Source organism: Allofrancisella inopinata (assembly GCF_012222965.1).
GTDB classification, from domain to species: domain Bacteria; phylum Pseudomonadota; class Gammaproteobacteria; order Francisellales; family Francisellaceae; genus Francisella; species Francisella inopinata.
In genome coordinates this window covers 115343-230685 of record NZ_CP038241.1, presented here as the reverse complement: position 1 = coordinate 230685, position 115343 = coordinate 115343, and the positions used below count along the sequence as shown (strand labels likewise).

Sequence of the window (115343 nt, the reverse complement as noted above, 5' to 3'; positions counted from 1 at the left end):
GCAATATGAAGTTTCAGCTTATACAAGAAATGGTTTAAATTCTATTCATAACACTAACTACTGGGGGTTTGGTGACTATATCGGTATAGGTGCAGGGGCACATAGTAAGATTACAAACCTTCAAACAAAACAAATTCAACGTATTTGGAAACATAAACACCCTAAGATATACACACAGGCTGACAGTTTTATAAAAGGACAAAGCATAATTTCAAAAGATGATTTAATATATGAATTTATGTTAAATGCACTAAGGTTAAAAAATGGTTTTGATCTTAAAACCTTTGAACAACAAACTTTTTTAAATAAGAACGATATTGAAAATATATTACAGCTTGGGGTTAATAAAGGTTTATTAGAATCCTCTAATAACCATGTTAAGCCAACAAATAAAGGATATTTATTTTTAAATGATTGTATCAACCTATTTGCCTAATCAAACTTTCTAGCATTTTAAAATAGATTTCTCCTCAATTACAATCTAAAATATAATTTTTAAAAAATATTTATTATTTTGAGTAAACTTATGGAAAGTTTTTTTAATCTTAAAGCAAATAACACATCTGTAAAGAAAGAATTTTTAGCGGGTCTAGCTTCTTTTCTAGCTATATCTTACATTATAGTTGTTAATCCTAAAATACTTGCTACTACTGGTATGCCAACTAATGCTTTGGTTACCAGCACGGTTTTAATATCTGTTATCGCAAGTATCGCTATGGGATTGTTTACACGCAACCCTTTTGTAATAGCTCCTGGCATGGGAATGAATATATTTTTCGCTTTTACGGCTGTAAAGGTATATCATTTACCATGGCAAACGGTTTTAGGTGCGACTTTTTGGTCTGGAATCATTTTCAGCTTACTTGTGATTCTTAATGTCAGAACTAAAATAATGCTTAGTTTGCCAAAATCCATTAAACAATCATTAGGTGCCGGTATAGGACTATTTATAGCTTATATTGGGCTTATCAATAGTGGCTTTATAACTAGTAATTCCGGTATGCTTGCTCTAGCTGATTTAAGTGTTCGTAGTGAATTATTTCTAGTTTGCTTAGTAACTCTAATAGTTTTATTCATAAAGAAAATACCTGCTCCGATAGTTATCGTTATAGTGTTTGGCTATATATTAGCTCTACCTCTAGAATACTTTTCTTCTGAGAAAATAATTACTCTACCAAACCAATTTGTAGCTCTACCAGACTTTTCATTGCTTGGACAAATTGATTTTGTTAACGGTCTTAAGTTTGCAATTTTACCGACTATTTTTACTTTTTGTTTTTTAAGTTTATTTGATGGTACTGGGACCATATCTAGTTTGTATAGCAGTATGGATAAAGAACATGACCACAAAGATAAAGAATTAAAGAAAACTTTTCTTGTTGATGCTGCTAGTGCAACAGCGGCAGGATTTATTGGTAGCAGTCCTTCTACTGTCGTTGTAGAATCAGGTGTAGGTATAGCTCAGGGTGGACGTACAGGGCTAACAGCAATATTTGCTGGGATAATGTTTTTGCCATTTCTATTTTTATCACCTGTAATAACTTCTATACCGTTGGAGGTAGTTTCACCAGCATTAGTTCTAATAGGAATAATGATGATGCAACAAGTAGCCAAGGTTGACTGGAATGATTTCGTTCAAGCAACCCCAGCTTTTTTCACAATTTTACTAATGACTTTATCTTCATCAATCTCTACAGGTATTGCTTCTGGAATTTTAGTTTGGTTTTTAGTCTCTCTATTTTGCAATAAAAAAGAATTAAATATTACAGCAAATATTATTACTATCTTCTGCTTGATAATGTTTTTACATGCTATGAATGTGTTTTAAACGTGTTTGTTTAGCCCCACCTTTCTTCATACTCTTTTTTATTCCACCCTGTTCTAACATAGTTACCATCAACTACTAGTGGCCTTTTAAACAATAGAGCATCTGTTACTAAAAGCTTAAATGCTTCTTCTTCTGATAGCTTGACAAATTTTTCTTTTAGATTCATTTCTGCAAAAAGTTTGCCATTTGAGTTAAATAAATCAATAATTTCAAAATTGCCTAAATTTTTAATTTGTTGCATTTCTTGCCAAGTAGGCTTCTCTTTTCTTAAATTTACATATTCAACTTTTTTACCCTTTTCCTCAAAAAACTTAAGCGCATTTCTTACACTTGTACAATTATTAATTCCAAAAACTTTTATCATATTCTTCCTCCTACTCAAAAAATATTTCACCTGATTTATATGCCTGTAAAATGATATCTAACTCTTTTTTGGTAACCTTATTAGATAGCTTAGGCAGATTATCCATATCAAAAAACTTAACTTCATTAACTTCAAAATTAGGATTATTCTCACCGCCAATTATTTCCGCTAGAAACACTATACTATAAACGTTATAGATTTCACTTTGAATATGCTTATTGCGGTCCATCAAAGCCAAAAGTTTCGTTACTTTTATATCAAATCCAGTCTCTTCTTTAACTTCTTTTATACAAGTTTCAACTGGGGATAAATCTATATCACACCAGCCCCCTGGTATTGTCCATTCACCTGGAGTATCAACATCTTGTGCCATTAAGAGTTTATTATTTTCAAAAATAACAACTCGTACTCCCGGTTGAGGCGTTGGATAATATATATCTCGATAAATATTATACGGTTGTACATCAGAGTTAATATACTCATGGAGCATTTTTGTACTTAAATCTAACAGCTCATGGTAATTATCCAAAGCATAGGGGCATTTTGAGTAGGTCACCCCAGTATGTGATATTGCCTGGACTTTTTTTATAAATTCAAAAATCTTGTCTTTCATCTACTAACTATCTCAACCAACTGTAAATTTTTATGTTATAACTAATCCTTAATCAACATCATTTTTTGTGGATTAATGGTAATTGTATTCATACATAAAGTTACTTTTATTCTAATAACTAAGAGGGTCAAAAAACTTTTGAAATTAGCAATAAAAAGCAAAATTCATGGGTTTGAGTTAGTATTTCTTAATCTCTGCAATCTTAGCTTTCCAAATTTTAGGCCCCTGCTGGTGTGCAGATACTCCTAATGAATCAACAGCAACTGTAACTGGCATATCTTCTACTTCAAACTCATATATCGCTTCCATCCCAAGATCTTCAAAAGCCACAACTTTCGCTTTTTTAATAGATTTTGAAATCAAATAAGCCGCTCCACCTACTCCCATAAAATAAATTGCTTTATTCTTTTTGATAGAATCAATAGTTGCCTGACCACGCTCAGATTTACCAATCATTCCCATAATACCAGCTTTTTCTAACATAAATGGAGTAAATTTGTCCATACGTGTAGCTGTTGTTGGACCAGCTGGACCTACAACTTCATCACTCACAGGATCAACGGGTCCCACATAGTAGATAAACTTATTTTTTAGGCTTACTGGAAATTCTTGGCCAGCTTCATACATGTCTTGCAAACGCTTATGAGCAGCATCACGCCCTGTCAATATTTTACCACTTAAAAGCACATTATCACCTGATCTTAAATCTTCAATTTGCTCTTTAGTTACAGTATCTAAATTTATTCTCTTAACGTCCATGTTTTGAGCTTGCTCTATCACAGGCCAATCTTCAAGTTTAGGTGCTGGCAGATCTACTGCCCCAGAACCATCTAAAACAAAATGCACATGGCGAGTAGCAGCACAGTTTGGAATAAGAGCTACAGGTTTACAAGCAGCATGTGTTGGGTATTCTTTTATCTTAACGTCAAGCACCGTAGTTAAACCACCTAATCCTTGAGCTCCTATACCTAGTGCATTTACTCGATTATAAATATCTAATCTTAGCTGCTCGGTTTCATTTTGCGGACCATTTTTTATTATATCTTGCATGTTTATTTCTTCACCAAGAGACTCTTTTGCAAGAAGCATAGCTTTTTCTGCAGTACCACCAATACCTATACCAATTATACCAGGAGGACACCAGCCTGCTCCCATAGTTGGTAGCATCTCCTCCACCCAATCAATAATACTATCACTAGGATTTAATACTTTAAATTTAGATTTAAATTCTGATCCACCGCCTTTTGCAGCAATATCAATTTCTATTTTATCACCATGTACCATATCAATATGAACTATCGCTGGTGTGTTATCTTTGGTATTTTTTCTAGCTCCGTGTGGTGGAAAAACCATAGAAGCTCTAAGAGGATTATGTTCATCAGCATAACCACGACGCACACCTTCATTTACAAGCTCTGTAATAGTTCTATCTGTTTTATCAAGCTTAGCATCCATACCAACTTTAACAAAAGCACATACCATCCCTGTATCTTGACAGATAGGACGCTTACCAATAGCCGACATTCTCGAATTTATAAGTATTTGAGCCATAGCGTCTTTAGCTGGCTTAGACTCCTCATGCTGGTAAGCTTCATACATAGCATCAACAAAATCTTTCGGATGGTAATAAGAAATATATTGCAATGCTTCTGCAACACTATTGATCAGATCTTCTGCTTTTATGATAGCCATTTTAAATAAAACCTCTTAATTAAAAATGAAATTTTTCGATATTACAAAAAATATTATATCAGCTATCAACTTTGGTTTTAAGAGAAGCTTTATTTTTTAGATTTATAATATGAGTTTAATAAACTTATCGTATTATAGGCTATCACTATAACTAATAGCCATTGTAACTGCTCTGTTGATAGTGCTGTGACAACATTGAAACCTATAAAAACTCCGATTATACCAAAAATTCCCACTATAAGGGCTTTTTTCAAGGGAATAGCATTATTCATAGTAAATGCAAAGGTTGTTATTGGTTGCTGAATAGCACCTGCTGCAGTCATAATAGGAAAGGCAACAAGAGGTGACATCCCCAATAAAAAGAGTATAGCTTGTACCAAAGCAAAAAGTCCCACACCAAAACATACCAAAAAACCCGCTACAAACATTCCAATAAAACCTACCACTAGTTTGATACCAGAAAGCTTCATCAAAGTACCGCCTATTGGTAAAAAATTTAGCAATTTACCAAGTAACAAAAATATAACTAAGATAAAAGCAAATATCATTATTAGCCTAATTGTTGCTGTGTTAATTTTTGAGGCAAAGACCCCACCTATAAAGCCTCCTAAGGTTGTCCCTAATACTAGTACAGTTAATGTTAGTATATCAACATGTAAAACGCCTAGGAAAAATATGGCTTCTATAGCTCCCGGTATTACTTGAGCACCATTAACAAAACCTGGAAGTTCAGCATCTTTTACAAGCTTAAAAGTTTTAGCTATTGCTATATTTACAGCAAAACTTCCAACCCCCACAGTATCTGCTAAAAATGCTGTAACCCCAGAACCTGCTAAGATAACACTCTCTTTAAGAGTTGGCGCAGATGAATTATTTTGTTTTATTATAAGCTTATACACCATATAGATAGTACAAAGAATAGAAAGCAAAATAATCAAAGAAATTATAAAGAAATACATAGTCTAACTCTAAAGACTTATAAAAGTATGCTAATGCTAATATTTTTTACAAAAATAAACAACTAGCTAAATAATTTTTGACATCTTTGAGTTTTGTTTTCTATTCCAAAGTTCATCTAATTTACTCATACGTAATTTACTTTGAGATTAGCTTATTATATCCAAAGGGTCAGATTTATAATAATGATCTTGGGGACTATAAGTCATATTATTAGTATTAGGTTTCTCACTAGCAAAAAAGTATGAAGAGATAAGGTTTCTCCTAATACTATTATTGTAATAATGTTCATACCGACTATTCTTAAAATGATTCTTAATAAGAGTTTCTATACCATCTATCTTACCTAAGTTATATACTTCATCAACACAAGTAGTAGGGTAACAATCTTTTACATGCATTGCCCCAACCAGTATAATAGCATCTTGTTTTTTACTTGTGAGATTACTTACTATTTTATTTGCTGCCACTGTGTTAAAGTTTTTTATTCTAAATGGGCTCTCACTATACTCAACAAAACAGTTAGTAATAAATTCTGCGTCATTTTGTAATTTTGACTTTAGTTTTGTCTTTAAATGAGAATTATTTAAAGACATATCAGAACTAGTCCGCCCACTCTTTAAACCTTTTAAGGCAATTTCCGACAAATCACTCCTTGTTAAAATATAGTCTGCTATTTCTACCATAGCAGTTCCAGATTCTAAACCCCTATAAACTTCTTTAACGTATTCAAGTTTACCTCCAAAGGATAATTCGTCTTCAAGGTATTCAACTTCAGCTCCTAATGTAAGTAAATGGTTTATTATTTCTTTCCCACTTTTACTAACTTCATCGAAACCCACTTCTTCTAGAAAAAAAATAGGTTTTTTTTCTTTAATATAAGACCTAAAATTTCGGTTCTTGACAATTTCAGGAAGAAATGATTTATTATGTATTTCACCTATTATTATTATATTTCTGTGCAAATAGATATTTTTTATTAAATCATAAAATGTAGCAAACATTTAAAATTTTAAATATATTTTTGTTTAAACATATTATAGCATATATAAAAATAAAATAATTGCTTTTTGTTTTTATATAATACAAAATTAATATATTGCTAATATATAACCACACTGTAAGTTCTTCATTGTTACTTTTTTTCAAAAAACTATGCCACATATACCATATCATGCAATCCGTCTTTAGTCGGAAAACTATAATCAAAAGATGGTCGGCATAAGTGAGTATTTTGAAAGTTTGGAGCTGGGATATCCCGGCATCTTTGCGCTAAAATCTCCATTCTGCTTTTTTTATGTGGACAGTTTAATATTCCTGTAGTTGTTTTTTTCACAGTGTGTATATTTGGATAAGAAAAATGATGCTTCCATAATATGGCTCTCGCATGTATTGGCCATGCATCTACAGCAATATCTTCAAAAGAATTGTCTAAAGCAGATATGACCACTAAGCAATGTCCAATAGGAGACAAGCTAACTATGAGACTTATTTTCACATTACTACTTAACATATCTTTACATAAACAGTAAGCTACCGCGTTGATATTATCACATGTTCCTGCCTGTGCCTTAAGGGCCCAAGCTGCAGATCGTAACGGGTGTAACTGATTATTGTCAATAGTTTTTCGTTTGTTAATGTCGTAAGTTTTATGATTACCATAGCTCCAAACTGCTCTTGAAGTAGTTGAACAATTATAAGGGTTATCATGGTAATGATTTTTCTGGTTAGAAGCTCCAAATAGCATCAATGATTTAGTTTTTCGAATTACCTCATCAACTATTTTCAGCATTTCCAGAGTTTTTGGAGAAATTTTATATACATTGGAATTATTTAACGTTTTATCCACCACGGCTGGGCTGTATGGATTATTTACAATATGAGAAAGATTCTTAGTTTCATGATCTTTGACGTAGTTTATTATATTTGGTTTATTCGTTGGTTTAGCCTCTACACCTGAACCATATGTGTCCTTTAAAATATGAGGTGAGTTGGTGATTTCATGACTTTTAACGTAGTCGATTCTTAGTATACGAAAGTTATAATCATATTTTATTAGTAGCTTCCCACAATTTTTGGTTACACAATTACAAAATACCTGATTTGTTGGTATATCTCTTGCATATAGATGGGATCCGATCACTGGTAAATTAACAGACATTAAAACATGGCATTTTACACATCTAATTACTGGAGCTTTAGGTAGTATTTTCATTATCCTCATATCAATTAACTAAAAAAACGGTCCTAATTAGAATATAGACTAGTTAAAATATAATACACAGTCAATTAATAATGATACCTAGCCTGAAAAATAATTAATGTCTAAGCAGTTACTGAACTGAATATTTTTTGCTTAGCCTTGCTATATTAAACGGCCATGTTGAGGTTATTTTTAACACAGTTAGAAACATATGATTTTAGTTTGCAACACTCCCCTAATTTAAGTTTTTGATGTGCAGGCAATAGCAGTGGCTATTGGCAAATATTAAAGGATTAAATTAGGTATGAAATACAAAGTTAGAAAGTAATAATATGTGTTGGAAGTGGTATTAGATGCTAAAAGTATTTATCATAAAAATATAAAATAAACTACTTACACAAAAAAATACAAACCCAACAATTATAGCATTGATAATATAATCCTTTCTTGACTGGAGCATGCCTTTTCTAAAGCTAAACTTATACAATATTCTTGCTACTGTGGCAGTAAACACTAGAGCTATTACTATAGCCAAAACACTTGATAGAACCATAATTAAACATCCACATACGTTATTCTTTGTTTAAACCATCTAGCTACTAGCTGAGGTATTGCTTCAGGATAATCCTGCCTTATTTGCTTAGCTAACCCAGATACCAACTGATAATTATCATAGAACTCGTTTATATCAAAAGTTCTAAACGTTGATATACCAGATTGTTCCTTACCCAAAATATCCCCCGCTCCACGTATTTCTAAATCTTTTTCTGCCAAATAAAAGCCATCTTGAGACTGGCGAATTAAAGATAGTCTCTTTTTACCAATTTCACTAATTTTATCACTATATAAAAGTATACAATAACTTTCTTTTGAACCCCTACCGACTCTACCTCTTAACTGATGTAGTTGTGAAATTCCAAGCCTTTCAGCATTGTCAATTATCATAATACTTGCATTAGGAACATCAACGCCAACTTCTATAACCGTTGTTGCAACCAAAACGTCGTATTTAGCCACTTTAAAATCGTTCATAACTTGAATTTTTTCTTTAGACTTCATACTACCAAATACTAACCCTACCTTACCATCTCCAAGCTCATTTGTAAGCTCTGTATACAATGTTTTTACATCTTGTAGAAAATCCATACTTTCAGATTCCTCGACAAGCGGACAAACCCAATAAACTTGCTCTTTTCTAGATATTGCTTGCTTTAATTTTGCTATTAAATCTAATTTTCGTGAACGATTAAGAACAGTAGTAACTATAGGTTTTCTATTTGGTGGCAACTCATCCAATATAGAAAGCTCAAGATTTCCATATAAAGTCATTGCTAAAGTTCTAGGAATAGGGGTTGCTGATATTATAAGCTGATGAGGAGCTGTTTTTTTTCCGTTAATACCTTTCTTGATCAATGCTAACCTTTGCTCAACTCCAAATCTATGTTGTTCATCTACAACTACTAGCCCAAGATTATTATACTCAACACGCTCTTGGAATATAGCATGAGTTCCAACTACAATACAATTTGATGAGTTTTTTATCCTATCTAAACTAGTTTTAGTTTGCTTTGCGGTTAATTTACCTAGCAGCGGTATAACCTCTATTCCAAAATCACTCAAATAATCTGCTAAAAACTTATAGTGTTGCTCTGCCAGAATTTCTGTTGGTGCCATAATCGCAGCTTGATATCCTGATATCGCAGCAGCATACAAAGCTACAGTTGCAACTATAGTTTTACCAGCTCCAACATCTCCTTGTAATAGCCTTATCATTGTATTTGCTTTTCCAATATCAACTAAAATTTGCTTGATCGCTTTGTCTTGAGCATTAGTTAAACCATATGGCAATTTATTATAGAACTTCTCTACATCACTATCCTTTAGAGTAAGCTTAGGAGATAAAGTTTTTGCAAGGTCTTTTTTTATATTTTCTTCGGCTAACTTATAAGCTAACATCTCCTCAAATTTAATAGAGTACCTTGCTTTTGATAAATAGCGTTCATCTACAGTATCTGTTAGAGCATGGAGATAATATAAAGCATCAGTAAGCTTCATCAAACTATATGATTTTAGATAGGTTTGTGGAATTAAATCTTTTATTTGACTATCTTGCAAAATTTTGGTGACTATATTAGCTATTACTCTATCTGGTACCTTTTTTAGCCCATAAATTGCAGATAGTTTCTGCTCAAGTAAACATTTACCATCTTTTATTACTGACCATTCTGGATGAATCATTTGGAAATTTTGTGATACATGTATTTTACCATAACACCTTACATACTCTGCGTTTTCTAGCATAGTGATTTGGTTTGGGTAAAATTTAAACAAAACCACAGAGCAAACACCAGTACCATCATTAATCAAAAAACGTAAAAATTTCCTTCCAGTTTTTTTATAAGTAACATTTGTTATTCTCCCTTCAATAACACTTTTTTTATCTACTACGAGATTTTTGATAGAAGTTATAAACCTAGTATCTTTGTAAGCTTTTGGGAAAAAAAATAATAAATCCTCTGGCTGGTACAAGCTATTTTTAGCCAAAGCCTTTATAGTAGCATCACCAACCCCTAAAAAATCTAGAAATTTCATCAAATTTTCTCTAATTAAATCCTTCTTTTGCTCAAACTTATTCTATCATTTTAAAAGCCCAAGAAACAAAGCATTTGCCAAATTACATAATTACTGTTAAATTAGCCCTACTAGCAATATTTTAGAACTGCATGAAAAATTATGAAAAAGTTATTTTTACCAATTTTTATTAGTTACTTCCTAGCTGGATGCGGACAAACAGGTCCTTTATATCTTCCTGAAGATCAACAAAAAGATAGCGATCAAACAACTAAAATAACATCTGGATCTACATTAGCTACTAAGCAAAATACCTCAAAAGTAGACGATGATCCAACTTCACCATCTAGAAATACAAACGCACCTACAAGCGAGCTTGTAGATAGTGGCGATAATTTTAATTACGATGCTAATATTCAAGACTCATCAGAAGCTGGTGGGACACCGTAATCAATAGGTTAAGTCACCTATTAGTAAGTTTTAATATAAAATTTCAGTTTACTTTTAAATTCAAACGTAATAAAATCTTGAAGATATATGTAAAAATAATAAAAAAATTTTGCCCAAGGAGAGTTTCTAAATGTCTAAAGTTTGTATTATTACAGGTAAAAAACCCATTACAGGAAATAACGTATCACACGCACAAAACAAAACTAAAAGAAGGTTTCTACCAAACCTTCATACACATAGATTTTGGGTAGAAAGCGAAAACAGATACATAAAATTAAGAGTTAGCTCTAAAGGTATGAGAATAATCGATAAAAAAGGTATTGATGTTGTTCTTAATGACTTAAGAACTCAAGGTCATAAAATCTAAATTCTAGAAAAGGAATTCAAACAATGAGAGAAAAAATAAGATTAGTTTCTTCTGAAAAAACAGGTCATTTTTATACTACTACTAAAAATAAGAAGAATATGCCAAACAAAATGGAGATTAAAAAGTTTGACCCAGTTGCTCGTAAACACGTAATTTATAAAGAAGCAAAGATCAAATAAGCCCATAACTAAAATTAAGGCCTTATAACCATGAAGCAAGCTTTTCATTTTAAAGGTGGCAACTATACCATAAGTGCTATCAATATCAACGTAACAGAGTTTACTCAAATTGAGAGCTTACTTAGTTCAAAGGTTGCCCAATCGAAATCTTTTTTCAAGAACACCCCTTTTGTAATCGACGTCTCTGAAATCGACCAAGATGATAAATGCAGTGTAGGTTTTTTGGAAAAGGTAATATCTTGTTTTAGGTCTAATGGTATGATCCCCGTAGGCTTTGTCGTTAACAATCAAGAGCTAAAGAGTAAACTAGCGAAAGCCGGGCATAACATTTTAAAAAACGGCAAGATCAAAGAAAATTCTTCTGAAGAGACTCCTCGCACAGCGGCTAAGATAATAACTTCTCCTGTGCGTACTGGGCAATCAATCACTGCTCGTGATGCTGATGTAATAGTGACAGCTAACGTGAACAATGGTGCTGAAATTATTGCCGATGGCAGTGTCATTGTATACGGAAGGATCGGAGGAAGAGTCCTTGCTGGTAGTTCAGGCAATAAAGAGGCAAAAATTATTTGTAAAGATCTAAAAGCAGAACTTGTTTCAATAGCTGGTAAGTATGTAACTCTTAACAATGAGAGTATCTCAGTTGATGAAAAAAGTACTGATGGGTATATCGTTTATCTAAAAGATGATAAAATACACATAGAAGGTTTTTAAAAATTAAATTTATAAGAGGTTATAGCCAAAATGGGTGAGAAAAAACAAGGCAAAGTATTTGTAGTTACCTCTGGTAAAGGTGGTGTTGGTAAAACAACCTCAAGTGCTGCCATTGCATATGCTTTTGCCAAAAGAGGGCTAAAAACTGTAGTCATAGACTTTGATGTTGGACTTAGAAATCTTGATCTAATAATGGGTTGTGAAAGAAGAGTAGTATATGATCTAATAAACATAGTAAAAGAAGAAGCTACAATTAATCAAGCTATTATCAAAGACAAACGTATCGAAAACTTATATATAATACCAGCATCACAAACTAGGGATAAAGATGCCCTAACAGAAGATGGCGTTGACAGAATTGTAGAAGAACTAAAAAATTCTTTTGATATCGTTTTATGTGACTCTCCTGCTGGCATTGAAAAAGGCTCTTTGATGGCTATGAGATGTGCTGATGCAGCAATCATAGTCACCAACCCTGAAGTATCTTCAGTAAGGGATTCTGACAGAATACTCGGCATGCTTTCAAGTAAAACTTTGAAAGCTCAAAGGGAAGGCGAATTCAAAGAAATATACTTATTACTTAATAGATACGACGCTACTAGAGCAAAAGCTGGAGCGATGCTAAAAGCTGAGGATGTAAGCGAAATCCTATATACTCCTATTACTGGCATAATTCCAGAATCAAAGGACATATTAGAAGCTTCAAACAGCGGGCACCCTATCACCCATTTTGCAGACTCTGTAGCTGCTAAAGCGTATTTTGATGCGGTAGATAGAATGCTAGGTAAAGATGTTCCTATGAGGCATACTGAGCATAAAGTCGGTTTCTTTAAAAAACTAATAGGTAAGTCATAATTATGTTTGAAAAGCTTTTCGGACCAAAGAAAAAACAAAATAGTGCTTCTTTAGCAAAAGAAAGATTACAGATTATAGTAGCGCATCAAAGAAATGAACTGCAACCTAGAACTTCAAGGATTAGTAGTCATTTGCTTGCTGAATTAAAAGACGAAATAATCGAAGTAGTTAAAAAATATATTGCTCTTTCAGAAGAAAATATTAGGGATATAGATTTAAAGGTAGAAGATAACAGCAAAAACTCAACGATCGAAGTTAATATACCTTTCAACTAGATAGATACCTACTAATAAATGAGCAATATTAGTTTTAATCAAGTTTCTTTTTATAGAGGAGCTTCTTGTATATACGATAATGTTACCTTTGCCATTCCATCTAAAAAAATTACTACTATCCTTGGTCCATCTGGTGCTGGCAAGACCACCATCCTGCAACTAATCGCAGGACTTATCAAGCCTGATTATGGAAATATTTGTATAGATAATATTCATGTAAATAAGAAGACCACCGAAAAACAACTTGCAATACTGCGCAAAAGGATGGGGTTTTTATTTCAATCAGGTGCCCTTTTTACTCACCTTAATGTTTATGACAATATAGCCTTTCCATTAAGAAAGAATACTGACCTAGATGAAAAACTAATAAAGAATGTTGTGTTATTAAAATTACAAGCTGTTGGACTTGCTCATACTGTAGAGATGATGCCTAGTGAGCTTTCTGGTGGCATGGCTCGTAGAATTGCATTAGCTCGCTCTATTGCTTTAGATCCTAGTATTATGCTGTATGATGAACCATTTACAGGACAAGACCCAGCTTCTTTTAACAAACTACTTGAGTTAATATCTACACTTAATAAAACTCTAAAAATGACTTCTATAATTGTTTCTCACGATATACAAGAATCTCTCAGCATTTCGGATCACATAGTTATAGTAGCAAATAAAAAAATCTTAGCTAGCGACTCACCTGAAAATATAAAAAACAGTATAAATAAAGATATAAAAGCTTTTTTAGCGGGCGAGCCTCTTAAAAATATGGAACAAAACCAGCAAAATTTAGATGAAGATTTTTTTATCAAAGAAATTTTGAGGACTTAGTATGTATATTTTTAGCAAAATCTATGAGTTAACAATTTCTTTTATATACAGCAGTCTAAAATCCTTACGGTTAATCATAAATACTCTAAGTAGCAAGTTTAGTATCAAAGACTGCATAATTCAAATAAAAGCTGTTGGCATTAATTCTCTAATAATTATAGTAACTTCTGGTGTCTTTATAGGATTAGTTTTAAGCCTACAAGGCTACTATACCTTAGCCAAATTCGGAGCTCATTCTCTATTAGGTACACTGGTAGCTCTAAGTGTACTACGTGAACTCGGACCAGTGGTTACAGCTATGCTATTTGCAGGTAGAGCCTGTAGTTCAATAACTTCAGAAATAGGTCTCATGAAAGCTACTGACCAAATTAATAGTTTAAAAATGATGAATGTAAGCCCTATTAGTTTTATTCTTTCAACTAGATTTTGGGCATGTATGATAGGTGTTCCTATACTAACTTTGATTTTTTGTTCAGTATCAATTATAGCATCATATATGCTAGCAGAATCTGGTCTAGGAATAGGTTATGGTGAATTCTGGAGCAATATACAGTCTTCTGTGAATCTTTCTGATATATCCAATGGTTTAGTTAAAAGTCTAGTTTTTGCTTTTGTAGTAGCTTGGATAGCGTTATACCAAGGATATTATTGTGTCCCTAACTCAAATGGTATCGCTATGGCGACAACTAAAACAGTAGTATACTGCTGTATGAGTGTTTTAGGAGCTGACCTTATTTTAACATCAATCATGTTTGGGGGAGCCTAATGAGGAATAAATATTTTGAAACTTCTGTAGGTATTTTTATTATTTTAGGGGTTTTATGCTTAGTTTTTTTAATTTTTAAAGTAAGTGGTAGCTCTTTTAAATCTTTTAATACTAACCACTACTCTATTCAAGCACAATTTAAAAATGTAGGTTCATTACGAGTAAATGCAGCTGTAAAAATAGCAGGCGTAGAGATCGGTCAAGTAACAAAAATATCTCTTGAGAAAACATATAATGGCTTTATGGCTTTAGTCACTATGTCTATTAATGATAATGAGAAAATACCAGCAAACTATTCAGCAGCTATAGCCATGTCTGGCATTCTTGGTGATAATTATATTGCACTTAGTCCGCCTAAAGAAGATATTATGGCAATAGCAGACCTAACTGATAACTCATTGCCGACTGAAGATCAATACCTACATCAAGATAGTGTGATTCCATTAGAAAATACTGAATCTGCTATTGATTTAGGGTCATTAATTAATACTTTCGTTGCTAATAAAAATACAGAAGATAGTAAATAATATGAACGTTACGTTGTATTCTCAATCATATACAGCAGCGTTTGGATATTTATCTAGGTTGGTTATGAACTCCTTTGTGATAAATGCACCAATTTATGTTGGAATTGGTATTACTTATAAAATATAAGAAATTATTTTTCAAAAAGACCTTGACTAAAGTAAAAAAGAGCTTATAATATCCCACATGTAGCTAGCGATAGCAACTAAAGTCTTATGTCCCGTTCGTCTAGAGGCCTAGGACACCGCCCTTTCACGGCGGCAACAGGGGTTCGAATCCCCTACGGGATGCCAAGTTTAAATTTATTTTATCACCTCATAAAAAACTGTTTTACATTTTATAAAGGTAGTAATTTAACGATTTCTTATATATTTTTCTAAAGATATTTACTTTTTTTGTCTAATTGCTATCATTAGGTTTTGTTATTTAGTGAAATTAGGAAACTTAAATGAAAGTAGTGACAGCTGAGTATATATGGATTGATGGTGCAAATCCTGTTACTGGACTTCGTTCAAAGTCTAGAATATTACCACATAAAGAAAATATCAAAATAACAGATTTCCCGGAGTGGAGCTTTGATGGATCTTCTACAAACCAAGCTACAGGTGACAATTCAGATTGTATACTTAGACCTGTCAATTTTGTTATAGACCCGTTAAGAGATAATGGTTATTTAGTGTTGTGTGAAGTTTATAACCCTGACAATGAAACACCTCATAAAACTAACCACAGAGCAAAGTTAAAAGAGGTCTTAGAAAGTCTAAAAGAGCATGACATGTGGGCGGGTTTTGAACAAGAGTATACTATGTTTGTTGATGGTAGACCACTTGAGTGGCCAGTAGTAGGTTTTCCAGGTCCTCAAGGGCCATATTATTGTGGTGTAGGTGCTGATAAAGTGTTTGGCAGAGAATTAGTTGAAAGACACTTAAAAGAGTGTATAAAAGCAGGTATCTTAATATATGGTATTAATGCTGAGGTTATGCCTAGCCAATGGGAGTTCCAGATAGGTTACAGAGGTATTGATAGTGAAGATGCTGGAATATTAAACGTTGCTGACCATACTCATATTGCCAGATGGCTACTAATAAGATTAGGTGAAGAGTATGGCATCACAATCTCTTTTGATAATAAACCTATCAAAGGTGATTGGAATGGTGCTGGTATGCATACTAATTTCTCTACTAAAGCAACTAGAGATCCAAACCTGGGCAAACAAGAAATCCAAAGAATAGTTAAAAACTTAGAAAAAAATCATAAAAAAGATATCTTAAATTACGGTTTTAACTTACACGAAAGATTAACTGGTTTACATGAAACTTGTGATATAAATACATTCAAAGTTGGTGATGCTGATAGAGGTAGTTCAATTAGAATTCCAAAACCAGTTGCTTTAAAAGGGTATGGTTACTTTGAAGATAGAAGACCAGGTGCAAATGCAGATCCATATATAGTGGCTTTAGCTCTAGCTGCTGCTACTGAAGCGTAACTTCTTTTGACTCTAAAAATAACTAGCTTTACAATAAATAAAATTTGATAGAGTTCTCAAATTTTATTCTTCTTTTTTGTAAAATATAGTTAATCAGTTATAATATTGTTACAGTTAAGAACAGTAAAAAATATAGCTAGCTTGTTTATTTTATGCGATCTAATACCAATTCCAACATAAATTGGTGCATTTATCACAAAGGAGTTTATGACTAATTTAAGTTTTTAATGTGCAGGCAAGGGACTGTTGCAAGCTGATAATTAACATTAATCTAATATCTACCAAAGTTTTTAGGATAAAGGAACAAAAGTGAAAATTAAAACTAAAATGAATGTGGGTTACTCTGCAGGTCAAGATCACTACAAAAATATTTTCCATGTTATTTGTAACGATAATGAGTGTGTTACAAAATCAGGGATTTTAGGAGTTCTAGACGATTTCGGTATAGCTAGGGATGATGTGCGTATAAAAACGTTAATTGAAAAACTAGATAAATTCTCACGTACAGAAAATATTGACTTTGAAACTTTTAAAGATGTAACTTCGGGCAGTATAAACCTTATAGAAAAGGCGATTAGTAAAAGTTTTGTGATTCCAGATTTCATAGCTTTCAAAACTGAAATTCAGAATATTTTTGAAGAGACTAAGAAAAATACCTCTGGAAAGGTCGCGAACTATATTCCACAATTAGCTCGTGTTGATCCTGAGTTATTTGCAGTAGCTTTTTGTAGTGTAGATGGTCAGATGATTACCTTAGGCGATTATACCCACCCGTATTGTGTCCAGTCTACAGCAAAAGCTATAACCTACTGTATCGCTACAGAGTTAAATGGCGAAGATAAAGTTCATGAGCATGTTGGTAGAGAGCCAAGTGGAGTTACGTTTAATGCTATAGCTTTGAATAAATATAATCTTCCACATAATCCCATGATTAATTCTGGAGCTATCATGACTTGTTCATTAATCAAACCAGAGTGGAATATAGCAGATAGGTTTGAGTATATTACTAAAGTCTGGAAAGATTTGTCTGGTGGAGAGCCTGTAGGTTTTGATAATGCAACCTACCACTCAGAGAAAGAAACAGCAGATAGAAACTATGCCTTAGCTCACTATATGAAAGAGGTGGGAGCTTTTCCTCCTAAAACTGATATACATACATCATTAGACTTTTATTTTCAGACATGTTCTATCGAGGTTAATGCTAAAAAAATGGCAAAAATCATGTCTACTATAGCAAACGGTGGGATATGTCCATTTACCAACAAAAAGATTTTCTCACCCACAACTATTAGAAACTGTTTATCAATGATGTACTCTTGTGGAATGTATGATTTTTCTGGTGAATTTGCCTTTTCCGTGGGATTACCAGCTAAATCAGGGGTATCTGGAGCCTTGGTGATTGCTATTCCTAATGTAGGTGGGTTTGCAATATTTTCCCCTCGGTTAGACCCCAATCATAACTCAGTTAGAGGTGTTGAATTTAGCAGAAGACTAGTAAATAGATTTAGCTTTCATAACTATGATCATATCGATAGGAATGACAAAATAAACCCCATAGAAAATCGTATGTTAGCAGAATCAAGCTTAGTTTTTGAGTTGATTTGGGCTGCAAGTACAGGAGATCTCTCTGAAGTTAAAAGAGCCGTTGCCTTAGGGGTGGATATTAATAAAGGTGATTATGATAAAAGGACAGCACTACATTTAGCAGCAGCTGAAGACCATGAAAATATTGTAAAATATTTAGTCAGTAAAGGTGCTGATATCACAGCAACAGATAGGTGGGGTAAAATGCCTCTAGATGACGCAAAGATAAATAATAATGAAGGTATTATAAACTTGCTAACTAGTAGTTAGCTGACTAGACTAAAAACTATTTCATTAAGTTTAAGATTGATATTTCCTTTTTTTGCTCCTTTTATACATAAATCTGTATCTAAGCATTTTTGTAAACAAGATAATATAGTTTCAGAACTAATTCTATTGGCTAAACTTGTATAATATTTTTGCTTAGATGACCAAATATTATTATCCTTAAAAATCTTTTGATGATAAACATTCTGTGTTGATTTTAACTGAGAGATGACTCGCAGCTCTCTTTTTAAAGTCCAAAGTATAAGAGGAGGTTTATCGTTCTCAGTAAGAATACTATTTAATATTGTTAAAGCTTTTGACTTTTGTTGACTTAAAATAGTGTCTGATAAATCAAAGACATCAAAACTAGTATGCTCATGTAAAAAAGGTCTTAAAGTTTTATCATCAAAATTTTGAGTGCTTTGGCGTGAAAGAAGCTTTATTATCTGCTTAGCAGCTATTAGATTTCCTTCAGTTTTTTGAGCTAGTAACTGAACTGCTTCGCTCGTTAAAGTTAAACCTGAGTGCTGTAACTCATGATTTATTATAGTTATAGCATTAGTTATATCCGGCTGGTGTATATGTATATGAAGAGCATTTTGGGCTAAACTTTGAAACCATTTACTTGATAAATTTTGTTTCTTAAGCCCACTAAAAACTAATAAATAGACATTATCACTAGGTTTTAAAAGGTTTTCAATAAGAGCTTGTTGCAAAGACTTTTGAGGAGCTTTTTCAAAACTGAACTGTATAAACTTATCTACGCTAAATAGACTAAGGCTATCAGCTTCTTGATAGAGAGTATCATAGTTTTGCTCACTTAAATCATGCCTAACTATTTCAAAATTTTTGTCTTTAAACTCAGTTGTGATTTTTTCAATAATATTATAACGCTGTAAAGGCTCATCTCCTGTAATTATAAAAAGTTTGTATTTTGCCAAGTCTGTCATTTTTATAAAGTCAAAATAGCTTAATTCCATAAATTACAAATATTTAAATATGTTTATTTCACTAGTTAGTTTATTATATTAATAAAGCATTACCAACAAAAAGATATTATGAAAGCAAAGCTATTAATAGTTGTAGGATTTTTTTCTTTATTAGTGGGATGTGTGACAAAGCCTGCTGACGTTCAACCAGTAGATAATTTTCAAGCAAATAAATATTTGGGAAAATGGTATGAGATAGCTCGCTTTGACAATAGCTTTGAGAAAGGAATGACTAACGTGTACGCTGAATATAGCTTAAATCCTGATGGTACAATAAAAGTTATAAATAGTGGTGTAGATCCTAAAAGCGGTAAAAGAAGTTATGCAAAAGGGATAGCTAAGTTTGTTGAGAAAGAAAACATTGCATACTTGAAAGTATCTTTCTTTAGACCCTTTTATGGCGCTTATGTAGTATTTAACTTAGATAAGGATTATAAGTATGCTTATGTTGCAGGAGCAAATAAAGATTATCTATGGTTATTATCTCGTACCCCGACAGTTTCTGAGAATATCAAAAAAGATTTTATTACCAAATCAAAAGCCTTAGGTTTTGATACAGAGAAGCTTATTTGGGTTAAACAATAAGCTTCATATTTACTAATTATTTTAAAAAACCCTTTTTACTTATAATTTATAGTATACATACAGTTGTTTATACAATTTTTATCAAATAGAATAAAATCTATTAAAAAATCTAATCTGAGATTTAAATCATGCAAAATGTTTCTAAGATCAATAAATTCGATCTTGGGTGGCTAGTAGTTAGTTTTGGTATGGCAATAGGTGCTGGTATAGTGCTAGTTCCTGTGAGTATTGGGGTAGTTGGTTTTGTGGTTTTTGCTATTTCTATATTGATAGCGTACCCAGGGATTTATTTATTCCAAAAGCTATATATATGTACTTTATTTGCCTCAGATAAACCTAAAATTTATAAAGATGTTGTGGGAGAGCTTTTAGGAAAAAACTGGTCTATTTTTCTAGGTATTCTGTATTTTTTAATGATGTTAATATGGACAGTAATATATGCAGAAGTTGTTGCTAAGTCTCTGGCTGCATATTTGTATTTATTTAATATTACTAATAATCCTCATCTTGAGCAGAACATTTTATATAGCGCCATTTTGATGGTAGTTTTAATTTTTGCTGGAATGAAAAGTCAAAGAATTCTAATAAGAGTGTCAACTATTTTTGTAGTAGTTTTAATTGTAGCAATTATCGTAGTTTCTTTATCTTTAATCCTACTATGGACAACAGTAAATATCATGACACTACCTAATAATAGCTATGAGCTAGTTACTAAAACTATTATTATGCTACCATTTTCTCTAACATCTATTCTTTTTATTCAATCACTAAGTCCAATGGTATTAGGTTATCGATTACGTTACCCTAACTTTGATAATAGTTTAGTGCTTAAAAAGTGTTTACGCACTATGAAATTAGCATTTGTTCTTCTGGTTATATTTATAGGATTTTATGTATTATCATTTTCTTTTGTTATACCTAAACAATTTGCTTTAGAGGCATCAGCTAAAAACCAGTCAGCATTTTTACTATTAGAACAGCATGGCATGTCAAACATAGTTTTATATGTCTGCGGTATAGTAATTAGTATATGTGCTATTTTAACTTCTTTTTTAAGTATTTTAGCTGGCATGGCAGAATCTTTAAAAGGGGTATTAAGAATGAGTCTTAACCAACCAAGAATAACCGAAAAAATAAGTCCTAAAGTTATAGATATAATCGTTATTTTAATAATCTTTTTTTTAACTTGGTTATCTATAGTGTTTGACGCTCCAGTTTATACACTTGTACCGTTGTCTGGCCCAATATTTGGTATTTTAGGTTGTTTAGCACCAGCGTATATGGTTTTCAAAGTTCCAGCTCTTAAAATATATAGAACAAAGAGTATTTATTTTGTTATTTTTGTTGGGATTATCTTAGTGATATCACCGTTGTTAACTTCGGCTTTTTCTTAGAGTTTATCAAGGTATATGCTTGTAAACCTAGTTTTCTTATACTGAGAATACAATCTAAGAAACATACAAATTTATTTGGTAAAATAATTTTATAAATACATTGAGGTTGTTTTAAATTTAGCCTAAAATACCTTTTAAATATATATTTTCATTATTTAACTGGAGTGATATGAATGTGGGATGAAGAAAAAAATAAATTGATTGAAAAAGCTGTCGACAACTTTGTTAACGGTAGGAAAGTGGACTTATCTAACAGCAATCTAACTGAAAAGGATGTTATAATCTTAGTTGAGAAGATTCGAAATCCATCAGTAAAAAAAAATAAAGATATTAAATTTCCTATATATTCCCTTAATCTTAATGGTAATCACGAAATTGGTGATCAATCAGTAAAGCATTTATCTAAACTAGAACCTCTACAAAATCTTTACCTTTCAAACTGTGGTATTACTGATCAAGGTGTAGAGCATATAGCTAACAAACTAACAAATTTGGTAGTATTAAACCTTTCTAAAAATAATATTAGTGGAAATGGTATAGGAGCTATTGCCAATAAACTACACAAATTAGAATCTTTAGATATTTCAGAGAATGCATTTGGGTGGCTAGGAGTCAAAGCTCTTTCTAAATTTAAAAAATTAAATTTACAAACTTTGAACATTTCTAATGATGAGTTACTTAAAGAGGAACTCCAGAATCTAATAGATGTGTCTTATGGGAACGTGTTTCTTGATCTCATCGAATGTCTACCTAAAAAATTAATATCCTTAAATATAGCAGGCTATCAGCAATTAGATGATAGGATCGCATATGCTATAACAAAGAAGTATAAACAAGCAAAATATGAAACTCAACTACGAAGCTTAAAAAGTCTAAATCTTTCCGGCTGTAGTATTAGTGATCAAGGAGTAAAGATTCTAATTGCACACCTATGGTTATTAAGCTCATTAAACCTTTCAAATTGTAAGAACATTACTGACCTAAGTTTAGACTATATTGCAAAGGGGAGCACACACCCAGAACATTTAAATCCCACACGATTAAATTTTTCCAACTGTAATCAAATTACTTCAAAAGGAATAGAATATCTTAACAAATGTAACGATCCTTTAAAGTATCTAAACCTTTCAGGTTTTAAAGAAATTCCTCTTATTAGCCTTTCAAAACTAAAATCGTTACAATCATTAGACCTTTCAGGCAGCAATATCTCTTTTCTTATTGCAAAAGCGCTTATTACAGATATACCTAGTTTGAAATATTTAGGAATTTCAAACTGTAAAAATATTACTCCCAAAGATTTAGAAAAACTTCAAATTAACTTTCAAGAAAGAAAAATAAAAATAAAAGGTTCAGAATCACCTTATCAAGATTATCCAACCTCTAGGTTTAATATAAATTACTACTATTTGCCAGATTCTGAATAGAGATGCAACAAGATTTATAATGGGGCTGTTTGCAAGCTGGAATTAAAAGTTTTCATGTAGTCGGCTATATGAAAAAATATAAGCAATCAAGTTATGAAGAGTTATACCAATTCCAACATAAATTGGTGCATTTATCACAAAGGAGTTTATGACTAATTTAAGTCTTTGATGTGCAGGCAATAGCAGTGGCTATTGGCAAATATTAAAGGATTAAATATACGTATGAAATACAAAGTTAGAAAGTAATAATATGTGTTGGAATTGGTGTTAGTTAAAAACGAAAGTTTATTATCAAAAGGCTTTAATTCATGATTTTAGATAGACCATAAATGACAAACCCTTATTGCTCATTAGCAGCTATAGTCTTCATTGATAGTGCGTGTAGCTCCCCAGATAATATATATTCATTAATTTTTGAATATACTAATTGCTGTCTTTTTACCTTGCTTTTAATATCGTTAAATTCTTCGGCAACTATAGTTGCTGTAAAATGTACATTATCATCACTTTGGACATCAGCTGTACAATTTTTTAGAGATTCTTCTAGAATTTCTTTTAGTTGTTCTTTTGTCATTTCTTTCTCCGTTTTCTAAACTCAAGTATAGTTGGAATTTATAGATATCCTCTATAATTTATAATTCTAGCTAGAGTATTGCTCTAAAATACTTTCTATGCCATAAACTTTAGATAGTGAAATAGTATCTTTACTAAGGTTTTTAAGCTGCAATTTTATACTATTGTTTTTGGCATATTTTATATACTCAATTATAAGTGCTAATCCAGCACTATCAATTTTGTTACAGTTTGAAAAATCAATAATCCAGGAACCTTTCAGTCTTTCTAAGTGCTTAGCGTATTTTTTAACTACGCTAGGCACATTTACCATAGTTAGCTCTGTATCAATAGACCAAATATTATCAGTTATCTTTATCATTCTATGTTCTGAAGTTTATAATTATCATCTAAAAGTTTAGGGTAGTTTTTCTTTTTAATATTGGTAGTAACTCTTTCAGCCGCTTTGGTCATTTCTGGAACCGTTGCGTAAGGAGCAAATTGCTCTTGGTATGCTTTTAAGATACTTACTCCAGCAACATCAAAATCATAAATATGCCATTTACCATCTTTTTGGAACATTTTTACAGCAAAGTCAGAACTTTGGTTATTATCAATATTTGTTATTTTACCGTTTACTACAACTATAGCTTTTTTTTGCCAACTACTATCATCTTTATTGAAGGGGAATAAACTTATTTTATATTTGCCAGCATACGCAACGTTTTTAGCATACATAAATGTCAGCATTTCAGTAGCAGAATGGATGAAATCTTTTTGTTCTTCAGGGGTTGCTTTTTTCCATTTTGCAGTGCCAACTACAAGTTGAGCTACAACTTTTGGTGCAACGATAGGAATAATTTCTTTATCTACTAACCCTAAAAGTTTATAAGGGTCTTGTTTATATTCAGCAGCGTTTTTGATTAGCTTATCTTGAGTTTTGACTATAGTATTGTTTAACATATCTACAGGATTTTCTATAGCAGCCCATGCACTTGACATTGTTATGGCTAATAAAGCCATTAAAATCATAAATTTGCGTAACATAATTTAAGTTTTCTAACCTTTTCACTTAGTTGATAAATTCTAATATAAAAAATTAACTTTTTAAAGATAGTATTTTATAGGATCGTTGCAAGTTGGATTTAAACAAATGAGCTTGTTTTAATTAGAACAGTATAGTCACGTAAATCTACTCTTATCAAAAACTCCTATCTCTTATTAAATATAATACATATCAAATTATATTTTCTCCTTGTATATTTTGATACATATTATTACCCTCTTTAAAAATCGAAACTTACCGTCATGAATTATGAGATAAACAACTTAATTGAGACTCTTTCTTTTGCATCCTCTATTTGTAACAGCAATAGAAAAAAGCTTCTTTTACAGAATTTGGTTAATATCTGTAAGAAGTATAAAAGTGTTATGAATATGTCAGATATATTTACTGTTCTAGAATTACTAATAATTATCTCGTCTATTAATCGTCATTTTACTTGGTATCGAGATAATAATACTCATATGTTAAGCGCTCTGTCTAAAAGAATTAATACCAATAGTAGTCTTAAAAATCTTTTAGAAATACCTGAAAACACAAATGTTTCTCCAGAACTGTTAAAAATTTTATTTTTAAATATATGGGAAACTTTTAAAGATGGTAATAGAAACCTAAGCTTAGACCAAGTTTATCAAAAACTGCAACAACATGTAGAGGCTTTAATTGAACATATAAATAAAAAACAACACGATAAAAAACTAGAAGCAGCCGGAACTATAGTAAACGCGATAAAAAAATATCTACAAAAACCATTAGACAAGAGAGTAAAAATAGAATTCAATGATTACATAAACCAAGTAGAAATATCTTCTACGGGAGTAGATCCATCTTGGACCAATCATATAGGGAAAAACAGGCTTGCGCAATATCAAAAAACTTCTAGAGAAGAAGCTGAAAAATTAATAAATCAAGTAAGAAAAGGAGGTTTTAATCCAGGCCTACAAAGTTTACAAAAAACAAAACATTATCGTGCTGGTAACTGTGGAGACCAAGCAGTTGCTATGGCTCATATGTTAAACAGGAGAAAAAATAAAGGAGTCGCGCATCCAGTAGGTTTAATAAATGAAGATCATGCATTTGTTTTATATGATACAACTGGAATAAGCCTACAAGAAAATGGCGTTTTCAATTTTATACCAGGAACAGTTTATGTGATAGACCCCTGGAAAGGAACTTCATTTCCATTTACAAAAGGGGATATCCACCCAATGAACCTAATTACTCAAACTGGCCAACTTAAAAAAATAATTTTTAATGTTCCAAAAGGCAACCCCAACATAGACTTTGCATAACATTTTAGGTGCCATGAGCCTATAATAGTTTTATTTCACCACCAAAAGAGCTACATACATAACTTTAAAGCTTCACCTAACCTTGAGACCACCTTATTTTTACCAAGCAACTTTAAAGTAATACCAATATCAGGAGACTGGCCGGAACCAGTCACAGCAACTCTTACAGGCATACCAACTTTACCCATACCACATTCACATTCTTCTGCTGTTGAGCTTATTATAGAGTGTAATATAGCTTCCTCTTGCCAGTCTTGGTCAGATAATGCTTCAAATTTAGTCAAGGCAACTTTCAAAATATCACCTGTAATCGCTTTAAAGTGCTTTTTGAGTGCATTTTCATCATAAGCTATATCTTGCGTATAGAAGTAACTAGACTTTTCAGCAAGTTCTTTAAGAGTATCAACTTTTTCTGCCATAACAGCTAGTAAATCTCTTAAATCAGGGCCATTAGAAAGATTCAATCCTGCTTTGGTGAAGTGATATTCTACCTCAGCCTGAATGTCCTCAAATTTTGATTCTTTGATGTAGTGCTTATTTAACCATTTTAACTTCTCAAAATCAAAACGTGACGGTGAAGCACTAATGTGTTCAAGATTAAAACTGTCAATCATTTCAGGGATTGAAAATATTTCTTGATCGCCATTTGACCAACCTAACCTTACAAGATAGTTAAGCATAGCTTGTGGTAAATAGCCATCCTCACGATACTGCATAATATTTACAGCACCATGACGTTTGGAAAGCTTTGTTCCATCTGGGCCTAGTATCATCGGCACATGCGCAAATATTGGCACCTTAGCTTGTAATGCTTGGTAAATGTTAATCTGCTTAGGAGTATTATTCACATGGTCATCACCACGTATAACATGAGTAATCTGCATATCCATATCATCAACAACTACACAAAAATTATACGTTGGCGAGCCATCAGCTCTTTGGATAATCATATCATCAAGCTCTTGGTTAGCTATTGAAATTTTACCCTTTACAGCATCATCCCAACTTACTACACCTTGTTCTGGGTTTTTAAATCTTACAACAAAGCTTTCACCATGATTAGGAATATAGTTAGCGTTTCTACATTTTCCATCGTAACCAGTTTTTAGATTATTTGCTTGCTGATTCTCTCTTAACTTTTCCAATCTCTCTTTAGAGCAATTGCAATAATAAGCTTTACCCTGATTTATAAGTTCACCTATAACTTGATGATATCGATCAAAGCGTCTTGTTTGATAATACACTTGATCATCATTTTTTAAACCCAACCAGCTCATACCATCTAAAATAGCGTCTACTGCTTCTTGGGTAGATCTTTCTAAATCTGTATCCTCAATTCTTAATAAAAATTTACCATTGTTTCTTTTAGCATATAGCCAGCTAAATAGCGCTGTTCTAACACCACCTACATGTAAGAAACCTGTCGGACTTGGTGCAAATCTTGTGACTGTCATATTATAACTAATGTAAATAAAAGATTACTGCTAGATTAAACCAGTTTCATAAATGTTTCAAGGTTAAAGATGATCTAGCCAGCCACCAAAAATCCTATTTTAGAAATTTTTAATAACGTCAGTTTCGAACAGTGTTTTCAATGTAAATAATGGATTTAGATATAAAAGTTCAACATCGCTATCTCTAGAGGTCAAAATTTTTGTACTTTTAACATCGTTATTTACAGTTCTAGTTTGAGATTTTATTTCTTTAGCGAAAGCTTCTATAAATAAGTTGGGTGATAAAGCTAAAGTATTAGCGTCACGCTGAATTTTGGTTATTACTATTGCAAGATTGTCAGGTAATATTTCATTATTAACCCTTTTCCCTGCGTAACCAAAAGATATTTTTCTATTTCTGACTTTATTTCCGTATTCATTTATGACAGCTTGTATTAACTGTTGATTAATCTTAACATTTTGTTCTTTATCTGAACTACCCCAAACTCTTACATCGCCGCCGTTACGGCTGTTATACGTTATGCTTAATATCTTTCCATTTGGTAATAATAATACTTTTACTGACTTCCGATAGAACATACTTTTGGTGCATTTTAGCTCAACAGGTTTGTTAGGTCTGGATAAATCCCAAATTTGGATGATAATTTCTAATATCTCTATCTTTAAAGTTACGATTCTTTCATCTGGTAATACCCCAACTAAATCACAAGTAAATTTATCTATTCCAACTCTATTTCTATTATCTACTAACACGATAGGATTGGAGTTATTTATAGACTTGTATACATCCCAAACCAGTATAGTAACTCGGTCTCTTCCCTCTACTCTGTTTATTCTGTCTACTAATTTACCTATTATTTTTCCACTTGATAGTACATGTATTTTGTCAAAGGACAAGCCTAAATGTCGATCTCTACTTAACACAATAGGGTTTTTTAAACTTATAGGCTCATCTAGCTTCACAATCCCTATACTGCCACCCAATGCTTGGAATACTATTGTTCTATTTGATACTACCTTCAATCCCGAAATAAGTTGGTCTTGACATTTAAACACGGTAGGATTTGTTGGGCTTATAGGCTTATCTAAATCCCAAACTCGTATAATATCAGAATAATAGTCTACCACTCTTCCATCTGGTAATGTCACCATTAGTAAACCACTGTAGGCTTTTAAATTCCTTAGCTCAATACAATTTATAGGCTTACCTAAACTCCAAATTCGCATATTAACATAGTGGCTAAGTGCACCAAAGTCGGGGGCACCATTATTCACTCTATCACCCAAAGTTTGACTTACTATTTTACCATTTGGCAATATTTTTAATGCTAGAATATTATGCTGGTGACTTAATACAATAGGGTTAGTGCCATAACCTCTGGGGCTGTTTAAATCCCAAACCCGTATAGTTTTATCATTCGAGGTGCTTACTATTTTTCCATCCCCCAATACATTTAGTGCTGAAACCTTATCTTGATGCCCCTCTAATAAGATAGGGTTGGTATTATCTATAGACTTCTTTAAATCCCAAACTTGGATATTCCGCGCTAGCACATCATTATTATTTTGTGGTTGCCATGCACTTGCTATTTTTCCATCTGGTAATATTATAGTTATATGTTCATGGGCATTTTTTAACACCAGAGGATTGTCATCAGATAGAGGCCTATCTAAATTCAAAACTAATTTGTATGGTTCAGACCGTGTGTTGAGTAATATCTTTCCATCTGGTAGTATATCTAATTTCATAATAAAAATACCTTGGAACGTTTTCAAGATAGGATTTTCAAGACTTTTAGGTTTGTCTAAATCCCAAACTCGTATAGTATCAGAATGATAGTCTACCACCCTTCCATCTGGCAATATCAAGATATTGCTGTCCATATCTTGTGAATTAGAAGAACCTAGTATATTGCAGTTTTGGTAATTTATTGGTAGTAGCGGTAGAGGTGGTAACTTTCGATATTTTGATTTATTTGTCCTTCTAAATTTCTCATAACTTGAACTATCCAAATAATCACATATCATACTTAGTAATGCTCTTGATATTAATATTTTTTCTCCGTTACTGACTTTTAAACCTGCTCCTGACTTTTCATCTGAAGAAGGTAAATTTAGATATGTTGATTTATTTGTTCCTCTAAATCTCTCATAACTTGAACGATCCAAATATTCACCTATCAAGCCTAGTAATTTTTTTGTTGTAAATACTTTCTCTTTGTTACTAACTTTTAAACCTGCTTTTGAGGTTTCATAATTATTGAATATAAGCTGACTTTTGCTTAAACGCCGAGCGTACAAAGCGTATAGCAACTTAAGCTCATCTCTTATATTCTCATGTATTTCCGCCAAATCAGGAGCACTTTTTTCTTTACTATTTACTACATAAGCTATTGCATTTAAAAGTTGGCGTGATTTATTGTAACTTGCTGTAGGCTTAGTAGTCAGCTTTTTATAGTCATTTTCTAGAGAAAACAGAGGTTCTATAGCTTTTTTATTTAGAGGTTGTAAATCATTTTGCAACAGTTTTGTTACAACTACTGATAAGGTTTTATACCAATACACATCAAACTCATGGTCAGTCATAAAATTTCCAATTCTATATATCCCAATATTTAATTTTATATTATATTATTAGTTTAATTTTTTCAAATTTTTGTATAAATTATTTTAATTTTTTAATAACTTTATTTTAATTATTCTAGATATGCCAATATCCGTTAATGCTACTATAGCTAACGATACTAAAAAGTAGTACGTCACAATTTCGTCAGGCTTGACCACGGAATCTACTGAAATAGCTTGGTTTTAAGCTATTTCAGTTAGTACACTTTTATGCCTAGTAGGCTATACAACTGAAGAATTTAAACCATTTATACAAATTCCAACATAAATTGGGGCATTTATCACAAAGGAGTTTATGACTAACTCACCTTACGCATTTTAGTTATGAATTTCTAATTTCATATAACTCCTTAAGAGCAATAGCGTTAGATCTAACTAATAGCTTATATTTCAGAGCGAAGTGGTTTAGTGAAGTTTTTATCTTAAGCATTTCTAGTTTACAAAAAGCTACTAATGAGCAAAAAATATGATTTCTTTGAGTTTTCTCAACTTTAGTTGGTGAGGCTGATAAAGAAGTATTTTGCTTAATTGATTTATGATAAACCTCTATTTGCCATCTTTTTTGATAGTCATGGTATAACTGATTAGAATCTATTTCTAAATCATTTGTTACAAGATATAAAATTCCTTTTGTACCGTTCTCGTTTATGAAAATCTTTTTTGTTAAAAGCACAGGGAAATTCATATCTTTAAGCCATATCTTTAAAGATTCTCCATCAGCAATATCAAGTTCAGAGAGCTTAATAAAATCCTTACTCTTTCTAGCATAATCACTCAAGGCAACAACTCTATTTGACTTCATACCAAGTATAAATTTCTTCGATAATCTATGATGTATGAAATTCATATTATCTTTAGAGCAAAACCAGCTATCTGCCAAAATATATTTAAACTTAACATGATTAATAACTGCTCGATTTATCATGTTTTGAAACATTTGGTTTTTAGTAACTTTAGATCTTCTTTTATACCGCTTATCTTTTTCATCATAATATCGCTCATCCTTTTTCACTATCTCATAGTCTATAGGAATAGATAAGTTTGATGTACTAAGCATACATGAGACTATATTAATACCCTTTACATGAACACTTTTAGCATGAGAGTGATGCCAACAGACTATATCATTTTCATCTGTGCTTGGCTTTTCACTAATTGTATCATCCAAACAAAGAACATCGTATTCGCTGTTATGTTTTCTAACTAAAGGCTTTATATATTTCCAAAATTCTAAGCTTGTTAAATCTGACTTGTTTAAAAACCTTGTTATTTTGTCATGTGATACTTCTTGATCTAATATATCTGATAATTTTGTGGCTGTAGCATACTTAGTTTGGCTTATAAGATAGTCTGTGTATATATCTAGTAAATCCTTGTCCATTTCTTAAAAAACAGAATTTTTTCCTATGTCCAGTATTCTAAATATCTTTTTAAAACTTACAATCTTTTACGTAAGGTGAGTGACTAATTTAAGTTTTTGATGTGCAGACAAAGGACTGTTGCAAGCTGAAATTATACAAAATGATTTTTAGTGAGTTATTTCAAGAGTAATTAGCTAAACTAATAAAACAAAAAGTTAATCTTTTGAATAATATAACCCTTTAGAAGAGTTAAGTGCTTTTAAGCGAGCATCAGCCTCTCTTAATCTTTGATGAGCAGCTTCTATATCAAGTTTTGATGCATCTGGATTTTTTAAAGCGTCCTCTGCTCTTGTTTTTGCTTTTTCAGCTTCTGCTTGATTCAAATTTTCAGCTCTTTCCATTTCATCAACCATGATAGTAACTCTAGTAGGAGTAACCTCTATCAGTCCACCTGATACATATAAAACTTCTGTATCACTGTCTTTTTTTATATTAACCACACCTGCTGGCATAGTTGATAACAGCTCTGTATGTCCATATGCTATACCCATTTCACCAGCAGAACCACGTAAGCTAACCATGTCAGCTTCGCCTGTAAAAACTGACCCTGAAGGGCTAACAACACTGACTTTTAGATAGTTTTTAGACATATTAAGTTTACCTTATAGAGTTTTTGCTTTTTCGATAGCTTCTTGGATAGACCCTACCATATAAAAAGCTTGTTCTGGTAAGTGGTCATACTCACCATTAACAATAGCTTTAAAACTAGCAACCGTATCTTTCAAGGATACAAACTTACCAGGGTTACCAGTAAATACTTCTGCTACATGGAAAGGCTGAGATAAAAATCTCTGAATCTTACGTGCTCTATCAACAGTCTTTTTATCCTCGTCTGATAACTCATCCATACCCAAAATAGCTATAATATCTTTTAACTCTTTATATCTTTGTAGAGTTTTTTGCACTGCACGAGCCGTTTCATAGTGATCTTGACCAACTACTAATGGATCCAACTGTCTAGATGTAGAATCTAGAGGATCCACAGCTGGATAAATACCCAACTCAGCAATTTGACGTGATAGTACAATTGTTGCATCCAAATGTGAGAATGTAGTTGCTGGAGATGGGTCAGTTAAGTCATCAGCTGGTACATATACAGCCTGTACAGATGTAATCGAACCAGTCTTAGTCGATGTAATTCTCTCCTGTAGCGCACCCATCTCAGCTGCTAGAGTTGGTTGATAACCCACCGCAGATGGCATACGACCCAAAAGAGCTGAAACCTCAGTACCTGCTAATGTATAACGATATATGTTATCAATAAACATTAACACGTCACGCTTCTCATCACGGAAACCTTCTGCAATAGTTAAACCTGTTAGCGCCACTCTTAATCTATTTCCTGGTGGCTCATTCATCTGACCGTACACCAGAGATACTTTGTCAAGTACATTAGAGTCTTTCATTTCATAATAGAAATCATTACCTTCACGTGTTCTTTCACCAACACCAGCAAATACAGAATAACCACTATGCTCTTTTGCAATGTTGTTGATAAGTTCCATCATAGTAACTGTTTTACCAACACCAGCACCTCCAAATAAACCTACTTTACCACCTTTCGCAAAAGGACAAATAAGATCTACTACTTTGATACCTGTTTCTAAAATTTCTGTATTTAAAGCTAGTTCGTCATAAGCTGGAGGAGCTTGATGGATAGATCTTTTCTCAGTGTGCTCAATTGGACCTGCTTCGTCTATTGGTTCACCCAATACATTCATAATACGACCTAACGTACCATGACCTACTGGAACTGAGATAGGAGCATTTGTATTTATAACTTCCATACCACGTCTTAACCCATCACTAGAACCCATTGCGATAGTACGGACCACTCCATCACCTATTTGCTGCTGTACTTCTAATACTAAATCTGTCTCTTGAACTTTCAGAGCATCATATACTCTTGGAGTGTTATCACGAGAAAACTCTACATCTATAACCGCCCCGATTACTTGAATAATTTTACCTGTATTCATTTATTTTATCTCTCCTAAACTGCTGCTGCACCTGAACAAATCTCTGCAAGCTCTTGTGTAATCATAGCTTGCCTTACTTTGTTATAATCTAATTTTAGTTGATCAATAATATCACTTGCATTATCTGTAGCATTTTTCATAGCCAACATACGTGCAGCTTGCTCACATGCCGCATTTTCTAGTATTGCACCTCTAACTTGGGCTTCTATATACCTCATACATAAAGCGTTTAGAACTTCCTCTATATCTCTTTCATAAATATAGTCCCAATGTCCTTTGGATACATCTTTGTCATCTGCTTTTTGCTCTTGTGTAAGCACATCTTGTATCGGAAGTAATACTTGTTGCCTTGGCTTTTGTTTTATTGTGCCAATAAACTGGTTACTAGATAAATATAATTTATCAATTTCACTATTTGTGAACTTATCGAGCATTACTTTCACAGCTCCAGAAACCATTCTAATACTAGTTTCTAAATCTTTGTCATTGTAGTGAGCAACAGCTACAACATTAACGCCTTTTAACTTCCTAAAGAAAGTCTCTGCTTTAGATCCTATAACACATATATCCACCTCAATTCTATCATCAAGATGTTTCTTAATGTCTTTTAGAACATGTTTAAAAAGGTTAATGTTTAGACCACCGCATAGCCCTCTATCTGTAGAAGTAACTATATAGCCAACTCTTTTAACTTCTCTTTCAAACAAATAAGGATTAGGATAATCAATACTAGCTGCTACAACATTTTTAATAATTGTATTAGCACAATCTACATAAGGGCGCACGTTATTCATCTTAACGATCGCTCCTCTCATCTTACTAGCTGCTACCAATTCCATAGCACCAGTGATTTTTTGTGTATTTTTCACACTCTGTACTTTGGAACGTATTTCTCTAGCATTAGACATAGTCTACTCCTACCAAGCTTGAGTTGCTTTACAATCTTCTACGATTGCTTTTAGCTTATCAGCAATTTCAGCATCGTAGCCACCTGTTTTATTAATCATTTCTATCACATCTGCGTACTTATCTGTTGCTAAAGCATGTAATGCTGACTCAAATGGTATAACCTCTGAAACTTCTAAGCTATCTAAATAACCGTTATCAGCAGCATACAAAGATAATGCCATCAATGCTACAGATAGCGTTGAAAATTGTTTTTGCTTTAGAAGTTCAGTAACCCTTTGACCTCTATTTAACTGTGCTCTTGTTGCCTCATCAAGATCTGATGCAAACTGAGAGAAAGCTTCCAATTCACGGTACTGCGCTAAAGCTAAACGGATACCGCCACCAAGTTTTTTAATAATCTTAGTTTGAGCAGCACCACCAACACGAGATACTGAGTTACCCGGGTTGATAGCTGGTCTTAGACCTGAGTTGAATAAGTCTGTCTCTAAGAATATCTGACCATCTGTAATAGAAATTACGTTTGTAGGTACAAAAGCAGAAATATCACCAGCTTGTGTCTCAATAATTGGTAAAGCTGTAAGTGAACCTGTTTTACCTTTAACTTCACCATTTGTGTATCTTTCAACATACTCTTCATTTACTCTAGCTGCTCTTTCAAGAAGTCTTGAGTGAAGATAAAATACATCACCAGGATATGCCTCACGTCCAGGAGGTCTTTTCAATAAAAGTGAAATTTGTCTATAAGCCCATGCTTGCTTAGTTAAATCATCATAAACAATTAAAGCATCTTCGCCACGGTCTCTAAAGTATTCTCCCATAGAACAACCAGCGTACGGTGCTATATATTGTAAAGCTGCAGAATCTGATGCTGTAGCAGCCACTATAATAGTATGCTTCATAGCATCGTGCTCTTCTAGTTGTCTTACAATATTAGCTATTGATGATGCTTTTTGGCCTATTGCCACATAGATACATTTAACGCCTGTACCTTTTTGATTAATAATAGTATCAATAGCAATAGCAGTTTTACCAATTTGTCTATCACCAATAATAAGTTCTCTTTGACCTCTTCCTACTGGAACCATCGAATCTATAGATTTAATACCAGTTTGTAATGCTTGATCTACTGACTTTCTCCAAATAACTCCTGGAGCAATTTTTTCAATTGGTGAACTATGATCTGCAGCTATCTCACCCTTACCATCAATAGGGTTACCCAAAGCATCAACCACTCTACCAAGTAAAGCTTCACCAACAGGAACTTCTAGTATTCTGCCTGTGCAGTATACTTTATCACCCTCTTTTAGATGCTCATATTCACCTAAAACTACTGCTCCAACTGAATCAGTATTTAAGTTAAGTGCCAAACCGTATACATCACCTGGCATTTTTATCATTTCACCAGCAGTTACATCATTCAAACCGTATATAGTTACGATACCGTCAGCAACACTAACTATAGTACCTTCTGACTTTAATTCGATAGAGTTATCAAACTTTTCTATTCTTTGTTTAATCAAACCACTAATTTCTGATGGACTTAGTTGCATAAGCTCACTTCCTATAATTTATGATAATAAAATACTTTTTAATTTTTCTAAACGTCCAGACACTGAGCTATCTATAACTGTGTCTCCGACTCTAACAATCGCTCCACCAACTATAGCCGGGTTTATCTCAACCTCAAGACTCATAGAGCAACCAAATTTTTTCTCTAGACTTGCCTTTAAACTATCTAACAAATCTTTATCAGCAGCGTAAGCTAAAGTTACTTTGGCTACTTTGCTATTGTTTTGAGCATTTTTAAACAACTCAAATTGTTCTGAGATTAAAGGCAAAACCGTTAACTTTTTATTTTGAGCAATCAATGTTAGAAAATTATAAAAATTTTCATTTAGCTGACTTTTTAAAAATTCCACAATCTCAGATTGAGAAAATATAGGACTAGTAATAATGCTTTGCATTGAATCATCTTGTACCAACTTGGCAAAAGTTTTAAGTAACATAGACCATTCTTGCGATAAGCTGTTTTCGTTTGCAAACTCAAATGCTGCTTTTGCATATGGTTTTGCAATTACGCTTAGATCTGCCATGTATTTACCCTACTATTTTATATCTTAGCTACAAAATCTTTTAATAGATCATTACTAGTCTGTTCATCTACTTTTGCAGATATAATTTTACTAGCTCCAGCTATAGCAAGGCTTACTAGCTCTTGCTTAAGCTCTTCTCTTGCCTTGATTTTCTCTTGCTCGATTTCAGCCATAGCCATACTTTTAATCTTATCAGCAACAGCAATAGCTTCTTCTTTAGCTTGCTCATCAACCTTGTGAGCTCTAACATAAGCATTTTCAACTACTTCTGTAGCTTTTGCTTTTGCTTCACGTAGGATTTCAGCAGACTGCCTTTTTGCAACCTCTAGCTCTCTAGAAGCTCTATCAGCAGAAGCTAGACCATTAGCGATTTTTTCTCTACGCTCTTCTAAAGCTCTACGTAGCGGCGGCCATACAAACTTCATTGTAAAAACAACAAAGATTGCAAATGTTATCATCTGACCTATTAAAGTTACGTTGATATCCATCGACTTATCCTTTAGATAATTTATCTTGATTTATATGAAAGTAATTATGCACCAACAACTTTTTGAGCAGCATCAACTAAACCAGGTATAGCCAATGGGTTTGCATAAAGTACTAAGAATCCTATAGCAATTGAAATAGCAGCAAACGCGTCAACAAAAGCAGCAACAATAAACATACGACCTAAAAGCATACCGCCTAATTCTGGTTGACGAGCAACACCCTCTAGATATTTACCACCCAGAACACCAAAACCAATAGCTGTACCTAAAGCTGGTAAAGATATCAATAAAGCTACCGCTATAGCTGTTAAACCATTTAAGTTACCTAAAACCTGTAAAGACATATCCATTTTATTATTCTCCTATTTTATATATTATATTATTAAAGGTTAAATCTAAACTAGTGAGCTTCCTGTGCCATATTTAAATAAACAACAGTCAACATCATAAATACAAATGCTTGTATTAAAACTATCAATATGTGGAATATCGCCCATATACTTCCTAATACCACCCCAGCTCCACCAGCTACCCAGCCTGAAACATATAAAAGAGCTATAAGGATAAATATAAGCTCACCTGCAAATATATTACCAAATAAACGCAAAGATAAAGATACTGGCTTAACTATTTCATCAACCAGTCTAAAGAAAATATTTAAAGGAAATAACCAGATTCCAAAAGGAGCGCTTAAAATCTCTTTAACAAGCCCAAAACCTTTTGCCCTGATATTATAAAAAATAACCAAAAAGAATACTGCTATAGACATAGCAAAAGTAACGTTTGGATCAGCAGTAGGTACAACCCTAAAGTAAGCCTCATGACTATTAGTGAAAAACCCTATGATCCAACCAAAAATATCAACTGGTAGCAGATCCATAAAATTCATTAACACCACCCATACAAATATAGTAAGAGCTAAAGGAGTTACGAAGTTTCTTTTATAATGGTAGTTCTCAGCAACCAACCCGTCCATCCATTCCCAAATGGCCTCTACTATATTTTGGAATTTTCCAGGCACATCAGCACTAGCACGCCTTGCTACTAGGAACATTATAAATATAAACATACTCCCCAGCACTATACTAACCAACAGTGAATCAACATTAAGTTGCCAAAAGGAACCCTCACCTAAGCTTACTTGCCAATGTTGCAAGTGATGTTGGACATATCCGGTTGCAATTTGAGAGCTAGACTCAGTATTTGCCATTATTTTTCCACCAATTACTAATAATTAACCCAATAAACACACAAAAAAGACCTATCTAACTCGTTTAAGTAGAAAAGGTACAAAACACACCGCTAATTGTAACAAAACTATTCCAAAAATGTAAGGAAATAATTTGGGTTTTACGTAAATAGCTAGCAATATAGTAGCAACACCTACTATACTTAATTTTAACATTTCACTAAGAAAAAAAATCATAATTTCTATCGTCGGTGAAAACTGTTTACTTACAAATAACCTGACAAAAAACACAAAATTTGCCAAAAACATGATTAGTCCACCTAATAAAAATGATTGAGAGTATGCCCACCCATAAAAGGTCAATGTAACTATACAGCCAAAAAAAAGTAATAACATTTGCACCAATAAAAATTTTTTAAAGTCAATTTTTATGTTAGCTAACATGTTTTATATATGTAGATTTTAATTTGAGATTTATCATACCAGAAAAGTAAAGATTGACAAAGAAAAAGAATTCTTTCTTGAATTACTTCGTTATCAGACATAAAATAATATCTTATTTAACAATTTTTTAATTTTACTCCATGACTCAGAAAATATACAATATACGTGGCTATGCTTGGATAATAATTGCTTTTAGTTCTTTTTTGCTATTTGATAAGTATATTATGCAAGTTTTTCCTAGCCTAATCACTGATGATATGATGCAAAGCTTTGGTACTAATGCAACCCAAACAGGAGCACTTGGATCAGCGTATTTTTGGTCAATTATTATTTGTCAACTTTTTATAGCTGGACCCATAGTAGATAAGTTTGGCTTTAGACTTATTAGCCCAATATCTATTACTATTTCAGCCGCAGGGGTAATATTATTTGTTGTTGCAGCTAATTTTGGTAGCTTAAGCACAGCTTATATTGCTAGGATAATTACTGGTATGGGGGTATCATTCGCTACAATATCTTATTTAAAAGCCGTATCGGTGTGGTTTGATCCACGTAAATTTGCTTTTGCTGCAAGCTTTCTAGCCACTGCCGCTATGATTGGAGCATTGTGTGCTCAAGCACCTTTAGCATACTTAATAGCTTTGTGTAATGATTGGAAAATGGCTATGCTTTTAGTTTGTATAGCTAGTTTATTTATAGCAGTTACTTACTACATTGTAGTTCGTGATTATAACCCTCAGCAACCAGAAGCTAGCTCATCTAATAATCAACTAGGTACCTTAGAGGCCTTAAAACAGGTTGTAAAAAATAAAAATAACTGGTATTTAACATTATATGTGGGTTTGAGTTTCACTGCAGTTGATGCCTTTGCTGGTTTTTGGGGAAATGCATATTTTAGAGAAGCTTACAATATCTCTAAAGAACAAGCAGCCAGCATAATATCTATGATCTTTATTGGAATGGCAATAGGCTCGCCAATACTAGGTAAGCTATCAGAAATTCTTGATAACCGGAAATGCGTAATGGTTGTTTTTCACATAATTGGAACTATTGCTCTAAGTATAGTATTGCTCACCAAAACTAGTACTTTTGCTTCTGCGATACTATTATTTATTTTTGGGATTTGTTTAGGTATTTACATGTTATCTTTTGCCATAGGAAATAGAGTAAATCCTATAATAATAACTGCTACCGTAGCTGCTTTTATAAATACAGGTGAGCCAATACTAGGTGCGATTTTTGATCCTTTAATTGGATATTTTCTTGATTGGTCGTGGACTGGTAAGTTTATGAACTCCGCTGGTGAAATAATCTCCCAAAAAACTAGCTCTTTGGATATAAAATACTTTGAGTTAGCTTCTTACCATTTTGCCTTTACAACCTTAGTAGCGAGTATGGCAATATCTTTAATTATTTTATTATTAATAAAAGACCACAAAGAATAACCTTACATTGTAGTCTGAAAGTTTTAAAATAGTTGAAAGAGAGCTCCAGATGTAGTTTATTAGGTTTGAGAAGGACTTAAATAAACGAACAGGAACTAAAAATGACACATAGACATTTGACTCTTTCAGATAGATATTGTATACAAAATTTGCTTGAATTAGAATACTCTCTTCTAAAAAGCTTAATTTTAGAAAATATACTTTCAATATGCTCTCTAGTTTCACTAGAGTGATAAACCTTGTCAGTTATAACCTTAGGTTTACTTATGTTTAGTAATAAGTCTATAACAACTTTACTATCATGTATTTTTCCAACTGATACTATTATATTCTAGTGGATTACCTAAGGCATCATAGTAGTTACTCCACCTTAAATTTGGAGTAGAAAACAAAGCCGCCCTGACACATCTTATTAATTTTTAATACAGAAGCTATGTAAAATCTCTTGTATAATCATAATTGAAATTTTAATAAAATAGGAGTGATTTATGAGCGTTGAGGTAGAAGCAAAATTGAACAAAAGAGGTTCAATAAAATTACCAGGAGGTTCAACTAAAGATGTCTTCAGCTGCGGCCTACATAACAAAGTAGTTGCTATACAATTTGATTATTATTATCTTTTTGTGAACACAGATTGGTTAACTTCATTTAAAAAAAATCCCAATCATAGCTTGACCGTTTTTCTGAGTGCTCATGGTGGGCCAAACGGAAAAACTATAAATATAGCTAATAAAACTATATTTATTTACAGCCCTCATGGGGCTCCTTTATTGAGCCCTCCTATAGGTGAGTATTTGGCAAGAAGATGTGAGCCATTTGCTAAAATATCAAATGGAAAATTACATCCACATAGAGTGAATGATTTAAGGGATTTGCTAGAAAATAAGCAAGGTATTAAACACTATACAGGGACAACAGATCTAATAACTTTTTCCGATTATACTTTACAAAAATTTGAGAACACTAATCAAAGATTGCAAGAATTCATTCTGGAATTAGGAGGACACAGTTCAAACAATGGTGTTATGATAGTACGAAATCGTGGCGGTGGATTATTTGATGGCTCATTATCTGGTGCTATGACTGTTTTATCAAATGAACATAAGCTTAATATAAATACATGGCACTTATCATTTTGCCGTGGAAACACTCTAAATGACTATGATATAAAGGAGAATAAGCAGAATAGAATTAGTAAAGTACCGGATCTACGAAATTATAAGTCTATAGAAGATAGAGATATATTTAGCGCATCTCTAATTACCCATATTCAAAATAATATAAAAAACCTCGAAAATAAAAGTCAAAGGGCCAATATGGAGGAGGACCTAAAAGATGCTATAATAGAAATTCTTGATTCGCGAATACAAGAATATGGGGAACTTGATGATAACCATCGCAATGGATTTTTGTTTATACGAAGTGGGTATACCAAAGGTCAAAAACGTGAGGCTATTAGCAAACTAAAAAAATTTTTAGAAAAAGATTTGAACTCTCGTACATTCTTTATATTCAACGATAATATTTTAAAAATATTAAATAATGGCAAAACAGGAAAAATGCTTTTGAAAGTTTGTAAAAGACATAATCAAGCAAGTTTAACTGAAGCAATCCAAACTCTAAGATCGAATGATATTTAAATTAACCTGAGTTCGATAATTACTTCATAGTTAGATAGTTGTAGTTATTTACTGGAGTTACGGACTTTTGGGAAAAAGTTAAAGCGAAAAAGTTTTCTATGTGTTAATTTATAATTACATCAACTATGTTATGTTCTAAAAATGAAACAACGTGAATTAGCCAATCTATATACTGAATATTTATTATGTCAAAACTCCCAAGCAAGTGCGACAATGTGTTCAAGTATGTTAGATGAACTAGTAAAGCATGATAGTTTTTCTCGGATGTTAAAAGTTGGTAGTTATGAAAGTAAATATGTCTGGTTAAAAGGTAAAAGTATTTTAAACGCCTACAAAGATAAGCCAAAGATATTATCTATAGACAATACAATAAGTCCTAAATCTGATAGTATGGTCAATGAGGTAGTAAACTGGTTTTATGATCATTCTGTAGGTAGAGCAGTTAAAGGCATCAATCTTATTAGTGCTTTAATCCACGTTGGAGATGCTAATATTCCTGTAGGCTTTGAAGTACAAACTAAGGAAAACTTTGTAGTAGAAAAAGATAAAGCAGGTATGGAGCGCTTAAAGCGTAAAGCACGCTACACAATTAATGAACTGGCAAGAAAACTGATATTGAAAATTATTAAGAATTTCTCTAGTTTTGATTATATAGTAGCTGATAGATATTTTGCTTCTAAAACTAATTTGAAATTCTTTAACAAACATAAACTCTCGTATGTAATAGGTATAGCAAATAATCGTTTAGTTGCTAAGAGTAAAGCTAATGCTCTTGCTGGTAACTACTGTAGGTTAGATGAATTAGGATTGCTAGAAAATGAGGCTATGAAAATTTATTTAAAAGATATAAAATATAGTCTTGTGGTTACTCGCCAAGTCTTCAAAAACGGGGACAATTCAACAGGTGAGATTTATTTAATTACTAATGATCTAAACCTAGAGAGTAACCACATAGAAGATATCTATCAAAAAAGATGGAATATAGAAGTTTATCATCGAAGTATAAAACAAAACGCTAGTCTTGCTAAATCACCTACATCTGTAATTACTACTCAGCTTAACCATATAGGTTTATCTATAGGTGCATTTATTGAACTTGAAAAACTAAAACTTGCTTCAAATAAAAATCACTATGCGTTGAAAAGGAAAATGTTAATCGCCGCCAATCAAGCGAGTCATAGGGAAATTATAAAAATGAAAAAAATACTCAAAATGACTGCTTAAATTTAAAAGTCCGTAACTCCAGTTATTTATTTTAGATTGTATTTAAAAAATAAACAAACCTTTCATCTAAATTAGCTTCTATAGTAATTTTTTGTTGTTTTTTTTGATCAAAAAATTCTAACTTACTAGCATGCAACAAAAGCTTATCTATACCTTGTTTAGCCAGCTTTTCATCAATATTAACAAACCCATACTTTTTATCTGCAACAATCGGGTGTCCCATAGCTTTACAGTGCACTCTTATTTGATGTGTTCTCCCTGTTTCTAACTTTACCTTAAGTAAGCTATATTCCCCAGGTAAATGTTCAACAGACAAAATATTAGTAATAGCTGTTTTACCTTCTTTTTTATCAACTTTAACTATTCTCTGCCCATCTTTTGTTTCTGTTCTTTTAAGAGGTAAATCTATCCTTTTAATATTCTTATCCCAAAACCCATGAACTATAGTATGGTAAATTTTGTCTACTTTTCTTTGCTTAAATAAATCAAAAAAATATACCAATGCACTATGCTTTTTAGCCAACAGCACACAACCAGATGTTTCTTTGTCAAGCCTATGAACCAAATCCAGACGCCTAGCTTGTGGACGCAGCTGCCTAAGCCTTTCAACAAGCCCTGAGTTAACCCCTGAGCCACCATGTACGGCTATTCCGGAAGGCTTATTTACTACTATATAATCATCCGTTTCATATAAAATAATTTCTTCCAAAAAGTCTAAATGGGACTGACTAATTTTAACTGGTTGCTCCTCACCTTCGATGCTAAAAGGAGGAATCCTAATTATGTCTCCAGCACTTACACGCAAGGTTTGCTTAACTCTTTTTTTATTTACTCGCAACTCACCCTTTCTAATCCAGCGATATATCAAAGGTTTAGGTAACTTAGTAAATCTGCCAATCAGATAATTATCTATTCGTTGCTCAATAACATCATCAGAAACTTCTAAATATTGTACACTAGTCATTTAAGGCTCCAAAACCAGGATTCTGCATATCGTTAAGTCGGCTTATAGTTCTTTGAAATTCAAAGCTTAATCGCTTACCTTTATAAATTTCTTTAAAGTCACAATCTGCCAAAATTATAACTTTTTTATTTTGGTCGTAGCATTCATCTATTAACGAGATAAATCTCCTAGCCATATCCTCATTTGCCTGACTAAAACTTTTTAGATTATAGACAAATATCTGTCTATAGATTTTACAAATTTCAATGTAGTCATTAGCACTACGCCCATCACCACAAATTGCCTTAAAATCTAAGCAAACATCCTTAGAACTAACTAAAATAACATCAATATCCCTATTTAAAATGTTTATCTTCAAATCTTTATCAAAATATTTATTACTTAAAAAAAACTTATCAAAAAAATTTTTCCTATTAGCTTCGTTATATGGGTATAAATAATTAAGATACTCATTTGGTAAGCGAAAACGGTAATCTACCCCTGAATCAAGGTTTAAAACATCAACATTAGCTATCAGTACATCTATTGCAGGCAAGAACAGCTCTCTTTGTAAGCCATTTAAATATAGTCTTTGAGGTTCGATATTTGAAGTTGCTACCAAGACTACACCTAAACTAAACAGCTCTTTAAAAATATTGCCTAAAATCATAGCATCCGCAATATCTTCAACAAAAAATTCATCAAAGCAAATAAGTTGAGTATCTTTTGCGATGTCATAGGCTACCTTTGCAATAGGGTTTTTACTCCCTTGGTAACTACGCAGACGCGTATGAATATCTTTCATGAAATGAGAAAAATGCTGACGTTTTTTCTTTGATGTAGGTACTTCATTATAAAAAATATCCATAATGAAGGTTTTACCTCGTCCTACACCGCCCCACATATAAAATCCTCTAATGTGAGGGTAAATAGATTTGTTAAAAAAAAGTTTTTTAGGCTTTTTTTTTGTCGTTAGCTCATCTATTATTCTCTGCAAAGACTGTATAGCTTCAAGCTGTAGTGGATCAACCTTTAACCCTAATTGTTTTACTTTTGCAAAATATACTTGCTCTAAAATCATATTGAGTTATTTAACTTCCTTATCCTTTACTAATATCAGTAGGAAAAATGATATAAACATGCTAAACACCAATATTAAAAACGCTCTATGATAAGCATTAATACTGAAGTATCTATGAGCTCCGTCAGTGGCAATATTTACAATATTATTATGCATGTCTAGGTATTGACCACTCCATGTCATATCCAAGAAATATCCTATAAGTGGATCAAATAATGCTCCCAACAATGGTTCACCTGTATTTATAAGAGCAGCTACAGTTGCAGCTACTACTATAGAGTTGATACGATTACCTATCGCAAAAGCTAGCATATACACACCCAAACAAAAACCAAATATAAACAATAGAGTACCAGATATCGCTGGAGTAAGTTTAAATTCAAGCACTACTGCTAAGGCTAAAGTAGCAATAATATGAAAGAAAACCATTATGTTAACTCTATTATCAAACTTCTCTGATAATTTTCCTATAACAGGCGAACCTATAGCTAAACCTAAAAACATCATAGAGACTATATATGAAGCCTCTTTAGCATCAATACCATATAATCCTCTAAAGTAATTATTACCCCAAATACCTCCAAACACATCTATAGTAGTAAAAGTCAGACCTGTATACATGGTTAGATACCAGTTGTTTTTGTTTAACAATACTTTTTTAATACCTTCAAGAGTGCCCGTTTTTTGCCTTAATTGGTTTGAAAATGAAGCATGAGGATTATAATCTCTAACTAAAGCTAAATATAGTAAAGCTATAATTATACTAAAACACGCATAGCTAATTAAAGCGTTATGCCAAGAACCTGTTAGTTCTATAAGATAAACCAAAGGAACTTGCCCAAGTAAAGCACCTGTCATTGCTGCTGACATTAAAAAGCTACACACAAAAGCAAACTTGCGCGGGTCAAACCATACAGCTGCTGCTTTGATATATCCAACAGTAGCAAAAGATGCCCCTACACCTATCATCAGTCTTGAAACACACCCCAATAGAAAACTATGTATGTCAGCAGCAAGAACAAATAATAATAATCCTATAGCTGACAATATAAGAGAAAAGAAACTTACTTTCCTAAACCCTAGTTTATCGATGATAGGTCCAGCAACAAAAAACTGACAAAAAACAACAGACCACAGAAAAAGTGAAACCATCGCGCTCATTTGTGTAGCATTGATAGAGAAACTACTCATCAATTCGTTAGCTATTAAGCTAGGAGAAACATTCATAATATACTTATCAATAAGTAAAAATGAACTTAACCCTACCACGATCCAGGCATAACCTTTTATGTTATATAATTTCATAGTTTATTTTTCTAAAAAGTTTATTAGCTTTTCAAATCCAACTCGGTGCTGGGGCTTATTTTCTTGCAAATACTTTATCACAGCTTGACGTTTTTCTAACTCCTCAGAACCAATTATTACTGCGATCTTCGCTCCAGATTTATCTGCTTTTTTAAATTGTGATTTGAAACTACCAAACTTCAAATCCATATCAAACCTTAAACCACTAAGCTCATAACGTATATAATCAACTAAGCTTAAAGTTTTATATAAACTCTCTTTTTCTAATATAAAAAATACGTCGCATTCATTAATTTGTGAAGGTAATTTACCTAAAGTTTCTAACAAAAGTAAAAGTCTTTCTATACCTATTGCAAAACCTATGGCGCCACTACTTTGACCACCCAGATCTTCTATTAACTTGTCATATCTACCACCAGCACAAATCGCGCTTTGAGCACCTAACTTATCTGTAGTCCATTCAAAAACTAAACCACTATAATAGTCAAGTCCTCGTACTAAATTCTTATTAACAGTATATTTAATGCCTAGTGACTCTACATATTGACATGTTTGTTGAAACCTTTCCAATAATTCAGCTTCTATAAAATCCATAAGCTTAGGAGCATTTTCAAGGATTTTTTGCGTAGTTGGAATCTTTGAGTCAAGTATCCTTAAGGGATTTTTATCCAGCCTTTTTATAGCATCATCATCAAGTTGATCATGGAATGGTTTAAGGTAATCCAACAACGCTTTAGTATACTTTTGCCTATCTAAACTAGAACCTAAACTATTTAGCTCTAAGGTTATATGCTCCACCAACCCAAGTTTTTTAAATAAACTCCAAACTATAGATATAACTTCTAGATCTATAGCTATACTATCAAACCCATAAGCTTCTACCCCAAGTTGGTAAAACTGCCTATACCTTCCTTTTTGTGGTCTTTCGTATCTAAACATTGGACCACAATACCAAAGTTTTTGGGTTTGCCCTCTATTTATAAGATTATTCTCTAGAACCATTCTAACGCATCCTGCTGTACCTTCAGGACGCAAAGTCAGACTATCACCATTTCTATCAGTAAAATCATAAGTTTCTTTTGAAACAATATCTGATGTCTCACCAACGCTTCTATGGAATAATTCACTTTTCTCTAGAATTGGCAGTCTAGTTTCATTATAGTTATATTGGTCCAAAATCTCTTTTATCTGTGACTCTAGATATTGCCACTTATAACTATCATTAGGTAGAACATCATTAAAACCACGGATAATAGTAAATTTACTCATAAATCCAACCTATCTTAACTTCTCTACGTCATCATCTTTAGGTTTTCGGTAGTTATCTTCCAATGAATCATCATTTTGACTTATAAATTTGGCATCTGCATCTAGGGCTTTTGAAATCTTCTCCTGCATTTGCATACCATAATCAAGGGAACTATCATAAATAAATTTAAGATCCGGAACCACTCTTAAACTCAATGACTTTGCAATAGATGATCTAAAAAAACCTTTTGACTTTGCAAAGGCTTTTGAAATATAAGCAGTATCTTCTGGAATCAAACACGTATAATACACTTTTGCAAAAGATAGATCCTTAGAAACTTCTACTTCTGTAACCGTTGCGCTAGCTAGCTTTGAATCCTTAATCTTAGAACGTAATAGCAAAGATATCACTTTCTTAAGCTCACTTGCTACCCTTTGCACTCTACCTTGTGTTGCCATGATTACAACTCCTTAGCTACCTCAATAACTTCAAATACTTCTATCTGATCTCCAGCCCTAACATCGTTATAGTTTTTAACACCTATACCACATTCAAGACCTTTTTTAACCTCAGCAGCATCATCTTTGAATCTTTTTAAAGACTCAAGGCTTCCTTCATATATAACAACGTTATCTCTAAGTACACGTATAGGGTTAGCCCTTTTGACTACACCCTCTATAACCATACATCCTGCTATAGAACCAAACTTAGAAGATCTGTACACTTCTCTAACTTCTGCTATACCAACTATTTGCTCTTTCATCTCTGGAGATAAAAGACCACTCATAGCTTTTTTAACATCATCTATCAAATCGTAGATAATATTGTAATAACGTAACTCTACACCATCTGTTTCTGCTAATTTTTTAGCAGCAGCATCAGCACGAACGTTAAAACCAACAACTACCGCCATAGATGCTACTGCTAGAGTAATGTCTGATGAAGTAATTCCACCAATACCACTAGCAATAATCTCAACCTTAACTTCATCTGTAGATAATTTAAGTAAAGAATCCCTAATAGCTTCAACAGAACCTTGAACGTCTCCTTTAAGAATAATTTTTAAAGTTTTTTGTTCGCCATCTTTACCTATATGATTAAACATATTTGATAATTTCAAAGTCTGCTCATGAGCTATCTTAGCGTCTTTTTGTTTTTGAGCTCTTTGGGAAGCAACCTCTTTTGCTTTTTTCTCACTTTCAACAGCTATCACTTGGTCACCAGCAGCTGGCACCCCTGACAAACCAAGGATTTCCACAGGAGTAGATGGTCCTGCTGATTTAATATTTTTACCTAAATCATCATGCATAGCTCTAACACGACCAAACTCTGTGCCACACAGGACAACGTCACCTTGCTTTAAATTACCATTTTGGATAAGTATAGTTGCTACAGGACCCCTTCCTTTTTCTAACCTTGATTCAACAACAACTCCTTCAGCATAACCATCATCAAAAGCCTCCAACTCTAAAACTTCTGATTGTAGGAGAACTGCATCAAGCAAATCTGTAATACCCTCACCTGTTTTAGCAGAAACATTTACAAACATAACATCCCCACCCCAGCTTTCTGGTATAACATTTCTCTGAGCAAGCTCACTTATAACTTTTTCAGGATCAGCTTCTGGCTTATCAATTTTATTTACTGCCACAAGTATTGGAACCCCTGCTGCTTTAGCATGCTGTATAGCCTCTTCAGTTTGTGGCATAACACCATCATCCGCAGCAACGACTAAGATAACTATATCTGTTGACTTAGCCCCTCTTGCACGCATAGAAGTAAATGCTTCATGCCCTGGAGTATCTAAGAAAGTGATAGATCCTTTGTTAGTTTTTACAGAATAAGCTCCTATATGTTGAGTAATACCTCCAGCTTCCCCAGAGGCAACTCTAGATTTACGAATATAATCTAGTAAAGAAGTCTTACCATGGTCAACATGTCCCATAATCGTTACAACTGGTGCCCTTGATAGCTTTTGGGTACCACTTCTATCAACCACAGTTATAGCTTCTTCTAAAGCATTTTCATTGTGCAAAGTATATTTATGACCCATATCTTCAACTATCAATATAGCTGTATCCTGGTCTAAAGACTGATTAATAGTTGCCATAACACCCATGTTAAAAAGAGTTTTAACTATCTCTGCACCTTTTACGGACATTTTCTGAGCTAAATCACTTACTGTGATACCTTCGTATATTTCTACAGTCTTTACTGTATTTTCAACTGGTTTTGTAAATTCTTGTTTTTTAACTTTTGGAGCCTTAAGCTTACCTTTTTTAGCTCCAAACTCATCAAAAGATTCTAAATCTCCAGCTAGTTGTGATAACTGTCTTGGATTTGCTTTTTTAAATCCTTTACCAGCTGCCTTTTTAGTTTTTGCACGTTTATCTTCTTCTTCCCTCTTATACTTGGTATTTGTAGTAGAAGTGCTAGCAAACTCTTTTTTGACTGTTTTCTTTTTTGCCGCATTTATTACATTAGACTCAGTATCAGTTGTTGCTATTTGTTCTGGTATAGAAATAAACTTAAAACCACTATCTTTTGGCTCTATAATTTTTTGCTCCTTTGTATCTGCCACCACAGAATTCTCTACTATAGCAATATCCTTAACAGAAGTTAAATCTTGTTTTTTTGGTTCAAGCTCTGTTTTTTGAGTTAGTTCTTTCTCATGAGGCTTACCAAATACTTGAAAGCCTTCTTTTTGTGCAACAAAAGCTTCTTTGCCAGCAACAACAGCCGGTTCTTCTGTTCTCCTAGCAACTCGTCTTTTTCTTTTAACAGAAACATTAATTTTATGTTTACCATCAAGTTTCATTGTAGTTGTCACTTTTTTTCTAGTTGCAGAACTTTTTGCGCTATTTATTTTTTCCAAAAGAGTCTTCATTTCCAATGGGGTTAAAGTATCATTTTCATTAGCTTTACTAATACCAAAAGACTTTAACTGCTTTAACAAAGTCTCAACATCTTTATTTGTTTGTTGTGCCAATTGCCCAACCGTAATTTCTGCCATCTCTCTCTCCTTATGTACTTTTATCTCGGTACCTTCTTATTCAAACCAAGGAGCTCTTGCTTGCATTATTAAGTCTGTAGCTTTTTGTTCATCAACTTTTACAATCTCAAGCAACTCATCTACTGATAACTCGGCTAAATCTTCCATAGTTACTATATTCGCTTTTGCCAACTGCTTAGCTAAGTCTTCCTGCATACCCTGCATGTTTAAAAGATCTTCTGCAGGCTCCTTATCACCTAATGCTTGAGATAAAAGAGCTGTCTTAGCCCTTTCTTGTAACTCATTGACTATATCCTCATCAAAGCCTTCAATTTCTAAAAGCTCTTCTTTATCTAGATATGCTAGGTCTTCTAATGTCTCAATTCCTTCTTCAATTAAAACTAAAGCAAAATCATGATCAATATCTAAAACTTCGACAAATTTTTCTACTATAGACATTTGTTTTTCTTCTTGCTCAGCATCTGAAAGGACATTAATTTTCCAGCCAATTAAAGCACTTGCTAATCTTACATTTACACCATTTTTACCAATAGCTTTAGATAAGCTTTCTTGTTTAACAACTATATCCATAGAGTTAGTTTCTTCATCAACATTAACCTCTAAGATATCCTCTGCAGCAACTGGTGATAAAGAATTAATAGCATATTGTACAATATCTTGGTCCCACAATATAACATCTACCTTTTCACCATTTAATTCGCTCATTATGGAATGAATCCTAGAACCTCTAACTCCCACACAAGCACCACAAGGATCTATTCTTTGATCATTACTTTTTACTGTGACCTTAGCTCTAAACCCTAATTCGCGAACTACATTAACTATAGTAATAATTTCTTCTTCAACTTCTGGAACTTCTAGCTTAAATAAAGCTTTTAGCATAGTGTTACTAGCCCTACTTAGCATAATAGTGTTAGGCTTACCTTCATCGTCACAGTCTACACTTTCAACACAAGCTCTAATTTTATCACCAACACGAAATCTTTCTCTTGCTATTAAATCTTTCTTTGGCAGTATCCCTTCAGCATTGTTACCTAAATCTACAATTAGCAACTCATATGTAGCTCTTTTAATTTCTCCATAAACAATATCACCAATTTTATCTTGATATATTTTTGCTGTTTTTTCTCTTTCAAAGCTTTTAATTTTTTTCATTAAGATTTGCTTAGCCGTAGCAGCAGCTATGCGACCGAACTCTTTGACTTCAACATTTTCTCTGAATACATCACCAGCTACAACATCGTAACCTTTCTCTCTAGCAACATCTTCGTATAATTCTTTAGAATAATCTATTAGATCCTTATCCTCAGAAACAATATGCCATACGCGTTCAGCCTTAAAATCACCTGTAACTCGATTAATCTTAACTTCTATATTCATCCTATCATCAAGCTCTTTCTTAAGTATCGTGACTAAGGCTTCCTCCATAGCTTCAAATAGAAGATTTTTTGAAATATCTTTTTCATTTGCTACCGTTTCTAATACCAATAGTAATTCTTTACTCATATTCTTACCTCTATTAACTAAAACTCTGGTGAAACTCTTAATTTCTTGAGTTCTTGAAAATCAAAACTTTCTTCTTTATTATCATCTAACTTTAAAACTATACTATTTCCTTCAACCCTATCTAAAACTCCTTTAAATTTTGTTTGTGAGTTTACTGGTTCAAATGTTACAGCTTTTACAGTGAATCCAATTAAAGCTTGTGCCTGATTAATATTGAAAATTTGTCTATTCATACCCGGTGAAGACACTTCTAGTACATACTTACCAGAAATAGGATCCTCTACATCAAAAATAGCACTTAAATCTTTACTTACTGTTTGACAATCATCCACAGAAACACCATTTTCATGGTCAATAAACACTCGTACCGTAACTGTACCACTACCAATAATCTCTATTCCCCAAAGGATATAACCTAAATCTGCAGTTATAGGCTCTACTATATCATATAATTTATCTAATAACATTTTCACCCCTTAATTTTGCTTATCTCCAGATAGCAAAAAGGCCCTTGAAGGGCCTTTAAATAAAAAATTTCTATTTGGTAGCGGGGGCTGGATTTGAACCAACGACCTTCGGGTTATGAGCCCGACGAGCTACCAAGCTGCTCCACCCCGCGTCTATGTGAATATATAATAGCATTATTTTATACTATTTCAAGTCTTTCTTAGCAATTAAAATCTCTAATAGCATCAATCATAGCTTTTACGTGTTCAGGATTAATGTCTGGATATATGCCATGACCTAAATTAACTATATAATTATTAGCTTTATCTGACTGGATAACATTCATATGTTGCTTTACTGTTTTTCGTATACTTTCTTTGTCTGAGTATAGAAATGCTGGATCAAAATTCCCTTGCAAGACTTTACCATCACCTATTCTTTGACGAGCTTGTTCAATAGTTATACTCCAATCAACACCAACCCCATCACAAGACAAATCTTTATATTCACCAAAAAAGTTTGAGCCTCCTTTTGTAAAAAACACTATTGGTACTGATGGTACAACCTGTTTGACATTTTTAGCTATGTATTGCATATAATCTAAAGAAAAATCTTTATATTGAGCTAATGGTAAAATCCCTCCCCAAGTGTCAAATATCATCAAAGAATCAGCACCTGCTTTTATCTGCTCTAACAAATAGATAACTGTAATATCTGCTAGTTTCTGTAATAATTGATGCATTAATTGTGGATTTGCATACATCATTTTTCGTAGCTTATTAAACTGCTTGGAACCTTTTCCCTCTATCATATATGCAGCTAATGTCCATGGACTACCAGTAAAACCTATTAAAGGAACACTTACAGCAGCTTTAGTTGTTTTAACAGCAGCATAAACATACTGTAACTTACTTATGCTTTCATCAACTTCAAGTAGCTTATTTAGATCATCACTAGTCTCTATAGGATTTAAAAAAATAGGACCTTCTCCTTTTACAAACTTCAGATCTAACCCCATAGCTTCTGGGATAGTCAATATATCCGAAAAGACAATTGCTGCATCTAGGTCATATCTTCTAAGTGGTTGTAAAGCCACCTCACAGCATGCATCCGGGTTACGGCACATATCCATAAAATCTGCAAATTTAGACCTAACTTCTCTATACTCTGGTAAATACCTACCAGCTTGACGCATTATCCAAACAGGTGGTCTATCTAACTTTTCTTTACTAAAAGCATTTAAAAATAATTTTCTCATACAATAAAACCTACTTTATAAACTTATCCATCTTTCTGTAGCTTATAGCTTCTTGAATTGCTTTTTTATCAACCTCATTATTACCATTAAGGTCAGCTATAGTTCTAGCTACTTTAAGTATCTTATAATATCCTCTTGCTGATAACCCTAGCTTTTCTATTGCTAATTCAAGCATTTTTTTACTATCCTCACCAAGCAAACAAACTTTATCAAGCTCTTTACTACTTAGCAACGCATTAATTTTATTCTGTCGTGATATTTGTAACCGTCGTGCCCTTTCAACTCTAGCTCTGACTAAGCTACTTTTTTCACCTTTAAGGTTTTGGTTAGTAAGATCTTCCTTAGACAATTCTAAAACTTCTACATGTAAATCTATTCTATCCAACAAAGGCCCTGATAACTTACTTTGATACCTACGTATTGTTTGTATAGAATCTGTACATTCCTTAGATTGAGAGCCCAAGTATCCACAGGGACAAGGGTTCATAGCAGCAATTAGTTGAAAGTTTGCTGGATATTCTACTTGACATCTAGCACGTGAAATATTTACCATCCCAGTTTCTAAAGGTTCTCGTAAAACTTCTAAAACTTTACGGTCAAACTCAGGCAACTCATCTAAAAATAACACTCCGTTATGAGCTAAAGAGATTTCTCCTGGCATAGGGTTACTACCACCACCCACCAAAGATACTCCTGAAGATGTATGGTGAGGGTGCCTAAAAGGCCTTTTATAAAAACTTTCTGCTACATTAGATTCACCTTTAATAGAGGCTATCATTGCTGATGAGAGAGCTTCTTGTTTATCTAATGGTGGTAAAATTGAGTTTAACCTACTAGCTAACATTGTTTTGCCTGTTCCTGGCGGCCCTACTAAAAGAATATTATGTCCACCAGCTGCTGCTATTTCTAAAGCCCTTTTCGCCTGATATTGGCCTTTTACATCCTCCAAGTCTTGATAAAGGCTATCAAAGTCGATATCTACATTAGGCTTTACTTTTGACTTGTTAATTTCACCTGATAAGAAATCCACTACCTCTTTTAAATTAACAAAACTATAAGCTTCAACACCTTCAACTAGACCTATTTCTTTCTCATTCTGAACCGGTAAAATAAGTTTTTTAGCAGCTTGCACACACTTAATAGCCATCGGTATAGCACTAGATACCCTTCTAAGCTCACCACTTAAAGATAACTCTCCAGCAAATTCAAAATCCTCAACATTCTTACTAACATCTATTTGACCTGATGCGTAAAGTATTCCTAAAGCTATCGGTAAATCAAATCTACCACTACTTTTAGGTAAATCAGCAGGAGCTAGATTAATAGTAATTCGCTTATTAGGAAAGTTAAAACCTGAGTTTATAATAGCACTGCGGACTCTATCTTTACTTTCTTTAACAGCAGTTTCTGGTAATCCAACGATTGATAGACTCGGTAGACCATTTGATAAATGAACTTCTATAGAAACTAAAGGTGCCTCTATACCAAGCTGAGCTCTACTTTTTAGTACTGCTAAAGACATAGCTATTTTTTCTCTGCTAACAGCTGGTCTAATTTAGCCTCTATACTTTCAAGTTTTTGACGCGTCTTTAAAAGTATTTTCTTTTGGGCTTCAAACTCCTCTCTACTTACTACATCAAGCTTTTTAAGGCTTTTTTTCAGAATACTTTCTTTTGAATTTTTAATTATATCATTTATTGGGCCAAGAACTTTTTTCATAATATATTTAAGTTTTTTTGTAGCATAATTAAAAGTATAGTTTGTAAAACTCAAATAGGCAACTAAGATTAATCTTTATATAACATTCACAACCTGAGAAAGAACGCCCAAAAGAAGCATCGGCATAATACCTAAAAATAGTAATACCAAACCATTTATACTTAATGCCACTAAAGAGGTAAGTGGTGCTTTTACTGTCTCTTCATTTTCAGGTTCGTCAAAATACATCATCTTGATAACACGGATGTAGTAGAATGAAGCTATCACTGCCATAAATAATACAAAACAAGCTAAAACGTAACTACCATTATTTATCAGTCCCATAATAACAAATAGTTTTGCTATAAAGCCACCAAATGGTGGAATACCTGCCATTGAAAATAATACTATTAAAAAGATAAATGCCAACCAGGGATCTTTGGTATTAAAACCTTTTAGATCATTAAAGCTTTGTACCTCATAACCACCAACACTTATAGTGGTCAAAACACCAAATGCTGCCAAAGTTGTAAATACATACACGATCACATAAAAACTAGCTGCTGTCAAGGCATAACCTTGTGGTTCCAAAGTCGTTGCTAACAGTACAAAACCAATTTGGGAAACTGTTGAATAACCCAACAGTCTTTTTATATTAGTCTGTGATAATGCTACTAAACTACCAAAGAATATTGATGCAATACCAATTACTCTAAATAAATATACCCATGATGCTTTAAATTCTGGGAAGCCAACAAATAAGATATTTACCAACATAGCAAATGCTGCTACTTTAGGAATAGTTGCTACAATATTAGCCACCGCGTTTGGTGCTCCTTCATACACATCTGGTAACCACATATTAAATGGTGCCGCACCAAGCTTAAATAAGAAAGTTGCTGTCATCATTACTAAACAGATTAGTAAGAATTTGTATTCTAAACTGTCAAAACTATGCGCAGTTATAAATTTAGCAATATTGACTATATCTAGCTGCCCTGTGATACCATAAACAAATGACATACCAAAGAGTAATAATCCTGAAGCAATCGCTCCAAGGATAAAATACTTAATTGCAGCCTCTAAACCTTTACCAGATTCACGATAAATCGCAATTAAAGCATATAATGGCAATGACAATAATTCTAAACCAATATAAATAGTTATCAGATTATGTGCTGCAGTTAGAACCATTGATCCTAAGATAGCTAACATTAGCAATGTATAAAAATCGCCATCGGAAATTTTTCTATCTTTAACATACTCACGTGAGTATAAGGCAACAAACAAAGATAAAACCAAGATTACCAGCTGTAATGTATAGGCAAAACCATTAAAGACTACTCGTCCTTCAAAGGCGCTTCCTGCTTGTAAGAGATACTCTTTAGCAAAAGTAGCTATTAGTGCTAAGCTTACAAATACCTGAAAAAAGATATAATTAATATTTCTAATTTTACCATGTAAAAATAGCCCAGAGAACATTACAATCAAAACACCTACTGCTAACAATATTTCTGGTAAGATAAAAAGAACAGATAAATTCATAACACCACCTTATAGAGATAAACCAACAATATGCGCCGAAGCTGCTGCTGAAAGCTTAAGTATCGGCTCTGGATATAAACCAAACAATAATGTTGGTACCGCTAATAGTATAAATACTAAAATTTCCATTTTATTTAAATCTTGTAAATTAGCTACTTGTGCTGAAACTACTTCACCAAAAAAAACTCGCTTATACATCCACAGTGTGTAGATTGGAGCAACAATCAAAGTTAGACCAGCTATCAAAGCCACAAGTGGAGAGTACTGAAAAACTGCCAACAATATCATAAATTCACCCACAAAACCACTGGTACCTGGTAAACCAACGTTAGCCATACAGAATAGTAAAAAGAACGTTGCAAATATTGGCATAGTTTTTGCCACTCCTGAAAATGATGAAATTTCTCTTGTATGCATTCTTAAGTACAAGTAACCAATACCTATAAACATACCACCAGAAGAAAACGCATGAGCTATCATCTGAAACACTGCTCCTTGTATAGCAAGTTGAGCATGAGTTGCTCCTAAATTAGGGTCTATATTTTTTAGTATAAATATAGAAAATAATCCTAAAGTTACTAAACCCATATGGGAAATAGATGAATAAGCTATAAGTCTTTTAACATCTGTTTGCGCAACAGCCACTATCCCGACATAAACAATTGCTATTAAAGATAAAATCACCAATACATATTCTAATGAGGTAGTAACCTCTGGTAACATTGGGATTGCAAACCTTAAAAAACCATATGCTCCTAACTTAAGCATAAGTGCTGCCAATATTACTGAACCTCCAGCAGGTGCTTCAGAATGGGCATCTGGTAACCATGAGTGAAAAGGCCACATTGGGATTTTCACAGCAAATGCTAAGAAAAAAGCACCAAACACTAGCCACTGTGCTGTAAGTGTAAACTTAACGGTATCAGCTAAACCTTGTGACTGTGTGGCCCACGCTATAAAGTTCTGGATAGAGTAAGTATCAGCATTGATTAAAATATCTGTAGAAGAATTAGCCACTCTAGTCTGTAAATACAATATAGCCGCTAGTAAAAACACTGAACCAAAAAATGTATACATAAAATATTTAACAGCTGCATAAGCTTTACGCTTACCGCCCCAGATACCTATACCTAAACAAGTTGGAATAAGTAAAGCTTCCCAAAATACATAAAATAAAATTGAATCTGTTGCAGCAAAAACACCATTAGTTAAACCACAAGTTATCAAAAAGATAGCCATATATTGTCTAACTTTGACTTTAATAGAGGTCCAAGCAGCTAACACTATTACCAAAGTAGTAAAAGATGTTAATACAATAAATAAAACTGAAAAGCCATCAACGCCTAAGCTATAGTAAACATCGTGTAAACCAAATACTTTGAACCATTTTACACTTTCTTTGAATTGCATCGCTGAACTAGAAGGATCAAACGCGCCTACTAAAGAAATACATAAAGCTAGTGTTAAACTACTAAATACTAGTGCAACCCAGCGCGCAGCATCTCCGTGTAGCTCTTTTGTTCTAGTAGCTAAAACTACAAAACCACCTACAATAGGTAACCAAATTATCAAGCTTAATAAGTAATTTCCTAAATTCATAGTATAAATCTACCCTCTAACTGCCTAAACTATTATTAGCAACATCATAAATAACAATACACCTATAATCATGATAAACGCATAATCATACACATAACCACGTTGCACTTTTCTAAAGTTATCACCTGTTTGGTATATTAGATTAGATGTACCATGTACAATCGTTTTATCTATGATAAATATATCAACTACCTTCCATAGAAAGGCACTGATACATAAAAATATTCTCACAAAAACCACATCATACAAAAAGTCTATAAAATACTTTCTAACTAAAATATGGTATATAACTCCTACACCTGAGCTAGTTTTTGATAAAAACTCTGGTATACAAGGAAACCAAATGTATAAAACATAAGCTAATACTAGCGCACTTAATGCTAACCAAAAAGGCAAGGTATCTATAGAGTGTTCCATAAAAGCAAAAGGAGCAGCAGTAAACGGTTCACTAGCTAAATGTGCCGTTACAGACACACCATGCAAACCAACTTGGCTATATGTACTTATCGTATCTCCAAACAACCCTTGATTTTGGGATAAAATACTATCAAAAAAGTATTCACCAATAAAAGCTGATGGAATAGCTAGCAATATTAAAGGTATTAATATACTAATTGAAGATTCTTTAAGATGCGATTTCTCATCTTCAGACATTCTTTCTTTACCATGAAACACCAGAAAAAATGTTCTAAACATATAAAAAGAAGTTACAAATGCACATGCTAAAACCATGTAATAAGCGAACTTATGACCAAATACAGTTGTACTTTGTGCAGCTTCAATAATCAAATCTTTTGAGAAAAAACCTGAAAATGGTGGTAACGCAGCTAAAGACCATGTTCCTATAAACATACATATATAAGTTACTGGCATATACTTTCTTAATCCACCCATTCTACGGATATCTTGCTCATGGTGCATTGCTACGATCACGGAACCTGCTGCTAAAAATAATAGCGCTTTAAACATCGCATGTGTCATAAGGTGGAACATTCCTATAGAAAAAGCTCCAGCCCCTTGAGCGACCATCATGTAACCCAACTGTGATAAAGTACAATAAGCAATAACCCTTTTTATATCTGTTTGAACTATTGCTATAAGACCCATAAACAAGCAAGTAATTGCACCTATTATAAGTACAAAACTTAAAGCTGCTTCTGATAATACAAACATCGGTGATAATCTAGCAACCATAAACACACCGGCTGTAACCATTGTAGCAGCATGTATCAAAGCTGAAATAGGAGTAGGACCCTCCATAGAGCCCTCTAGCCATGAATGTAATGGAAATTGAGCCGATTTACCCATAGCCCCGATAAATAAAAGCACACATATAAGTGTAACTGGACTAAAACTCAAACCTAAGAAATGAACAACCTGAGTATTATCAATATTAGGCAAAGCTGCAAAGACAGTACCGTAATCAACTGAACCTGTATATAAAATTACTGCACCAATACCTAATAAAAATCCTAAGTCACCAACCCTATTTACAATAAAAGCTCTTAAGCTAGCAACGTTTGCTTTCTCTCTATTAAAGTAGAAACCTATCAATAAGTAAGAAAATAATCCTACTCCTTCCCAGCCAAAAAATAACAATAGGAAATTATTACCCATTACTAAACATAGCATGGCAAAAGTAAAACCAGAGATATACGCAAAAAATCTCGCATAGCCCTCTTCACCTTTCATATAACCTATAGAGTAAACATGCACCAAAGTAGATACAAATGTAACTATAAGCATCATGTAAACAGTTATTCTATTTACAGTAAACCCAATATCGAAAGAAAACTCTTTAGATATTGGTGCCCACTGATAAAAGCTTATATCATATACATGACCGTTAAAAACACCATATGCTAAAACTGCACTAAGCACAAAAGAGAGACCACATAAAGAAATGGTAAAAAAGCTAACACCTTCATTTTTGACAGACCTACCAAAAAAACCTGCAATAACAGCACCCAATAAAGGTGATAAAACTATAACTGCTATTAATACGGCTGCTATTTGATTATTTATTATCATTATTGCCTAGCCTCTCAAAGTATTAAGTTTACTTAAATCAATTGTCTTGCGCTTTCTAAATATTGCAACAACTATCGCTAAACCTATAGCTGTTTCAGCTGCTGCTACTGCCATAATAAAAAACACAAAAACTCCACCTACTGCTTGTTGGTGCATATTAGCAAATATTAAAAAATTAGTATTGACAGCTAAAAGCATTAACTCTATAGACATTAGTAAAATCAAGATATTTCTTCTGTTTATAATGATCCCAGCAATACTTATAACAAATAAAATCGTACTAAAAATCAAACCATTTGTTACTGAAACTGATATTAAGTTACTCATTTGCCTTACCTTTATTACTTGGTATTTTTACCATTGTTAAACGATCTTTTGCTCTAACTTTAACTTGTTTAGCTGGATCAACAGATTTGTTATTTTTACGTTTAGATCTTAAAGTTAAAGTCACCGCCGCTACCATAGCTGCTAATAAAATAAAGTCAACTAGCTCAAAAACGTACAAATTATTATCATTAAACATAGTAAAGCCTATAATTTTTAGACCACCCACACCAGCTTGCATCTGACTACCTGCAAACACATGTATAGCGGCATAACTTATAATAGTAGCAAATATAGCACAAACAATTATAGCGGCTAAAGCATAAAAAAATCTACCTACTCTACCTTGTTCTTCAACGTGTAAATCCAACATAAATACTACAAATAAAAACATCACAAGCACTGCACCAACATACACCACAATCAACAGTAAAGCTAAATATACTTGTTGTAATACAATCCATACACATGCTGTAAATATAAATGTAAAAATCATAGCTATCACAGAATTGACTGGATTATTAGCCAACACTAATACCAAAGCAGAAACAATAGCTAACGATGCAAAAATATAAAATAAAACGTCTGTTAAAAACATATTTCTACCTAAAATCCTTATCTTGTAGTCTATCTGCTGCTATTTGAGATTCATATTTATCGCCTATTGCTAAAAGTTTAGCTTTAGTCATGATATTTTCACCACGCTCTTCAAAGTGGTATTCTAATATATTTGTTTCTACTATCGAATCTACTGGACAAGATTCTTCACAAAAACCACAGAAAATACATTTAAATAAGTCAATCTCATAGCTAGATGTTCTGCGCGAACCGTCTTCTCTTTCTGTAGACTCTATAGTAATAGCCAAAGCTGGGCAAACCACTTCACAAAGCTTGCATGCAATACACCTTTCTTCGCCGTTTTCATAACGTCTAAGAGCATGTAAGCCCCTAAATCTATTTGATATTGGCGTTTTTTCGTCTGGATATTGTACCGTAACTTTACGGGTAAAGAAGTGTTTACCAGTAACCTTAAGACCTTTTAACAATTCCCACAATAAAAAAGTCTTTAAAAAAGTCGTTATATTTCTCATTGTACTATCCTTTTTACCACCAAGGTCCCACACCAAATCTGACCATGCATGCTACCACTACTACCCAAATGAATGTTAGTGGAATAAATATTTTCCATCCAAGACGCATGATCTGATCATATCTATATCTAGGATATGTCGCTCTTATCCATAAGAACATAAACATAAATATACCAGTTTTACCGAATAACCAAACTGTTGCTGGGACAATATTAAAGTAGCTCTCTAACGAAGTTCCTTGGAAAGGTGAATTCCAACCACCTAAGAACATAATTGCCGTTAGGATACTTATTAATATCATATTTGCGTATTCTGCCAAGAAAAATAACGCAAACCTAGATCCTGTATATTCTATATGGTGTCCAGCTACAATTTCAGATTCACCCTCTACAACATCAAAAGGTGCTCTATTAGTTTCTGCAATTCCTGATATAAAATAAACTATAAATAGTGGAAATAGCGGGATAAAATACCAATGTAAAATACCACCTTGCTGGGACTCTATAATACCAGTTATCCCCATTGAACCTGATGCTATTACAACGCCGACTATTGCAAAACCCATGGCTAATTCATATGAAATAACCTGAGCACCTGCTCTTAAAGCACCAAATAAAGAATATTTACTATTTGAAGCCCAACCAGCTATCACAATCCCATAGATTGAAAAAGAAGTCATTGCTAAGATATATAATAACCCAAGATTCATATCTGATAGTACAACACCTTTTGCAAATGGTATAACAGCCCAAGCAGCATAAGCTGGTGCAAAAGCTAAAATAGGTGCTATAAAAAATAGATATCTATTAGAATTCGTTGGAATAATTATCTCTTTTAGAAAAAGTTTTAAAGCATCCATTATCGGTTGTAACAATCCAAAAGATCCTACCCTATTTGGACCTATTCTATCTTGCATATAGCCAATAACCTTTCTCTCAGCATAAGTATAATATGCAACCACTAAAATCAAAGGAACTATGATAAGCAAAACATAAAGTGAAGTCCAAAGAATATACTTTAACATGCCTATTCTCCTCCTTGAGCAACAATTTTAATATTTATATTATCGTTATGGATGAAAGCTTTATTTAAGCTTCTTGGTAGCATAAAGTTTTTAGAATGAAGGCTCTTATCAACCATTACATCTAACTGTAATTCATTATCTATATTGTAGATTTTTATACTTGCCTGAGTGTCTTGTAAACCTAGCTCACTTGCTAGAGCCTGAGATATTCTAACACCCTTGAATCTTTGTGCGTCTTGGGTCTGTTGGAGTGGCTTAGCTCTTCTAAGTAAGCTTGAGGAATCATACATAGAGTTAGAGGCTACAAAAGCTACGCTTTTTTCATAATCAAGGTCAGTATTAAGAATTTGTCTCACATGATTTGGAGTAACACGCGCTCGAAAATTATAAGTATCATCTGAAATTTCTGTAATAGTATTATACTCAAAACCTTCTAAACCTAATAAATTACCCAAGACTCTTAAGATTCTCCAAAGTTCTTTATTATCGGCATATGGTTTGACAGCTTGCTTGAACTCTTTTTTATTACCGAAAATATCAATAAAACTACCTTGCGTCTCATAATGAGTAGCTACTGGAATGATTATATCTGAAACCTCTTTAGTAAACTTGTCTGCAAAAGAGGTAAAGCTTACAACAACATCTATCTCTTCTAGAGCCTGCTTAAGTTTATCTTCACCATATAAAGCATCCTTGGAAAGCTCTGTGTGAGTAGTAAGTAGAAGTTTTGTCTTTGTTTGTCCATTCAAGCACTTATAAGTACTAAAATCAGCTTTAGATGAACTTAGAATTCTATCAGCTGCTACAGAGTTAACATTACTAGCTAAAAAGCCTCCTCTTACATGTGTAACTTTTTCAAGTATCGCAAATATACTAAACACTGTTTCAAAACAGTTATTATTTACTATATCTTGGCCAATTATAATCTTAGGATTATTTGCAGCAATTATCCTATCTGCAACATCTCTAACCTCACCTGCGGGATCGACTTTTCTCAAAATATCATTTAGCTCACCATAAGCAATATTTGCTCTAACAAAGATAGCCTTTAAAAGAGATAAAGTTATATAGCGAATGTGATCAGCTGCTAATTTAACCTGACTTACACTATAATTAAAATCATAATCACAAATATTCCATGCAACGGCTTTAGCTGAATTTTTCTCAACAGCTTCCTTAATAGCAATATTTATTAGTGGGTATTCTTTTCTAACATTAGAGCCCAAAATAAGAATAAAATCACTATTTTTAATATCATCATATGAGCAGCTAAGCCCTTTACCAGAACTAACTCCTGCAGAATTAGTAAACTGTCTAATCCTAGCATCTATATTAGAAGAACCTAAAGCTTGAATTAGCTTTTTCATCAAAAACATTTCTTCAGATGTGGATGTTTCTGAGACAATAGCAGATATACTATCAGCTGTATATTTTTCTCTTGTATGCTCGATAGCAACTTTCACAAAGTCCAGAGCTTCTTCCCAAGAAACTTCGACCCAACTACCAGATTTTTTAATCATTGGTTGCTGAATTCTATCTTCGCTGTACAAACCAGTGTACTCAAATCTATCTCTATCAGCTATCCATGTACCTGTTATCTGGTTTTCTGCTGGTACAACTCTTACAAGTCTATTCTGGTATACGTGAGCATTAATATCTATGGCTAAACCATCCCCGGCAGATACTGTTGGAAACTGTTTTAATTCCCATGCTCTTGCCTTAAATCTAAATGGCTTAGATGTAAGTGCTCCAACTGGACAAAGGTCTATAACGTTACCAGAAACTTCTGAATTAACCATATCTCCAGAGATGTAAGTACTGATTTCAGAATGATCTGCTCGACCCATAACACCTAATTCTTTAACCCCTGCAACCTCTTCACCAAAACGAACGCAACGTGTACACAATATACATCTAGTCATATCAGTTGCAACAAGTGGTCCAAGGTTTGGATTAGCCACAGCTCTTTTAGACTCTTTATAGTCAGATGCCGTTTTGCCATAACCCATGGCTATATCTTGTAGCTCACATTCACCACCTTGGTCACATATTGGGCAATCAAGAGGATGGTTTATAAGTAAAAACTCCATCACATCTTTCTGCATTTGAAGAGCTGTCTCAGAACGAGTTTTGACCTTCATACCATCCATAACAGGTGTAGCACATGCAGGGGATGAACGTCTTGCACCCTCTACATCAACCAAACACATACGGCAATTCGCTGCTACAGATAATTTTTTATGATAACAAAACCTAGGGATATAAATACCATTAGCATCAGCTATCTCAATTATAGATTGATTAGGTAAGGCTTCATAACTTTTACCATCAATCTCTATATTTATTTTTTTGGACTCTTTATTGTCTGACACAGAACCACTCCAATCAACTATTGATCCACAATACTTTTACCATTATTTTCAATCATATAAACAAACTCTTCTCTGAATTTGCGTATATAGCTCTGTACTGGCCATGCTGCTGCATCACCTAAACCACAGATAGTATTACCTTCTATATTTGTAGCTACTCTTACTAAAGTATCTATATCTTCTGGTTTTCCTTCGCCAGCAATTATTCTATGTAACGTGCGAGATAACCACCCTGTACCTTCACGGCATGGTGTACATTGACCACAAGACTCTTCATAATAAAAGTCTGCTAATCTTGCTAAAGTTTTAACTATACAAACAGTTTCATCCAATACCACTACTGCTCCTGATCCCAACATTGATCCGGCTGCAGAAATTGACTCATAATCCATATTCACTTTCATCATTTCTTCACCAGTTAATATCTGAGATGAACTTCCCCCAGGAATTACTGCTTTTAGTTTCTTGCCATTTCGCACACCACCACACATATCCAAAAGCTCACTAAACGGTGTGCCTAAGCTAATTTCAACAACTCTTTGTTGTTTCACATGCCCAGAAACACAAAAAAGCTTGGTACCACCACTTTTTTCTGTTCCTAAATTCTTAAACCACTCTCCTCCATGCTGTAGTATAGCAGGTACTGAGGCATAAGTTTCTGTATTATTGATATTTGTTGGTTTACCATACAATCCTTTAAATGCTGGAAATGGCGGCTTAAACCTTGGACGCCCTTTTTTTCCTTCAAGCGACTCTAAAAGCGCTGTTTCTTCACCACAAATATATGCTCCTGCGCCAACTGCTGAATAAAGATCAAAAGAAATACCTGAAGACTTAATATTAGAACCTAACAACCCAGTCTGATACGCCTCTATAAGAGCGTCCTCAAATCTTGCGATAGGTTCATAAAACTCTCCTCGCGTATAATTGTAACCTACTGTTGCCCCTACAACATACCCAGCTATAGCCATTCCTTCTATAAGTTGGTGAGGATTATTTCTAAGTATCTCTCTATCCTTACAAGTACCTGGCTCACCCTCATCGGAGTTACAAACTACATACTTTTGACCCGGTAAACTACGAGGCATAAAGCTCCATTTTAAGCCAGTTGGGAATCCTGCACCACCCCTACCTCTTAATCCAGAGATCTTTAACTGTTCTATAATTTGTTCTGGCGGAATCTTTTCGGTTAAGATCTTGTTCCAATAAGAGTATCCTCCCACAGATAAGTAAGACTCCAAGCTGTATGGCTTATCTAAATGCAGGGTACGAAAACAAACTTCATTAGCCATTTTTACTCCAAAGAATCAATTATCTGATTCACTTTATCTATAGTTATATTTTCATAAAAAACCTTATCCACCTCTAGCATAGGTGAACCACAGCAAGCTCCTTGGCACTCAACTTCTTTTAGAGTTATCCTACCATCATTTGTTGTTTGACCAGGCTTAATTCCTAACCTTTTTTCAATATGAGCCAAAATATCATAAGCTCCATTTAACATACATGATACATTGGTGCATAAATTAAGCTTATGTCTACCAACTGGTTCTAGGTTATACATACAATAAAATGTAGCAACCTCATAAACATCCACCTTACTAACTTGCAAATATTCCGCCAAAGCAGTTTGCAAATCATCAGTTAGGTAGCCACCATTACTATCTTGCAATACATGTAAACCTTCTAAAATAGCAGATCTTCTTTGATCTGCAGGAAATTTACTTAAAACTCTTTCTAATTCTTCTCTCGCTTGTGGCGGTATTAGTTCTATTAAAGACATTATTTTCTACCTATCTACATCACCAAACACAACATCTATTGTCGAAATGATAGCTGGAGTATCAGCTAACATATGCCCAGATAACATTTCATCCATAGCACTAATATGAGCAAAACCAGGTGCTCTCATTTTCAATCTGTATGGCTTATTTGCACCATCTGATTTGATATACACTCCAAATTCACCTTTTGGATGCTCAGTTCCAACATATACCTCACCCTCCGGGGTACAATATCCTTCAGAAAAAAGTTTAAAATGATGAATCAATTCTTCCATACCATTTTTCATAGCATTTCTGCTTGGGGGAGCAATCTTATAATTGTCAGATAAAACTGGACCTGGATTAGCTCTTAGCCAATCTATACACTGTTTTATAACTTTATTAGACTCCCGCATCTCTGCCATTCTGACTAGATACCTGTCATAGCAGTCGCCATTTTTTCCTATAGGAATATCAAAATCAAGCTTATCATACACTTCATATGGTTGTGATTTTCTAAGATCCCAAGCCACACCACTACCTCTTAGCATCGGCCCTGTAAAACCAAGAGCTTTTGCTCTGTCTGCAGTTACAACACCTATATCAACTGTTCTTTGCTTCCAAAGCCTATTATCAGTAAGTAAAGTATCAATTTCACCTAATGATTTATCAAAATCTACAACAAAATAGTCTAGAAAATCTAGCATACTTCCTTGTCTTGACTTGTTCATTTTTTTAGTCTTTCTTTTGCTAGAGAATCGACTTTTTTCATACTGTGGCATTTGGTTAGGCAAATCTCTTGCTACCCCACCAGGCCTAAAATAAGTTGCGTGCATTCTAGCACCTGAAACTGCCTCATAACAGTCAAAAAGATCCTCTCTGACTCTAAAAGCATACAGAAATACTGTCATTGCTCCCAAATCAATTCCACAGGCAGCAACCCATAAAAGATGATTTAAAATTCTTGTCATTTCAGCAAACATTACTCTGATATACTTTGCTCTTTCTGGAATTTCCAAAGTAAGTAATTTTTCTATAGCCATGACATAAGCATGCTCATTACACATCATCGATACATAATCTAACCTATCCATATAGCCTATACTGTGGTTATATGGTTTAAATTCAGCTAGTTTTTCCGTACCTCTATGTAATAGCCCCACATGTGGATCGGCTCTAACTACAGTTTCACCATCAAGTTCTAATATAAGTCTTAATACACCGTGTGCTGCAGGGTGAACAGGTCCGAAATTTAACGTATAGTTTTTATATTCTGCCATTATCACAAATCCATAAATTATTTGTCACGAATGACTCTAGGAGTATTAACCCTATCATCAATCTCTACAGGTTCATAAACCACTTTACCAAGATTTTCATCATATCGCATTTCAACATAACCAGTTTGTGGAAAGTCTTTTCTTAATGGATGCCCCACAAAACCATAATCAGTAAGCACCCGCCTTAGATCTGGATGGTTATTAAAGTAAATACCAAACATGTCATAGACTTCTCTTTCAGCCCAGTTTGCTGAAGGCCATAAATCATTTACAGAGTCTACGATGATAATTTGAGCATCTTTTAGTTTACACTTAACTCTGACACGTACATTATTCTTCATACTTAAAAGCTGATATATGACTTCAAACCTGTTATCAAAGCCACTTTCTACAAATCCTTGCTGGCGGCCACGAGAAAACCCTGTTTGAGAAACTTCTTTTCCAACCTGCCAATCAGTTTGACCATATGTCAAGTAATCAACTGCTGTAACATCACTTAACTGCTCAAAAGAATACCCTTCTTTTAGCTTCTGCAATACTTGATATATGTCTTTTTGATGTTTTATAGCTATATTTATTTCTTTGTGAGCAATACAACAATAAACATCAAATCCTTCTAGAACCTTTTTAATATTCTCTAAATGAGGATGTAAAGGAATACTCACAACTATTTCCTCGCTATAGTATTTGTTCTAATAATCTTATTCTGTAACTGGATAATCCCATAAACCAGTGCCTCAGCAGTAGGCGGGCAACCTGGAACATAAATATCCACTGGCACAATCCTATCACATCCTCTAACAACAGAATATGAGTAATGGTAATAGCCACCACCATTTGCACAGGAACCCATAGATATTACCCATTTAGGGTCTGGCATCTGATCATAAACTTGTCTTAAAGCTGGAGCCATTTTATTACAGAGGGTACCAGCCACTATAAGAACATCAGATTGTCTTGGTGAAGGTCTAAAAACAACACCAAACCTATCCAAGTCATATCTAGCAGCACCAGCGTGCATCATCTCTACTGCACAACAAGCTAGACCTGTAGTTACCGGCCACATAGAGCCTGTACGCACCCAGTTTATAAGAGCATCCGCACTAGCTGTGATAAAACCCTTATTTTCGTTACTTATTCCCATTCTAAAGCCCCTTTCTTCCAACCATAAATCAAGCCTAAAAATAGCACTGTTAAAAATATAATCATTGCAAAAAATGCATGGTTAGATATTGCCGGTGTTGTAGCTGTTGCTCTTAGGTTTATTCCCCAAGGGATAATAAAAGCCAACTCCAAATCAAAAACTAAAAATAATACTGCAACTAAGTAAAATCGAACGTCTAGTTTTTCTCTAGCATCTCCAAAAGTTGGAAAACCACACTCAAACGTTTCATTTTTACTCTTACTTGGGTTATTTGCACCTACAATAATCGAAATAACCTTACCAGCTACAGCAAAAACAACACCCACAGCAAAGGCTATAATTAAAAATATTAATATCGGAGCAAATTCTAAGTAAACATTTGTAGTCATAGGAAGAATTTTCATAAATAGGTTATCTCAATATGATACCACAATTGAAAATTAAGTACAAAATAACAGCAGCCGGATACAGGGTAAACGCATCTAAATTATTTAAGAAGTAGTTTGATAAAACATTTTTTAGTTTATTCTTATAGTCATTGACCCAATATTACCAATAGCTACCTATGATCTATCCCGTCAATTTGGGACACATTAGATGTCAAAAATAGAAGAAAGAAATGAGATACAAAAGGTATACTCACGTGTAGTATATAAAACGAAATACGCCTTTACCTCCCTTACTTTCCAGTCTTTAATTCTATACAAAATTCTCATAGATAACGAATAATAAATCATCTTAGCAAGGGTAAATATTTGCAATAACACTTACAATTATGTCAAAATCTATTAAGCTTCAGCCCAAAAAAAGAAAAGATGAACTCAAAAAATCTAGATCTGAAAGAATTTGGCTTTAAAATTACCCAACCACGTTTAGAAATACTAAAATTATTTGAGGAAAATAAAGATAAACACCTGAGTCCTGATGATGTTTTCTCTAAACTTAAATCTCAAGGTAGTAGCATTGGTATTGCAACAGTGTATAGAGTTTTAGGACAATTTGAATCAGCCGGCATAATAAATCGACTTAAGCTTGATAACGAGCAAGTAATGTATGAGCTAAATCAAGGAGGTCATCACGATCATATAATCTGCATCAAATGTAATAAGATACAAGAGTTTTATAGTGAAGAAATTGAAAAACTTCAAAAGCAAATAGTTGAGTCATTAGGTGCAGAAATTATAGATCACAACCTTAATATATATGTCAAATGTAAAGCTTGTCGAAGGAAATAATTTTACAACAAAATTTTGGATACATAAATGTCCCAACAATTTAGCTTAGATGACTCTAAAAAAGGATAAATCTTAAATGTCAAAGGAAGAAATTTTAAAGAAAGTAATATCCAATATACAGGAAAACCTTTTATTTTTAAGTAATATAAAGCAAGGTCATAAATATAAGTTAGTTATCAAAAACTCTAGTGGGCTGATACAAAATGATACATCTTCAACTATAGGAAGGGCTTTTCATGGCATTAAACATACAAAAATTTGCTACAGTGATAATTTCTGGCCTTTTTATAACATCTTATTTTATTTTAGGGCGTCAAAAGAAGAAGAGTTAAAAAAGCCAATCTATAACGCAGGTATTGGGATATACTTTTTAGCTGAAAGTTTATATAAAAATGATACATCAAAATACACAAAATTATATGAAATAGCATCTGATTTTCAGTATTTCACTGCAGGTATTAATGACTGGAGTTACGGACTTTTAAATTTAAGCAGTCATTTTGAGTATTTTTTTCATTTTTATAATTTCCCTATGACTCGCTTGATTGGCGGCGATTAACATTTTCCTTTTCAACGCATAGTGATTTTTATTTGAAGCAAGTTTTAGTTTTTCAAGTTCAATAAATGCACCTATAGATAAACCTATATGGTTAAGCTGAGTAGTAATTACAGATGTAGGTGATTTAGCAAGACTAGCGTTTTGTTTTATACTTCGATGATAAACTTCTATATTCCATCTTTTTTGATAGATATCTTCTATGTGGTTACTCTCTAGGTTTAGATCATTAGTAATTAAATAAATCTCACCTGTTGAATTGTCCCCGTTTTTGAAGACTTGGCGAGTAACCACAAGACTATATTTTATATCTTTTAAATAAATTTTCATAGCCTCATTTTCTAGCAATCCTAATTCATCTAACCTACAGTAGTTACCAGCAAGAGCATTAGCTTTACTCTTAGCAACTAAACGATTATTTGCTATACCTATTACATACGAGAGTTTATGTTTGTTAAAGAATTTCAAATTAGTTTTAGAAGCAAAATATCTATCAGCTACTATATAATCAAAACTAGAGAAATTCTTAATAATTTTCAATATCAGTTTTCTTGCCAGTTCATTAATTGTGTAGCGTGCTTTACGCTTTAAGCGCTCCATACCTGCTTTATCTTTTTCTACTACAAAGTTTTCCTTAGTTTGTACTTCAAAGCCTACAGGAATATTAGCATCTCCAACGTGGATTAAAGCACTAATAAGATTGATGCCTTTAACTGCTCTACCTACAGAATGATCATAAAACCAGTTTACTACCTCATTGACCATACTATCAGATTTAGGACTTATTGTATTGTCTATAGATAATATCTTTGGCTTATCTTTGTAGGCGTTTAAAATACTTTTACCTTTTAACCAGACATATTTACTTTCATAACTACCAACTTTTAACATCCGAGAAAAACTATCATGCTTTACTAGTTCATCTAACATACTTGAACACATTGTCGCACTTGCTTGGGAGTTTTGACATAATAAATATTCAGTATATAGATTGGCTAATTCACGTTGTTTCATTTTTAGAACATAACATAGTTGATGTAATTATAAATTAACACATAGAAAACTTTTTCGCTTTAACTTTTTCCCAAAAGTCCGTAACTCCAGTTAATGAGGGTTTTTATGAACACAAGATGCTACCAAAACTCAAAGTCGTAGCTCCATCTACTTTTTCACGCACATACGAAAATTACAACAAGTTACAAAGTAAAGACTACAAATCATATGATGATTTTCAGAAAGAACGCTATCTTCTTCAAATTAAATTTTCTAGTTATAAAGAGCAAGATCAATATTTTGACCAAGTCCTAAAACATATAGATAGCAATCAGTTTAACTTAGCTCAATATTTACGTATTAACTTTAAGGGAAACTACTGGTATCTTCCTGAAGACCAATCAGAATTTATTCCTCAATATACTGGTGGAGTATGTGTTGGAGCATCAGTCCTTTATATATACAAACTATATGAAAATAATGCTTCTTTTCATCAAAAATTTATAGTAAAAACCCAAACTGATCATAACCTCCAACTATTTGCAAATGCTGAAACTTATCAAGGTTTATATCAAAAAAAAGGCATGGATACTCTATATAACTACGTCAACCAACAAAAAAAAGATTTAAACATAGAATTACATGAAAAACAGGTTGATAGTCTACAAATTTCCTCTGAAAAAACAGAGTCTTTAGAGTCAATTTTACAGGCTGCTCTTCAAAAATATGAAACGATTAGAATAGGCATTAAATCAATAAAGGGTCTTCCTGGACACTCCTTAGTTATTACATCACAATACAATAGTATTTATGACCCTACATTTGGAGAAATCAGTTTCAATTCATCGGAAAAATTGATTAAGTTTTTTATTGATCTCATATTTAAAATATACGTTAGAGACCTATTTAAAATGAATTTACCATGGTGTCTCCAAAATATTATCATAAATGCTATTTACTCAACAAAAAATAATAAACTAAATTACTTAAGTCAAGAAGAAGCCGATCACTTTGTTTCTACTTCCGAAAGTATTTCAAAAATAGAAAATTCTTTCAGAGCAACTCCTAAACGTAAAAAAACCTTTAAAGGAATAAAAGGTAAGAAATAAACTTCTACCATACATTAAGTCGGTGAGTATTTTTTACTAAACATAAATTTAGCAGATTAGTCAGATTTTATACCAATTCCAACATAAATTGTTGCATTTATCCCAAAGGAGTTTATGACTAATTTAAGTTTTTGATGTGCAGGCAATAGCAGTGGCTATTGGCAAATATTAAAGGATTAAATTAGGTATGAAATACAAAGTTAGAAAGTACTAATATGTGTTGGAACTGGTATTACACTGTTATTTGAGTCTATAATTCTAAAACTATTATCCTGATATGAAAAAGTGCTTATATGAAATGAGAAGAGCAAAATATAATAACATAATTTTTTTATTTTAAACTTTATTTAAAAAAATCTAGCATTTCTGTTGTCACCAATACAAATTCATCATCAGAGCTAAAATCATTTCTATAATAATGCGAGCTTCTCCAATATGGAGTTAAAATTTTATAATTTGAGGTGGGAAGTAAATAAATATCTCCGTAAATATCACCTTCCAAAGCCTCATGTAATATACCTCTTGCATGGCATAATTTAGCTCCATGTCTGCATTTTGAGTAGTTTTTAGAAGAATCATCAAAGCCATTTGTAATAAATGGTCTATCATATTGCTCATAAAAATAACCATTCATTAAAAGAAAAGCATGATAACGACTAACCATTCCTCCTAGATTATTATTTCCTAGTAAAATAAATTCATTAGCTTTTATAAAAGCTATTTTCTCTTTTAAAACCATCTTATTAAACTTTTCGTTGGGCTCAAATAAAGTTATCTTTAGACCAAAAGTTTTGTTTAATAATGTTATAAAATCAGTTTTAAAATTATTATCTGACATAGATATACCATCTTTGATATATTTTAAAAAATTTTCTTTGAAGTCAAAATTTGAGCTGGTAATCGCATTTCTCATTTGATTTAAAACTAAGTTTTTATGTAATCCTTTTTTTATTATTAGGAAATTTACAGCAGCAGCTAACCAACAGAACTTGCTCATTGTTTCACCATGCTCATTATATTGAGTTACTAAATTCATTTTTTATCTCTCTTTTTGGTTATTTAATTATTGGGACTGTTGCACGCTGGAATTAGATGGGTGGTAACAAGGCAAAAATATTCGAAAAAGCGCAGTTTACATGTAGTAAATGAGCATTTTGAGAATATTTTTAACACAGTTAGAAACATATAATTTTAGTTTGCAACACTCCCATTATTTTATATTCTTTTAAGAAGAAACAAACATTCGTAGATAATAGCTTTTGAGAAATTTTGACAAGGGTATGCTTTCTAAAAGCTGCGAATATGAAATTAGACTTCAACAAACCCTCTCTTCTTTATTCTTAGATCTCTCTAAAATAGTGCCTTATACACTCTTTCCAAAACATGCTTACTATCTGTTAATAAATATAAGCTACTACCATTAGCTCCATAACCAGACAACTTTATATTAGAAATATTAGAAGCCTTTATAACCTTATTTAAAAGTTTTGGAAGTTTATCTAAATTGTTGCCTACAATAGCTGTTAGTGAAAGGTTACGCTCTATATCTATATCTATAATTATTTCATCCAATAAATTTAAATCTTTAATTATTAACTGCTCGATAGACTCTCCAACTTGAGTGATAACAAAAGAAAGGGAAGTTTCTGTTAGATTAACTATATCTGGGCTGACGCCATACCTCTTTAAAACCAAAAATACCCGATAAACTACACTTGAAACATCATTATTAGAAAATTTCACCTTTATTAGAGATTGACTTTTTCGTTCAGTAATAGCTCTGACTATACTTTTTTTATCTTTTGGTCCATTCTCGATATAAGTACCTCCTCTTTCTGGAAAAAAAGTCGAGCCTACAAATACTTTTGTACCACTTCGCATCACCGGCCAAAGTGTATCAGGGTGCAGAACCTTTGCCCCAAAATTTGTTAATTCAATAGCTTCATCAAAATTTATCTTTCTTATAACTTTTGATTTAGGTATTAACCTTGGATCTACCTGATGGATTCCAACAACATCTGTCCAAATATATAGTAAATCAGCTTTAACAGCCTCAGCTATAAGTGCTGCAGAATAATCACTACCACCTCTACCTAAAACTGTTGTCTCACTTTTTTCATTAGAACCAATAAATCCTTCTAAAACTACTACTTCTTCATGGTCTGACATATAAAGATTAGTTTGATCACTAATATCTTTTAGTGAAGGTTTTGCCCTAGTATAATTACTATCAGTTTTTATAATTTTCCTTGCATCAATATGTGAAGATCTTATACCATTCTTTTTCAAAGCTTGATTAAAAAGGACTGCAGAAACTCTCTCACCAAAAGATAATATTTGCGCGTGTAAACTTAAGTCAGAAGGGTAACTCTGGTATAACTTCTGACAAGAAACCTCAAGCTCTTTAAATAAAACATCTATATTTAGCCCTTCATTATTACCTACATACTCAACTATAGGATCTATAATTTGATAAAGCTCAAGGAAAAGTCCTTTATAACTATCTACATTACTCACTATAAGTTTTTCAAGTAGATTAGTTACCCCAGCTTGAGCACTTACAACGATAATTTTTATATTTTTGTTGCTATTTACTATTTCTATGCACTTTTGAATAGCTGAAACATTACCTACACTAGTTCCACCAAATTTTGCCACACTAAATTGTTTTGTCATGAAAAGTTAAAAATATTTACTAATTAAGTATTGCATTAGAATATAATATAAATGATAATGATTATCAATATTAATTATGATAAAAAGAAATAATGAATACCTCAATACAACAAACTATGTTAAAAGATCAAAATAATTGGGAATCTAATGCTAGAAGCTATCCAAGAAAAAATCCTCTAGTGATAGAAAAAGCTCAAGGGATCTTCCTAACAGATATTGAAGGAAAAGTATATATTGATTGCTTAGCTGGAGCTGGCAGCATAGCCCTTGGACATAATGACTCTGAAATCACAGATGTCTTATCCTCGACTTTAAGTAAAAAAGTGCCAATACACACATTAGACTTACTTACTAAAGAAAAGCATACTTTTATGAATGATCTACTAAACACACTACCTAAATCTTACCATGGAAATACGAAAGTACAGTTTTGTAGCCCTAGTGGAGCTGATGCTGTTGAAGCCGCTATTAAACTATGTAAAACAGCAACAGGTAGAGAAACTATAATAGCTTTTCATGGTGCGTATCATGGCATGACACAAGGAACACTATCTTTAATGGGGAACTTGGGCCCAAAACAACATATTAATGGTCTAACTCCGTATGTGCATTTTTTACCTTATCCATATGCTTATCGCTGCCCTTTTGGACTAAAAGGTGAACAAAGCATTGATGTAAACATCCAAATGATTTCACGTTTATTGAAAGATCCAGAAAGTGGCATAAAAAAACCAGCTGCAATTATTTTAGAGCCAGTACAAGGCGAAGGTGGAGCTATACCGGCGCCATCTAAATGGTTAAAAGCTATAAGAGAAATTACTAAAGAGCTAGATATTCCTCTAATTGTTGATGAAGTTCAATGTGGTATAGGTAGAACAGGATACTTGTATGCCTTTGAAAAAGCTGGTATCGAGCCTGATGTAATAGTTTTATCAAAAGCTCTAGGAGGGGGCTTACCGATATCTGTAATTCTTTACAAAGAATACTTAGACACATGGAGTCCTGGAGCCCATACAGGAACTTTTAGAGGTAATGTGTTAGCTATGGTTGCCGGTAGCATTGTTTTAAAGAGAGTTAACAAACCTGAATTTCTAGAACACGTAAGGGTAGCTGGCAAATACCTACTTGATAAACTAAATGAATTAAAAAATAAATATAACATCATCGGAGATGTACGAGGTTCTGGCTTAATGATTGGTGTAGAAGTTGTAGATACAACATCTAAACCAGACATTATAGGAAGTTTTCCTGCAGATGGAGAAAAAGCCTTAAAGATCAAAAAAACCTGTTTCGATAAGGGGCTTATTATCGAATTAGGAGGACGCTTTGGAGCAACTCTTAGATTCCTACCTCCTCTTACTATAGAAATAAAGCAAATTGACCAAGTAATTAAAATATTAGAAAGCTCGATTAAGGAAAATATATGAGCCTAGATCTTGATAAATATTTCTTAAATAGCTCTGATGAAAGCATTAACACCTATAAGAGTAGCATACAAAAAGCTTTGAAAATAATCTCCAATAATTTAAAAAGAAATGAGATTTTTAGCACCAAAGCAGCAAAAGATTTAGAAAAAATAGCTAACCAGTTTGATATAGATGAATACCCTAATGATATTAGTATAGTTCTTGAAGAGCAGTTAAATGATATTTTTAAACATTCTTTAAACGTAAACTCTCCAAAGTCGATGGCTCATCTACACTGCCCCGTAATGGTACCATCACTAGTTGCTGAAACATTCATATCAGCTTTAAATCAATCTATGGATTCTTGGGATCAAAGCCCTATTGCCACATACATAGAGCAACACATTATTAACTGGTTAAGTTTATTAATCTATAATGATAATAATCTATCTGATGGGGTATTTACTAGTGGAGGAACACAATCGAACTTAATGGGTTTACTTTTAGCTAGAGATCATTTCTGCAAAAGTACTCTTAACCATAAAGTAGCAGATAAAGGTTTGCCAGATATTGCTAACAGATTTCGCGTTCTATGCACAGAAAAAACACACTTCTCTGTGCATAAGTCACTAGCCCTTTTAGGCTTAGGTAAAAACTGTATTGAGATTGTAAATACAGATGATAATTTACAACTAGATACACAAGACTTGACAATTAGAATAAGTACCCTAAAAACCCAAAACCTAATACCAATATGTATAGTTACTACTGTAGGAGATACTGATTTTGGATGTATTGATAATATTAAAAAGATAGCAGAAATTGCAAACGATAATAATATCTGGCTTCATGCTGATGCTGCTGTTGGAGGAGCTTTACTCTTGTCAGATAAGCACAAATATCGACTTGATGGTTTAGAATTAGTTGATTCAGTAACCGTTGATTTTCACAAACTCTTCTTTCAGCCTATCAGCTGTGGAGCTTTCTTTTGTAAAGATAAGTCAATATTAAAACTTCTTAGCTACCATGCTGACTACCTTAATCCAGATAAAGATGGTTTTGACACTATAAATCTAGTAGATAAATCGATTCAAACTACTAGAAGATTTGATGCTCTTAAACTCTCTATTGCCTTAAAATGTAGTGGAACAAAATTATTTTCAGAATGGATTAACCATATTATTGCAACAACAACTAAAAGTATCAAAACTGTTAGCGAAGATAAAAATCTACAATTAGCTTTCAAAGAAACTCAACATCTTAACAATAGTCTTAATACTATTGTTTTTAGATATTTTGATGAAAATTCAAACCAAGAAACACTAAATACAATTAATAGCAAAATTCATAAAGCCATCTTTCATAGTGGAAACTTTGCTATTGCACAAACAAAAGTAAATAGAAATACATACTTAAAGATTACCCTTGTCAATCCTATGGTTACATTGGAATTAGTAACTGAATGTCTTAATCAAATAAAACTATATGGCAATTTATTTAAAAATCAAATAGGAGTAAATAATGATGATTAAATATGCCAATGAAATAACCCTTAAAAATTTTCTTAACTGCTATTATCGAGAATATGATAATTATAAATTACATAAGACCTCTAATGGTAATTACTGCTTTAGCATAGAGCTGGATACTATTAAATCCAAGTTTGAGATTTCAGTAAAGGTCTCTCCAATTTTAAGATCACCGTCATGGCAGCTACCTTGCTATATCATTAAAGATGAAGGGAAATCAGAGCTAGACCCACTTGAGGCGGTATTTTTAATTACTAAAGAACTCGATAAGACTAATGATAATGAAATTATAAATAGAATATCAAATTCAACGGTAAACATAGCTAAGATATTACAAACTAGAAAATACAAACTAGATGAGGTTTTTGGCTATAAAAATCCTTTTATTACAAATGAGCAAAACCTTTTAAGAGGCCATAGATTACAACCCGATCCCAAAAGCAGAGAAGGTTTCTCAGATGCTGAATTTATTAAATACTCCCCCGAAACAAATGGAAAATTGCAACTTTATTATATGTATGTTGATAAAAGCGTTTTAGAAACACAATCTTTACTTGACAAAACTACAAATGAACTATTTCTAAATTTTTTAGCAGAAAATGACCTTCCTAAAAAGATAAATGAGAATTATGAACTTTTTATACTCCACCCATGGCAAGCCGCCTACCTAGCTAAACAAAGCGAAATTCAAGAATACAAATCAGACAATAAAATTATTGATATAGGTATTACTGGACCCTGGTTTTACCCAACAACATCTGTAAGAACCGTATACTCCCCTGAAGTTAATATTATGCTGAAATTTTCACTAAATATTGCTATCACAAACTCTGTAAGAGTAAATCTTGCTAAAGAGTGTAAAAGAAGCATATCTGTACATAAGCTCTATACAAACCACCTTAAGCCTATTTTAGACAATCTGTTTCCTTACTTTAACCTAATTACAGACCCAGCTTATTCAGCGATAAAGATAAATAACAAAATTTTTGACCCTAGTATATGTATTATTCGTAACGCTAACTTTAATCCACAAGATGATATAGCGTGTATTGCTAGCTTGACTGAACCAAACCCATTTAATGAAAGAACTCGTATCAGCTCATTAATTCAATATTTTAGTGTTCACAATAATTCTAACACCCATGATGCTGCTCTTTACTGGTTTGAAACATACCTTGGTGTAGCTATAGCTCCTATACTTTGGTTATATTCAAAATATGGAATTGCTTTAGAAGCCCATCAACAAAATTTACTGGTCAAATTAGAGCATGGTCTACCTGTCGAAAGTTTTTATCGAGATAGCCAAGGATACTATTACATAAAAGACCATAAAGGTTTAATTGAAGCTAATTTTGGTGATATTCAGGATCTCTGTGAAGGTTCTCAAGATTTCATAGATCATCATTTTTGTTATTATTTTATAGTTAACCAACTAATTTCTGTTATAGAAACAATAGTGAATACTGGCTTTATTAGTGAACTAGATCTAATAAAAATGACTATCAATTTCTTTGAAATTTTTCCAAGTAAATATCAAATTTGCGATAGGTTTATAAAAAAACTTCTAAGTGTGGATCAATTACCATTAAAAGCTAATCTTCTTACCAGACTAAATGGTCTTGATGAATTACAAGCTCCATTAACAAGGCAATCAATCTATGTTGATACAAAAAACCCATTTAAGGAAATTTATGAAAATTTATGATGTTATCGGAATAGGGATAGGACCATTTAACTTAGGGCTATCTGCTTTATTAAATGAAAAACCTATAAATAGTATTTTCTTTGAGAAAAAAGAAAGCTTTAGCTGGCATCCCGGTTTGATGATGGATTGGACAACATTACAAGTACCATTTCTTGCAGACTTAGTGACAATGGTTGACCCAACTAGTAATTTTAGCTTTCTAAATTATTTACATCAAAAAAGTCGTCTTTATAAATTCTACTTTAAAGAAAATTTCTTTATTCAAAGACAGGAATATAATGATTATTGCTTATGGGTAGCTGAAAACTGTCAATCATGTAAATTTGGTTATGAAGTTACAAATATAGAACACTCAAAAGTCTCAGGCAATGAAACTTGGAATGTCACTGTTAAAAACAGTAATGGTGAAGAGCAACAATATCTAGCAAAAAACATTGTATTAGGTCTAGGAACAAAACCTCACCTTCCATCTCATTTTTCTGACACAAAAAATGTCCACCACAGCAGTGAGTATCTTAATATAAAGGATCAAGTATTAAAAGACCAGCATATAACGTTAATAGGCTCTGGACAAAGTGCTGGTGAGATATTCTTAGATTTAATGAAATCAAAAAATGACTCTACTCAAATTAGCTGGGTAACAAGAAGTAAAGGATTTTTCCCTATGGAATACTCCAAACTTGGTTTAGAGCACTTCTCACCTGAATACATTGATTATTTTTATAATCTTCCAACAACTAAGAAACCTAATATTTTAATGGAACAAGATTTACTCTATAAAGGGATTAGTGCAGAAACCATATCTAATATTTATGAGGTTCTTTATCAAGAAACAGTTCAAAATAAAAATAAAGCGGAACTTATTTCAAATAGTGAGTTACATAATATAGATTGCAATACTGATAAACTTAACTGCTCTTTTTATCATAACCAACAAAATGAAGATTTCTTAATTAAGACAGACAGAGTTATTGCAGCAACTGGCTATAAATCAGATATTACTCACTCACTTGCAAATATAGAGAAATTTATTACCAAAGACGAAAATGGTAATCTACATATAACTAGAGATTATAAGTTAGTAACTCAAGACACGAATCTAAATATTTTCGTGCAAAATGCTGAAATGCACACTCATGGTGTAGGAACACCTGATTTAGGCTTAGGAGCATATAGAAATGCTGTAATAGCAAATAAATTACTGCAAAAAGAGATTTACAAAATTTCATCGAAAAATATCTTTTCTACATTTGGAGTACCAAAGAAATATTTAACTCAAAAATCCAGTATCAAAGCTGCATAAGCATGCAAAAATTAGGAGATAATTACTATGAATACTAAAATAAATTACTATAAATTAGCAAGCACACGACTTCTAGAAAAAATAATTTCTGAATTTAGTTATGAAGGAATTTTTGCTCCAGTTCAAAACGATGCTGATCAAGAAATCTATACCATAAAAATAACATCGGCTTTATATTATAAATTTAAAGCTACTAAAAGAATTTATGGTAATTTGATCGTTCACCAAGACTCTACCATAAGACACGAAAATGACTATTCAGAAGTTGCTGATGATGCTATAAGGTTTATTATAGATACTTTACCTATAACTAAAATCAATCCTGTAACAACTGCTCATTTTATAAAAGAATTAAATAATACTATATATGCAGATATTGCTATCTTACAAAAAGATAAGGTCTCTGCTAGTGAGATTTATAAGCTCCCTTATGCTTATATAGAAGGTAATATGACAGGACATCCTTGGTTTGTTATTAACAAAGGTCGCATTGGTTTTAATTCTTCTGATCATGCCAATTATGCTCCAGAGATGCAAAAAATAATAAATTTATCGTGGATTGCGGTAAATAAAGATCTAATAACTTTCTCATGTATCTCAAATCTAAGCTATTCAAAAATAACGCAAAAAGAGATACACCCCGATATTTTAGAAAGTTTTAATAAAACTATTATGACAAATAATAAAAATCCTGATGATTACTTTATTTTACCAGTTCATCCATGGCAATGGGAAAATGTCCTAAAACAACAATTTACCAAATACATAGCTGATGGTGAAATCATATTTATGGGTAAATCTAAAGATCAACATTTAGCTATGCAATCTATAAGGACTCTTTCAAACATATCTCACCCAGAAAAATACAGTATCAAGCTTCCTCTTAGTATACTAAATACAGCTGTTTATAGAGGATTACCTAAAAACCAAACCATCAATGCTCCGATGCTTACAGAATGGGTTAAAACGATAGCCAAAGAAGATAAATTTCTATCTACGTGTAACTTTATTTTATTAGGGGAATTAGCAAGTGCATACTGCAAGCATCCTTATTACTCAGATATATCAGAATCTCCTTACTACTTTACTGAGCAACTAGGAGCAATATGGCGAGAAAGCATTCACTCTAGGCTTAAAAATAATGAAAAAGCTTTAACTATGGCAGCTTTAACCCACGTTGACTCTGATAGTAAAAATGTACTATGTGAAATGATAAAAGAGTCTTCTCTTAATGTAAGTCAATGGTTAGAGATGTTTTTTGAAAATACTGTCCCTGCTTTGCTTCATTTTTTATATAAATATGGCATGGTGTTTTCACCACATGGTGAGAATAGTATATTGATTATTGAAAATAATCTTCCTGTTGGCCTAGCTATGAAAGATTTTGTTGACGATATCAATATATGTAAAAATCCAGTTGAAGAATTAGCCACATTACCACAAGAAGTAAAAGATGCTATCCCTCAAGTAGATGATGACTATTTACTGCAATTTATTCATACTGGTCTCTTTGTAGTTCATTACAGATACATATCAACAATACTTGCTGATAAGCTTAATTTTCCAGAATTATATTTCTACCAAAAACTACATGAATGCGTTGAGCGCTACCAAACTATTAACCCAGATTTAGAATCTCGTTTTAAACGTTTTAATTTATATAAAAAAAGCTTTGAAAAACTTTGCTTAAACAGATTAAGGATATTTGAGGTTGGATATGGTGATTATTCTTCTAGACCTAAAGTTATTTCGACAGGTCAACTTGAAAATCCTCTTTACCTAGGTAAACGTTTTAAAGAAATAAATACTCAAGAGTTCCAGCACAACAAAATATCATTTAGACATTTTTGCCTTGAGAAAGACTTAGACACTATTCATAAATGGATGAATAAACCACATGTGGCAAAATTCTGGAACCTTGATAAGCCTAAAGAACACCTAAAGAAACATTTTTGTAACATGTTATCAAACGCTAATCAAAATCTATTTATCTTGTCAATAGATGGTAGAGAGATTGCATATGCAGAAATTTATAATGCTAAAAAAGATCGTATTGCTGGGTATTTTCCTGCTAATGATAATGACTATGGTTGGCATCTTTTAATAGGCCCTGAAGATGCTATTGGCAGAGGATATTCAAAGCTACTTGTTGAAGCTCTTAGTAAATATTGCTTTTCTGAATTAGGCGCTGATAAGGTGGTTTTTGAACCTGATGTTAGAGTTATACCATTTCAGAAAATAGCACCTAAAATAGGCTATAAGAACCAAGGCCAAATAAACCTACCAGAAAAACAAGCTTATTTATTTACTTGCTCAAAAGACTCTTTTAATGTTGGGAAAGAATTATGATTGAATGTGATACAGCAACATGGCCCATTATAAATATGCATTTTGGTAGCTACCCAACTTATAATGATGCTCTTGATTGGCTTGATAATTGTAGTGAAATTCTTAAAAGGCAACAAAAGTTCTTGATAATCAGCACTTTCTCTGAAAACTATCAGTTTGAACATAAAGCTAGAATAAAGCAAGCAAAATGGTTTAAACAAGCAAAACCAGAGCTTGCCAAATGGTGCCTTGGTATGATTAGAGTTACTCAAGACCCTATTATGATAAAAAAGATCAATACTCCCGCTATGGATAAAGGCATGCCTTTTAATTGTATAGCAGTCAAAGATATCTCTTCTGCAAAAGAAAAAGCTTATCAAATACTTGAAGAGGGTAACTTAATATGAAAAAACAAAGTTTTGATCTTATAGTATTATACCTAGCTCAAGCTGTTTCTTTATATTTTTGTACTTTTGGGTTACCTACCATTTTAAGGTCTGAAGGAGTTTCTTTAGAAAAAATTGGGCTTTTCAGTATCTTATTATTACCATGGGTTATAAAGTTTTTATGGGCTCCATTTGTAGATAGAAAATACATACATAAAATAGGTAGAAGAAAAAGTTGGTTTTTAACAATGCAATTTTTTACTATATTACTATTTCTAATATTTTTCATTTATAATCCTAAAGTTTATACAAACTACATTTTTTTATTTGCTTTTGTACTGTCGACTATTGCAGCAACTCAAGATATTGCTGTTGATGGATTTGCAATTGAACAAACTAAAGCTAAAAACTTACAATGGAGTAATTTCTATAGAGTAATTGGCACAACCTTAGGTAGTACGGTAGGAGGTGCTGCTTTAATTGCTCTATATAATATACTTGATTGGCATAAGATAACCTTGTGTCTAGCTACCTTAAGCGTAGGCATTTGCTTATATATGCTCTCTATCAAAGAGAAAAATGAAAATATCCAATATCAACATAGTATACCATCTATAAAATCTTTTTTTAAAAGGCAAGAAACGAGAACTCTTCTAATAATTTGCCTAAGCTACAGAGCCTGTGAAGGACTGGTAATGGGTATGCAATCAGCTTTTTTGGTAGATTCTCATATTCCTTTGAGCACAATAGGTATGGTAATGGGAACTGGTAGCGCTATTATAGGAATCTTTGGTGCTGCTATAATTAGCTATCTATTTAATTTTTATAAGGAAACAGCATTATTAACTTTATTAGCTATAATACGCGGTTTTTGCTATTTTTCTCTTGGTTTTATTAGCTTTAGTGGAATCGGCAACTCTACAATAATATTTAGTATAGTCTTACTGAATATGGCTTCACGCCTTATGGAGATGATAGTTCTATATACTATATTTATGAAGTTTAGTTCAAAAAACCAAGCTGGAACAGACTTTACGATCTTAATTTGTTTTGAACTTCTGATATATATATTAGGGATGTCTGTAAGTGGCTTTTTAGCTGCAAATATAGGTTATAGCATGCTTTTCACGTTAGGTGGAGCTATTTCTATCCCAGGTTTTTTAATAGCTTATTTCTTTTTAAAGAAACTAAATAATGAAAAAACCTTACATAGCATTTAAAATAATTTTTAACGCTCTTCTAAGTGGTTCTGCAGCACCCCATAGTAGCTGATCTCCAACAGTAAAAAGCTGTATATGCTTATCTGATAAGTTTGTCTTTTTGAGTCTTCCTACGGCTATATCTAAGCTATTGGTTACAGCTAGAGGTGTTAAATATTCAGCTGTTGCTTGTGGTGTATTTTCTATTAGCTTAACCCAAGGATTAGCAGATGAAATAATATCTTCTAAAGCTTCTATAGAACATTCCCTTTCCAGCTCAATTGTAAGAGCCTGACTATGCGCTCTAAAAACTGGTACTCGTACACAAATGCCATCTACCAATATAGGTGGTTTATCTCTATTGAGAACCTTATTTAATTCGGCTTGAGCCTTCCATTCTTCTCTACTTTGACCATTAGCCAGTCTTGAATCAATAAAAGGAATTAAGTTAAATGCTATAGGAGCTAAATATTCTGAACAAGGAAACCCTTTTTGGTTAATAGTTTCATAAAAAGATAATTCTTTTTGATCTTTAATACTTTTAATTATCAAGTTACTTTGCTGGATCAACTCATTAATAGCTTTCGCTCCAGATCCTGATACAGCTTGATAACTCATACTTGATATAGACCTAATCAAATTAGATTTAATTAATCCATGAATTCCTAACATCATTAAACTTACAGTGCAATTTCCGCCGATAAAATTTTTTATCCCTTGTTCTAGAGACTCATAAATAACTTCTGAATTTACAGGATCCAAAACTATTGTACTATCCTCATCCATACGTTTCTCAGAAGCTGCATCCAACCAAAAACCTTGCCAACCTTTTTGATTTAATTTATGCAATATTTTTTGGGTATACTCACTGCCTTGGCAAGTTACAATAATATCCATATCTAAGAGTTTAACTAGATCATAAGCATCCTCTATAGTTTTAGCAAGGTTATTAATCTCTGGGGCTTTTTGACCATATAAACTAGTGCTAAAAAATACAGACTTTATACAATTAAAATCACCTTCTTCTAACATTCTTCTTACAAGAGTTGAGCCTACCATACCACGCCAACCAATAAATCCTACCTGTTTCACAGAAACCCTTTTTTAAAAAAATATCCAACCATTATACAATAATGATAATCATTATTAAATAATATCAAAGGAATTTTAACAACCGATATTAATTACTAATAATGAATAATAGTAAGTTTAAAATTATAATTATAATACAGAAAAGATTATTTACTAATTATTAATAGGAGAGAGATGTTATGTTGGTTTTAACTAGTGCAGGTGGTGCTTGTATAGATACCATTGGAAATTTAAGATGTACACAATACTCTTGTGTAAGACAGGGAGGTAAAGAAACACGTCAAGTAAGACGATATGAAGGGAATATTGACGGTAAAACAGTAGATGTTGGAATATTTAAATACAACACTATTGAATTCATATTTAAATGGGAAAGAGAATTTAATATTAAACGATTAATTGACTTCTCTGGATTAAAAGGAATTACCATAAGTGCTCACGGTACCCAAGCAGGAGATTATTTACCAGGAGGTCATGTAGATCCTTTCTCACCACCTCCAGGGTCATGGGATATATTCTTTAGCCAACCATATGGTAGTATTTTAAATGCTCCAGATAGTTACGAACGCCTGAAAGAACGGGTTTTCGGTAAATGGTCTCGTGATAGTGAAGGAAAAAACTCCTGCGTCATGTATATGGGGTGTAATAAAGAGCTTGAACTTAATAGTCTGCGTGAAAATAAGAAAATTACTTATAGTGGTGATAAGGTTCAAAAAAACCTCCAAAAGTTCGTAACTGGAACAGCAACGTTTGATGATAAAATTATGAATGCTTCTCTATCCCCGTGGATTTCATCTGACTTGAAAAAAGATGAACAAGAAAGACGGTATTCTATTGCCTTCACACAAGTACAATATGCTTTAGGTTTGGGTGTCGTCCACATCTTTAAAGAGAACAGAAGTATATTATGGGTTGAAATGCCTAAACTATCTGATGTTCTAATGTTTATATCTAAGTATAATTTGCCACGTAGAGTAGAACTAAGTTTCTGTCGCGGCCTCAAAGGATGTGATGTGTTTGGTTTGTTTGGTCAATACAATGAAGCTGTATGGAAAATCCAAAATAATGAAGGATATTCTATTACCCAAGCATTACAACTGCACGATAGTCAAGGCAATGCTAATAATATTAAGCGTATCCATGAAAGCTATAATGTCAATAGGGTTTCTTTAGCCACATTTAACAAAAATATTAAAAGAGTTCAAATACAAAATGAAAACAAGCCTCAAATAATAGAACAACTTAAAAACTTTGTTAATAATATAGGTGATATGGCTAATGTTTTTATGAAGAATAAGATGAAGAGCCAAAACTCTAAAGGTGAGGAGCTCATCGATTTTAGAGAAATCCCCTTTATAGTAGAAGATATTAGTAGGAGCTCCACTAATATGAAAAATCTTGAAGATTTTGAAAATCCATTTAGCTCAGAGGATGAAATAAAACAACAGCAACAAATGTATCAAAAGGATCGTAGCTTAAGTCCACCGCCTAGAAATGCTATTACCCCTCAACAGCAGCAACAGAAAGGATTTATTAATACGCAAAGAGGTTTTTATAATGAAACTAATCGTAGCTTAAGTCCACCGCCTAGAAATGCTATTACCCCTCAACAGCAGCAACAGAAAGGATTTGTTAATACGCAAAGAGGTTTTTATAATGAAACTAATCGTAGCTTAAGTCCACCGCCTAGAAATGCTATTACCCCTCAACAGCAGCAACAGAAAGGATTTGTTACTACACGAGATGGTAGGTTTATAATGCCTCAGCAACAAATGCAGCAAAGAGGAATGGATGATCGTAGTTTAAGTCCACCGCAGAGAAATGGGTTCTGTCGCAAACTGGTAGATTAGTTACAATTTTTCTAGAATCATTATTCTCTAGATACAATTATCCTGCTATTGCATAAAATTGATCCCAAAGCTACCAGCATTAATCTGCTGACCTTTTTTGATCATATTTACTAACTCATATCCAGCTATAGTAGATTCCATAGAGTCCCATGACTTAAACCCTAACATGGGTCGAGTTAATCTTTTTATATTTCTATGATCTTGCTCTATGAGATTGTTTAAATACTTATTTTGTCTAATTTCTATACCATGAGTATACCAAATACCGAACAAAAATAGGAAGATATTGATAGTTAGTAATGCAGCTTCATTAGCTCCAGATTTATCTATATTCACTTTCTCTGGTAAGCCATGTTTACCAATGGTTTTCTTGAAGAACTTGCGAGCTGCTTTCTCATCTCTTTTAGCAGACAACATAAACTCTAGAGTATCGCCATTCTTATCTAATGCTCTATATAAGTATACCCATTGACCCTTATATTTGATGTATGTTTCATCCATTTTCCAACTAATGTAACTCCCATATTTACGAAACGCTTTACTGAAGCAAGCTTCAAGCTCTTTTGCATATCTAGTAACCCAGCGGTTGATGGTGCTATGATCTACATTTACTCTTCGTTCTTTCATTAATTCTTCTACATGCCTATAGCTCAACGGATAAGATAAATACCAACGGATGGCTTGCAGTATTAATAGTTTTCCAAAATGTCTGCCTGTAAAATCTAACATCTAAAAATTGAGGAAATATTTGTGATAAAATTATACTATAAATTTACACAACTACCAGTTTGCGACAGAACCCAGATTTCACCTATTTATTTAATTCTTCTTGAACGATTTGATTAACTTGCTTAGGGTTTGCTTTGCCTTTACTAGCTTTCATAGCCTGACCGACAAAAAAACTCATAAGTTTAGTTTTACCAGCTTTAAAATCATCAGCCTGCTCTGGATTTGCTTTGATTATCTCCCGCACCAATTCACGGATTGCCCCCTCATCAGAAACTTGTTTTAATCCAAGCTCTGCTATTATCTCATTTATACTCCTAGGGCTCTCAACGTAACTAGACATTACCTGCTTAGCAGACTTTTGAGAAATAATATCTTTCTGTACAGATTCTATAATTTGACCTAAAACACCAGCAGGCAAAACCTCTGCATTAAACTCTTTTTCCAGTTTATTTAATATAGATATCAAATCAACTGTCAACCAGTTATATGCAAGCTTATAATCAAACTTTTGGATAAGCTTATCATAGTAGTCCGCCAGCTCCAAATTAGAAAGTAAAAACTCGACCTCTTGGTCCCCTAAATGCTTACGGTACAACTCTTCACGCTGCTCAGGTTTTAAAGGCATCTGACTTTTTATTTCTTCGATATACTCATCTGTTATCTTTAGTGGTAATAAATCAGGATCCGGAAAATAACGATAATCAAAAGCATCTTCTTTTGCACGCATAGAACGAGTTTCATTAGCATCAGCATCATAAAGTCTAGTTTCTTGAATAACTTCTCTACCTGACTCCAACACTGCTACTTGACGAGCATATTCATACTCAATAGCTTTATCAATAAACCTAAAGGAGTTTATGTTTTTTAACTCTGCTCGAGTACCAAATTTTGCTTGACCTTGTGGTCTAATAGAAAGGTTAACATCGCATCTAAATGATCCTTCCTGCATATTACCATCACAGATATTCAAATGCTTAACCAATTGATGTAATTTTTTTAGATATACTACAACCTCTTCAGCTGACCTAAAATCTGGATACGTTACTATTTCTAAAAGAGGTGTGCCTGCACGGTTATAGTCTAACCCTGTTTCACCAGCTACATAACCATGTATAGATTTACCGGCATCCTCTTCAATATGAGCTCTTTCTATACGGATAACTTTGTCACCTTTTGACGTTTGAATATCAAGTTTGCCATCTTGTACTATAGGATTAGTGGATTGACTAATCTGATAGCCTTTAGGAAGGTCTGGATAAAAATAATTTTTACGCGCAAAAAAGCTATCTTTTGAAATCTTTGCATCAACTGCTAAACCAAAAATTATCGCTTTACGAATAGCTTCTTTATTAACCACAGGTAAAGTTCCTGGCAATCCTAAATCTAAAAATGAAGCTTGTGAATTTTGATGCTGCCCATATTTCGTTGCAGACGATGAAAATAGCTTAGATTTAGTATTTAATTGAATATGGACTTCTAGTCCTATTACCATTTCCCAATTCACAATTAAACCCTCGCTTGTTCTAAAATAAAGTCATCAATACCAGTTTGCTTTTGATACTGTGTTACTAACTGTGTTAACACACCATCATTAAAAGCTCTCCCTATAAGCTGACCACCTATTGGTAACTTATTAACAAAACCTATAGGAAATGAAATAGCTGGTAAACCAGAAATATTTGCTGGAATAGTATAAATATCTGACAAATAAGCTGATACAGGGTCTAACTTTTCGCCTTTTTTGAAAGCTTCTGATGGTGATGTTGGCATAAAGATAGCATCAACTTTAGAAAATATTTCATTCATCTGATTTGTCATTATTCTACGTAATTGCTGAGCCTTGTTATAATAAGAATCATATTGACTAGAAGCCAACACATAATTACCTATCATAATCCTACGCTTTACCTCTTGACCAAAACCTTCTGTTCTTGATAGCTTATATAATTCTTCCAAATCTCTAGCTTTGTCATTACGATAGCCGTATCTTACCCCATCATATCTAGCTAAGTTCGCCGCAGCTTCTGCTGGGGTAATAATATAATACGTTGATAAGGCCTCTTTTAAACTCGGTACTTTAATTGACCTAATTTCAACACCCATTTTTCTAAAATTATCTATAGAGCTTTGTATAGCAGACTGAAATTCGCCGGGAAGATTTTCCAATAGACTTTCATCGACTCCTATTATCTTACCAGCAATATCTTTCTCTAAATCTTTAGTAAAATGGTTTTCTGGAACACCCACACACGTAGAGTCAAACTCACAATCTCCAGAAATAGTATCTAACATAATAGCAACGTCTTCAGCATAATGACCAAATATACCAGCTTGATCAAAAGAAGATGAAAAAGCTACCATGCCAAACCTTGAAGTACTTCCGTAAGTAGGTTTCATAGCTGTTAGCCCACAAAAACTTGCAGGTTGCCTGACAGACCCCCCCGTATCAGAACCAGTACTAACAGGAGCAAATCCTGCAGCAACAGCTGCCGCTGAACCACCTGATGAGCCGCCAGGAACTCGATCTAAATCCCAAGGATTACTTACATTACCATAATAACTATACTCGTTTGCTGAACCCATAGCAAACTCATCCATATTAAGTTTGCCTAAAGTTACCATCCCTTGGTCTTTACATTTTTTAGTAACTGTAGAATCATAAGGAGATATAAAGTTACTTAACATCTTTGAAGCTGCTGTAGTTTTAATACCCTTAGTACAAAAAAGGTCCTTGTGCAATATAGGAATACCCGTAAGTAGTTTTTGCTCACCTCTAGATATTGCACCATCTGCGTTTTGAGCCTCTTTTAAAGCTTCGGTCTCACATAATGTTATAACAGAATTTATATCTCTATCAAAAACCTTTATCTTTTCTAAATAACTTTTAGCTAAATCTATTGCGCTTACTTCTTTATTATCTAATCTTTTTCTTAACTTTTTAATGTATGACATTATTTATCCTACTTAACAACTTGTGGCACCATAAAATAATCATCTACAACTTCGCAAGCGAATTTCTCAAAACTTGCTCTATTATCTTGGTCTTGTGGAACATCTTGACGGAATTTAAAGTTCTTCTCTATAGGTGACACCATTGGTTCAACTCCCTTAGCGTCAAAATCTTTAACCGTATCTAAAATCTCACAGATATTTGTAAGATCTTTTGTGTAATGCTCTAGCTGTTGCTCATTTAACTCGAAATTAGATAGCTTAGCTATATGCTTGACCATGTTTTTATCCATACAAAGCATCCTATAAGTTTTTAATAAAATAAATTACTTGTAAAATTATAGTGTACTATAAAGTATAAAAAAAGATCATTAGCTTAAAATCAGTCTAAACCTACAAATTAACCTAAGTGTAACTAGTTATCTCCTTATATTTTTTAGTCTCTTGCTCCTCGTACATATTAATATATAACTCACTACTGTTAAGATTTATAGGAAAACCATTATATCTACGCCATAGTTCATAACCAAGACTAACATCTCCTAGTAAAACCCAACCATGAACCTTTGTGCCCAAACGTAAAACATTTGGCGATGGCCAGTCTCGTTTTCCACTTTGTTTTATAAAAACTTTAAATTGACCGTGAAAGTTGTCTTGGGGAGATATAAAGATAACTTCTCCTTCAAAAGTTCCTATAGCAACCTGAGGCCAGCCACTAAACTGTATAGCTGGCCATCCTTCAAACTGGAGCATCACTTTATCACCAATACTAATAAGCGGTATGTCCATGCTATTTACCCATAGCTGAACGATCCTTGAAGTACTATTCGGAACAATAGTTGCTAAAGTATCAGTTTCTTTGACTATAACCCCTCCAAGCCCATGCATACGGTCAACAATTACCCCATCTGCCGGTGCCACAACAAGGCGGCTTTTTTGCCTAGCAATTTGAACCTTGATTTTTGCCAGATCAACATTAGCATTAGCAAGATCTTTAGTATAATTAACCATCTCCATCTGGGCTTGCTCATATATCCTCTGTGTACTGGCGCCCTTTTCAACTAAATATTCATGTCTTTTAATATTTTTTTTAGTATTTTCAATAGCAAGCTTAATTGATTTGATACCTAACTCTATAGCCTCTTTTTCTTCTTCGAGTCTAGATACCACTTCCGGGTCCAAATCCAGAACTTCTACGATAGGATCTCCTTTTTTGACAAAGTCTCCTTCAACTACATACCATTTTCCCAGTCTACCACCGATTGGTGCTGAAATATTTTGTTGTCTATCAGATGGCGAACGTGTTGTTACCTCACCATAGCCATCAACTGTTTGTTGCCAAGGTATCATAGCTAAAAAAGTAACTATTCCAAAAATACATATTAAGACTAAAAACACTACTCTCTTTAAGCTAGGGTCTTTTTTGAGCATTTTGCTTGATTCTAATTGCATAAAGAACACCTTTTACTCTATAGATATGATTAGCGTAGGAATCATAAGGTTTTCAAGAATCTGCACTAGCGTTTTATCTTTACACCTATTAGTTAAACCGTATGAATCAATCAATATCAAAAGCTTTGGCTGTTTTAAAATCGCTCTTATAATATTCATTTTCAAAAGCACTAAACTATCAAACTCTAAATTATATTTTATAATTTGAGAATCAATTTTTTGCTCAAAATACTGCTCAAGAAAACTTATGTCAAAGATTTCCAATAACTCACTTAAATACCCTAATTTAGCTTGGGAATAACCAGACTCACATAAATTGTCTAAAACTGTCCCAGAAACAACTTCAACACCACTGGCGATATGCAAAAATTCACTCAATTGCTCCTTTGTATAGTTTCTAATACAGATTTTATCTATTTTGATAACCTCTTTAGCTGTATCATTAAAAAAACTATTTAAAAGAGTCTGCACCTTTACTGTAGGTAACGACAAGGTATTAATAACATTACTTTTAAAATCTAAAAAATAGTTATGATCATTTAATTTAATTTCAACATCTGTAATCTTAGCTGCTAAAACTGCTACTTGATGTTCTTTTGGTATCTCCTCTTTTTTAGCTATTTCTAACAGATCTAAGACCTTTCTAATACCAACTAAAAATCCATAACAATCATAAAGATACTGACTAAACTTAAGGAGCCCCAAAAGCATAATATTAACCAATAACTCAGCTGCTATAAGCTGACCAATAGATAGTTGTCCATTTATAATGAGATAGCTCCCTATACCCAAAAGTAAAATATTAATAAATATGTACGTCAATCCTATGTATATATGTTGTCTAAGTATCACGCCAAAAAACTTTGATCTAGAATCCAAATAATCACATAGTTTTGTGTCTACTTTTTGAACAGCACAATTGATAGATCTTTGCCTAAAGGATAAAAATTCAGCTGTTTTTTCTTCAAACCATTCTACAATATCATAAACTGCTGTAGACTCAGCAAGTCCAGCCTCATAACCAGCTTTCATTGGTAAAAATATGGCTAAAACTATACATAACACAAGCAAAATATCAAAAACCAAAAACATCGGGTGATAAAACGCTAAGATAATTACACAAAATAGTGTTTGAAGGAAAATATCCAATAAAATTATAAAAATAACTGCTATCGATTTTTGTAAAAACTTTAGCTCGAATATTCTATTTAGTTTCTCCCTTACATTTATTTTTGTCAAATCATTAAAATCAACTTTATAAATGCATGATACTATACGAAATAAAGTATTTACAAATACCTTTCTCTGAAGATCTTCTACTAGCTTTAACTGAAAAATTCTTACAAAAAAAGATGCTGTAAGTAAGATAAATAAAATTGTTATCAATGAAATTACAGGTCTAACAGACAAACTAACGCCAACCAAATTTACTAAAGTTTGTACAGATATAGGAACTGCAAGAGAAAGAAACCCTAACAATAAACTATATATAATCAGTATATATACCGTTTGCCTTGGTATATTCAACACATGTTTTATTTGTCTATATAGCACGATAATAGCTAAAAAATATTATAAACACTTATACTAACTTAGTATAATCTAGATTATTTTAAAGTCCACTTTATAAAACTTATTCAAATAAAGGTTGATTCTAGATTATGCTTTTATAGATCTTTCAAACACATGATCTATTTCTTTTAGATATGTTTTTTTGATACCTTCAAAATCCATTTCTGGTATAGCAAGAGTGATGTTATGCTCATCTTGCATAACTTTTTGTAACTTTATAGAGAAAGATTCACCTGATTTTAGATCAAACGCTACTTGCTGCACGATCTTGTAGCAATCTTCACGCATAAATGGAGTGTTTGCAACCAAAAAGTGGAGATAAAAGCTTGATAAATATGCGCTTGTGCTTCTTACCCTATCTTCAATAATATCCTCTTGTACTACAAGGTTATCTATAGTATTTTTCATTCTACGCAATGCATAAACCATAATCCCAAAATTATCCGGCAGGTAAAAACGCTCTGCCGAAGAGTGTGAAATGTCTCTTTCATGCCATAGCACGCAGTTTTCTAAAGCAATAGATACATGTGATCTAAGCATTCTAGCCATACCTGTTAAGTTTTCTGTAGAAATTGGATTTTTCTTATGCGGCATAGTAGAAGAACCTTTTTGCCCTTTTGAGAAACCTTCATAAACTTCAAAAACATCACTTCTATGCAAGTGTCTAATCTCAACCGCGAGTCTCTCAATAGCAGAAGCTATAAGACCATGAATTGAAATTAACTTAGCAATTCTGTCTCTAGGAATAACCTGAGTAGAAACCTCCTCAACAGGCAAGCCTAATATTTCAGCTGCTTTTTTCTCATCTTCTGTAGTTAAAATACAATAATTACCAACTGCACCTGAAAACTGCACTGTAAGTCCATCTTTCTGGAACTCTTTAAGATCTTTTAATCTGCGTTTAAATTCAACGTAAGCACCTAAAAACTTTTGACCAAAACTCATGGGTTCCGCAAACATACCATGACTTCTACCCATCGTAATGATACCTTTTGTCTCTTGAGCTTTTGCAAGTAATGAATCACAAAGTGCCTCTAGATCCTTAACAACGTACTCCAGAGATTCACGAATTTGCAAACTAAGGGCTGAATCAATAATATCTGATGATGTAACACCAAAGTGAAAAAACTTGCCTGTTTCAGCTGTAAACTGCTCAGCTATAGAAGTACAAAAAGCAATAATATCATGCTTTGTTACCTTCTCAATCTCATCAACTCTTTCTGGTCTAATTGCTGCTTTAGCTCTAATTTCAGCAGCTGTACCTTTTGGTACCATTTTATCTTCTAAAGCTTCTAATATAGCCAACTCAACCTCAAGCATCTTAGCGTATTTATTTTCATCTGCCCAAATTTTTGAGATTTCTGCTACATCATATCTTTTTATCATTTCTTGCTCCTATTTTTAAAATTTATTCTAAAAATTTAAGTTTACTTATTCTTCTGCAATTTTTGCAAAGATGGAAGTCGCAGACTGGCGAGGTAATTTAAAACTAATCTACCCGACCCACCTTCTAGCATTCCTAAACATTCTCATCCATACAGAATACTCATCATATTCTGCTGGGATATGCGAGTTTGTAATCGCTCTATAAACACGCTCCGGATGTGGCATCATCGCAAGCACACGACCATCTAGAGCTGTTACAGCTGTTAAGCCACCTATTGCACCATTTGGATTATATGGATATATTTCTGTAGCTTTGCCTTGCCCATCAATATACTTAAGAGCTACTTGTGAGCTTGCTAATAAAGCTTGTTGTTGTGAATCATTTTCAAAAAGTGGACGACCTTCGCCGTGTGCTACAGCAATCGGTGCTTTTGTACCAGCCATATCAGCAAACCAAATAGAATCAGACTCTTGAATTTCGACCATAGAAGTTCTTGCCTCAAACTGTTCTGATTTGTTTTTGATAAATATTGGCCAATTTTCAGCACCAAGGATTAAAGATTTTAATTGCGCTAACATTTGGCAGCCATTGCATACGCCTAGTGTCAAAGTATCATTTCTACCAAAAAACCTGCTAAATTCGTCTCTTAATCTTTCTGTAAATAGAATATTTTTAGCCCAGCCACCACCGGCACCTAAAACATCACCATATGAAAACCCTCCACAAGCTACTAGTACTTTGAAATCATCCAAAGTTACACGACCTACATGCAGATCTGACATATGCACATCATGTGCTTCAAATCCTGCTGTAGTAAATGCAGCTGCCATCTCAACATGACCATTTACACCTTGCTCTCTTAGGATTGCAACTTTTGGCTTCTCTAGATTGATAAACTGCGCTGTAATATCTTCTTCAATATCAAAAGTAGCCTTGACATGGATACCTTTATCATCAGTATTTAGAATACTATCAAATTCCTGCTTTGCACACTCACTGTTATCACGAAGTGACTGGATATTGTAAGAAGTTTCTGCCCACCATCTTTGTAGATTTATACACGTATTTGAATATATTTTTTCACTATTTGCAAAGATGTTTATCTCATCACTAGAATTTAGCTTAGCTATTGCACACAGGTGGATTTGCGTATCTTTAAATAGCTCTTGAACTAATACAACGTCACTATTTTTCACTTGGATTACAACACCAATCTCTTCAGCAAAAAGTTTAGCTAGTACTGAATCATTCTCAAGCATAACCGGTTGAGATTCCGGATCGGAGCCCAAAATGACAGTTGTTTTTTGGGTTTGTAGCTTAATATCTAGACCTTTACGCCCAGCAAAGGACATCTCTGCTAAAGTAGCAAATACGCCACCATCCGAAACATCATGATAAGCGAGAATTTTATTCTCTGATTTTAGCTTAGTGATATTCTCAAATAGTGCCTTTAGCTTACTTGCCTCTACATCAGGAGCAACCTTACCCACTTGATTATAAGCTTGTGCAAGAGATGAAGCACCTAGCCTACCAGCTCCATTTGATAAATCGATATGTAACAAAGTAGTATCTTTGTCATCAACTAAGACTGGTGTTAAAGTCTTACGTGCATTAGCTACAGGAGCAAATCCTGAAATCACCAGCGAAAGTGGCGATGTTACAGATTTTTCTTGCCCATTGTCAGACCATTTAGTTTTCATCGACATTGAATCTTTACCGACTGGTATTGCAATACCAAGCTCTGGAGCAAATTCCATACCGACTGCTTTGACAGTTTCGTATAACTTTTGGTTTTCATCGCCTTGATTTGCAGCAACCATCCAGTTTGCCGACAGCCTAATATCACTTAGCTTTCTAATATCAGCTGCTAATAGGTTTGTTACAGCTTCGGCAATTGCTAATCTTCCAGAAGCAGCCGCATTTATCGTAGCTACTGGAGTTCTCTCGCCCATTGCCATTGCTTCACCCGCTTGACTATCTACAGTAGCAGTTGTTACAGCACAATCTGCAACTGGCACCTGCCATGGACCGACCATCTGATCACGCGCCACCATACCTGTAATACTCCTATCACCAATTGTGATAAGAAAAGATTTAGAAGCTACAGCTGGTACTTTTAGCACTCGCTCAATCGCATCATCAAGCTTGATAATACTTGTATCGAAAGCATCTTGCTCAACTTTGACAGTTTTAACATCAATGTGCATCTGTGGTGTATTACCAAATAACAACCCCATTGGTAAATCAACAGGCTTATTACCAAAATACTCATCATTTAACGTAATATATTTTTCTGAAATAGCTTCACCAACCACAGCAAATGGACATCTCTCACGCTTACATAAATTTTCAAAAAATTCCAAGTTGTGTGGGTCTACTGATAATACATATCTTTCTTGAGATTCATTTGACCAAATTTCTAAGGGTGACAACCCCTCTTCACCCACTAAAACTTTTCTTAGCTCAAAGTGGCCACCAACATTACCATCTTTTACAAGTTCTGGAAAAGCGTTTGAGATACCACCAGCGCCAACATCATGAATAAATGTAATAGGGTTTTTTTCACCCATCTGCCAACATTTATCAATTACTTCTTGGCAACGACGCTCCATTTCAGCATTATCACGTTGAACAGAAGCAAAATCTAACTCAGAATTAGCACCAGAGGATACTACTGAAGAGGCAGCTCCCCCGCCTAAACCTATACGCATAGCAGGACCACCAAGACAAATTAACTTAGCTCCCAGTTTGATATCACCTTTCTCAACATGCATTCTTTTGATATTGCCCATACCACCAGCAATCATAATTGGCTTATGGTAACCAAACGTCTCTTTACCATTTGATGTTTTTGCTAGCTGCTCATAAGTACGAAAGTAACCACACAAATTTGGTCGACCAAATTCATTTGAATAATGAGCTCCCCCAATAGGTGCTTCTAACATAATTTGCAAAGGTGTAACTATATGGTCTGGTTTACCATATTTATTAACTTCCCAAGGTTGCTCAAAATTAGGGATATTAAGGTTAGAAACACAAAAACCAGTTAAACCTGCTTTTGGTTTTGCTCCAAGACCAGTTGCACCTTCATCACGTATCTCACCACCAACACCAGTTGCCGAACCACTAAATGGTGCAATAGCTGTAGGATGATTATGAGTTTCTACTTTCATCAGGATATCTACTTCTTCTTGCTTAAAGCCATATACACCTGTCTCTGTATTTGTATAAAATCTCTGAGCCGTTGCACCCTCTATCACAGCTGCGTTATCTTTGTAAGCTGATAGCACTCCTTCAGATGCATTCTGCGTAGTGTTTTTAATCATTTTAAACAAAGATTTATCTTGTTCTTCGCCATCTATAGTCCATTTAGCATTGAAGATTTTATGTCTACAATGCTCTGAGTTAGCTTGAGCAAACATATAAAGTTCTGTATCTGTAGGGTTTCTGTTTAGCTTGATATATTCTGAAGCTAAGTAACTTATTTCTTGTTCACTTAATGCTAACCCTAATTTTTTATCGGCAGCTTTAATAGCTTGCTCGCCTTTTTCTAAAACATTAATAAACTCCATTGGCTTAGGCTTAGCTCTTTTAAAAAGGTGCTCCAAACTAGACTTACCAGCAAAAACCTCTTCAACCATGCGATCATGTAAAAGGTTTTGGATATCTTTTAACTCTTGTACGGAAATATTACCCTCTATACCGTAAAGTATCGCTCTCTCAACTCTTTTTACCGTGGAAATTCCAGTATTGTGAATTATATCTGTGGCTTTAGATGACCATGGAGAAATTGTCCCAACTCTAGGAGCCACTATAAACGTTGTACCACAAGGGTTAGAAGCACCATACTCTTTATTATAATCCAACAGTGACCTAATAATCCTTTCTTGAGCTGGACTTAGCTGATTTTCTAGCTCCAAAACATGTAAAAACTTAGCTTCTAGTGAGTTTACATTTTTTGAAATAGCTTTAGCTTCTGCCAAAAGCTTATCTTTTTTAAATTGAGATAATGCACTTAAACCTTCGAAAACCTTAATCATATTTGATACCTTTTTATACTTTGACATGCCACTCTAACGTCGTTCTTTAAGCTATTGACTTAAGCTTATGTTGACTCACTCAATATGCTTTATTTAATACATCCACCTTGTATTTTTTATATTTGTATATAGAGACTGTTGCAAATTAAAATTAAACGGGTGAAACACAGGCAAAAATATTCGAAAAAGCACAGTTTACATATAGTAAATGAACATTTTGAGAAAGTTTTTAGCAAAGTTAGAGCCATATAATTTTAATTTGCAACAGATCCACCTAATCAAACCCTCTATACTTTAGTGCTTCTCTTTTTAAAGCAACTCTTTCTTTTTCAAGCTCATCTAAATATCTCTCATCAACATCGCCAGTAATATAATTTCCGGAGAAAACACTATCTTCAAACTCAACTATGTCAGGGTTTTGCTTTTGAATTACTTCTTTTAAGTCTGATAAAGGTAAGTATATAAGCCCATCAACTCCTATCCATTGGCGAATTTCCTCTACTGATCGACTATGAGCAATCAACTCTGATTTAGTAGGCATATCTATACCATAAACATTTGGATAACATACTGCAGGTGACACAGAAGCTAAATAAACAGACTTTGCCCCTAGATCTCTAATCATCTCTATAATACGCTTAGATGTTGTACCTCGCACTATAGAGTCATCTACAAGTAGAACATTCTTATCTTTAAATTCTGCTGGAATTGGATTTAGTTTTCTTCTAACATAGTTTTTTCTATCAGCTGATTCTGGCATTATAAAAGTTCTACCAACGTATCTGTTTTTAACAAACCCCTCTCTATACTCAACACCTAATGCTGTTGCTATTTCTTGAGCAGAAGCACGACCTGTTTCTGGAACTGGGATTACGATATCTATCTCACTACCTTTCCAAGCTTCTAAGATCCTCTTACTTAGCATTTTTCCAGCATCTACTCTTGCTTGATAGACACTAACTCCATTCATGATACTATCTGGTCGGGCAAAATACACATACTCAAATAAGCAAGGTGCTAAGACTGGTTTTTTAGCACAAACTTTTGAGTGAATTTTCCTATCCTCAGTTATAATAATAACTTCACCAGGTTCAACATCTCGTAAAACTCTAAAGCCAGATATATCTAGTGAAACACTCTCACTAGCCACCATATATGCTTTTTCACCATTCTCATACTCTTTAACACCAAACACTAAAGGACGAATACCAAAAGGATCTCTAAATGCTATTAAACCAAAATCAGCTATCATAGCTGTACAAGCATAACCGCCTTTTGCGTGTTTAAAAACAAATTCAACTGCTTTAAAAACGGCTTGAGGTGTTGGACAACCCCGCGATTTATTCATACCACAAGCAAAAAAGTTTAATAAAAGCTCCGAGTCTGAAGTCGTATTAAGATGACGTCTTTCTATATCGTGCAATACTGTAGCAAGCTCTTTAACATTAGTTAAGTTACCATTATGGGCAAAGACTATTCCATGAGGGTTATTAACATAAAAAGGTTGACTATCTGCTGCTCCTAAACTTCCAGCTGTTGGATACCTTACATGACCTATACCGATTTTACCTCTAGACTTCTCTAGCTTCTCATCAGTAAAAACTTCATTTACCAATCCTGTATTTTTACGAATAAAAAAACGACCTTGATCCATAGTTGCAATGCCAGCAGCATCTTGACCTCTATGTTGCAAAAGGCTTAAACCATCAAACAATAAATAACTAACCTGACTAGGACCAGCAACCCCTATTACTCCACACATAAGATTTCTCTGTTCTCTAAAGAATTACCAACTGGACCATTATACCAATATTTGTATCAATAAAAATCTATTTTTAAGCTAGTAACTATATCCTACCTAACTTTAAAACCCTAGTGAGGTTAATTTAATTTCAAAAACTTAAGCCTATTTTAGAACTTTTCTCATTATTTATAAAACTTCAAAGGTAATACTATTGTTTACATAAACAATAGGCTCAACCCAAAAATCGCGCTACCGTGAATTCCTGGAAACTAAAATTTTTCATAATTTCAAAAACTCTTATATCCTTACTTGCTACATCTTTACTGCAAACTGAAAAAACATCCTCATTCTTTTCAAATGAGAAAAAATCATTAGGATAGTAATTACTGTACCAACTTTTATTATTTCTGCTAAATTTAGCCTCAGCAAAGCCATAAGCTATTCCTAGCCCATTTCTTTTAACTTGAGCTTCTTTTAGAGTCCAAAGGGTATAAAAATCTTTATTTAAGTTACTACTTTCCCTTAATACTTGGTACTCTCTCTCATTAAAATAGCGTTCAGCCACATTAAGAAATTTTCTTTTTCTTTTTATATTTTCAACATCTATTCCTATATCATTACTTGCTACTGCAATAACTACTGTTTCTGAAGTGTGGCTAATACTAAACTTTAAACCTTCAGAATTTTCTAAAAAAGGCTTGTTATTACTATCTACATAAAAAACAGGTTTACTAATATCAAAAAATTCACTAAAAACCCAATATCTAATAAAATTAGAAAATAGTTTCTGGTTGGAGCCACCCTCTATACTAAACTTATTCTTTATAACTTTAACTGTATCTGTAGCTATAAAATCTTTAATTGTTAAGATAAAAACGTAGATATTTTGCATATATGATAATAAGATTTATTCAATAGCGATTTGTGAAATTATGTTTGTCTTACCTAATAGTAAATTTATATACTCCACATCTTTATATGTCAAACTACCTTGCAATTGCTTTAATTGAGCGTAATGCTCAACATAATTGAATATAGAATCAGCAAATGAAAGCTGGGCTTGTACAAGTATCGTCTGGCGGTTTAACAAATCGACTACTGTCTGTGTACCTGCTTCAAAGCCTTCTAAAATAGCTTTAACAGAAGCTAATCCAGCATAAACAGACTTTTTAAATGCCTCTATCCTAATCGAATCCAAAACCACAGTCTGAAAAGCTTCAACAGTACCAGCATAAACTTCTCGTTTAGTTTGAAGTAAAGCATAGTTAGCGGCCTGATTGTCATAGCTTGCTTGCTTAAGCTGAGCAAAGTCAGATCCACCTTTTAGAAGGTTCCAATTAACGTTACCTGAGATGTTTGCTACATCATATTTTGTTGGGATAAGATTTATTTGTTGAGGGTTACCAGAAAGATTGTTCCTTGACATACGGATTCCACCAGTTAAGTCAACTTTTGGAAAAAAGTTACCCCACTGTATACCTACACCCTCTTGGGCAGCTTGGTATTCAAATTCTTTTTGCGCAATATCCAAATTATACTGCTCAGCCGTCTTTAACCAATAATTAATGTCATTTGGTGTAGGAGGCTCAAACTCAGTAGATTTAGAAATATATAAAATAGAGCTTATTCTCTTACCTATGAGTTTTGCCATTGTGGCTTTTGCAGCTATCAAACTTTTTTGTGCGTCTACCCTATCAGCTATTGCTTGGCGATATTGCGCGTCTGTAGTTTTTAAATCGGCATAAGAAACTGCACCTGCTTTATACTGATACTCTTGTGTTTTATATAATTTTTTGTTCCAAGCCTCATTTGCAAGCTGAAACTGTAGTGCCTGCTCGGCTCTTAAAAGTTCAAAATATGCGGTTACAGTATTTATAATAAGAGTCTGTTCTGCTTTTGCATAAATCATCGCATATGATTTTTGTAGGTAAGTAGCCTGTGTAAAAGTTTTCCATTTACTCCAATCAAAAAGCACCTGTTCTCCACTGAAGTTGAAATTGTTTGCGGTGTCTCTAACTTGGCCTCCAAACTCATCATAAATATCTCTTCTAAGGTTATATTGAAAGTCGATCTTTGGAAGTAACCCACCAAGAGCTTTTGGCACCGTCTCTATATTAGAAGCAAAAGTCGATCTAGCTGCTAGATACTCAGCGTTATGTTCAGCTGCTAAATTATAAATATCTATTAAACTATAAAATTTTTCTTTAGTAGAACCAACCGTAGCAACTTCATCAGCCTTTTTAAGATCATAAAATCGATTATCTTTCTTAATTTGGTCAGCTTTAGCATACTGTTTAGCGACGCTATATGGGTTTTCAAAAATATCTGTACCTATAGGTCTACCAGCAGAATTATATTTAGGTTTAGTATCTTCTTGTGTTATCTCTGCTGCAAAAACCAAATTAGCACCAAGAAAACATGCCAAACCTAATAAACTCTTTTGCATATTAACTCTTATTTCTTATTTGTTATATATATCGAAAAGAAAACTTTTCTCATACAATTCATTACCCACTCTAGTTGTCAAATAGGCTTTATCACAGACATCCTCTCGGACTACAAACACAAACCTTCCTGATATCTTTAGCAAACCTAATAATGACTCATCAATCTCATCTGCTTTTACTGGATTCAAAATATATATACAACTATACTTTTTTTGACTATCAACCATAGATTGAAGTTGCTCTACCGTATTAAAGTCGATATTTTGAATATGTTGAGTTACAAGACATCTTTTAACAGAACCCATTACCTTCTCATCATAGTCTAAAACATCTACATATTTACTAATTTTCGCTAAAACTGCCGTTGTATAACCACAATCTAAGCCAAGCTGCAAAACATTATCATCACACTTAACCCCAAGAGCATTTATCAGTTTCGCCGTTAGCATCGGGCTTCTTATTTGCCTACCATTTATTACAAAACCAGTATCACAATATGCTAAACTTTGGTACTCTTGTGGTAGAAATTTCTCACGAGAAATATTTGCCATAGCATCAACAAGAGCTCCAACAGGAATCCCCTCAGGCAAAACTTGCTGTTTGATCATATTTTCTCTAGCAAATTCAAAGTTCATTATAAGGCCTTATAGTTTAAGTAATAAATTTTTAACTACGTTAGTCTTAAGATAATAACACAATAGACTACTAAAGAAAACTATGCAAATTTTTAGAATTGGAAAATAAACCAAAAAAAGTTAAAATTCATACCAATAAAATAAACAATAAAATAAAAGTCTAAGAAGTTACTTAGATTTTCTTTAAAAACTACTCTTTAATTAATAAGGTATCATATGAAAAGACCAGAATTACTTTCCCCTGCTGGGACACTTAAAGCAATGCGTTATGCTTTTGCATATGGAGCAGATGCTGTTTATATCGGGCAACCAAGATATAGTTTAAGAGCCCGTAATAATGAGTTTTCAAAATTAGAAATCCTTGAAACAGCTATAAATGAAGCTCATGCTTTAGGTAAGAAAATTATGCTAGCAAACAATATAGCTCCTCATAACGCAAAAATTAAAACTTATATAAAAGATATAACTCCTGTCATAGCACTCAAACCTGATGCTATGATAATGTCTGACCCAGGTATGATTATGCTAGTTAGGGAACATTTTCCTGACCAAGAAATACATTTATCAGTACAAGCAAATGCTGTAAATTATGAGACAGTAAGATTTTGGCAAAAATTTGGTATAAAAAGAGTTGTACTTTCTAGAGAATTGTCATTAAAAGAAATAGCTGAAATAAAAGAAAATGTTCCTGACATGGAAATAGAAACTTTTGTACATGGATCACTTTGTATGGCTTATTCGGGGAGATGTTTATTATCAGGCTATTATAGCCATAGAGACCCTAACCAAGGAGTTTGTAATAACGCTTGTAGAAACAATTATAAGGTTGCTGAAGCTAAGCAAAACGAGTGGGGAGATATTATACCTACAGCAGTTACGCCGACCTTAGGGTTCGGTCAACCATCAGAAAAAGTTGTGCTAATAGAAAATGATAAAGAACCAGGGCAATTTAATCCCATGTTTGAAGATGAACATGGCACGTATATAATGAATTCAAAAGACTTACGAGCTATTCAACATGTTGAATATCTAACAAAAATTGGGGTAGATTGCTTTAAAATAGAAGGTCGAACTAAATCTTTCTTTTATGCTGCTAGAACTGCTCAGTTATACGATCAAGCCATCAAAGACACTCTAGCAGGAAAGCCTTTTGATATGACTTTAATGGACAAACTAGAAGGCTTGGCACATCGAGGGTATACAGAAGGTTTCTATCGTCGCCATGTGCATGACGAATACCAGAAATATGATAATTCAGACTCTCGCAGTTCTACCCAACAATTCGTTGGTGAAATTACGCATTTTGATGAGCATACTGGTTATGCTGATATTAATGCCCGCAACAAAATTCAAATAGGTGATAGTATTGAGCTAATGCTACCATCAGGAAGCAGACAAATAGTATTAGATAACATGCTTGATAAAGATGGTAACCACTTGAAAGAAGCAAAAGGTAGTGGCTATCAGGCTAAGATAAGATTTGATAATGTATCACCTGAAGATATGAAATTTGCTCTAATGATTAAAAATTTATAATCAGAACTTCTATTTAACTATGCATGGGACTGTTGCAAACTAAAATTATATGTTTCTAACAGCCTTCCGTATATTCATTTACACAAACTTTATTCTTAATTCCCATCTATTATAGCTAAATGTTGAATTGTGACATTACCGAAGGTTTCTTTCATACATTTTAGTCATATATCTCACATAAGCTCGAGCAGCTGGTGAAGCATATACATATTTCTTAAGATTCCAATTAATAGATTTAATTAAAGAAGTTTTATCTGACTTAAATGGAGTTTTCTCACTGCTACAATCAGATGAAGAAAAAAGAGAACTGTTTGATAAATAACAAACTTCTGATACACAAGCTTCAGAGTTATTTATAGAATCCACACTAGAAATGTCCAATGGTCTATTAAACCTATTTTCTCCATAACTTGACCTAACAGAATTAGACATGCTATTTATTTCTAGATTACCATCTTTTATAAATTTGAAAGCTTTATTCCATAAACATAATAATTCTGGCGATATATAAGAAGAAGTTTTCTTAAACGAGAACTTTAAAGTCATATAAATATCTAATTCTGGAAGCAAGTTTTGAAGTTTATCTATAAGGTCATATTTTTCTTTTATCTCACCTAATTCACCAATGCCAACTTCATAAATAACACAAAAATTTATATTTGCTAAACACATATTTTTAAATTTAAAAACAAATTTGTGTATCGTATCCAAACCTAGGTCAGATAGATCTAAAAAGAAAATATATTTCTCAGATTTTACAATTTCTAATTTACCTATCTCATTTACAGGTAATGTATAACTATAAAACACATCTTTAGAGCCAGGAAGTTCGCCAATTAGTGTAAAATCATCCCCATTATTTTTAATATAAATTAGTTCTGTTTGCATTAAATTTAGAAGCTCTATAAAATTGATCATTATGAAATTGTAACACACGTAATACCAATTCCAACATAAATTGGTGCATTTATCACGAAGGAGTTTATGACTAATGGGGCTGTTGCAAGCTGGAATTAGATGGATGGTAACAAGGCAAAAATGTTCGAAAAAGCACTGTTTACACGTAGTAAATGAGCATTTTGAGAATATTTTTAACACAGTTAGAAACATATAATTTTAGTTTGCAACAGTCCCATTATTTATGCTTCTATTTAGATCAAAGAAATTTGTATACCTAATATAATTCTACTTACTTGTATCCAAGAAAAACTCTTTTCTTTGGAAGGTCTGGGTATTTTTATCCAAATATAGACGATCCCCTTTTAACCAAATAGCTATATCTCTGCCATCATCAAACCTAGCACCATCGGCCGACACTACTTGAGGTAAAGTATATTCTTTACCTTGGTAAATTAACTTAATAAAACTAAGACTCTTATCCGATAATGAGTAAAACGTTAAAATTATTTCTTCTTTTTTATTATCCACAAAGATACTTTGTGCATCTTTTTCTACATCTAAAGCATAACTATAACATTCTAAACACGCATAAATAAATAATAAGAAGTGTATCGATAAACGTTTGATTTTTCTCATAACATAGGTCTTTTCTTATGAATGCAAGTTAGTAGTACTATTGTAATAATAGATGTAATAATCATGGTTATAGCAATAGGAAGAGAACTAGTTGCTGGAAATATCATCGCAACACTTCCTATCAGTCCACTAATAGCAAACTCCATAGTACCAAACAACGCAGCTGCTACTCCTACAATTTCATAAAATGGCTCTAAACTACCACTAGCTCCAGTTCCTGAGGTAAAAGCTGATCCAAAAGTAGCAAAGAAACAAGGAACAAAAAAACCCCATAAAGATAAACCATAAATAAGATATATTGCCAAAGATAAGACGCCAGCTGTAAATACACAACTGACTCCTAATATAGCCGTTTTATAAACCCCCAGTTTATTTACCACCACCCCAGCAAATAATGAGCCTACAAGATAAGCAACACCAGCTAAACCAAACATCACATATATCTTAGATAAAGGGTACCCTAAATAAGTAATGATATATGGTGTCATTGAAAATAATACAAAAAATGCTGACATACCTGAGACTGCTGTCAGAGAATAAGCCCAAAATTGTAATGATTTTGAAACTTGCAAATATCTTGCAAAAACATTTAAAGACATTTTTTTACGTCTTTCTATTGGCAAGCTTTCCTTAACAAAAAAAACTATTATTAAAAAAGTTAAAAATGCTAAAAACGTCAGTAAAACAAATGCTGCTTGCCACTCAAAATGTATAGCTAACTCCACACCAATAAGCGGCCCTATAATAGGCGAAATCGATATTATCGCATTAATAAAGCTATATATCATTGAGCTAGTTTTACCAGAAAAAGCATCTCTTACTATAGCGAAAGCGACTACAGATAAACCACAACACCCTAAAGCTTGAACGACCCTTGAAAAAATTAATAGACTTATAGTATCTGATAATCCACACAAAGCCGAACCTAACAGAAATAACAATGATGATAGTAGTATAATTCTAAATCTACCAAACTGATCTGATAACGGTCCAAGAAAAAGCTGACCTACTCCAGTTACTACTAAAAATAGTGACAATGTTATTTGTACCATTGACTGAGTTGTTTGTAGAGACTCTTTCATAGCAGGTAGAACAGGCATGTAAACATCCATAGCTAATGCAAAAGCAAAGACCATAGGTCCTAAAATAAGAATAGTTTTAAGCGGAGAATAGTTCCACATAGTAGAGCTCCTTTTTTCATTTATCAAGTAACGGATTATACCAGAATAACTTTAGTTTAGAAGGGACTTAAACTAGCTAATCACTTTTCATCAATGTTATAATAGATTCCAAATACAGTAAATATTAATTTAAAATGTTAAAAAAATTTAACCTAATAATAGTAACTCTTCTTCTGCCCTTACTTAGTTTTGCAAGTGATGGATCATCTTTAAAAGCTATTAGCGTAAATGCTATAAACCAACCACTAGCTATAGCTGCTATTGTGGTTTTTGTTTTAGCTTATCTATTCGTAATGACAGAAGATTATACAAAGCTTAATAAATCCAAACCAGTTATACTTGCAGCTGGTGTTATCTGGATACTTGTTGCTATTGTAGGCGAATCTTTTGGAGCTAACAATATTGTTCAAAGTAATTTTGATCATATAATGACTGAATATGGTGAACTGCTTTTATTCTTGTTGGTTGCTATGGCTTATATAAACTTAATGGAAGATAGAAATATATTTGAGAAACTCAAAAGCACTCTTCTAAGGTCAGGTTTTGGATATTTAGCAATATTTTGGCTTACAGGAATAATTGCATTCTTTTTATCTGCAGTAGCTGATAACTTAACCACAGCTTTAGTAATGAGTACCGTAGTAATCTCTATAGGTAAGGACAATAAAAAATTTATAACTATGGCATGTGTAAATATTGTAGTGGCAGCTAATGCTGGTGGTGCATTCTCACCTTTTGGAGATATCACTACACTTATGGTGTGGCAAACTGGTGCTGTTAGTTTCAATGAATTTTTTGCTATTTTTATTCCTTCATTAGTTAACTTTTTAATTCCTGCTGTTATTATGAGTTTCTTTTTACCAAAGATGCAGGTTAAATCTATTATAGAAGAGAAAGTACAACTAAAAAGAGGAGCTGTACCAGTTATCATATTATTCATTTTAACGATTATAACAGCTGTTTCTTTTGAGCATGTTTTACACTTACCTCCATCTCTTGGCATGATGACTGGACTTGGATACGTCATGATATATAACTATTTCTATGGGTTGAAAATAAATAGAGAAATTAGACAAGGTCACAAAATGCCTCCTCAAGCTTTTGATATCTTTGATAAAATAAAAGAAGCTGAATGGGATACTTTACTTTTCTTCTATGGAATACTAATTTCTGTACAAGGTTTAGCAGCACTTGGATACTTAGGTGTTGCCTCTCAGTATATATACACAGATATGCAATCGATTGCTCCAAACTTATTCTCAGCACATACTCAGGCAAATACTATAATTGGTATTTTTTCAGCTATCGTTGATAATATACCTGTTATGTTTGCCGTATTAAGCATGCACCCAACTATGGAGCATACCCAATGGTTACTAGTTACTCTTACAGCTGGAGTTGGAGGAAGTTTGTTATCAATAGGTTCAGCTGCTGGTGTAGCTGTTATGGGTAAATCAAAAGGTAAGTATACTTTTATTGGCCACCTTAAGTGGACTTGGGTTATCGCAATAGGTTATTTTGCTAGTATCATAGTGCATTTGCTTATTAATTAAACAAATAAACGGATTTTGCTTAATAGGAGAAGATTATAATAACGTTTTATCTTTGTTTATCTAATATTTTTTTAAACCTAAAAGCATTTATCTTATGTCATAGATTATATTTTTTGATACAATGTAAGAAATGTTAAATAATTATGGAGTTATTTTTGATAGTATGAAGAGTATAATATTGCGTTTGTTATTTAGCTTTTTTTGCTTAAATTTCTCTCTTTCTATTGCTAGTAACACTAGCAGTAAAGACAAAATTCTAGAAACTAATAGATCAAAGTATGCTAATACTATTAATGTAAAGCAAAATGATAATGGGATTGTGAACATTTTAGCTCAAGCTGCAACGACTGACCCACTGTTACACAAAATAACTGACATATCGGGTAAAACTAAAATTGAACTAGCTGAATTATATTACAATACTTTGTTTTTTCCCAGTGAAGAAATTTTTATGAAAATAAGGAAAAAAGATCCTGAAAAAGCATGGGGAAATTTTATAGCTCAAGCGGTAAATAAAAATGGATGCGTAGCTAATGGAAAAGGACAAGGTATATATAAAGGCTGTGACAAATATTATTCTCTTGATAATTTGTTGAAATCCTTTGATAACCTAAAAAATATCACTGAAGAAAATTATCAAAAAGCAAAAAGTATGAATACTGCTGCTGTTGAATCAACTCTCAAAGAGAGAGATAGAGTGGATAATTTTGCAGTGACTGATAGTGATTTAGATAATTTAAGGCAAATAGCTGCTTTTTTTGCGCATATGACAACAGAAACAGGAGGCTCTGATGGTTCTCAATCAAACATTAGTGCTGCATATGCATTTTCTGCAGTCCAAGAAGGAAACTGTGGTAATGGAGAAGAGTGCGAACAATATAAAGTTACTAGCCAGCCAAGTGGCGGTAATTTCCCTCAATGGAAAAAATACATAAACGAAAACTACTATGGAAGAGGAGGAAAACAATTAACATATTGGGAGAATTATGAATACTATTCACAAGCGCTATATGGTGATTTCAGATTATTAGAAAACCCAGGATTATTAGTAGAGGGCGATAAACAATATTCTCCAGGAGAGTATGGTCTTACAACGTCTTTGGCATACTTATTACTTAGATATCATGATAATTGCCAAACATTAGAAACAAGAGATAAAAATAATAATCCTATTGTAAATGCTAATTGTGGACCTTATTATCCTTCTGTTGATTTTGATAAACCTTCTATGATAGAAGCTTTCGGCAAAGAAAATAGTATAGAAACATTCAGAAGTAAACAATGGATTACTCTTTCGGATGAATACGGTAAGCCTGGATTTGGCCTTTCTATAAACCTTATTAATGGCGGTGTTGAATGTAAGGCAAATATGACTTATCAAGCTATGAATAGGATTAATTTCTATATTGAATATTTAGTACGATTCGGAGCTGATATTAAAAATGTAGTAATTAGTTATAGCAATGGCTCGGAGAATGTATTTACAAAAGAAGACTTAATTAATAATATGATTAATAATTCAGAGGGTGCTTCTGATGTTAGTGAATGGTTTACAAAATATACGACTTCTCCTTTATTAGAAATGCAAGATGGTAAAGATAAACTTGGTATTTATTCTAATCTAGATAAAATATCCCACATAACTATTGAATACGGAAATGGTTATATTGAACATCTAGATTGTGTAGGGTACCGCACTATAGGGGAGTGATATTTCTTCATATAATCTCCCTTCTTGCTAAGGTGTTACATGAAAATTTCTATACATGGTTTAGCAGCACTTGGATACTTAGGTGTTGCCTCTCAGTATATATACACAGACATGCAATCGATTGCTCCAAGCCTATTCTCAGCACATACTCAGGCCAAATACTATAAAATGATATTTTTCAGCTTTCGTTAATAATATACCTTCATTAGTCACCTTAAGTGGACTTGGGTTATCGCAATAGGTTATTTTGCTAGTATCATAGTGCATTTGCTTATTAATTACTGGAGTTACGGACTTTTGGGAAAAAGTTAAAGCGAAAAAGTTTTCTATGTGTTAATTTATAATTACATCAACTATGTTATGTTCTAAAAATGAAACAACGTGAATTAGCCAATCTATATACTGAATATTTATTATGTCAAAACTCCCAAGCAAGTGCGACAATGTGTTCAAGTATGTTAGATGAACTAGTAAAGCATGATAGTTTTTCTCGGATGTTAAAAGTTGGTAGTTATGAAAGTAAATATGTCTGGTTAAAAGGTAAAAGTATTTTAAACGCCTACAAAGATAAGCCAAAGATATTATCTATAGACAATACAATAAGTCCTAAATCTGATAGTATGGTCAATGAGGTAGTAAACTGGTTTTATGATCATTCTGTAGGTAGAGCAGTTAAAGGCATCAATCTTATTAGTGCTTTAATCCACGTTGGAGATGCTAATATTCCTGTAGGCTTTGAAGTACAAACTAAGGAAAACTTTGTAGTAGAAAAAGATAAAGCAGGTATGGAGCGCTTAAAGCGTAAAGCACGCTACACAATTAATGAACTGGCAAGAAAACTGATATTGAAAATTATTAAGAATTTCTCTAGTTTTGATTATATAGTAGCTGATAGATATTTTGCTTCTAAAACTAATTTGAAATTCTTTAACAAACATAAACTCTCGTATGTAATAGGTATAGCAAATAATCGTTTAGTTGCTAAGAGTAAAGCTAATGCTCTTGCTGGTAACTACTGTAGGTTAGATGAATTAGGATTGCTAGAAAATGAGGCTATGAAAATTTATTTAAAAGATATAAAATATAGTCTTGTGGTTACTCGCCAAGTCTTCAAAAACGGGGACAATTCAACAGGTGAGATTTATTTAATTACTAATGATCTAAACCTAGAGAGTAACCACATAGAAGATATCTATCAAAAAAGATGGAATATAGAAGTTTATCATCGAAGTATAAAACAAAACGCTAGTCTTGCTAAATCACCTACATCTGTAATTACTACTCAGCTTAACCATATAGGTTTATCTATAGGTGCATTTATTGAACTTGAAAAACTAAAACTTGCTTCAAATAAAAATCACTATGCGTTGAAAAGGAAAATGTTAATCGCCGCCAATCAAGCGAGTCATAGGGAAATTATAAAAATGAAAAAAATACTCAAAATGACTGCTTAAATTTAAAAGTCCGTAACTCCAGTTAATTAGCCTCTTTTTTGAAATTAGTTGGAAGAGATTTCCAGATGTGGTTTCTGATTTTGTTACTGTTATCAAAAACCCATACGCCTTATTAAAATACTCTTATATAAAGTTATACTTCGCGCTTATATACTTTCTTATAGAACACAAGACTTCTGGAGAAAGAAATTTATGCTTTGTCACAGCAAATTCCAATTTATATTAAATTCTATTCGTTTGGAAAACCCCAACAATGTAGACCAAGACAGATCTTTAGCTAATCTATTTTTAAAAACCGTAAACCCACTATACGGATGGACCACTAAGGCTTATGACGGTCATTGCTCCAACTGTGCTTTCAATGTATACATGTTTTTATCGGGATTTAAGCTAAATAGGTCATTTATGGATAATGATAATGGATTTATGCCAATTAGCACATTTATATATAATGGTCTTTATAGTGATACCACATCAGAATTACAGCTAGAAAAAGACGGGCCTATTAATAAATATAAAATGGGCCAAGGAGAAGGTTATCGTAAAATTCTGGGGTATCATCGACTACAAGCAGACTATGCTGTATATTTACATTGTATAAAATATGAAACTAATTGTGTGATTGTTTCCATCGCGGAAGGAACTCACT

104 protein-coding genes and 2 tRNA genes (2 of these 106 running past the window's edge) are annotated in these 115343 nt (G+C 33.1%); 38 read left to right on the top strand and 68 right to left on the bottom strand.

Features of this window, described 5'->3' with window-relative positions; all coding sequences use genetic code 11:
• Together hemW and E4K63_RS01055 are read left to right on the top strand one after the other, a co-directional pair.
• Positions 1-436, top strand: partial view of a radical SAM family heme chaperone HemW gene (gene hemW, locus E4K63_RS01060; protein WP_133941463.1) — the final stretch only. It extends 707 nt beyond the left edge of the window; 436 of the gene's 1143 nt are visible here — the last part of the coding sequence; its start codon lies off the left edge, out of view; it ends in the stop codon at positions 434-436.
• A gap of 75 nt (positions 437-511) precedes the next feature.
• The gene (locus tag E4K63_RS01055; RefSeq protein ID WP_133941461.1) at positions 512-1828 is read left to right on the top strand and encodes an NCS2 family permease; all 1317 of its coding nucleotides are present in this window, start codon (positions 512-514) and stop codon (positions 1826-1828) included.
• A gap of 10 nt (positions 1829-1838) precedes the next feature.
• On the opposite strand, the gene E4K63_RS01050 is transcribed toward E4K63_RS01055, so the two are convergent.
• From E4K63_RS01050 to E4K63_RS01015, 7 genes are all read right to left on the bottom strand, one after another.
• On the bottom strand, positions 1839-2192 hold the full coding sequence (locus tag E4K63_RS01050; RefSeq protein WP_133941459.1) for an arsenate reductase family protein: 354 nt from the start codon (positions 2190-2192) through the stop codon (positions 1839-1841).
• A gap of 10 nt (positions 2193-2202) precedes the next feature.
• A complete protein-coding gene (locus E4K63_RS01045; protein WP_133941457.1) occupies positions 2203-2805 on the bottom strand; it encodes an NUDIX hydrolase N-terminal domain-containing protein in 603 nt (200 codons plus the stop codon).
• A 177-nt stretch (positions 2806-2982) separates the two neighbouring features.
• Positions 2983-4497 carry a fumarate hydratase gene (locus tag E4K63_RS01040; protein ID WP_133941455.1) on the bottom strand — a complete coding sequence of 505 codons (1515 nt, stop codon included), beginning with the start codon at positions 4495-4497 and terminating at the stop codon, positions 2983-2985.
• A gap of 89 nt (positions 4498-4586) precedes the next feature.
• Entirely contained in the window at positions 4587-5456 is an 870-nt protein-coding gene (locus E4K63_RS01035; protein ID WP_209451669.1) for a sulfite exporter TauE/SafE family protein, read from the bottom strand.
• Positions 5457-5603: 147 nt separating this feature from the next.
• Positions 5604-6458 carry a hypothetical protein gene (locus E4K63_RS01030; protein ID WP_133941453.1) on the bottom strand — a complete coding sequence of 285 codons (855 nt, stop codon included), beginning with the start codon at positions 6456-6458 and terminating at the stop codon, positions 5604-5606.
• A 149-nt stretch (positions 6459-6607) separates the two neighbouring features.
• The gene (locus E4K63_RS01025; RefSeq protein WP_133941450.1) at positions 6608-7669 is read right to left on the bottom strand and encodes a hypothetical protein; all 1062 of its coding nucleotides are present in this window, start codon (positions 7667-7669) and stop codon (positions 6608-6610) included.
• A gap of 543 nt (positions 7670-8212) precedes the next feature.
• Positions 8213-10249, bottom strand: coding sequence for an ATP-dependent DNA helicase RecG (locus E4K63_RS01015; protein ID WP_133941446.1), 2037 nt, complete (start codon positions 10247-10249; stop codon positions 8213-8215).
• Positions 10250-10390: 141 nt separating this feature from the next.
• Between E4K63_RS01015 and lptM the strand changes: the two genes are divergently transcribed.
• From lptM to glsA, 12 genes are all read left to right on the top strand, one after another.
• Complete coding sequence (gene lptM / locus E4K63_RS08355; RefSeq protein WP_133941444.1) at positions 10391-10678, top strand: LPS translocon maturation chaperone LptM; 288 nt, start codon at positions 10391-10393, stop codon at positions 10676-10678.
• A gap of 130 nt (positions 10679-10808) precedes the next feature.
• Positions 10809-11045, top strand: a complete 237-nt coding sequence (gene rpmB, locus E4K63_RS01005) for a 50S ribosomal protein L28 (RefSeq protein WP_035720917.1) — start codon at positions 10809-10811, stop codon at positions 11043-11045.
• Between the two features lie 23 nt (positions 11046-11068).
• Entirely contained in the window at positions 11069-11224 is a 156-nt protein-coding gene (gene rpmG, locus E4K63_RS01000) for a 50S ribosomal protein L33 (RefSeq protein ID WP_035720914.1), read from the top strand.
• Between the two features lie 30 nt (positions 11225-11254).
• Complete coding sequence (gene minC / locus E4K63_RS00995; protein WP_133941442.1) at positions 11255-11938, top strand: septum site-determining protein MinC; 684 nt, start codon at positions 11255-11257, stop codon at positions 11936-11938.
• Positions 11939-11968: 30 nt separating this feature from the next.
• The gene (minD, locus tag E4K63_RS00990; RefSeq protein WP_133941440.1) at positions 11969-12793 is read left to right on the top strand and encodes a septum site-determining protein MinD; all 825 of its coding nucleotides are present in this window, start codon (positions 11969-11971) and stop codon (positions 12791-12793) included.
• A gap of 2 nt (positions 12794-12795) precedes the next feature.
• A complete protein-coding gene (gene minE, locus E4K63_RS00985) occupies positions 12796-13068 on the top strand; it encodes a cell division topological specificity factor MinE (RefSeq protein ID WP_035720907.1) in 273 nt (90 codons plus the stop codon).
• An 18-nt stretch (positions 13069-13086) separates the two neighbouring features.
• Positions 13087-13890, top strand: a complete 804-nt coding sequence (locus E4K63_RS00980) for an ABC transporter ATP-binding protein (protein ID WP_133941438.1) — start codon at positions 13087-13089, stop codon at positions 13888-13890.
• A gap of 1 nt (position 13891) precedes the next feature.
• Positions 13892-14656, top strand: coding sequence for an MlaE family lipid ABC transporter permease subunit (locus E4K63_RS00975; RefSeq protein ID WP_133941437.1), 765 nt, complete (start codon positions 13892-13894; stop codon positions 14654-14656).
• Positions 14656-15183, top strand: a complete 528-nt coding sequence (mlaD, locus tag E4K63_RS00970) for an outer membrane lipid asymmetry maintenance protein MlaD (RefSeq protein ID WP_133941435.1) — start codon at positions 14656-14658, stop codon at positions 15181-15183. The genes E4K63_RS00975 and mlaD overlap by 1 nt, the downstream gene beginning before the upstream one ends.
• Before the next feature lie 215 nt (positions 15184-15398).
• Positions 15399-15474: transfer RNA gene (locus E4K63_RS00965), tRNA-Glu, on the top strand.
• A 155-nt stretch (positions 15475-15629) separates the two neighbouring features.
• Positions 15630-16667 carry a glutamine synthetase beta-grasp domain-containing protein gene (locus E4K63_RS00960; RefSeq protein ID WP_133941433.1) on the top strand — a complete coding sequence of 346 codons (1038 nt, stop codon included), beginning with the start codon at positions 15630-15632 and terminating at the stop codon, positions 16665-16667.
• A 327-nt stretch (positions 16668-16994) separates the two neighbouring features.
• On the top strand, positions 16995-18521 hold the full coding sequence (glsA, locus tag E4K63_RS00955; RefSeq protein WP_133941520.1) for a glutaminase A: 1527 nt from the start codon (positions 16995-16997) through the stop codon (positions 18519-18521).
• Here the strand turns inward: glsA and holA are convergent.
• Positions 18518-19498, bottom strand: coding sequence for a DNA polymerase III subunit delta (gene holA / locus E4K63_RS00950; protein WP_133941431.1), 981 nt, complete (start codon positions 19496-19498; stop codon positions 18518-18520). The genes glsA and holA overlap by 4 nt on opposite strands.
• A 78-nt stretch (positions 19499-19576) precedes the next feature.
• On the opposite strand from holA, the gene E4K63_RS00945 reads away from it, so the two are divergent.
• The 3 genes from E4K63_RS00945 (at position 19577) to E4K63_RS00935 (ending at position 22910) form a co-directional block, all read left to right on the top strand.
• Positions 19577-20092: a lipocalin family protein gene (locus E4K63_RS00945; protein WP_133941429.1), complete on the top strand. Its 516-nt coding sequence runs from the start codon at positions 19577-19579 to the stop codon at positions 20090-20092.
• Between the two features lie 128 nt (positions 20093-20220).
• On the top strand, positions 20221-21486 hold the full coding sequence (locus E4K63_RS00940; RefSeq protein ID WP_133941427.1) for an amino acid permease: 1266 nt from the start codon (positions 20221-20223) through the stop codon (positions 21484-21486).
• A gap of 173 nt (positions 21487-21659) precedes the next feature.
• A complete protein-coding gene (locus E4K63_RS00935; RefSeq protein ID WP_133941425.1) occupies positions 21660-22910 on the top strand; it encodes a leucine-rich repeat domain-containing protein in 1251 nt (416 codons plus the stop codon).
• 340 nt (positions 22911-23250) lie between these two features.
• Here the strand turns inward: E4K63_RS00935 and E4K63_RS00930 are convergent, their stop codons facing one another.
• The 3 genes from E4K63_RS00930 to E4K63_RS00920 all read right to left on the bottom strand — a co-directional run bounded on the left by E4K63_RS00930 (position 23251) and on the right by E4K63_RS00920 (position 24509).
• A complete protein-coding gene (locus tag E4K63_RS00930) occupies positions 23251-23484 on the bottom strand; it encodes a BolA family protein (RefSeq protein WP_133941423.1) in 234 nt (77 codons plus the stop codon).
• Between the two features lie 66 nt (positions 23485-23550).
• Positions 23551-23844, bottom strand: coding sequence for an STAS domain-containing protein (locus E4K63_RS00925; RefSeq protein ID WP_133941421.1), 294 nt, complete (start codon positions 23842-23844; stop codon positions 23551-23553).
• Positions 23841-24509: an MlaC/ttg2D family ABC transporter substrate-binding protein gene (locus E4K63_RS00920; protein WP_133941419.1), complete on the bottom strand. Its 669-nt coding sequence runs from the start codon at positions 24507-24509 to the stop codon at positions 23841-23843. The genes E4K63_RS00925 and E4K63_RS00920 overlap by 4 nt, the downstream gene beginning before the upstream one ends.
• Before the next feature lie 390 nt (positions 24510-24899).
• Between E4K63_RS00920 and E4K63_RS00915 the strand changes: the two genes are divergently transcribed.
• Positions 24900-25817: a hypothetical protein gene (locus E4K63_RS00915; RefSeq protein WP_133941417.1), complete on the top strand. Its 918-nt coding sequence runs from the start codon at positions 24900-24902 to the stop codon at positions 25815-25817.
• A 50-nt stretch (positions 25818-25867) separates the two neighbouring features.
• Here the strand turns inward: E4K63_RS00915 and gltX are convergent, their stop codons facing one another.
• From gltX to E4K63_RS00855, 12 genes are all read right to left on the bottom strand, one after another.
• A complete protein-coding gene (gltX, locus tag E4K63_RS00910; RefSeq protein WP_133941415.1) occupies positions 25868-27271 on the bottom strand; it encodes a glutamate--tRNA ligase in 1404 nt (467 codons plus the stop codon).
• A gap of 99 nt (positions 27272-27370) precedes the next feature.
• Positions 27371-29857, bottom strand: a complete 2487-nt coding sequence (locus tag E4K63_RS00905) for a WD40 repeat domain-containing protein (protein WP_133941413.1) — start codon at positions 29855-29857, stop codon at positions 27371-27373.
• A 361-nt stretch (positions 29858-30218) separates the two neighbouring features.
• The gene (locus E4K63_RS00900; RefSeq protein WP_179965674.1) at positions 30219-31277 is read right to left on the bottom strand and encodes an IS701 family transposase; all 1059 of its coding nucleotides are present in this window, start codon (positions 31275-31277) and stop codon (positions 30219-30221) included.
• Between the two features lie 195 nt (positions 31278-31472).
• Positions 31473-31907, bottom strand: coding sequence for a F0F1 ATP synthase subunit epsilon (locus E4K63_RS00895; protein WP_133942501.1), 435 nt, complete (start codon positions 31905-31907; stop codon positions 31473-31475).
• 12 nt (positions 31908-31919) lie between these two features.
• On the bottom strand, positions 31920-33296 hold the full coding sequence (gene atpD / locus E4K63_RS00890) for a F0F1 ATP synthase subunit beta (protein ID WP_133942502.1): 1377 nt from the start codon (positions 33294-33296) through the stop codon (positions 31920-31922).
• A 14-nt stretch (positions 33297-33310) separates the two neighbouring features.
• Positions 33311-34204 carry a F0F1 ATP synthase subunit gamma gene (locus E4K63_RS00885; RefSeq protein WP_035720868.1) on the bottom strand — a complete coding sequence of 298 codons (894 nt, stop codon included), beginning with the start codon at positions 34202-34204 and terminating at the stop codon, positions 33311-33313.
• A gap of 9 nt (positions 34205-34213) precedes the next feature.
• The gene (gene atpA, locus E4K63_RS00880; protein ID WP_133942503.1) at positions 34214-35755 is read right to left on the bottom strand and encodes a F0F1 ATP synthase subunit alpha; all 1542 of its coding nucleotides are present in this window, start codon (positions 35753-35755) and stop codon (positions 34214-34216) included.
• An 18-nt stretch (positions 35756-35773) separates the two neighbouring features.
• Positions 35774-36298 (bottom strand): F0F1 ATP synthase subunit delta, encoded by a 525-nt coding sequence (locus E4K63_RS00875; RefSeq protein ID WP_133942504.1) that lies wholly within the window; start codon positions 36296-36298, stop codon positions 35774-35776.
• Positions 36299-36315: 17 nt separating this feature from the next.
• Entirely contained in the window at positions 36316-36786 is a 471-nt protein-coding gene (locus E4K63_RS00870; RefSeq protein ID WP_133942505.1) for a F0F1 ATP synthase subunit B, read from the bottom strand.
• Between the two features lie 44 nt (positions 36787-36830).
• Complete coding sequence (locus tag E4K63_RS00865; protein WP_035720860.1) at positions 36831-37136, bottom strand: F0F1 ATP synthase subunit B; 306 nt, start codon at positions 37134-37136, stop codon at positions 36831-36833.
• A 50-nt stretch (positions 37137-37186) separates the two neighbouring features.
• Positions 37187-37996, bottom strand: a complete 810-nt coding sequence (atpB, locus tag E4K63_RS00860; protein WP_133942506.1) for a F0F1 ATP synthase subunit A — start codon at positions 37994-37996, stop codon at positions 37187-37189.
• A 51-nt stretch (positions 37997-38047) separates the two neighbouring features.
• Positions 38048-38419 carry an ATP synthase subunit I gene (locus E4K63_RS00855; protein ID WP_133942507.1) on the bottom strand — a complete coding sequence of 124 codons (372 nt, stop codon included), beginning with the start codon at positions 38417-38419 and terminating at the stop codon, positions 38048-38050.
• A gap of 140 nt (positions 38420-38559) precedes the next feature.
• Between E4K63_RS00855 and E4K63_RS00850 the strand changes: the two genes are divergently transcribed.
• The 4 genes from E4K63_RS00850 (at position 38560) to E4K63_RS00840 (ending at position 42728) form a co-directional block, all read left to right on the top strand.
• Positions 38560-39864, top strand: coding sequence for an MFS transporter (locus tag E4K63_RS00850; RefSeq protein WP_133942508.1), 1305 nt, complete (start codon positions 38560-38562; stop codon positions 39862-39864).
• 101 nt (positions 39865-39965) lie between these two features.
• Positions 39966-40097 carry a hypothetical protein gene (locus tag E4K63_RS08350; protein ID WP_425321042.1) on the top strand — a complete coding sequence of 44 codons (132 nt, stop codon included), beginning with the start codon at positions 39966-39968 and terminating at the stop codon, positions 40095-40097.
• Between the two features lie 255 nt (positions 40098-40352).
• Entirely contained in the window at positions 40353-41504 is a 1152-nt protein-coding gene (locus tag E4K63_RS00845) for a putative adhesin (protein WP_133942509.1), read from the top strand.
• A gap of 141 nt (positions 41505-41645) precedes the next feature.
• Entirely contained in the window at positions 41646-42728 is a 1083-nt protein-coding gene (locus E4K63_RS00840; protein ID WP_179965672.1) for an IS701 family transposase, read from the top strand.
• 31 nt (positions 42729-42759) lie between these two features.
• Here the strand turns inward: E4K63_RS00840 and E4K63_RS00835 are convergent, their stop codons facing one another.
• The 26 genes from E4K63_RS00835 to ndhC form a co-directional block, all read right to left on the bottom strand.
• Complete coding sequence (locus tag E4K63_RS00835; protein WP_133942389.1) at positions 42760-43692, bottom strand: RluA family pseudouridine synthase; 933 nt, start codon at positions 43690-43692, stop codon at positions 42760-42762.
• A complete protein-coding gene (zapE, locus tag E4K63_RS00830; protein ID WP_133942388.1) occupies positions 43685-44752 on the bottom strand; it encodes a cell division protein ZapE in 1068 nt (355 codons plus the stop codon). The genes E4K63_RS00835 and zapE overlap by 8 nt, the downstream gene beginning before the upstream one ends.
• A gap of 6 nt (positions 44753-44758) precedes the next feature.
• Entirely contained in the window at positions 44759-46057 is a 1299-nt protein-coding gene (locus E4K63_RS00825; RefSeq protein ID WP_133942387.1) for an MFS transporter, read from the bottom strand.
• Between the two features lie 3 nt (positions 46058-46060).
• Positions 46061-47326, bottom strand: a complete 1266-nt coding sequence (gene hisS, locus E4K63_RS00820; RefSeq protein WP_133942386.1) for a histidine--tRNA ligase — start codon at positions 47324-47326, stop codon at positions 46061-46063.
• Between the two features lie 9 nt (positions 47327-47335).
• Positions 47336-47764 (bottom strand): 30S ribosome-binding factor RbfA, encoded by a 429-nt coding sequence (gene rbfA, locus E4K63_RS00815; protein ID WP_133942385.1) that lies wholly within the window; start codon positions 47762-47764, stop codon positions 47336-47338.
• A 2-nt stretch (positions 47765-47766) separates the two neighbouring features.
• On the bottom strand, positions 47767-50319 hold the full coding sequence (gene infB, locus E4K63_RS00810; RefSeq protein WP_133942384.1) for a translation initiation factor IF-2: 2553 nt from the start codon (positions 50317-50319) through the stop codon (positions 47767-47769).
• A 36-nt stretch (positions 50320-50355) separates the two neighbouring features.
• On the bottom strand, positions 50356-51825 hold the full coding sequence (nusA, locus tag E4K63_RS00805) for a transcription termination factor NusA (RefSeq protein ID WP_133942383.1): 1470 nt from the start codon (positions 51823-51825) through the stop codon (positions 50356-50358).
• Between the two features lie 17 nt (positions 51826-51842).
• Complete coding sequence (gene rimP / locus E4K63_RS00800) at positions 51843-52292, bottom strand: ribosome maturation factor RimP (RefSeq protein WP_133942382.1); 450 nt, start codon at positions 52290-52292, stop codon at positions 51843-51845.
• 75 nt (positions 52293-52367) lie between these two features.
• Positions 52368-52444, bottom strand: a tRNA-Met gene (locus E4K63_RS00795).
• A 48-nt stretch (positions 52445-52492) separates the two neighbouring features.
• Entirely contained in the window at positions 52493-53530 is a 1038-nt protein-coding gene (gene hemE, locus E4K63_RS00790; protein WP_133942381.1) for a uroporphyrinogen decarboxylase, read from the bottom strand.
• 10 nt (positions 53531-53540) lie between these two features.
• Positions 53541-55052 (bottom strand): YifB family Mg chelatase-like AAA ATPase, encoded by a 1512-nt coding sequence (locus E4K63_RS00785; RefSeq protein WP_133942380.1) that lies wholly within the window; start codon positions 55050-55052, stop codon positions 53541-53543.
• Positions 55053-55054: 2 nt separating this feature from the next.
• Complete coding sequence (locus E4K63_RS00780; RefSeq protein ID WP_133942379.1) at positions 55055-55249, bottom strand: accessory factor UbiK family protein; 195 nt, start codon at positions 55247-55249, stop codon at positions 55055-55057.
• Between the two features lie 75 nt (positions 55250-55324).
• Positions 55325-56773 (bottom strand): NADH-quinone oxidoreductase subunit N, encoded by a 1449-nt coding sequence (locus E4K63_RS00775; RefSeq protein ID WP_133942378.1) that lies wholly within the window; start codon positions 56771-56773, stop codon positions 55325-55327.
• Positions 56774-56782: 9 nt separating this feature from the next.
• Positions 56783-58372 carry a complex I subunit 4 family protein gene (locus E4K63_RS00770; RefSeq protein ID WP_133942377.1) on the bottom strand — a complete coding sequence of 530 codons (1590 nt, stop codon included), beginning with the start codon at positions 58370-58372 and terminating at the stop codon, positions 56783-56785.
• A gap of 24 nt (positions 58373-58396) precedes the next feature.
• Positions 58397-60403 carry an NADH-quinone oxidoreductase subunit L gene (gene nuoL, locus E4K63_RS00765; protein ID WP_133942376.1) on the bottom strand — a complete coding sequence of 669 codons (2007 nt, stop codon included), beginning with the start codon at positions 60401-60403 and terminating at the stop codon, positions 58397-58399.
• A gap of 6 nt (positions 60404-60409) precedes the next feature.
• Complete coding sequence (gene nuoK / locus E4K63_RS00760; protein ID WP_133942375.1) at positions 60410-60730, bottom strand: NADH-quinone oxidoreductase subunit NuoK; 321 nt, start codon at positions 60728-60730, stop codon at positions 60410-60412.
• The gene (locus tag E4K63_RS00755) at positions 60723-61325 is read right to left on the bottom strand and encodes an NADH-quinone oxidoreductase subunit J (RefSeq protein ID WP_133942374.1); all 603 of its coding nucleotides are present in this window, start codon (positions 61323-61325) and stop codon (positions 60723-60725) included. The genes nuoK and E4K63_RS00755 overlap by 8 nt, the downstream gene beginning before the upstream one ends.
• A 4-nt stretch (positions 61326-61329) precedes the next feature.
• Entirely contained in the window at positions 61330-61818 is a 489-nt protein-coding gene (gene nuoI / locus E4K63_RS00750; protein ID WP_133942373.1) for an NADH-quinone oxidoreductase subunit NuoI, read from the bottom strand.
• A gap of 13 nt (positions 61819-61831) precedes the next feature.
• Positions 61832-62842: an NADH-quinone oxidoreductase subunit NuoH gene (nuoH, locus tag E4K63_RS00745; RefSeq protein WP_133942372.1), complete on the bottom strand. Its 1011-nt coding sequence runs from the start codon at positions 62840-62842 to the stop codon at positions 61832-61834.
• 2 nt (positions 62843-62844) lie between these two features.
• On the bottom strand, positions 62845-65214 hold the full coding sequence (nuoG, locus tag E4K63_RS00740; RefSeq protein WP_133942371.1) for an NADH-quinone oxidoreductase subunit NuoG: 2370 nt from the start codon (positions 65212-65214) through the stop codon (positions 62845-62847).
• 17 nt (positions 65215-65231) lie between these two features.
• Positions 65232-66506 carry an NADH-quinone oxidoreductase subunit NuoF gene (nuoF, locus tag E4K63_RS00735; RefSeq protein WP_133942370.1) on the bottom strand — a complete coding sequence of 425 codons (1275 nt, stop codon included), beginning with the start codon at positions 66504-66506 and terminating at the stop codon, positions 65232-65234.
• Positions 66507-66508: 2 nt separating this feature from the next.
• A complete protein-coding gene (locus tag E4K63_RS00730; RefSeq protein ID WP_133942369.1) occupies positions 66509-66997 on the bottom strand; it encodes an NADH-quinone oxidoreductase subunit NuoE family protein in 489 nt (162 codons plus the stop codon).
• Positions 66998-67003: 6 nt separating this feature from the next.
• On the bottom strand, positions 67004-68257 hold the full coding sequence (locus tag E4K63_RS00725; RefSeq protein ID WP_133942368.1) for an NADH-quinone oxidoreductase subunit D: 1254 nt from the start codon (positions 68255-68257) through the stop codon (positions 67004-67006).
• 17 nt (positions 68258-68274) lie between these two features.
• Positions 68275-68928, bottom strand: a complete 654-nt coding sequence (locus tag E4K63_RS00720; RefSeq protein WP_133942367.1) for an NADH-quinone oxidoreductase subunit C — start codon at positions 68926-68928, stop codon at positions 68275-68277.
• Positions 68925-69401 carry a NuoB/complex I 20 kDa subunit family protein gene (locus E4K63_RS00715; RefSeq protein ID WP_035720791.1) on the bottom strand — a complete coding sequence of 159 codons (477 nt, stop codon included), beginning with the start codon at positions 69399-69401 and terminating at the stop codon, positions 68925-68927. Before E4K63_RS00715 ends, E4K63_RS00720 begins: the two co-directional genes overlap by 4 nt.
• On the bottom strand, positions 69392-69790 hold the full coding sequence (gene ndhC, locus E4K63_RS00710; protein WP_133942390.1) for an NADH-quinone oxidoreductase subunit A: 399 nt from the start codon (positions 69788-69790) through the stop codon (positions 69392-69394). Before ndhC ends, E4K63_RS00715 begins: the two co-directional genes overlap by 10 nt.
• Positions 69791-70216: 426 nt before the next feature.
• Between ndhC and E4K63_RS00705 the strand changes: the two genes are divergently transcribed.
• Positions 70217-70636, top strand: coding sequence for a Fur family transcriptional regulator (locus E4K63_RS00705; protein ID WP_133942366.1), 420 nt, complete (start codon positions 70217-70219; stop codon positions 70634-70636).
• A gap of 76 nt (positions 70637-70712) precedes the next feature.
• Complete coding sequence (locus tag E4K63_RS00700) at positions 70713-71195, top strand: hypothetical protein (RefSeq protein WP_133942365.1); 483 nt, start codon at positions 70713-70715, stop codon at positions 71193-71195.
• Here E4K63_RS00700 and E4K63_RS00695 read toward each other — a convergent pair.
• The gene (locus tag E4K63_RS00695) at positions 71124-72206 is read right to left on the bottom strand and encodes an IS701 family transposase (RefSeq protein ID WP_179965672.1); all 1083 of its coding nucleotides are present in this window, start codon (positions 72204-72206) and stop codon (positions 71124-71126) included. The genes E4K63_RS00700 and E4K63_RS00695 overlap by 72 nt on opposite strands.
• Positions 72207-72322: 116 nt before the next feature.
• On the opposite strand from E4K63_RS00695, the gene E4K63_RS00690 reads away from it, so the two are divergent.
• Complete coding sequence (locus E4K63_RS00690) at positions 72323-73294, top strand: hypothetical protein (RefSeq protein WP_133942264.1); 972 nt, start codon at positions 72323-72325, stop codon at positions 73292-73294.
• A gap of 343 nt (positions 73295-73637) precedes the next feature.
• On the opposite strand, the gene E4K63_RS00685 is transcribed toward E4K63_RS00690, so the two are convergent.
• Complete coding sequence (locus tag E4K63_RS00685; protein ID WP_133942263.1) at positions 73638-74330, bottom strand: hypothetical protein; 693 nt, start codon at positions 74328-74330, stop codon at positions 73638-73640.
• Between the two features lie 314 nt (positions 74331-74644).
• A complete protein-coding gene (locus tag E4K63_RS00680; protein WP_133942262.1) occupies positions 74645-75970 on the bottom strand; it encodes an aspartate kinase in 1326 nt (441 codons plus the stop codon).
• 92 nt (positions 75971-76062) lie between these two features.
• On the opposite strand from E4K63_RS00680, the gene E4K63_RS00675 reads away from it, so the two are divergent.
• Genes E4K63_RS00675 through E4K63_RS00645 form a run of 7 tightly spaced genes read left to right on the top strand, consistent with a single transcriptional unit; the run spans position 76063 to position 85847 of the window.
• On the top strand, positions 76063-77397 hold the full coding sequence (locus E4K63_RS00675) for a diaminobutyrate--2-oxoglutarate transaminase family protein (RefSeq protein ID WP_133942261.1): 1335 nt from the start codon (positions 76063-76065) through the stop codon (positions 77395-77397).
• The gene (locus E4K63_RS00670; RefSeq protein WP_133942260.1) at positions 77394-78908 is read left to right on the top strand and encodes a pyridoxal phosphate-dependent decarboxylase family protein; all 1515 of its coding nucleotides are present in this window, start codon (positions 77394-77396) and stop codon (positions 78906-78908) included. Before E4K63_RS00675 ends, E4K63_RS00670 begins: the two co-directional genes overlap by 4 nt.
• Positions 78898-80610: an IucA/IucC family protein gene (locus E4K63_RS00665; protein WP_243830501.1), complete on the top strand. Its 1713-nt coding sequence runs from the start codon at positions 78898-78900 to the stop codon at positions 80608-80610. The genes E4K63_RS00670 and E4K63_RS00665 overlap by 11 nt, the downstream gene beginning before the upstream one ends.
• Positions 80597-81913 (top strand): lysine N(6)-hydroxylase/L-ornithine N(5)-oxygenase family protein, encoded by a 1317-nt coding sequence (locus tag E4K63_RS00660; RefSeq protein ID WP_133942259.1) that lies wholly within the window; start codon positions 80597-80599, stop codon positions 81911-81913. Before E4K63_RS00665 ends, E4K63_RS00660 begins: the two co-directional genes overlap by 14 nt.
• 27 nt (positions 81914-81940) lie before the next feature.
• A complete protein-coding gene (locus E4K63_RS00655) occupies positions 81941-84262 on the top strand; it encodes a GNAT family N-acetyltransferase (RefSeq protein WP_133942258.1) in 2322 nt (773 codons plus the stop codon).
• Positions 84259-84648, top strand: a complete 390-nt coding sequence (locus E4K63_RS00650; protein WP_133942257.1) for a hypothetical protein — start codon at positions 84259-84261, stop codon at positions 84646-84648. Before E4K63_RS00655 ends, E4K63_RS00650 begins: the two co-directional genes overlap by 4 nt.
• Entirely contained in the window at positions 84645-85847 is a 1203-nt protein-coding gene (locus E4K63_RS00645) for an MFS transporter (protein WP_133942256.1), read from the top strand. Before E4K63_RS00650 ends, E4K63_RS00645 begins: the two co-directional genes overlap by 4 nt.
• Here the strand turns inward: E4K63_RS00645 and asd are convergent.
• The gene (gene asd, locus E4K63_RS00640) at positions 85833-86918 is read right to left on the bottom strand and encodes an aspartate-semialdehyde dehydrogenase (RefSeq protein ID WP_133942255.1); all 1086 of its coding nucleotides are present in this window, start codon (positions 86916-86918) and stop codon (positions 85833-85835) included. The genes E4K63_RS00645 and asd overlap by 15 nt on opposite strands.
• A 179-nt stretch (positions 86919-87097) precedes the next feature.
• Here asd and E4K63_RS00635 point away from each other — a divergent pair, with 179 nt between their 5' ends.
• Entirely contained in the window at positions 87098-88768 is a 1671-nt protein-coding gene (locus E4K63_RS00635) for a hypothetical protein (protein WP_179965677.1), read from the top strand.
• 45 nt (positions 88769-88813) lie between these two features.
• Here the strand turns inward: E4K63_RS00635 and E4K63_RS00630 are convergent, their stop codons facing one another.
• The 12 genes from E4K63_RS00630 to E4K63_RS00575 all read right to left on the bottom strand — a co-directional run bounded on the left by E4K63_RS00630 (position 88814) and on the right by E4K63_RS00575 (position 105723).
• Positions 88814-89497, bottom strand: a complete 684-nt coding sequence (locus E4K63_RS00630; protein WP_133942253.1) for an IS6 family transposase — start codon at positions 89495-89497, stop codon at positions 88814-88816.
• A gap of 82 nt (positions 89498-89579) precedes the next feature.
• Complete coding sequence (gene gatB, locus E4K63_RS00625; RefSeq protein ID WP_133942252.1) at positions 89580-91001, bottom strand: Asp-tRNA(Asn)/Glu-tRNA(Gln) amidotransferase subunit GatB; 1422 nt, start codon at positions 90999-91001, stop codon at positions 89580-89582.
• 2 nt (positions 91002-91003) lie between these two features.
• Complete coding sequence (gatA, locus tag E4K63_RS00620; protein WP_133942251.1) at positions 91004-92449, bottom strand: Asp-tRNA(Asn)/Glu-tRNA(Gln) amidotransferase subunit GatA; 1446 nt, start codon at positions 92447-92449, stop codon at positions 91004-91006.
• A gap of 8 nt (positions 92450-92457) precedes the next feature.
• A complete protein-coding gene (gene gatC / locus E4K63_RS00615; RefSeq protein ID WP_133942250.1) occupies positions 92458-92739 on the bottom strand; it encodes an Asp-tRNA(Asn)/Glu-tRNA(Gln) amidotransferase subunit GatC in 282 nt (93 codons plus the stop codon).
• A 112-nt stretch (positions 92740-92851) separates the two neighbouring features.
• A complete protein-coding gene (locus E4K63_RS00610; protein ID WP_133942249.1) occupies positions 92852-93898 on the bottom strand; it encodes an HlyD family secretion protein in 1047 nt (348 codons plus the stop codon).
• A 12-nt stretch (positions 93899-93910) separates the two neighbouring features.
• A complete protein-coding gene (locus E4K63_RS00605; RefSeq protein WP_133942248.1) occupies positions 93911-95452 on the bottom strand; it encodes an ATP-binding cassette domain-containing protein in 1542 nt (513 codons plus the stop codon).
• A 105-nt stretch (positions 95453-95557) separates the two neighbouring features.
• On the bottom strand, positions 95558-96856 hold the full coding sequence (gene purB, locus E4K63_RS00600; protein ID WP_133942247.1) for an adenylosuccinate lyase: 1299 nt from the start codon (positions 96854-96856) through the stop codon (positions 95558-95560).
• Between the two features lie 108 nt (positions 96857-96964).
• A complete protein-coding gene (gene purL / locus E4K63_RS00595; RefSeq protein WP_133942265.1) occupies positions 96965-100897 on the bottom strand; it encodes a phosphoribosylformylglycinamidine synthase in 3933 nt (1310 codons plus the stop codon).
• A 274-nt stretch (positions 100898-101171) separates the two neighbouring features.
• Positions 101172-102659, bottom strand: a complete 1488-nt coding sequence (gene purF, locus E4K63_RS00590; protein WP_133942246.1) for an amidophosphoribosyltransferase — start codon at positions 102657-102659, stop codon at positions 101172-101174.
• Positions 102660-102873: 214 nt separating this feature from the next.
• Positions 102874-103533: a 4'-phosphopantetheinyl transferase family protein gene (locus E4K63_RS00585; RefSeq protein ID WP_133942245.1), complete on the bottom strand. Its 660-nt coding sequence runs from the start codon at positions 103531-103533 to the stop codon at positions 102874-102876.
• 15 nt (positions 103534-103548) lie between these two features.
• Positions 103549-105087: a TolC family protein gene (locus tag E4K63_RS00580; protein ID WP_133942244.1), complete on the bottom strand. Its 1539-nt coding sequence runs from the start codon at positions 105085-105087 to the stop codon at positions 103549-103551.
• A 15-nt stretch (positions 105088-105102) separates the two neighbouring features.
• A complete protein-coding gene (locus E4K63_RS00575) occupies positions 105103-105723 on the bottom strand; it encodes a protein-L-isoaspartate O-methyltransferase family protein (RefSeq protein WP_133942243.1) in 621 nt (206 codons plus the stop codon).
• A gap of 216 nt (positions 105724-105939) precedes the next feature.
• Between E4K63_RS00575 and trhP the strand changes: the two genes are divergently transcribed.
• Entirely contained in the window at positions 105940-107259 is a 1320-nt protein-coding gene (gene trhP, locus E4K63_RS00570; protein WP_133942242.1) for a prephenate-dependent tRNA uridine(34) hydroxylase TrhP, read from the top strand.
• 135 nt (positions 107260-107394) lie between these two features.
• Here trhP and E4K63_RS00565 read toward each other — a convergent pair whose 3' ends face one another.
• The 3 genes from E4K63_RS00565 to E4K63_RS00555 form a co-directional block, all read right to left on the bottom strand.
• A complete protein-coding gene (locus tag E4K63_RS00565; RefSeq protein WP_133942241.1) occupies positions 107395-108147 on the bottom strand; it encodes a hypothetical protein in 753 nt (250 codons plus the stop codon).
• Positions 108148-108444: 297 nt separating this feature from the next.
• Positions 108445-108795, bottom strand: coding sequence for an MliC family protein (locus E4K63_RS00560; RefSeq protein WP_133942240.1), 351 nt, complete (start codon positions 108793-108795; stop codon positions 108445-108447).
• Positions 108792-109976, bottom strand: a complete 1185-nt coding sequence (locus tag E4K63_RS00555) for a multidrug effflux MFS transporter (protein WP_133942239.1) — start codon at positions 109974-109976, stop codon at positions 108792-108794. Before E4K63_RS00555 ends, E4K63_RS00560 begins: the two co-directional genes overlap by 4 nt.
• Positions 109977-110110: 134 nt before the next feature.
• Between E4K63_RS00555 and nhaD the strand changes: the two genes are divergently transcribed.
• The 4 genes from nhaD to E4K63_RS00530 form a co-directional block, all read left to right on the top strand.
• Positions 110111-111529 carry a sodium:proton antiporter NhaD gene (nhaD, locus tag E4K63_RS00550; protein WP_133942238.1) on the top strand — a complete coding sequence of 473 codons (1419 nt, stop codon included), beginning with the start codon at positions 110111-110113 and terminating at the stop codon, positions 111527-111529.
• Positions 111530-111692: 163 nt separating this feature from the next.
• Entirely contained in the window at positions 111693-113240 is a 1548-nt protein-coding gene (locus E4K63_RS00545; protein ID WP_166666909.1) for a chitinase, read from the top strand.
• Between the two features lie 371 nt (positions 113241-113611).
• Positions 113612-114694, top strand: a complete 1083-nt coding sequence (locus E4K63_RS00535; protein ID WP_179965672.1) for an IS701 family transposase — start codon at positions 113612-113614, stop codon at positions 114692-114694.
• A gap of 192 nt (positions 114695-114886) precedes the next feature.
• Positions 114887-115343 carry the 5' end (the start) of a hypothetical protein gene (locus E4K63_RS00530; RefSeq protein ID WP_341770265.1) on the top strand. 509 nt of this gene lie beyond the right edge of the window, so the window shows 457 of its 966 coding nt (coding positions 1-457); its start codon is at positions 114887-114889; its stop codon lies beyond the right edge, outside the window.

What these genes read in the sequence shown, in the direction of transcription:
- E4K63_RS00885 (WP_035720868.1), bottom strand. Translation starts at nt 34,204, where the DNA reads ATGTCTAATGCTAGAGAAATACGTTCCAAAGTACAGAGTGTGAAAAAT.
- E4K63_RS00730 (WP_133942369.1), bottom strand. Translation starts at nt 66,997, where the DNA reads ATGTCTTTAATAGAACTAATACCGCCACAAGCGAGAGAAGAATTAGAA.
- E4K63_RS00905 (WP_133941413.1), bottom strand. Translation starts at nt 29,857, where the DNA reads ATGACTGACCATGAGTTTGATGTGTATTGGTATAAAACCTTATCAGTA.
- E4K63_RS00925 (WP_133941421.1), bottom strand. Translation starts at nt 23,844, where the DNA reads ATGATAAAGATAACTGATAATATTTGGTCTATTGATACAGAGCTAACT.
- E4K63_RS01035 (WP_209451669.1), bottom strand. Translation starts at nt 5,456, where the DNA reads ATGTATTTCTTTATAATTTCTTTGATTATTTTGCTTTCTATTCTTTGT.
- E4K63_RS00895 (WP_133942501.1), bottom strand. Translation starts at nt 31,907, where the DNA reads ATGTCTAAAAACTATCTAAAAGTCAGTGTTGTTAGCCCTTCAGGGTCA.
- E4K63_RS00675 (WP_133942261.1), top strand. Translation starts at nt 76,063, where the DNA reads ATGAATACCTCAATACAACAAACTATGTTAAAAGATCAAAATAATTGG.
- E4K63_RS00865 (WP_035720860.1), bottom strand. Translation starts at nt 37,136, where the DNA reads ATGGATATGTCTTTACAGGTTTTAGGTAACTTAAATGGTTTAACAGCT.
- purL (WP_133942265.1), bottom strand. Translation starts at nt 100,897, where the DNA reads ATGATTAAGGTTTTCGAAGGTTTAAGTGCATTATCTCAATTTAAAAAA.
- E4K63_RS00635 (WP_179965677.1), top strand. Translation starts at nt 87,098, where the DNA reads ATGTTGGTTTTAACTAGTGCAGGTGGTGCTTGTATAGATACCATTGGA.
- nhaD (WP_133942238.1), top strand. Translation starts at nt 110,111, where the DNA reads ATGTTAAAAAAATTTAACCTAATAATAGTAACTCTTCTTCTGCCCTTA.
- E4K63_RS00845 (WP_133942509.1), top strand. Translation starts at nt 40,353, where the DNA reads ATGAGCGTTGAGGTAGAAGCAAAATTGAACAAAAGAGGTTCAATAAAA.
- E4K63_RS00945 (WP_133941429.1), top strand. Translation starts at nt 19,577, where the DNA reads ATGAAAGCAAAGCTATTAATAGTTGTAGGATTTTTTTCTTTATTAGTG.
- holA (WP_133941431.1), bottom strand. Translation starts at nt 19,498, where the DNA reads ATGGAATTAAGCTATTTTGACTTTATAAAAATGACAGACTTGGCAAAA.
- atpA (WP_133942503.1), bottom strand. Translation starts at nt 35,755, where the DNA reads ATGCAACTAAGTCCATCAGAAATTAGTGGTTTGATTAAACAAAGAATA.
- E4K63_RS08350 (WP_425321042.1), top strand. Translation starts at nt 39,966, where the DNA reads ATGACACATAGACATTTGACTCTTTCAGATAGATATTGTATACAAAAT.
- trhP (WP_133942242.1), top strand. Translation starts at nt 105,940, where the DNA reads ATGAAAAGACCAGAATTACTTTCCCCTGCTGGGACACTTAAAGCAATG.
- nuoH (WP_133942372.1), bottom strand. Translation starts at nt 62,842, where the DNA reads ATGTTAAAGTATATTCTTTGGACTTCACTTTATGTTTTGCTTATCATA.
- ndhC (WP_133942390.1), bottom strand. Translation starts at nt 69,790, where the DNA reads ATGACTACAAATGTTTACTTAGAATTTGCTCCGATATTAATATTTTTA.
- E4K63_RS00535 (WP_179965672.1), top strand. Translation starts at nt 113,612, where the DNA reads ATGAAACAACGTGAATTAGCCAATCTATATACTGAATATTTATTATGT.
- gltX (WP_133941415.1), bottom strand. Translation starts at nt 27,271, where the DNA reads ATGACAGTCACAAGATTTGCACCAAGTCCGACAGGTTTCTTACATGTA.
- E4K63_RS00700 (WP_133942365.1), top strand. Translation starts at nt 70,713, where the DNA reads ATGTCAAAGGAAGAAATTTTAAAGAAAGTAATATCCAATATACAGGAA.
- nuoI (WP_133942373.1), bottom strand. Translation starts at nt 61,818, where the DNA reads ATGAGAAATATAACGACTTTTTTAAAGACTTTTTTATTGTGGGAATTG.
- E4K63_RS00930 (WP_133941423.1), bottom strand. Translation starts at nt 23,484, where the DNA reads ATGACAAAAGAACAACTAAAAGAAATTCTAGAAGAATCTCTAAAAAAT.
- E4K63_RS00690 (WP_133942264.1), top strand. Translation starts at nt 72,323, where the DNA reads ATGCTACCAAAACTCAAAGTCGTAGCTCCATCTACTTTTTCACGCACA.
- E4K63_RS00980 (WP_133941438.1), top strand. Translation starts at nt 13,087, where the DNA reads ATGAGCAATATTAGTTTTAATCAAGTTTCTTTTTATAGAGGAGCTTCT.
- hemE (WP_133942381.1), bottom strand. Translation starts at nt 53,530, where the DNA reads ATGAGAAAATTATTTTTAAATGCTTTTAGTAAAGAAAAGTTAGATAGA.
- E4K63_RS00835 (WP_133942389.1), bottom strand. Translation starts at nt 43,692, where the DNA reads ATGACTAGTGTACAATATTTAGAAGTTTCTGATGATGTTATTGAGCAA.
- purB (WP_133942247.1), bottom strand. Translation starts at nt 96,856, where the DNA reads ATGATAAAAAGATATGATGTAGCAGAAATCTCAAAAATTTGGGCAGAT.
- lptM (WP_133941444.1), top strand. Translation starts at nt 10,391, where the DNA reads ATGAAAAAGTTATTTTTACCAATTTTTATTAGTTACTTCCTAGCTGGA.
- E4K63_RS00565 (WP_133942241.1), bottom strand. Translation starts at nt 108,147, where the DNA reads ATGCAAACAGAACTAATTTATATTAAAAATAATGGGGATGATTTTACA.
- E4K63_RS00840 (WP_179965672.1), top strand. Translation starts at nt 41,646, where the DNA reads ATGAAACAACGTGAATTAGCCAATCTATATACTGAATATTTATTATGT.
- E4K63_RS01045 (WP_133941457.1), bottom strand. Translation starts at nt 2,805, where the DNA reads ATGAAAGACAAGATTTTTGAATTTATAAAAAAAGTCCAGGCAATATCA.
- E4K63_RS00555 (WP_133942239.1), bottom strand. Translation starts at nt 109,976, where the DNA reads ATGTGGAACTATTCTCCGCTTAAAACTATTCTTATTTTAGGACCTATG.
- E4K63_RS01030 (WP_133941453.1), bottom strand. Translation starts at nt 6,458, where the DNA reads ATGTTTGCTACATTTTATGATTTAATAAAAAATATCTATTTGCACAGA.
- E4K63_RS00585 (WP_133942245.1), bottom strand. Translation starts at nt 103,533, where the DNA reads ATGCAAAATATCTACGTTTTTATCTTAACAATTAAAGATTTTATAGCT.
- nuoK (WP_133942375.1), bottom strand. Translation starts at nt 60,730, where the DNA reads ATGAGTAACTTAATATCAGTTTCAGTAACAAATGGTTTGATTTTTAGT.
- nuoF (WP_133942370.1), bottom strand. Translation starts at nt 66,506, where the DNA reads ATGGCTAATGAAGTTTGTTTTCGTACCCTGCATTTAGATAAGCCATAC.
- E4K63_RS00575 (WP_133942243.1), bottom strand. Translation starts at nt 105,723, where the DNA reads ATGAACTTTGAATTTGCTAGAGAAAATATGATCAAACAGCAAGTTTTG.
- E4K63_RS00850 (WP_133942508.1), top strand. Translation starts at nt 38,560, where the DNA reads ATGACTCAGAAAATATACAATATACGTGGCTATGCTTGGATAATAATT.
- E4K63_RS00580 (WP_133942244.1), bottom strand. Translation starts at nt 105,087, where the DNA reads ATGCAAAAGAGTTTATTAGGTTTGGCATGTTTTCTTGGTGCTAATTTG.
- E4K63_RS00780 (WP_133942379.1), bottom strand. Translation starts at nt 55,249, where the DNA reads ATGAAAAAAGTTCTTGGCCCAATAAATGATATAATTAAAAATTCAAAA.
- rpmG (WP_035720914.1), top strand. Translation starts at nt 11,069, where the DNA reads ATGAGAGAAAAAATAAGATTAGTTTCTTCTGAAAAAACAGGTCATTTT.
- E4K63_RS00725 (WP_133942368.1), bottom strand. Translation starts at nt 68,257, where the DNA reads ATGGCAGAATATAAAAACTATACGTTAAATTTCGGACCTGTTCACCCT.
- E4K63_RS00685 (WP_133942263.1), bottom strand. Translation starts at nt 74,330, where the DNA reads ATGAATTTAGTAACTCAATATAATGAGCATGGTGAAACAATGAGCAAG.
- rbfA (WP_133942385.1), bottom strand. Translation starts at nt 47,764, where the DNA reads ATGGCAACACAAGGTAGAGTGCAAAGGGTAGCAAGTGAGCTTAAGAAA.
- E4K63_RS00975 (WP_133941437.1), top strand. Translation starts at nt 13,892, where the DNA reads ATGTATATTTTTAGCAAAATCTATGAGTTAACAATTTCTTTTATATAC.
- minD (WP_133941440.1), top strand. Translation starts at nt 11,969, where the DNA reads ATGGGTGAGAAAAAACAAGGCAAAGTATTTGTAGTTACCTCTGGTAAA.
- purF (WP_133942246.1), bottom strand. Translation starts at nt 102,659, where the DNA reads ATGTGTGGAGTAATAGGGGTTGCTGGTCCTAGTCAGGTTAGTTATTTA.
- glsA (WP_133941520.1), top strand. Translation starts at nt 16,995, where the DNA reads ATGAATGTGGGTTACTCTGCAGGTCAAGATCACTACAAAAATATTTTC.
- E4K63_RS00705 (WP_133942366.1), top strand. Translation starts at nt 70,217, where the DNA reads ATGAACTCAAAAAATCTAGATCTGAAAGAATTTGGCTTTAAAATTACC.
- E4K63_RS00770 (WP_133942377.1), bottom strand. Translation starts at nt 58,372, where the DNA reads ATGAATTTAGGAAATTACTTATTAAGCTTGATAATTTGGTTACCTATT.
- atpD (WP_133942502.1), bottom strand. Translation starts at nt 33,296, where the DNA reads ATGAATACAGGTAAAATTATTCAAGTAATCGGGGCGGTTATAGATGTA.
- E4K63_RS00630 (WP_133942253.1), bottom strand. Translation starts at nt 89,497, where the DNA reads ATGTTAGATTTTACAGGCAGACATTTTGGAAAACTATTAATACTGCAA.
- E4K63_RS00650 (WP_133942257.1), top strand. Translation starts at nt 84,259, where the DNA reads ATGATTGAATGTGATACAGCAACATGGCCCATTATAAATATGCATTTT.
- hisS (WP_133942386.1), bottom strand. Translation starts at nt 47,326, where the DNA reads ATGAGTAAATTTACTATTATCCGTGGTTTTAATGATGTTCTACCTAAT.
- minC (WP_133941442.1), top strand. Translation starts at nt 11,255, where the DNA reads ATGAAGCAAGCTTTTCATTTTAAAGGTGGCAACTATACCATAAGTGCT.
- E4K63_RS00920 (WP_133941419.1), bottom strand. Translation starts at nt 24,509, where the DNA reads ATGTTACGCAAATTTATGATTTTAATGGCTTTATTAGCCATAACAATG.
- E4K63_RS00545 (WP_166666909.1), top strand. Translation starts at nt 111,693, where the DNA reads ATGAAGAGTATAATATTGCGTTTGTTATTTAGCTTTTTTTGCTTAAAT.
- E4K63_RS00715 (WP_035720791.1), bottom strand. Translation starts at nt 69,401, where the DNA reads ATGGGAATAAGTAACGAAAATAAGGGTTTTATCACAGCTAGTGCGGAT.
- E4K63_RS00645 (WP_133942256.1), top strand. Translation starts at nt 84,645, where the DNA reads ATGAAAAAACAAAGTTTTGATCTTATAGTATTATACCTAGCTCAAGCT.
- rimP (WP_133942382.1), bottom strand. Translation starts at nt 52,292, where the DNA reads ATGTTATTAGATAAATTATATGATATAGTAGAGCCTATAACTGCAGAT.
- zapE (WP_133942388.1), bottom strand. Translation starts at nt 44,752, where the DNA reads ATGATTTTAGAGCAAGTATATTTTGCAAAAGTAAAACAATTAGGGTTA.
- E4K63_RS00875 (WP_133942504.1), bottom strand. Translation starts at nt 36,298, where the DNA reads ATGGCAGATCTAAGCGTAATTGCAAAACCATATGCAAAAGCAGCATTT.
- nuoL (WP_133942376.1), bottom strand. Translation starts at nt 60,403, where the DNA reads ATGATAATAAATAATCAAATAGCAGCCGTATTAATAGCAGTTATAGTT.
- E4K63_RS01025 (WP_133941450.1), bottom strand. Translation starts at nt 7,669, where the DNA reads ATGAAAATACTACCTAAAGCTCCAGTAATTAGATGTGTAAAATGCCAT.
- E4K63_RS00900 (WP_179965674.1), bottom strand. Translation starts at nt 31,277, where the DNA reads ATGGACAAGGATTTACTAGATATATACACAGACTATCTTATAAGCCAA.
- mlaD (WP_133941435.1), top strand. Translation starts at nt 14,656, where the DNA reads ATGAGGAATAAATATTTTGAAACTTCTGTAGGTATTTTTATTATTTTA.
- E4K63_RS00775 (WP_133942378.1), bottom strand. Translation starts at nt 56,773, where the DNA reads ATGAATTTATCTGTTCTTTTTATCTTACCAGAAATATTGTTAGCAGTA.
- E4K63_RS00755 (WP_133942374.1), bottom strand. Translation starts at nt 61,325, where the DNA reads ATGTTTTTAACAGACGTTTTATTTTATATTTTTGCATCGTTAGCTATT.
- rpmB (WP_035720917.1), top strand. Translation starts at nt 10,809, where the DNA reads ATGTCTAAAGTTTGTATTATTACAGGTAAAAAACCCATTACAGGAAAT.
- E4K63_RS00610 (WP_133942249.1), bottom strand. Translation starts at nt 93,898, where the DNA reads ATGCAATTAGAATCAAGCAAAATGCTCAAAAAAGACCCTAGCTTAAAG.
- E4K63_RS01015 (WP_133941446.1), bottom strand. Translation starts at nt 10,249, where the DNA reads ATGAAATTTCTAGATTTTTTAGGGGTTGGTGATGCTACTATAAAGGCT.
- E4K63_RS00870 (WP_133942505.1), bottom strand. Translation starts at nt 36,786, where the DNA reads ATGGATATCAACGTAACTTTAATAGGTCAGATGATAACATTTGCAATC.
- E4K63_RS00935 (WP_133941425.1), top strand. Translation starts at nt 21,660, where the DNA reads ATGTGGGATGAAGAAAAAAATAAATTGATTGAAAAAGCTGTCGACAAC.
- E4K63_RS00940 (WP_133941427.1), top strand. Translation starts at nt 20,221, where the DNA reads ATGCAAAATGTTTCTAAGATCAATAAATTCGATCTTGGGTGGCTAGTA.
- gatC (WP_133942250.1), bottom strand. Translation starts at nt 92,739, where the DNA reads ATGGATAAAAACATGGTCAAGCATATAGCTAAGCTATCTAATTTCGAG.
- infB (WP_133942384.1), bottom strand. Translation starts at nt 50,319, where the DNA reads ATGGCAGAAATTACGGTTGGGCAATTGGCACAACAAACAAATAAAGAT.
- E4K63_RS00560 (WP_133942240.1), bottom strand. Translation starts at nt 108,795, where the DNA reads ATGAGAAAAATCAAACGTTTATCGATACACTTCTTATTATTTATTTAT.
- E4K63_RS00665 (WP_243830501.1), top strand. Translation starts at nt 78,898, where the DNA reads ATGATGATTAAATATGCCAATGAAATAACCCTTAAAAATTTTCTTAAC.
- gatA (WP_133942251.1), bottom strand. Translation starts at nt 92,449, where the DNA reads ATGTCATACATTAAAAAGTTAAGAAAAAGATTAGATAATAAAGAAGTA.
- E4K63_RS00655 (WP_133942258.1), top strand. Translation starts at nt 81,941, where the DNA reads ATGAATACTAAAATAAATTACTATAAATTAGCAAGCACACGACTTCTA.
- E4K63_RS00680 (WP_133942262.1), bottom strand. Translation starts at nt 75,970, where the DNA reads ATGACAAAACAATTTAGTGTGGCAAAATTTGGTGGAACTAGTGTAGGT.
- nusA (WP_133942383.1), bottom strand. Translation starts at nt 51,825, where the DNA reads ATGAGTAAAGAATTACTATTGGTATTAGAAACGGTAGCAAATGAAAAA.
- E4K63_RS00785 (WP_133942380.1), bottom strand. Translation starts at nt 55,052, where the DNA reads ATGTCTTTAGCAGTACTAAAAAGTAGAGCTCAGCTTGGTATAGAGGCA.
- atpB (WP_133942506.1), bottom strand. Translation starts at nt 37,996, where the DNA reads ATGGCAAATACTGAGTCTAGCTCTCAAATTGCAACCGGATATGTCCAA.
- E4K63_RS00660 (WP_133942259.1), top strand. Translation starts at nt 80,597, where the DNA reads ATGAAAATTTATGATGTTATCGGAATAGGGATAGGACCATTTAACTTA.
- E4K63_RS00960 (WP_133941433.1), top strand. Translation starts at nt 15,630, where the DNA reads ATGAAAGTAGTGACAGCTGAGTATATATGGATTGATGGTGCAAATCCT.
- E4K63_RS01050 (WP_133941459.1), bottom strand. Translation starts at nt 2,192, where the DNA reads ATGATAAAAGTTTTTGGAATTAATAATTGTACAAGTGTAAGAAATGCG.
- E4K63_RS01040 (WP_133941455.1), bottom strand. Translation starts at nt 4,497, where the DNA reads ATGGCTATCATAAAAGCAGAAGATCTGATCAATAGTGTTGCAGAAGCA.
- E4K63_RS00670 (WP_133942260.1), top strand. Translation starts at nt 77,394, where the DNA reads ATGAGCCTAGATCTTGATAAATATTTCTTAAATAGCTCTGATGAAAGC.
- E4K63_RS00695 (WP_179965672.1), bottom strand. Translation starts at nt 72,206, where the DNA reads ATGAAACAACGTGAATTAGCCAATCTATATACTGAATATTTATTATGT.
- E4K63_RS00825 (WP_133942387.1), bottom strand. Translation starts at nt 46,057, where the DNA reads ATGAAATTATATAACATAAAAGGTTATGCCTGGATCGTGGTAGGGTTA.
- E4K63_RS00915 (WP_133941417.1), top strand. Translation starts at nt 24,900, where the DNA reads ATGTCAGATATATTTACTGTTCTAGAATTACTAATAATTATCTCGTCT.
- E4K63_RS00855 (WP_133942507.1), bottom strand. Translation starts at nt 38,419, where the DNA reads ATGTTAGCTAACATAAAAATTGACTTTAAAAAATTTTTATTGGTGCAA.
- minE (WP_035720907.1), top strand. Translation starts at nt 12,796, where the DNA reads ATGTTTGAAAAGCTTTTCGGACCAAAGAAAAAACAAAATAGTGCTTCT.